We start from the raw sequence: 112,261 nt of genomic DNA, 5'->3' as shown, positions 1-112,261 counted from the left end.
GGCCAGAAAGCCCGCGTCGGCATCGCCCGCGCCATCGCCCTGCACCCGAAACTCGTGATCCTGGACGAGCCGACCGCCGCGCTCGACGTTTCGGTCCAGGCCGTGGTCCTCAATCTGCTCCAGGACCTCAAGGCCCGACTAGGTATGAGTTATCTGTTCGTCTCGCATGATTTGAACGTAGTGCGCTTGTTGTGCGATCGTGTCATTGTCATGCGGTCGGGTCGAATCGTCGAGGAAGGATCTTCCGAGCGGGTCTTGAGCGATCCGCAGGACGACTACACCAAGGAGCTGCTGACGGCGATCCCGCATCCGCCGCTGCAGACAGAGCGCACACTGAGAGCTTGTTTGGGAGCGTGATGGCCGAACCGTTGGACGATTATATCGACGCTGTCACCAAAGCGTTGGCGTTGCCCGTCGAGGAAGCATGGAGGGCGTCCATCCGCGCCAATCTCGAGGTCTCGCTGCGGCTCGGCCGCCTCGTCGACGAATTCGCGCTGCCGGACGAGACCGAGCCGGCGCCCGTGTTCACGGTCTGACGCCGCCATGACGACCAAGCCAGAGATGACGGCCTCCGAGATCGCGAGCGCGGTTGCGGGCCGCAAGATGTCCGCGCTCGATGCGACCGAAGCCGCGCTTGCGCGCATCAAGCAGCACGACACCATCCTCAATGCGTTTACCGACATCACCGCCGATCGCGCCCGCGCCAAAGCGCGCGCAATCGATGCCGATATCGCCGCCGGCAAGTCCGTCGGCCCATTGGCCGGCGTGCCGTTCGCGGTGAAGAACTTGTTCGACGTCGCAGGCCTCGCCACGCGCGCAGGCTCGAAGATCAACCGCGATCGCGCACCCGCCACGCGCGATGCCACGCTGATCGAGCGCATGGAAGCGGCCGGCGCCGTGCTGGTCGGTGCGCTCAACATGGGTGAATACGCCTATGACTTCACCGGCGAGAACGTCCATGACGGTCCCTCGCGCAATCCGCACGATACGACGCGGATGAGCGGCGGCTCCTCCGGCGGCTCGGGCAGCGCCGTTGGTGGCGCGCTGGTGCCGATCGCGCTCGGTTCCGACACCAACGGTTCGATCCGCGTGCCGTCCTCGTTCTGCGGCATCTTCGGCCTGAAGCCGACCTATGGCCAGCTCTCGCGTGCGCGCTCTTTCCCGTTCGTCGCGAGCCTCGATCATCTCGGCCCGTTCGCGCGCTCCGCCACCGATCTCGCGCTGGCCTATGACGCCATGCAGGGACCGGATGCCGACGATGCCGCCTGCACCACCACACGTGGTCTGGAGCCGACGACACCGCTGCTTGCCAATCCGGTGTCCGACCTGCGCATCGCGATCGCCGGCGGGTACTTCCAGACCAATTTGTTTCCGGAAGCTGTCGAAGCCGTCAGCCGCGTCGCCAAGGCGCTGGGCGCAACGCGCGTGGTGGACGTGCCCGAAGCTGCGCGCGCCCGCGCGGCGGCCTATGTCATCACCACCACCGAGGGCGCCTCGCTGCATCTCGATCGGCTGCGCAAGCGGCCGAACGATTTCGATCCCGCCGTGCGCGACCGGCTGATTGCGGGCGCCATGGTGCCGGCGCCGCTGGTCGACCGCGCGCAAAAATTCCGCCGCTGGTATCGCGCGCAACTCGCCGAGATTTTCAAATCCGTCGACGTGCTGATCGCACCGGCGACGCCATGCACCGCGCCGAAGCTCGGCCAGGTCAATTTCAATCTTGGCGGCGTCGAGATGCCGGTGCGCGCCAATATCGGCATCCACACCCAGCCGATCTCGTTCATCGGCCTGCCTGTGGTCGCCGTGCCGGTGCCGCTCGATCCGCTGCCGATCGGCGTGCAGATCATCGCCGCGCCATGGCGCGAGGACATCGCGCTGCGCGTCGCGTTCGCGTTGGAGAAGATGGGTGTTGCCGCCGCGCCCAGCCCAAGAGGATTTTGAGATGGAGATCGATCTCCCCGAGGTGATCGCAGACGTCAAAGCTGCGTTCGAGCGCTATGAGCAGGCCCTGATCACCAACGACGTCGCCGTGCTCGGCGAGCTCTTCCGCAACGATCCCCGCACGCTGCGCTATGGCATCGGCGAGAACCTCTACGGCTATGAAGCAATCTCCGGCTTTCGCGCCGGCCGCTCGGCGGTCGGCCTCAATCGCCGCACCGCGAAAACCGTGATCACCAGCTATGGCCGCGACACCGCGGTTGCCTCCACCCTGTTCTATCGCGACACGATGCCGGGCAAGGTCGGCCGGCAGATGCAGACCTGGGTAAAATTCCCGGAGGGCTGGCGCGTCGTCGCCGCCCATGTCAGCATCATCGACGAGTCGAAAGAGACCTGACCGTATGACGCTTGACGATCTTCCGCCCGGAGCGCTGCCGGCCGAACCGGCGGTGCCGCGTGTCGACCGGGGGGCGCCGTCAGCGCACAAGGTCACGCGCGCCGAGGAGCTGCGCCTGCAGCTCGCCGACGAGATCGTGCGCGGAGCTCTGCCACCCGGTGCGCCGCTTGACGAGACCGACATCGCGCGCCGCTTCAGCGTTTCGCGCACGCCGGTGCGGGAAGCCCTGCGTCAGCTCGTGGCAAGCGGCCTCGTCGAAGCGCGCGCTCATCGCGGCGCGGTGGTGGCGCAGCCCTCGTTCGAACGGCTGACGGGCATGTTCGAGGCCATGGCGGAGCTTGAGGCGCTGTGTGCGGGTTTTGCCGCCGAGCGCATGTCCGCCACTGAGCGTCACGGCCTGGAAGCCATCCACGAAGAACTGCGGGTGTTGAGCTACGCCGGCAATCCCGAGCGCTTCCACGAGGTCAACGAGCGCTTCCACAACGCGATCTATGCGGGATCGCAGAACGGCTACATCGCCGAGATCACGCTGGCGACGCGCGTGCGCGTACAGCCGTTTCGCCGCGCCCAGTTCCGCAATCTCGGCCGTCTCGCCAAGTCGCAAGCCGAGCACGACCGCGTTGTCGTCGCCATCATGCGCGGCGACAAGCAGGGCGCCGCCGCCGCGATGCGCGCGCATATCGAGCTGGTGCGCGGGGAGTACGAGATCTACGCGGTGTCGGTTTAGGGGCGCGCGCACGGTTGCGTAGGGTGGGCAAAGGCGCAAAGCGCCGTGCCCACCATCTCCCCAAGCTGACGGTGATGGTGGGCACGTTTCGCTTTGCCCACCTACGAGACCTACGCTGTCGTAGCTTCCGCCATATACTTCCGCCAGCCGCCATACGCGGTGATGTCGCGAGCCTCGCCCAGCACCTCGGGCTCGACGAGAAATCCCTTCACGCTGCGGCCATCGGCCAGCCGCACCGTGCCGATCGCCATCGGCGCGGGAATCGCGTTGACGAACTTGCCGAAGGCGGACGACGACAGCGACCAGATTTCCAGCTCGATCGACGCGCCCTTGCCGGCCTCGACGCGCAGCATGCCCGGCTTTGGCGGCGTGGTCTTCAATGCGTAGAGCTTGTAGTCCGCCGCGGTCCTGGTTGCCTCGATCAGCTGGCCGTTCAGCGCTTTCAGTTCGCCGTTCAGCGCCATGCCGGACAGATGCGCGCCGACCACGGCGATGGGAATCTCGTCGACGCCGCTTGCGGCAAGCGGCGCCAGCGCGGCTTGCACGACGCCCTTTGCGCCAAGCGTCAGTTTGGTATCGGCATGGAACACGCGGCCGATGCTGGCGAGCAGCGCATCGTGCCCGGTGGGTGCAAGAATTGTGATGCCGAACGGGATGCCGTCGGCGCGCATCGCCGCCGGCAGCGCGAGACCACAGAGATCGAGCAGATTGACAAAATTGGTATAGGTGCCGAGCCGGCTGTTGAGCTCGACCGGATTGGCCCGCACCTGCGCGGTCGTATAGGCCGTCGGCGCCGTCGGCAGCACCAGCGCGTCGATATTGGTGAAGGTGCGTTCGGCGATCTTGCGCAGGCCCTGCAGACGATAGAGCGCGGAGAAGGTGTCCGTCGCCGTCAACCGCGCACCGGCCGCGGTGATCTCGCGCGTCACGGGATGGATCGCCTCCGGTGCCGAGGCGAGCAGGTCGCGGATCACGAGATAGCGCTCGGCCACCCACGGTCCCTCGTAGAGCAGTCGGGCCGTCTCATAGAACGGCTCGAGGTCGAATTCGACGAGCGTTGCCCCAAGCGCGGTCCAGCGCTTCAGCGCCTCGGCGTAAGCCGCTTCCGCCTTCTTGTCGCCGAAGAAGATCAGCTGTCCGCTGCGCGGCACGCCCAGGCGCAGGTTTGCCGGGAGCGGGGTGATCGCGCCAAGCGGCCGGTCGCGCGAGAACGGATCTGCCTGATCGGGACCTGCCATCACGGAGAGCGCCAGCGCGGCGTCGTCGACCGTCAAAGCGAATACCGAGATGCAGTCGAGCGTCCGGCAGGCCGGCACCAGGCCAGCGGTCGAAATCATGCCGAGGCTCGGCTTGAGACCGACGATGTTGTTGAGCATCGCCGGCACGCGGCCTGAGCCGGCGGTGTCGGTGCCGAGCGACAGTGGCACCAGCCCGGCGCCGACGGCGGTGGCCGATCCCGAGCTCGAGCCGCCGGGAATGAGGTCCTCGCGGATCGCGTTTCTGGGGATGCCGTGGGGCGAGCGCACGCCGACAAGGCCGGTCGCGAACTGGTCGAGATTGGTCTTGCCGATGATGATCGCGCCGGCGGCGCGCAGCCGCTGCACCGCGGTCGAATCATGTGTCGGGGTATACGAGAAGGCCGGGCACGCCGCGGTGGTCGGAAATCCCAGCGCGTCGATATTGTCCTTCACCACGACCGGCACGCCATAGAGCGGCAGGCTGGCGGCGTCCTTGGTGGCGAGCTTCTCGGCCTCCGTGATCGCGTCCTTTTCGTCGCGCAGGCTGATGAAGACGGCGGGGTCGTTGTGGTCGCGGATGCGCTGATAGGTGCGCGCGACCGTCTGCGCCGGTGTGAGCGTGCCCGCGCGATGCGCGGCCACGATCGCGGCGACCGTTTCAGGCTGCTCAGCCCCCATTTCAGCCTTCATGGCGACAAATCTCCGGCTACGTCTCTTCACCCCGATCGAAGCAAGCGATGTGCCATTGTGTACAGAATCCGGGCAGGACAAGTGCTGCGGATATTACCGAGAGATCAGTGGCTTGTGGGATATTTCGAGCTCCGGCGGACCTTCGTGTCAGCGCCCTGTTACGAGCATTTGCGCAAATAATAGGCAGCTAGATCAGGTGCAGCCAGCAATCCATGCCGCGGATGCGCGGCGACCAGCCCTTTGAACGGCGGCGGGCCGTCCCACCTGGCCCCAGCTTGCGCCCCAACAATTGTCGTGGCCAACATGCTGGCCAACGCGGTCCGCGACGAGGCTGCGACCGGTCCCGGCTTCCGGGCGAGGAGGAAACCATGACAGCCGCCCCACGCGGTGATGCTTCGAGCCTGTTTGCGACACCCAGAACCGTTGCCGAGCATCGCGCCGACGGCAGCATCGTGCTGCGCTCGCCCGAGCCTCTGCGCGATGGCGCGCGCTGCGTCGGCGACTGGCTGGAGCAATGGGCGCGGCAGAGGCCCGACGCGATTTTCCTCGCCGAGCGCAGCAGTGCCGAAGCGCCATGGAGCACCGTTACCTATGCGCAGGCGCTGCGCCAGGTGCGCGCGGCGGCGTCCTGGATTCTGGCGCACGGTCTCGGCGCGGAGCGCCCGCTCGCGATCCTCTCCGACAACAGCATCGATCATGCGCTGCTGGCACTGGCGGCGCAGCATGTCGGCGTGCCCTCGGCGGCGATCTCGCCGGCCTATTCCCTGATGTCAAAGGACTTCGACAAGCTCAAGAGCATGATCGCGTTGCTTGAGCCCGCCGCGATCTATGTCTCCGCGACGAGGCCGTTTGCGGCGGCGCTGGCCGCGATCAAGCCGCTGCATAGCGCGCAGATTATCAGCGGCAATGCCGACGATGCCGATGCGCTGGCCTTTCGCACTATCGCGGCAACGCCCGAGAGCCCCGACGTCGCAAAGGCCTTCGCCGCGGTGACGCCCGATACGATCGCAAAACTCCTGTTCACTTCGGGCTCGACCGGCACGCCGAAAGCCGTGATCAACACCCAGCGCATGCTGACGTCCAGCCAGCAGGCCAAGGCGCAGACCTGGACTTTTCTCGAACGGGCGCGCGACGATCTGGTCATTCTCGACTGGCTGCCCTGGAGCCACACGTTTGGCGCGAACCACAATTTCAATCTCGTGCTGCGCAATGGCGGCTCGCTCTATATCGACGGCGGCAAGCCGGCGCCCGGTCTGTTTGCGATGTCGCTCGCCAACCTCAGAAGCGTGATGCCGACGGTCTATTTCAACGTGCCGCGCGGCTTCGACATGTTGATCGCGGCGCTGCGCGGCGACGAGGAGCTGTGTCGCCGCTTCTTCAGCGAGGTGAAATTCGCGTTCTACGCCGGTGCGGCGCTGCCGCAGAATCTCTGGGATGCGCTGGAAGAACTCTCCGTCAAGACTGTTGGCCGCGCGATGCCGATGGTCTCGGCCTGGGGCTCGACCGAGACGTCGCCGCTGGCCACCGACTGCCATTTCCTCGCGGAGCGCTCGGGCAATATCGGCGTGCCCATTCCCGGCACCGAACTGAAGCTCGTTACCTCCGGCGACAAGCTGGAGGTGCGCGTGCGCGGCCCCAACGTCACGCCGGGCTATTGGAAGGCGCCGGAGCTGACCAGGCAGGCTTTTGACGACGAGGGCTTTTATCTCATCGGTGATGCCGTGAAGTTCGCCGACGCGAACCGGCCCGAACGCGGCCTATTCTTTGACGGCCGCGTCGCGGAGGATTTCAAGCTCAATTCCGGCACCTGGGTCAGTGTCGGCACACTGCGCCTCGCCGGCATCGCCGCGCTGGCGCCGCTCGCGCAGGACATCGTCGTCACCGGCCATGGCGGCGACGAGGTGCGCTTCCTGGTGTTTCCGAACATCGCTGCGTGCCGCGCGCATGCCGGCCTGCCCGAGACCGCAGGCGTGAACGACGTGCTCGCGCATGAGAAGATCAGAGCCGCGATCGCGCGGGGGCTGGCGAAACTGAAGCAACACGGCGCCAACTCCTCCGGCCACGCCACGCGCGCGTTGCTGCTCGCCGAGCCGCCGTCGGTCGACGGCGGCGAGATCACCGACAAGGGCTACATCAACCAGCGCGCGGTGCTGACGCGCCGTGCCGATGCGGTGGCGCGGTTGGATGACGATGCGCCGGGCGAGTGGATCGGTCTGTAGCGCTTGGGCCTGTGCCCCGGACGCAGCGCAGCACGCAGTGATGCGCTGCAGAGCCGGGGCCATTCTTCGTGATTGGCATCTCTGGATCCCGGCTCTGCGCAGCAGCGTTTCACGCTGCAGCGCGTCCGGGACAAGAGAGCTCGGCAAACCCAACTACGCCAGCCGCCCTGCCGCATTATGCTGCACGATTCTTTTGTTGCCCAAGCAACTAATTTATGCGAACCGTTCCAGACACGGATGACGGCGGGAGGAACCGCCGCGTCGGATCGGAGGAAGCTATGCTCGGCAGAGAGGGTGCCGCCGGCGAATGTTGGCGCATGCCTGGAAATGACAGGGCTCAGCGCCCGCTGTGTGGCCCGTCAGGTCTCGGTGCTGCCGGTCACCGCGCCGAGATTTTCATGCAGGCGGCGCAACAGGTCGATCAGCACCTCGCGCTCGTCCTTGTCCAGGCAGGACAACAGGCGCCGTTCGCGCTCGAATGCAGCGACGATCACCTTGTCATGGATGGCGCGGCCCTTCGCCGTCAGCGAGATCGAATGGGTGCGCCCGTCATTGGGATCGGTACGGATCGAGATCAACCCCCGCTTTTCCAGGCCGGCCAGCGTCCGACTCACCGGGCCCTTGTCGAAACCGATGACGTGGCAGATGCGCGAGGCGGGAATGCCGGGCTCGATCGCGAGCAGCGACATGATCCGCCATTCCGTGACGTTGACGCCGAACTCTCGCTGATAGAACGCGGTGGCGCTGTTCGAGAGCTTGTTGGCGATGAAGGTGATGAACGCGGGGACGTAGCGGTCAAGATCGAGCGTCGGTCCCGTCTCGGCGGGCGCAGGTTTCTGGCGGGCTCTGGTCGAAGGCGGCGGCATGTCGGGATTCTGTCTCGCGGCGTGTCTGGAGACCTAAAGGTAAGCGCGGCCCTTTCACAAGATCAAAATGAGGGAGGACTTCCATGAGCACTTCCAGCTCCCAGGAAATTAGCGGTTCGTCGGCCGTCCCGCATCTCGACGTCGATCCGTTCGCGATGGATTTTTTCGCCGATCCCTATCCCACGCATGAGCTGCTGCGGGAGGCGGGACCTGTCGTCTATCTCGACAAGTGGAACGTCTATGGCGTGGCGCGCTATGCCGAAGTTCATGCCGTGCTGAACGATCCCGCAACGTTCTGCTCCAGTCGTGGCGTCGGCCTCGCCGATTTCGCGAAGGAGACGCCGTGGCGGCCGCCCAGCCTGATCCTCGAGGCCGATCCTCCCGAGCACACCCGCACCCGCGCCGTGCTCTCAAAGGTGCTGTCGCCGACGGTGATGAAGGGGCTGCGCGACCGCTTTGCCGCGGCAGCGGAAGAGCGTGTGGACGCGCTGCTGGAGAAGCGCAACTTCGATGCCATCACGGACCTTGCCGAGGCCTATCCGCTGTCGATCTTCCCAGATGCGCTCGGGCTTAAGCCTGAGGGACGCGAGAATCTCATTCCCTATGCGAGCCTGGTGTTCAACGCCTTCGGCCCGCCGAACCAGTTGCGCAACGAGGCGATCGCGCGCTCGGCGCCTCACCAGGCCTACGTCACCGAGCAGTGCCAGCGGGACAGCCTCACGCCCGGCGGCATCGGCGCCTGCATCCACGCCCATGTCGGCGAGGGTGCCATCACCGCGACCGAAGCGCCGCTGTTGGTGCGTTCGCTTCTGTCAGCGGGCCTCGACACCACCGTCAACGGCATCGGTGCAGCGGTCTACTGTCTCGCGCGCTTCCCTGAGCAGTGGCAGCGCCTGCGCAACGATTTTACGCTGGCGCGCAACGCTTTCGAGGAGGCCGTTCGTTTTGAAAGCCCGGTGCAGACCTTCTTCCGCACGACCACGCGCGAAGTCGAACTGTCAGGCGCGACCATCGGTGAGGGCGAGAAGGTGTTGATGTTCCTGGCGGCTGCCAATCGCGATCCGGGGCGCTGGGACAAGCCCGACAGCTACGACATAACCCGCCGCACGTCCGGCCATGTTGGCTATGGCTCAGGTATTCACATGTGCGTCGGCCAGCTGGTCGCGCGGCTCGAAGGCGAGACAATGCTCGCGGCGCTGGCCCGCCGGATCGCAAAGATCGAGATCATGGGCGAGCCGCAGCGCCGCTTCAACAACACGCTGCGCGGGCTCGACAGCCTGCCTGTGCGCATCACGCCAGCCTGACGCTGTCGTCATCGCAAACAACAAATACGACAGGGGAGGGAACAATGAAGAACTTGAAGTGGACGCTTGCGCTGGCCGCGAGCCTGATTGGCGGCGCGGCAAATGCCGAGATCTCGGACAATGTCGTGCGCGTCGGCGTGCTCAACGACATCTCCGGCATTTTCCAGGACACCAACGGCATGGGCTCGGTCGAGGCCGCGCGCATGGCCGCTGAGGATTTCAACGGCGGCGGCAAGGGCATCAAGGTCGAGATCGTCTATGCCGATCACCAGAACAAGGCCGACGTCGGCAATGCAATCGCGCGCAAATGGCTCGATGTCGAGGGCGTCGACGCCATCGTCGACGTGCCGAACTCGGCCGTTGGCCTCTCCATCAACACGCTGCTGCGCGATAGCCGCATGACGTTCCTCGCGTCGTCCACCGCGAGCTCCGATCTCACCGGCAAGGCCTGCTCGCCCAACACCATCCAATGGGTCAACGACGCCTGGGCGACCGGCAACACCACGGCGGCCGCGATGATGTCGCGCGGCGGCAAGGACTGGTATTTCCTCACGGTTGACTACGCACTCGGCAAGGGCATCGAGGCGGAAGCCCAGAAATACATCGAGGCGCATGGCGGCAAGATGTTGGGCTCCTCCAAGCATCCGCTCGGCACGTCCGACTTCGCGTCCTTCCTGTTGCAGGCGCAGGGCTCGAAGGCCCAAGTGATCGGGCTCGCCAATGCCGGCGGCGACACCATCAACGCGGTGAAGCAGGCGGCCGAGTTCGGGATACAGCAGGGCGGACAAAAACTCGTCGCCTTCCTGCTCTTCATCAACGACGTCCACGGCATGGGCATCAAGGTCGCGCAAGGGCTCCAGCTCATGGAGGCCTTCTACTGGGACATGAACGACGACACCCGCGCCTTCGCCAAGCGCTTCGCGGCGCGGCCCGGCATGAACGGCAAGATGCCGAGCGGCAACCAGGCCGGGGTCTATGCCTCCACGCTCGCTTATCTCAACGCGGTCGCCGTCACGGGCAGCGACAATGCCAAGGATGCCGTGCCCGAGATGAAAAAGTTCAAGGGCAAGGACAAGCTGTTCGGCGACACCACGATCCGCCAGGACGGCCGCGTCGTGCATCCGATGTATCTGTTCGAGGTGAAGAAGCCGGAGGAGTCGAAATATCCGTATGACTATTACAAGCTGGTTTCGACGATCTCTGCGGAGCAGGCGTTTCGACCGCTCGCGGAAGGTGGGTGCGAGCTGGTGAAGTAGGGGCGGCGATCGCGCCTCACTTAACCTCTCCCCGCTCGCGGGGAGAGGTCGGATCGCTCTTGCGATCCGGGTGAGGGGGTACAGGTCTCACCAATATCTCGTTCGCGGAGAGGCCCCTCACCCCAACCCTCTCGCCGTAAGAACGAGGAGAGGAAGAAGAAGCCCTACACCACCTTGCTCGATCCCTGCGTGATCAGCCGCGCAGCGCGCTGGTCGCGGGCGTAGATCCAGAGCCAGCTCAGGGCGACGCTGAGGCGATGGCGCAAGCCGATCAGGAAGTAGATATGGGCGATGCCCCAGATCCACCACGCGATGGTGCCGCGCAGCTTGATGCGGCCGAAGTCGATCACCGCGAGCCGCTTGCCGATCTGCGCGAGGCTGCCGGAGTGCTTGTAGCGGAACGGGCCTGTCGGCTCCTGGCGCAGCCGGGCCTTGATGGTCTCGGCCACGTGACGGCCCTGCTGCTTGGCGGCCGGCGCGATGCCGGGCACAGGCTTGCCGTCCCAGGCGTTGATCAAAACGGTGTCGCCAATTGCAAAGATCTCGGGATGACCGGGGATCGTAAGATCGGCCTCCACTTGGACGCGCCCGGCGCGATCGGCCGGTGCGCCCAGCCATTCCGCCGCGGGCGAGGCGCGCACGCCGGCGGCCCAGATTCGTGTCTTGGCTTCGAGCAGCTTGCCGCCGAACACCACGCCCTCGCGGTTGATCTCAGTGACGGCTTGGCCGAGCACGACCTCGACGCCGATCTTCTCCAGCGAGGCCTGGGCATAGGCCGAGAGATCATCTGGAAAGCCTGCCAGCACCCGCGGACCCGCCTCGATCAGCACCACGCGCGCCTTGTTGGTGTCGATGTTGCGGAAGTCGGCTGGCAAGGTGTGGTGCGCCATCTCGGCGATGGTGCCGGCGAGTTCGACGCCGGTGGGGCCGGCGCCGACGATGACGAAAGTCAATCGTGCCGCGCGTTTGGCCGGATCGGTCTCACGCTCGGCGCGCTCGAACGCCACCAGGATATGACGGCGCAGCGTGGTCGCGTCCTCCAGTGTTTTAAGACCCGGCGCCCATTGCTCCCATTCGTCGTGGCCGAAATAGGCGTGACGCGCGCCGGTGGCGAGCACCAGCGTGTCGTAAGGCACCTCGCTGCCGTCGTCGATCAGCACGCAGCGCCTGTCGGCATCGACGCCGCTGACCGTCGCAAACAGCGTCGTCACATCGCGCCGGTCGCGCATCAGGTGCCGGACCGGCCAGGCGATCTCGCTGGTGGCGAGCGAGGCGGTGGCGACCTGATAGAGCAGCGGCTGGAACAAATGATGGTTGCGGCGGTCGATCAGCGTGATCTCGACCGGGCTGCCGGCGAGCCGGTGGGTCGCCTCCAGCCCGCCGAAACCGGCTCCGACGATGACGACGCGGTGCGGTGTCGTGGTCATGATGCGCCCCTCCGAATCTCGCGGCTCTATCCTCATCTAAACGCTGATCAGGCGCCGCGGTCCAATAGCCGTCGTCAATCGAGGCATAGGCCGGATGTATCGCGCCCGCGAGAAAGCGCCGCAGCCTTAGCCGAAGTAAGTAGAATTATATTTCTTGCTATCGCCGTTCGGGGCGAAATATGGTGCAGGGCGGGCGCTGAACCATTGGCGGCGCGACAGATTTTGCGTTCAATAGAGATGACCCCGGGGCGGCAATCACCCTGCTTCCGGGCATGATAATATGGAGGGGAGTGGTTATGAGGACGGCATTCTGGCTGGCGGGCGCAGCGGCGCTGGTGCTGGCAGGCCCGGCATCCGCCGGCGACACCATCAAGATCGGCTTCGTTTCGACCTTCAGCGGCCCGACCGCCGTGATCGGCAACGACATGCGCAATTCGTTCGAGCTCGCGCTGGATCACATCGGCCGCAAGATGGACGGCAAGCCGGTCGAGGTGATTTACGAGGACGACGGGCAGAAGCCCGACGTCGGCAAGCAGAAGACCGAGAAGCTGGTGCAGTCCGACAAGGTCGACTTCATCGTCGGCTACATCTGGTCGAACGTGCTGCTGGCCTCGCTCAAGACCGCCGTGGACTCGCAGACCTTCCTGATCTCGGCCAATGCCGGTCCGTCGCAGCTCGCGGGCGAGCTCTGCTCGCCTTACGTGTTCTCGACCTCCTGGCAGAACGACCAGACGCCGGCCGCCATGGGCCTCTACATGAACCAGAAGGGCGTCAAGAGCGTGTTCCTGATCGGCCCGAACTACGCCGCCGGCAAGGACATGCTGGCGGGCGTGAAGAGCACGTTCAAGGGCGAGGTCAAGGGCGAGGAATACACGGTCTGGCCGAGCCAGCTCGACTTCTCCGCCGAGCTCTCCAAGGCGCGGGCCTCGGGTGCCGAGTCGATCTTCGTGTTCTATCCCGGTGCAGCCGGCGTGCAGTTCCTCAACCAATATGCGCAGGCCGGGCTGAAGAGCACGATGCCGCTCTACACGGCTTTCACCGTCGACGAGCTGTCGCTGCCGCTGCAAAAGGAGAACGCGCTCGGGGTGCCCGGTGCGCAGGAATGGGTGAATGATCTGCCCAACGAGCAGAACAAGCGCTTCGTCGCCGACTATCGCAAGAAGTACCCCGGGCTGCGTCCGACCTATTACGGCGCGCAAGCCTACGACGCGGCCCAGCTCATCAACAGCGCCGTGGTCGCGGTGAAGGGCGACACCAGCAAGAAGGACGCGATGAAGGCCGAGATGGAGAAGGCCAACTTCAAGTCGCTGCGCGGCCCGTTCAAGTACGGCAAGAACCACATCCCGGTGCAGAACTTCTACCTCCAGGACGTGGTCAAGGACGGCGAAGGCCAGCTCTCGCTGAAGACGGTCGCGACCATCGTCGAGAACGACCAGGATCGCTTCCACGACAAATGCGCGATGAAGTAGCCACAAGCACGATACCCCTTCTCCCCTTGTGGGAGAAGGTGGCGCGAAGCGCCGGATGAGGGGTTTGTTTCCGCGTATTCAAAAGTAAGGTCTCGCGGAGAGAACCCCTCACCCGTCTCGCCGCTTTGCGGCAAGCCACCCTCTCCCACAAGGAGAGAGGGAAAGTAAGCTACACGCGCGGCATGCTCGCGGGCCGCACCTCGCGCGCTTGCGCGGCAAGCCTGATCCCGGCATTGGCCGCGCCGAAGCCCTGATAATCCCGCCGCTCCACGATCTCGAAGAAAAACCGCTCGTCGAAGATGTGGGTGTAGACCTGGAAAAACTCTCCGTCGCCCTCGCGGTCGTAGAGAATGTGGTTGGCGCGCAGCTGCCTCATCAGCTCGGGTGCGAGGTCGTATTTGGCTTCGACGTCGTCGTAGTAATTATCCGGGATATCCAGGAAATCCGCGCCGCGCTTGCGCATCTCCGCGACTGCCGCAAAGATATCCCGGCACGTAAATGCGACGTGCTGCACGCCCGAGCCGAAAAACTCCGAGATGAAGCGGGCCGGCAGCGTGCGGTTGGCGGATGAGCCGTTGAGCACGAAGCGCAGGCTCTGGTCGCCGTTGATGACGGCCTGGCTTTGCACGAGGCCCCTGGGATCGGCGATCTCCATCTGCGGCAGCCGCTTGAGGTCGAGGATGCCGGTGTAGAACAGCAGCCACGACAGCATCTCGTCATAGGGCATCGACTGCGCGATGTGATCGACGGCCAGCAGGGCGTCCGCGCGAGCGTCGCTCGGTACCTGTTCGAAATCCGTGTCCCAGTTCTTGCCGGCCTGGTCCAGGAAGTAAAGCAGGCTGCCGCCGACGCCGTGGATCGCGGGAATCTCGAGCTCGCCCGGCCCGACCGGCTGATAGAAGGTGCGCGCTTTCAGTGTTTCGGCGCGCTGCATAACGAGGCCGGCATTGTCGATATCGAGCGCGATGGCGCAGACGCCGGGGCCATGCGTCACGTAGTGCGAATGCGCAAAGCCGTCGGTCTCGGAGTTGACGACGAGCTCGACCTTGCCTTGCGACCAGCGCTCCACCGCCTTGCTGCGATGCTTGCCGGTCTTGCGGAAACCGAGCTGCGCGAGCAGGCGGGCGAGTTCGCCGGCCTTGGTCTCGTTGACGGCAAACTCGATGAATCCCGTGCCGCGACTTTTGGGCTTGGGCGCCAAGGGTTCGCCGATGAGCTTTGGCCAATCCGGTGCAAGCTGGTCCTCCAGCAGGATCAGCGAACGCAGGCCGTCGACCGCGGTCTGCACGGCCGAGCCGGCACGGAATTGGTCGTTGAAGATCTCCAGCGACAGCGGCCCGGCATAGCCGGTCGCCGCGATCGCCGCCATGAACTCGCCGACCGGCAGGTCGCCCTGGCCGGGGAAGGAGCGGAAGTGCCGGCTCCACGACAAGATGTCGAGCTCGAGCTTCGGCGCATCTGCAAGCTGGACCAGGAAGATCTTGTCGCCGGGGATCGAGGGCATCGCGCGGACCGGAAAGCCGGGAGCCAGTGCGTGAAAGCTGTCGAGGATGACACCGATCGCGGGGTGATCGGCGCGCCGCACGATCTCCCAGGCATCGCGGTAATCGTTGACGTGGCGTCCCCAGGCCAATGCCTCGTAGCCGACGCGCAAAGACCGTTTGGCCGCGCGCTCGCCAAGCTCGCGAAAATCATCCGCGGCGCGGTCGATGCCGCCGAGCGCGGCCGGCGACACGTTGGAGCAGATCAGCAGCAGATCGGTGCCGAGCTCCTGCATCAGGTCGAACTTGCGTTCGGCGCGGGCAAAGTTTCGCGAACGCTGCGGCTCCGGCATGCCTTCGAAATCGCGGAACGGCTGAAACGCACAGATCTCGAGATTGAGGTCCCCGCAGAGCTTTGCGATGTCGCGCGGACCTGCGCCGAACGACAGCAGATCGTTCTCGAAAATCTCGACCGCGTCGAATCCGGCGGATGCGATGGCGCGGAGCTTTTCGTCGAGAGCGCCGGAGAGTGAGACCGTTGCGATCGAGCGTTTGGTCATGCTGCCTGCTCCATGATTTGGCCCGGCGATATCTTCTGGCCCGTGCGTGCCGCTTCGCTGACGGCTTCGACGACCGCAAGTGTGCCCATTGCGTCTTCGACCGCGATCAGTGGTTGTTCATGGCCCGCGATCACGGCGAGGAAATGCCGGAGCTGCTCGGCCAATGGATCGAATGCCGGCGGCGTGATGGTCTCGCGCGACAGCGGCGCGTGCCAGCCGGGCTCTCGCGCGTAGGACCAAAGCTCCATATTCGGCACGGACAGCGAGCCCGCGGTGCCGGAGAGGATGTAACAGGGCTGATCCCGCTTCGGGTACGCAGTGTTCTCGCCCGAGGTCAGCTCCCAGCTCCATGGCGCCGGCGTTGCGTCCGACACGGTCGCCGTTCCCAGTGCGCCGTTGGCGAAGCGCAGCAGCAACGCGGCGGTGTCCTCGACGGCGAAACCGCGAACCTTGTTCGACGTCAACGCCTGCACCTCGGTGATCTCGCCGCAGATGAATCGGAGATTGTCGATGTCGTGGATCAGGTTGATGAGCAGCGGGCCGCCCCCATGCTCGCGCCGCCACGCCACATCAAAGTAATCGTCGGGCTTCTTCAGGAGCCACAGTCCGACCACAGCCGTGAGTTGGCCGAGTTTGCCGGTCGCCACCGTCTCGCGTGCGGCCTTGATGATCGGATTGTGCCGGCGGTGATGGCCGACTAGCATCGGCACGCCGGTCCGCCTGATCGCCGCGCACAGGCGCTGCGCGGCCGCGACCGTATCGGTCACCGGCTTCTCGATCAGCGCGGGCACGCCGGCTTGGGCACAGTCGAGCACCATCTGGAAGTGCAGCGCGTTCGGTGAGGCGATGATCAGGCCATCAGGCTTTTCCTGCGCCAGCAACGTGCGGTGATCCGAATGCCAGGGTGTGGTGCGCGTCTGCGCGAACTCTTTTGCGGCAGGCGAAGGGTCGGCGATGCCCGCCAGCACGCAGTCTGGTGAAGCGTTGATCAATTCGATATGGCGGCGGCCGATCAGGCCGGCGCCGGCAACGGCGATGCGCCTTGGCGCGCTCATGCTGCGCTCTCCTCCATGGCGCCGCCGAGGAAGAGCTGGCCGATCCGCGGGTCGTTCAAGATGCGCTCCGCCTTGTCGACCATGCGGGTCTGGCCGAGCTCGAGCACGATCCCGATGTCGGAAATCTCCAGCGCCGAGCGGGCGTTCTGCTCGATCATCAGAATGGTGACACCGCGGTCGCGCAAGCTCTTCAGGATGTCGAAAGTCTGCTGCACCATCAGTGGCGACAGGCCGATTGAGGGCTCGTCGATCAGAACGAGCTTCGGTTCGAGCAGCAGCGAGCGGGCGATTTCGAGCTGTTTCTGCTCGCCGCCGGATAGCGTGGAGGCCTGCTGCGTCGATTTCCGCCGCAGCGCCGGGAACAGGTCGAGCGCGGCCTCGATCCGGCTCTGCAGGTCGATGCCCTTGCCCGCCGAAACGCCTCCGAGCTCGATATTGTGGCGCACCGACAGCTCGGGAAAGATGTTGCGGCCCTGCGGCACGTAGCAGATGCCGGCATTGAGCAGCGCGCGCTGGCTCAAATGGGTGACGTCGCGGCCGGCGAAGTTGATCTTGCCCTCACGCAGCTTGAGCAGGCCGAAGATCGCCTTGAACACGGTGGACTTGCCGGCGCCGTTCGGGCCGATGATGGTGGTGATGGTGGCCTGCGGCACGGCGAAAGTGGTGCCGTTCAGGATCGTCATCTTGCCGTAGCCGCCGACGAGATTGTGAACCGAGAGGATCGGATCGCTCATGGCTGGTTCCTCAATGTCCGAGATAGGCTTCGATCACGGCGGGGTTCTTTCGCACCTCGTCCGGTCGTCCCATCGCCAGCACCTTGCCCTCCGCCATCACCATCACGCGGGAACACAGCGACATCACGAATTCCATGTTGTGCTCGATCACGACGAAGGTGGCGTTCTTCTCGCGGTTGATCGCCACCAGCCGCTCCTTCAGATCCGTCAACATCGACGGGTTGACGCCGCCGGCTGGCTCGTCGAGCAGCACCAGGCGCGGTCCGCCCATGAAGGCCATGGCGGCGTCGAGCAGTTTTTGCTGGCCGTAGGAGAGCCCGCCGGCCGGCTCGTCGGCGAGATGATCGAGCTTGAAAAAGCCGATCATCTGGTTGGCGGCCTCCGTCAGTCCGGCATCGGAGCGGCCGACCAGGCGCGAGGCCATGCTGCCTTGGTGCTCCTGGCCTGCGAGGATCAGGTTCTCGCGCACCGAGAGTTTGGGGAACACCTGCAGGAGCTGGAAGGTGCGGCTGACCCCGAGCTTGTTGAGCTCGGCGGGTCGCAAGCCCGTGACGACCTTGCCGTCGAGCTTGACCTCGCCGCCGCTCGGCGTGAGCTGGCCGAGAATGCAGTTGAACAGGGTCGACTTGCCGCAGCCGTTCGGGCCGATCAGGCCGAGGATCTCGCCCTCGCGGACGTCGAAAGAGACGCCGCCGACGGCGCTGATGCCGCCAAAATTCTTCTTGATGTCGGTGACTTCGAGGACCGCGCTCATTGCACTGTCTCCAGCCGGGACTTTGCGACGGCGCGCTGGGCGGAGGCCGCCTTGGTGCGGCGTTCGGCGAGATAGCGGTCGAGGATTCCCAAAATGCCGGTCGGCGACCAGATCAGCAGCCCCATCACCGCGATCGCGTAGAGCATCAGATAATAGCCCTCGGTGAAGCGCAGCCACTCCGGCAACAGCACCGCGATCATCGCGCCGAGGAACGGACCCAGGAAGAATCCGGCGCCGCCGACGATCACCATCATCAGGAGGTCGAGCGAGAGCGACAGGTTGAACGGCACGGGATCGATATATTGCGTCAGCGGCGCATAGAGCGCCCCCGCGACGCCGCCGAGCGCCGAGCCGATCGCGAACGCCATCAGCGTATAGCGCCGCGTGTCGACGCCCAGCGACTGCGCCCGCAGCGGGTTTTCGCGCAGCGCCATGAAGGCGCGGCCCCACGGCGAGCGGATCAGCCACCACACCGCGAGCGACACGATAGCGAGCGAGCCGAGACAGACATAGTAGAACGGCAGCGGCTTGTTGGTCGCGATGCCGAAAATGTGCGGACGCGGAATATTGGAGATGCCGTAGATGCCGCCGGTGAGCCAGCTCTCGTTGCGAAATACCAGGAAGGCCAGCGTGGAGAAGGCGAGCGTGACGAAGGCGAGGTAGTGATGCTGCACCCGCAGCGCGGGATAGCCGAGCACCCAGCCGACCGCGAAGCTCAAGCCGATCGCGACGACGATCGCCGCCGGCAGCGGCCAGCCATGCGTGGTCATGATCGCCGCGGCGTAAGCGCCGATGCCGACGAAGGCGCCCTGCGCCAGCGAGACCTGGCCGGCATAACCGAGTGTGAGGTTGAGGCCCATTGCGGCGATGGCCATCACCGCCCACTGGCTCAGGATGAACAGGCCATAGCGGTTGAAGTTCATGGGGACAACGATCAGCGCAGCGACCACGATGAGGCCGAACGCGATCTTGAGAGGTTTGGCGAAGCCGCTCATACGGTGCGCTCCTCGGCACGGCCGAGCAAGCCCTGCGGTCGGAACAGGATGACGGCGATCAGGAAGATCATAGGCACGGCGGCGCGGTACTGCGTTGAAACATAGGCGGCCGCGAGATTGTCGAGCACGCCGATCAGGAGGCCGCCTGCGATCGCGCCGCGCACCTGGTTGAACCCGCCGACGATCGCGGCGATGAAGGCGGCCTGGCCCAGTACCTCGCCCGACGTGAATTTCGCGAGGTAGATCGGCGTGATCAACAGCGAGGCGAGAGCGACCAGGAACGCGTTGATCAGGAAAGTCAGGAGAATCATGCGCTCGACCGGGACGCCGATGATGCGCGCCACCGTCGGGTTCTGCGCCGCCGCCTGCATCTGGTGGCCGAGCGAGGTGCGGTTGAGAAGCGCAGTCAAGCCGAAGACGGCAAGGATGGCGAGGACGAGGACGCCGATGCTTTGCAGCGAGACGGCATGGCCAAGGATGGAGACGTCGCCGGTCGGCACGATCGAGGGGAAGGGTGAGGCTTCGGCGCTGAAGAACTGCTTTACGGCCTCCTTGAGACCGATCGCGAGCGCCATGGTCGCGATCGCGAGCGGCAGCACGCCATGGCGCAACATCGGATCCACCAGCAGCATCTTGAAGGCGAGGCCGAGCAGGAGCATCGAAAGCAGGATGCCGAGGATGATCGCGAGCCAGAACGGCGCGCCGGCATGCATCGCCGCCAGCATCAGGAACGCCGGCAGCATCACGAACTCGCCTTGTGCGAAATTGATGGTCTGCGAGGTCTGCCACAGCAGCGTGAAGCCGACCGCGACCAGCGCATAGATCGCGCCGGTGGCAAGTCCAGCGACCAGAAGATCGAACAGATTGGACATTTTCCCCTCTCGGCGCTCGCGCTCTGTCTCCCCGCTCTCCTCGCTCGTCCTTCTCCCTCTCCCCGCGAAGGGCGGGGCGAGGCAGAAGGGCAAGACCTCACTTCACCTTCGGCAGCACCTGCTTCACGACTTGCTTGCCTTCGACCACCTCGACCAGAAAGCTCTGGCGGTCGATGTCGCCGGTCTCGCTGAAGGTGACGTCCATCAAGATGCCCGGCTCGTCGGCGGCCTTGATGGTCAGGCCATGCAGGGTGTCGGCGAACGCCTTGGAATCGACCTTGCCCATCTTGTCGGTGGTGGCCTTCACCATGTAGACCGCGAGATAGCCTTTCAGCCCGTTATGGTCGGGCACGTAATTGTACTTCTTCGCGAACTTGTCGCGAAACGCCTTGATCAGGTCGACCGGCGCGTCGGTGGTGAGACCGACATGGCCGCGCGCGCCGTTGGCGGCATCGCCCGCAAGCTCGATCACCTTCTGGCCGATCAGCGTGGTCTCGCCCATCAGCGGTGCGGTGACGCCCTGGCGCTTCAGCTCCTTGAGGATGCGTGCGCTCTCTTCCTCGTTCAAATAGACGAATACGGCGTCGGGATTGGCGGCCTTGATCTTGCCGACGTCGGCGGCGAAATCGGCCTGGCCCGCCTCGGTGGAGAGATCGGCGACGACCTTGGAGCCGAGACGGTCGAGCTCCTTGACGACGACATCGCGGCCGCCGCGGCCAAAGTCATTGTTGACCCAGACCACGGCGACCGACTTCGCCTTCATGTCGTCGTGAATGTATTTGGCGACCTTCGGCATCGAGGATTGCTGGCCGAACGAGGTGCGGAACAGGAATTTGTTTCCGCCTTGCGTCAGCTCGGCGGCTTCGCCACCCATGATCTGCGCGATGCCGGCTTCGGCCGCCAGCGGCGCGGTCACCTTCACCGAGCCGGAATAGCCGGGTCCGAGCAGCACATAGGGCTCGGCGTCGAGCGCCTTCTGCACCTGCGCGCGCGCGACGCCCGGGTTGGATTGCGAATCCGCATGAGTGACTTCGAGCTTGCGGCCGAGCACGCCGCCCTTGGCGTTGATCTCCTCGATCGCGAGGTCGATGCCGTTCTTCCAGTTGGTGCCGACGGTGGCGCCGCCCCCGGAAAGCTCGGCGACGTCGGCGAGCTTGATCGCCTGGGCGTGCACGCTGGTTGCAGTCGCGAAGGCAAGCAGGGCGCCCGCCAGCAAAGTCGATTTCATGGTTTCTCCTCCTGTTTCGTGATGGTGTCCGCGGCCTTGTGTCCGGCCGTTTCGGTTACGCTGCGTGATAGGCCGAGCTTCGTGCCGCCATCACCTCGTCGAATGCCTCTCCCATGATCTCGGTGGATGGGGCAAGGCCAGTGAACAGTTCGAAAGCGTCGGCGGCCTGGTAGATCGCAAGCTCCCGTCCGGTCATGATCCGCGCGCCCTTGGCTTGGGCAGCCGCCAGCAGCGGCGTGATCAGCGGCGAATAGACGGCGTCGGCGACCCACAGGTTTTGACGTAGCAGCGTCGGCGCGACCGGCGTTTCCCGGTTCGGCAGCATGCCGACCGGCGTGCCGTTGACGAGGCCCGTTGCGCCGTCGAGCGCGGCCTCGACGCTTGCGGCGACCCTGGCGCCACCCTGTTTGTCGAGCAGCGCGGCGAGTTTTTCGGCGCGTGCCGGCTCGCTGTCGAAGATACGGATGTCGGTCACGTCAAGGCTCGCCAGGGCAAACGCGATCGCCTTGCCGACGCCGCCGGTGCCGATCACGGCGACTGCGTTTCCAGAGGCCGCCAGCAGCGGCGCGACGGCGCGCGCAAAGCCCGTCGTGTCGGTGTTGTGGCCGATCAGCCGGCCGTTCCTGACGACGACGGTGTTGACCGCCCCCATGGCGGCGGCACCCGGTGCCAGTTCATCGAGCAGCGGGACCACCGCCTCCTTGTAGGGAAAAGTGACGTTGACGCCGGCAAAGCCGAGCCGCCGCACGCCCTCGAGCATCATGCGGAGCCCGCCCGCGTCGGCGCCGGCGACCTCGATGAGCTGGTAATGGCCGCGCAGCCCAAGCCCCTCCGCGGCGCGCTCATGCATGGCAGGGGAGGCAGAATGCGCGATGGGTGCGCCGATCAGGCCGGTCAGGAGCTTTTTGGGTGCGGCGGGTCCGCGCTTTGACATGGTTCGCTATCGTCTCGTTGGGAGCGTTTGATCCCGGCCTTTAGCGGGGAGATCCGCCCAATTCCAAGGGGCTTCCCCCAGGAACGATAGCCTTTCCTCGGCCTAACACAATTACCCTTTTGTGCTGCAAACCTAACATAATGTTATCTCTTCCGCGCCCGTGGCGGCGCGGCCCTGCCTTTGCCCCGCGACGGCTCGACCGCGCGCATCTCCGCGCGCAGGGACTCGATGAAATACTCGACATGAAGCGACAGCGGCGCGCCGCGCTTCACCGCGATATAGGTGTCGAATCGCGTCGGCTCGGTGATCTTGATCAGCTCGATGCCGGGATAGCCCCCATGGGCCACCGTGAACTGGTCGATGATGGCGATGCCGAGCCCCGCCTTCACCAGCGCGCAGACCGTGGTGCCGAAGCGGGCGCGGATGGTGATGTTGTACTCGAGGCGGTGGCGCGCGAAGATCTCGGCCATGATCCGCCCGTAGGGATCATTGGGATCGATGCCGATCAGCGGATAGCGCGTGATCTCGGCGGCGGAGACCTGCTTGCGGCCGGCGAGCTCGTGGCCCGGCGGCACGATGCAATAGAGCTCGCCCGAGGCGAGCGGCATGAAGTCGAGCCCGGAATGCTCCAGGCGATAGCTCATCGCCACGCACTCGCCGCGGCCGAGCATGAGATAGTCGATGGCTTCCTCGAGCTTGAGGATGTTGATGTCGATGCCCAAATCCGGATAGCGCCGCCGGACCCGCTCGATCGCGCGCGGCACCATGACTTGCGAAATGCTCGGCACCGAGCCGATGCGCAATTCCGACAATCCGCCGCGCCCGATCTTGGAGATGATCTCGGAGAGGTCGTCGACCTTCTTGTAGACGCCGTTGATCTGCTCGAAGATGTTCTCGGCTTCCGGCGTCGGGAAATAGCGGCCGTTCTGGCGCTGGAAGAAGCGGATGCCGAGCGAGCGCTCGGTATATTTCACCAGGCGGCTGATGCCCGGCGCCGAAACGTTCAGCAGCTTCGCCGCGCCGCCGATCGTGCCCGTCACCATCACGGCACGGATCACTTCAACCTGGCGCAGCGTCATCATGTCCTGGGCATCCGAAGGTAATCGTGGTCGGCGCTGCCTTTCCCTCTTCCCTTGTGGGAGAGGGCGGATCGCCGCGATAGCGCGAGGCGGGTGAGGGGTTCTCTCCCCGCACGAGCCTCGCGCATTTGAACGCGTGGAAACAACCCCTCATCCGGCGCCATAGCCGATGCGAAGCGTCGGCGTTTTGTTTTAAGAACGGCGGCCGAAGGCCGCCTATGCCACTTCTCCCACAAGGGGAGAAGGAAGGAAACATTCGCGTTCGGTTGTTCGGTTCAGATCAGAGGAAGGCATGGCGCCGAACGGACCGTTCGTGCGCTCACAGCAATTGCGTGCTAGCTCGCCGGTCCGTCCGGCGTGGCGCTCTCTGCCGGCTTGCTGCGCTCGCTTTGCAGCACCCCGCGTGCGAACTCGATGATCTTCTGCTTGTTTGCCGTTTCGCGGACGGCGAAAAATACGCGGTTGAGTTCCAGGCCGAGCACGCTGTTGAGGGCGATGTCCTCGTCTTCCATCGTGGTTTCCCCGCTTCAGACATTGTAGGTGTATCTTGACGTCCCTTCTTCCACAAGTAGATTAAGCCTTCGGGGTCAATGGGATACCGGGAAACTACGGAATCCGTGAATTGAGGCAGTGCCCCAAGACGTGCTATATCGCACAGCGAGGGTCAGGAAACGCACCGATGTCCGCCGTGGATTATGGCCGGGAAGCGCTCGACTTCATCGAGGGGCTTGGGGCCTATCGCAAGGTGCCCGACGCCATGAATGCGCTCGAATCGGCCTTTGGTCGCTTCGGTTTTGAAACTATCATCGTGACGGGGTTGCCCAATCCCGACCAACAGTTTGCACAGATGGTGCTCGCCAAGCGCTGGCCCGCGGGCTGGTTTGGTCTCTACACCGAAAATAACTACGACCGTTTCGACCCGGTGGTGCGGTTGTGCCGCCAGTCAGTCAACCCGTTCGAATGGTCGGAAGCACCCTATGATGCGGAGCTCGAGCCGAACGCGGCCGAGGTGATGAACCGCGCCACCGATTTTCGCATGACGCGCGGCTTCATTGTGCCGATCCACGGACTCACCGGCTACGAGGCCGCGGTGTCGCTCGGGGGCGTCCATCTCGACCTCAATCCCCGCAGCAAGCCGGCACTGCACCTGATGGCGATGTATGGCTTCGACCACATTCGCCGTCTGCTCGATCCAGCGCCGTATCCCTCGGCACGCCTCACCCCGCGCGAGCGCGAGGTGATCGCCTGGGCCTCGCAGGGCAAATCGGCCTGGGAAATCGGCGAGATCCTGCACATCACGCAGCGCACCGCCGAAGAGCATCTTGCAACCGCCGGGCGCAAGCTCGGAGCCGTCAACCGTACGCATGCGGTAGCACTGGCGATTCGCAACAAGATCATCAATCCCTAAGCGACGTACTGGGAAATTTCCCAATACCGAACCATCCTCTTTTCGCAGAGGGTGCCCTCCATTGAGGATGAATGGGGGTTTTCATGATTCACGCCATTTCTGCAGTAAATCGCCACCTTTACGAAGATGTACTCGATCAGCATTTTCGGCTGCGGCACGACATCTTCGTCGAAGAGCGGCGCTGGGAGACGCTGCGCAGGCCGGATTGCCGCGAAATCGATTCCTATGACGACGAGGACACCGTTTATCTGCTTGCGCTGGAGGGACGCCGCGTCATCGGCGGTCACCGGCTCTACCCGACCACCAAGCCTTCGATGATGAGCGAGGTCTTTCCCCATCTGGCAGCGGTGCGCGGCTACCCGGTGGATCCTCTGGTCTGGGAATGGTCGCGCTACTTCGTCGTGCGCGATCGCCGCGACGGCGCGCTCAACCTGCAACTGATGGCGGCCGTGCAGGAGTTCTGCCTCGGTCAGGGGATCGCGCAGGTCAGCGCGATCATGGAAACCTGGTGGTTGCCGCGCTTTCATGAGGCCGGCTTCGTCGTGACCCCGCTCGGTCTGCCGGCACTGGTGGAGAACGCATGGACCATGGCGGCGACGATCGACATTCTCCGCGAGACGCTCGATGCCCTGCATGATCGCATCGGCGTGCCTTCCATCGTCCAACAGGACGGTCCGCGTATCAATTGCATCGCCCTTGCCAACCTCTGCGGCCTCGCTGCCGCGCAACGAAAGAGCGCCTGAGATGTCGAACATGATGCGGGACAGCCAGATCATGGCGCAGATCAAGGACGAAAATCTGGGCTACATGTCCGACATGGCGCTCGAACTCGCGCAGATGGCGGAAGACACCGGATTGGCGACGCTCGCCTATCTGTTCCGGATGGCGGCGCTGGAGGCCTCGACGGCCAACAGCGTGCTTGCCGAGCCGGATGACCTTCGCCGGCAGATGACGTCGCACTAGGCGTCTCCATCCACACGTTGCGACGAATTCACACCCTCTCTCCCGCAACGGAGGGAGGGTGATCCGTTTGGGTGCGGCAGGTTGACCCATCCTGCGCGGCAGTCTTCTTGCAAGACCGATTGCAGGGCCAGGACCGATCGGATGCATCGGCATGCAACAAAGTGCATGTTGGGTGTCGAATCGCTCTTGCCTCGGAACGATACTGCCATTACCCATTTTTCCGCCTTGTCCAGGCAGGGGGAGCTCTTTCACTGATGGCGACCGTGTTCGAACATCGGCGCGAACCTGCGTGCGCCTGAAAGAGTTTTGATGCTGCTCGTCGTCGAACAGTTCTTGAACGGATTGCAGTTTGGCCTGCTGCTGTTCCTGCTCGCCGCCGGCCTGACGCTGGTGTTCGGGATCATGGATCTCGTCAACCTCGCGCACGGCTCGCTGTACATGATGGGCGCCTATTTCGCCGCGACCTTCGCAGCCTGGACCGGCAGCTTCCTGCTCGGTGCGCTATTGGCGCTCGGCGCGACGCTCGTGCTCGGCATCGTGCTCGAGATGACCGCGCTGCGGCATCTCTACGGACGAGACCATCTTGACCACGTGCTCGCGACCTTCGGCCTGATCCTGTTCTTCAACGAGGCCGTGCGGCTGATCTGGGGGCCGGCCGGCCTTGCGCTGCCGCTGCCGGCCTGGCTCACCGTGCCGGTGCCGATCCTGCCGGGCATTCACTATCCCGCTTATCGCCTCGCCATCATCGTCGTGGCGCTGCTGGTTGCGCTGCTGCTCTATCTCGGCGTGATGCGCACCCGCATCGGCATGCTGATCCGGGCCGGCGCCTCCAATCGCGAGATGATCGGTGCGCTCGGCATCAACATCAAGCTGCTCTACACCCTGGTGTTCGGTCTCGGTGCCGCGCTCGCGGGCCTTGCCGGCTTGATGCAGGCGCCGATCCTCACCGTGCAGATCGGCATGGGCGAGAACATTCTGATCCTCGCCTTCGTCATCATCGTGATCGGCGGTATCGGTTCGATCCGCGGCGCGTTCCTGGCCGCGATCTTCGTCGGCATGATCGACACCCTCGGCCGCGCCTTCCTGCCCAATCTGCTGCGGCAGGTGCTGAGCGGCGCCGCGGCCTCCACCGCCGCGCCCGCGCTGTCCTCCATGCTGATCTATCTGCTGATGGCTATCGTGCTGGTGGTGCGTCCGGAGGGGCTGTTTCCGGCCAACCGCCGATGAAGGCTTTCACTGTGAGCAAGGTCGTCACGGTCCTGCTGCTGACGGGTCTCGTGCTGCTGCCGCTCTATTCGCAAGCATCCGGCAACATCTTCATCCTGACGCTGCTCACCCGCATCGTCATCCTGGCCCTGGCGGCCGCGAGCCTCAACCTCATCATGGGTTTTGGCGGCATGATGAGTTTTGGCCACGCCGCCTATCTCGGCATCGGCGGCTATGCGGTCGGCATGCTGGCGCAGGAAGGCGTGGGCTCGGGCTTCATCCAGTTTCCGGTCGCGCTTGCGGCCTCCGCGCTTTATGCGTTGGTGATCGGCGCGCTGTCTTTGCGCACCCGCGGCGTCTATTTCATCATGATCACGCTGGCGTTCGCGCAGATGGCCTATTACGTCGCCTCGGGGCTGGCGCGTTATGGCGGCGATGACGGCCTCACCGTCTACAAGCGCAGCGACTTCTCCGGGCTGATTAATCTGTCGAACCGCACGCAATTCTATTATCTCTGCCTCGCCTGCCTGTTCGGCGTGGTCTTCCTGATCTGGCGCATCGTCAATTCGCGCTTTGGCCTCGTCCTGCAGGGCCTGCGCTCCAACGAGCAGCGCATGCAGGCGATCGGCTTTCCCTCGAAACGCTACCAGCTGGTCTGCTTCGTCATCTCGGGCATGATGTGCGGCCTCGCCGGCGCGCTGCTCGCCAACAACACCGATTTCGTCAGCCCGGCCGCGATGTACTGGACCCGTTCCGGCGACCTCATGGTGATGGTGATCCTCGGGGGCATGGGCACGCTGTTCGGTCCGGTCATCGGCGCGGTGGTGTATTTGTTGCTGGAAGAGTTCTTGTCGCAGCTCACCGAATACTGGGCGCTGATCATGGGTCCGCTGCTGCTGCTGATCGTGCTGTTCGGCCGCGGCGGCATCATGGGCCTGCTCGGGAGGCTCAATCGTGGCTGAGCCGCTGCTCCGCGTCGACAGGCTGGTGCGCCGCTTCGGCGGCATCATTGCGACGGACAACGTCTCGCTCGACGTTGCGGCAGGCGAGCTGCACGCCATCATCGGCCCGAACGGCGCCGGCAAGACCACGCTGATCAGCCAGCTCACAGGGCATCTGGAGCCGCATTCCGGCAGCGTCTCGCTGGCGGGGCGCGACATCACCTATCTGCCGGCCTATCGCCGCTGCGCGCTGGGCCTGGCACGTTCTTTCCAGATCACCTCGCTGCTGCTCGATTTCACCGCCGCCGACAATGTCGCGCTCGCGGCGCAAGCGCATGCCGGCACCTCGTTCCGCTTCTTCGCCGATGCACGCAAGGAGAAGGGCCTGCGCGATGCCGCGCATGCCGCGCTCGATCGCGTCGGTCTCGTCCATCGTGCCGATGTCCTGGTGTCCAGGCTCAGCCATGGCGAGCGTCGCCAGATCGAGCTGGCGGTTGCGCTGGCAAGCAAGCCGAAACTTTTGCTGCTCGACGAGCCGATGGCGGGACTCGGCGTCACCGAATCCCAGCGCATGGTGCAGCTGCTCCAGGAGCTGCGCAAGGAGGTCTCGATCGTCCTGGTCGAACACGACATGCCGGCGGTGTTTGCGCTCGCCGACCGCATCTCCGTGCTGGTCTATGGCCGCGTCATCGCCTCCGGCGATCCGGCCGCGATTCGGGCGAACGAGGACGTCAAGCGCGCCTATCTCGGCGAGGCCCATGTGGTGACGCACCATGGATGACACGCTGCTCGAGGTCGACGGCATCGAGACCTGCTACGGCCTGTCCCAGGTGCTGTTCGGCTTGTCCCTGTCGGTCAAATCAGGCGAGATGGTCTCGCTGATGGGTCGCAACGGCATGGGCAAAACCACGACCATCCGATCCATCATGGGCCTGACGCCGGCGCGCGCCGGCAGCATCCGCTTTGCGGGCTCGGAAGTGCGGACGCAGCCGTCCTACAGGATCGCGCAACTCGGTGTCGGCCTCGTCCCCGAGGGGCGGCAGATCTTCCCGAACCTCACCGTGCGCGAAAACCTTGTCGCGGCAGCGGCCGATCGTTTCGGCAGCAGCAATCCCTGGACGCTGGCGGCGATCTACGTGATGTTTCCTCGCCTGGCCGAGCGCGCTTCCAATATGGGCAACCAGCTCTCCGGCGGCGAGCAGCAGATGCTCGCCATCGGCCGCGCGCTGATGACCAACCCGAAGCTGCTCATCCTGGATGAAGCGACCGAAGGCCTGGCGCCTCTGATCCGCGAAGAGATCTGGAGCTGCCTGTCGCTGCTCAAGAGCCGGGGACAGTCGATCCTGGTCGTCGACAAGAACGTCGACCACCTCGCCCGCATCTGCGACCGCCACACCATCATCGAGCGCGGCAAGACGGTATGGAGCGGCACCTCGGACGAGCTGTTGGCTGAGCCGGATCTGCAGCACAAATATCTAGGGATTTGAGGGTGAGGGCGCGATGCTGGGCGCCGCTCATACGTTATCGTCCTGGCGAAAGCCAGGACCCATAGCCACCGAATTCAGTTTGGTGAAGATTGGCGGTTAGCAGCCGCGTGCGACAACTTTTCCCTGGGGTAATGGGTCCTGGCTTTCGCCAGGACGACATTGGCAATCACCAGTAAATCCCGTGCCGATGCAGTTCGCGAATCACGCGGGCCTCGGTGGATGGCTGGCGACGTTTCGGCTTGGTCATTTCTCTTGTGCTGGCAATCGGCGCGGCACTGGACTGAGTTGCGGCCGGAGCGATCGCGGTTGTCGTCGCAGTCGCTGCCGGAGACGTTGAAGCTGCGGCCGTGGTCGCCGTCTGGACATTCGTGGGTGCTGCCGCCGGAGCTTGTGGCGGCGTGGCTGCTGTCGTTCCCGGCTCGGCGGTCTGCTGGCTCGCATTTGTCGCCGCAAGGCTAAGGCTCCGTGGTCCGCCGGCATAGGCCTGGCTTGCCAGCAGCGACATTGCCGCGATCAGGATCAGCTTTCGCATGACACCCTCCGTTCGCTAGTCAATCGCTCTTACCTAAATCCGCTGGGCCTCTATCGCGACGAGCGACCCGCCCCGATCTCAATCAGAGTGGCGCGGCAGGACAGGCGATAGATCAAACTGAACAGATGACCCCACATGACCGAACTCCTTTGTTGATCACGGAGCAAATCTACATCGCCCGTCTTTCCGGCGGTTTTCGTGGGCCTTGGAAAATGGCTTCGTCGGGAGCGGTGAAATGTCGTCGGAACTGAGCGGACGAAGTCGCCTCACGGGGAGGTGAGGGCGTGTCTGGCTCAAAACACCTCGAAATATTCGCGGTGCTCCCAGTCGGTCACCTCGGACAGGAAGCGGTCGATCTCGGCATTCTTGATGTGGGTGTAATAATCGACGAACTCAGGCCCGAGCTTTTCGCGGAAGAACGGATCGTCCTTCAGCGCGCTGACCGCGTCGCGCAGCGATTTCGGCAACAGCGGCGCCTTGGTTTCGTAAGGCGTGTCGGCCGACGGGCCGGGATCGAGCTTGCGGTCGACCCCGTCGAGGCCGGAGAGGATCTGCGAGGCCATGTAGAGATAGGGATTGGCGGCGGGCTCGCCGATGCGGTTTTCCAGGCGCGTGGCGGCGTCGCCGGCGTCGCCGAGCACGCGGATCATCACGCCGCGATTGTCGCGGCCCCAGATCCCGCGGTCCGGCGCCAGCGAATAGGAGCGGTAGCGCTTGTAGCCATTGATGGTCGGGGTGGTGAACACGGTCGACGCGCGGGCGTGGTCGAGCAGGCCCGCAAGCCAGGCGCGGGCGAACGCGCTGAGCGGCTCGCCGCCGTCTTTGGCCATGAACTGGTTCTCGCCGCTCGCGCGCGAGACCACCGATTGGTGCAGATGCCAGCCGCTCGCGAACAGGTTCGGCAGCTTCGGCCGGCACATGAACGTGGCGTGATAGCCGTGGCGGTGCGCGATCTGCTTCACGGCAGAGCGAAACAGCACCATGTTGTCCGCGGGCTCAATGCCTTTCTTCGGGGCGAAGGTGAATTCGCACTGGCTCGGCCCGAACTCCACCTCGACCGAGCGCAAGGGCAGACCGAGCGCGACGATGTCACGCCGCAAGATCTCCAGCACCGGCTCCATCTGGTCGAAGCGCTGCTCGGTGAGGTATTGATAGCCGTGGCTGAGCAGGCTCACCGAAGGCGGTGTGCCGGGCTGGCCGGCATCCTCCGGGCGCATATGCGGATCGTCGAGCTTGAAGATGTGGAATTCGACCTCGAGGCCTGCCACGAAATCATGGCCGCGACTTGCGAGCTCGTCGAGCACCTTGCGATAGAGCCCGCGCGTCGCGAACGGCACGGGACGGCCGTCGTTGAAATAGAGGTCGCAGAGAACCCAGCCCGTGGTTGGCGCCCATGGCAAAACGCGAAACGTCGTGGGATCGGCGACCATCAGCACGTCGGCCGCGCCCTCCATCTCCTTCATGCCGAAGCCGCCGCCTGACGTGAACACCGGAAACACCGTGCGGTGCGAGGTGTCCTTGGCGAGCATGGTGGTGGTGATGGAGCAGCCGCTCTCCAGCGAGGCGATCGCCTCGGAGGCGACGATGGTCTTGCCGCGCAAAATGCCGTGCTGGTCCGGGAAGGCGAGGCGGATGACCTCGAGATTCTTCTCGTCGACGATGCGCCGCACGCGCAATGCGGCGTCCTTCTGCTCATCCGACCACAGCGCATGACGCGCGACGAAAGTCACTTTGGCAGTTCCTTCTTGCTCGGCGAGAGTATAGCGCACACTGTCATCGTCCGCGAAGGCGGACGATCCAGTATTCCAGAGACGTCCGTGTGTTCACGAGAGGCCGCGACGTACTGGATGCCCCGCTTTCGCGGAGCATGACAGCGGAGAATGTGGAGCCGCCGTCTCGCCTCGCTAGCGGCGAACTGCATTATCACTCCGCCGCCGTCAGGCGATGCACGTTGTCCGCGATCTCCTTCGGCACCGGCGCCGTCCACGGCGCGCTGCGGCGGCGCTTGACGTCGACTTCCATCCAGTAGATCTCCCAGCCTCGGGTCGGCCCGATGCCGTCCATGGTCGCCGGACCCTGGATCGAACGTGCGGTGGCCTCGTCGAGATGCAGCATCGGCTTCTCGCCGCCTGCGACCTTCTCGATCTCCTGCCGCAGCAGGCGCCGGTACTGCACGATCGCCTTGTCGCTCGTGCCGAGGTGCTCCCGGGTGCGGTCCTGGATCGCGCCCATCGATTCCACCGCCCACTGGTCGTGGACGTTGATGTCGGTGCCCATGCCGGTATAGGTCGCCGTCTGCTGCTCGTGCGGATCGAAGCCGTAATCGTTCGTCCCGTTCTTGCGCGATTTGTAATCCGGCAGCTCATAGAGCTCGAGCCGCTGGTCGCGCATCTTCTGCTTGTCCACGGGGTTCGAATAACTGGTGAAGATCGCGTACCAGTAGCAGTTCTCGTCGTCGACCGGCACGTGCCACTGTGTGATCGTCATCTCCGTGCTCATGGGGATGACGAAGCCGTGCGGAAAGAGCTGGTTGGTGACGCGCACATGGGTGCGCTCCTCGTCGATCTCGCGCAGCGCGATCAGCCGCAGGCCGTATTCGGTGTGCTCGACATTGATGATCGGGCGGTCGTATTCGCGCAAAATCTTCGTCATCGGCAAGTCGCTGCCTGCCGATGTGCCGCGGAACTGCTTGCCGTAGGCCGTCGAGGTGTCCTCGTCCTCGAAAAAGCGATGCAGATAGGAGGCGTGCGCGGGGTCGATGCCGACTTCGAGCGCCTGGAGCCAGTTGCAGGCCATGTGGCCTTTGAACGCGAAGGTGTGCGTGCCGGGCGCGACGAAGCAGTCGAGCTCGGGAAATGCCGGCGGCTCGCCCTCGCCGAGATAAGCCCAGAGGATGCCGCTCTTCTCCACCACAGGGTAAGAGCGCTGACGGATGTTCTGGCAGAGCTTTGAGTCCTTCGGCTCCGCCGGCGTCTCGATGCATTGCCCGGTGGCGTCGAACAGCCAGCCATGGAAGGCGCAACGCAGGCCGCCATGCTCGAGCCGTCCGAAGGCGAGATCGGCGCCGCGATGCGCACAGTGGCGATCGATCAGGCCGTAACGCCCCGTCTCGTCGCGGAACAGCACCAGGCTTTCGCCGAGCAATCTGACGGGACGGATCGGTCGATCGCCGTCGAGCTCGTCCACCAGCGCCGCCGGCTGCCAGTAGCTTCGCATCAGCTTCCCGCAGGGGTCCTTCGCACCGGTGCGGGTGATCAGGTCGTTCTGCTCCTGGCTCATCATGGCGAGTGCATCCTTTATGGAATGGCGTTTGTTCGCCTATTGAACGAATGGGCGAATTATGGCATGCCTTGACGCGGCAGCAAGCACTATTTTGCACGAATGACCCGACACCATGCCCAAGCTGAAGCGAAGCGAGAGCGACGAACGCGCGACGGATTTCGTCGAGAGCCTCGATCGCGGGCTGCGCCTGCTGCAATGCTTCGGCATCACGGCCGGCCCGATGACGCTGAGCGATCTCGCCCGTGCCGCTGAGCTTCCCCGCGCCACCGCGCGGCGCATGCTGTTCACGCTCCAGCGCGGCGGCTTCGTCAGTGGCGACGGGAAGCTGTTCTCGCTGACGCCACATGTGCTGACACTCGCCGCGTCGTATCTGCGGTCGAGCCAACTCGTCACGGTCCTGCAACCGGTGCTCGACCGCGTCGCGACAGCGGCCAACGAAATCTCCTCGCTCGCGGTGCTCGACGGCGATGAGGTCGTGTTCATCGCGCGCAGCAGTCCGGCGCGGATGTTCTCGGGCGGATTGGAAATCGGCTACCGGCTTCCGGCCTTCTGCACTTCGGTCGGCCGCGCCATGCTCGGTCAACTCGACGATGCCGAGCTTGCTGCGCGCCTGACGGCGACGAAGCGCGAAGCGCTGACGCCGCAGACGGTAACCGATCCCAAGGTGCTGCTCGCGCGCACCGTCGCCGATCGCGCGCAGGGCTATTCGCTGGTGGACCGCGAGGCCGAGCCGCATTTCCGCTCGATCTCGGTCCCCGTCCGCCGCTACGACGGCGTGATCGTCGCCGCCATTAACATGGGCGCGCACGTCGATCGCGTGCCGGCGCAGGAATTGATCGAGCGATTTTTGCCGCTGTTGCGTGAGGGCGCGGAGGCGTTGCGGTCGCAACTCTTGTAGCCCGGGTGAGCGAAGCGATACCCGGGAAAGTCATCGTGAAGACCCGGATGTCGCTTCGCTCATCCGGGCTACGCGCCCGTGCAAAAATCACTAGCGGTTGCGCATCCAGTCGGCGAGGCCGGACAACGCCTTGTCGAGGTCCTGCCGCGCTGCGGCGTCCACAACCGTCTCCTCCAGCGCACCGCGCATGCAGAGCATCCACGCGTCGCGCTCGGCATCGCCGATGGCAAAGCCGATGTGGCGCTGGCGCAGCCGCGGGTGGCCCTTCTCGACCGAATAGAGTTTCGGGCCGCCGGTCCATTCGGTGAGATAGCGCTTCAGCACATCCCTGATCAGGCCGAGGTCGTCCGCATGCATCGCGCGGATGATCTTCGCCTCCGGCAGCGTATCCATCCGGTCGTAGAAGCGATCGACCAGTCGATCGATCGTGGCGCTGCCGCCGATCCGCTCGAACATGGCGATTGCGACGTCGCTCTCGGTCATGGGAGTTCGGACCTACAGCGCGACGCTGCGCAGCCCGAAGCTGCGCGCTTCGTTCTGCAGCACCGGCCGGACCGCATCAACCAGGCGCGCCGCGGCGGCATCGACGGACAGCCCCGCCGTGTCGACCACCGCCGTCGCGCGCGCATATAGCGGCTCGCGGCTCAAGAGGATGTTGCGCAGCTCCGCCATCGCGGAGCGGTCGTCGGCCATCGGGCGCAAATCGCCCTGGCGGCGGACGCGGGCCATGTGCTCCTCGGGCTCGGCCTTCAGCCAGATCGTGTAGAACGACGACAGGATCTGGTCGAAGGTCAGAGGTTCGGAGACGATGCCGCCGCCGGTCGCCAGCACCATCAGCTCGTTGCGCGCGAGCAGCTGCTGCAGCGCCGCCTGCTCCATGCGGCGAAAGCCTTCCTGGCCGTAGAGCGCGATGATCTCGGCGACCGACAGCCCGTTCTGCTGCTCGATCTCCTTGTTGAGCTCGACAAAGCTCCAGCCGACCTTCTTCGCCAGCATCCGCCCAAGCGTCGATTTGCCGGCGCCGCGCAGGCCGATTAGCGCGATGCCGCAGAACGGCGCGCGCCGCGGCGCGGAGGCGCTGCCGCCTGCGAGCAGATCTTTTGCTTGTGCGACCTGCGCCGGCGTCGCCTTGCGCAGGAGATCGCGAAACATCTGCCAGTCCGGGGTCGGATCGGCCGAGGGAAGCAGGTCTTCGAGATGCGCGCCCATCGCGTCGGAGACGCGGCGCAGCAGCACGATGGAGACGTTGCCCTTGCCGCTTTCGAGCTGCGCGATGTAGCGCTCCGATATTCCTGATACCTTAGCGAGCACCTTGCGCGACATGCCGCGCAGCGCGCGCATGGTGCGCACGCGCTGGCCGAGCTGTTCGAGAAATCGGGATTCGGCGTCGGGACTGTCGGTCATGGACTGCGGATCATGGGCCTGCTTGAGCGGATGTCTTCTTTTAAAGAGGTCCTGCGGCGCGTATTAATGAAACATAGTGCCTGCTGGCATTGACAGCAAGCCGAGGCGGTGTCTTTCTATGAATTATAATTCTAAATTCAGGGGAGAAGTCCGTGAGCGAGGGATCCTATAACGCGGTGACCTGGCTGCTCGACCGGAACGTCGAGGAGGGACGCGGCAACAAGCTCGCCTTCGACGACACCGTCTCACGCCTCACCTATGGCGAGCTCCAGCGCGAAACGCGGCGCGCCGCCAACATGCTGCGCCGGCTCGGGGGCCGCCGCGAAGAGCGCGTGGCCATGATCATGCTGGATACGGTCGACTTCCCGATCGTGTTTCTGGGCGCGATCCGCGCCGGCATCGTGCCGGTGCCGCTCAACACGCTGCTGACATCAGATCAATACGCCTACATCCTCGCCGATTGCCGCGCGCGCGTGCTGTTCGTCTCGGAAGCGCTCTATCCCGTCATCAAGGACGTCGTCGGCCGCATGCCGGATCTGGAGCATGTCGTGGTCTCCGGCGCCAAACAGAACGGCCACAAGCAGCTCGCCGAGGAGATTGCGGACGAGAGCGATCAGTTCACCACCGCCGCCACCCATTCCGACGAACCGGCATTCTGGCTGTATTCCTCAGGTTCGACCGGCATGCCCAAGGGCGTGCGGCACATCCATTCGAACATGCAGGCGACCGCGGACACTTATGCGAAGCAGGTGCTCGGCATTCGCGAGAACGACGTTTGTCTTTCCGCGGCAAAGCTGTTCTTCGCATATGGCCTCGGCAATGCGTTGACCTTTCCGATGTCGGTCGGCGCCAGCGTGGTGCTCAACAGCGAACGGCCGACGCCCGCACGCATGTTCGACCTGATGAACCGCTACAATCCCTCGATCTTCTACGGCGTGCCGACCCTGTTCGCGGCGATGCTCAACGACGAAGCGATGAAGAGCGGGCGCGGCGGCAAGTCGCTCCGCATCTGCACCTCGGCCGGCGAGGCGCTCCCGGAGTCCGTCGGCAACAGCTGGAGGGCGCGCTTCGGCGTCGATATTCTCGACGGCGTCGGCTCGACCGAGCTGTTGCACATCTTCCTGTCGAACGCGCCCGGCGACATCAAATACGGCTCCTCCGGCAAACCGGTGCCCGGCTATGCGGTGCGGCTTGTCAACGAGGCCGGACAGGATGTCGCCGACGGCGAGGTCGGCGAGCTCCTGGTCGATGCGCCCTCCGCCGGCGAGGGGTACTGGAACCAGCGCCACAAGAGCCGCCGCACGTTCGAGGGGCCGTGGACCCGCACCGGCGACAAATATGTCAGGGATTCCGAGGGCCGCTATACCTTCTGCGGCCGCGCCGACGACATGTTCAAGGTCTCTGGCATCTGGGTCTCGCCCTTCGAGGTCGAGAGCGCGCTGATCACGCATCCCGCCGTGCTGGAAGCTGCCGTCGTGCCCGAAGCCGATCCGGAAGGTCTGCTGAAGCCCAAGGCCTTCGTCGTGCTGCGCCCCGGCGCGACGACGGCGGGCCTGCAGGAGATGCTTAAGGATCACGTCAAGCAGAAGATCGGCCCGTGGAAATATCCGCGCTGGATCGACGTGGTGGATTCCTTGCCGAAGACGGCGACGGGGAAGATCCAGCGGTTCAAGCTGCGGGACGGGGCGAATTGACAACAGGTCGTCATGGCCGGGCTTGACGACGGAGAGAGAAGAGCGACAGAGCATGACCAACCTCGCCCCCACCGGCTTCCTCAGCATCGGCGACGCCAGCCTCGAATACAAATGGCTGGCGCCGCAATCCGCCGATGCACCGACCATCGTCATGCTGCATGAAGGCCTCGGCTCGGTCGGGCTCTGGGGTGACTTCCCCGAGAAGCTGCGAGAGGCGACCTCCGCCGGCATCTTCGTCTATTCGCGCGCGGGCTACGGCCAGTCGAGCAAGGTCGCGCTGCCGCGGCCGCTCGACTACATGCAGCGCGAGGCACTCGACGTGCTGCCGAAGATCCTCGACGCGATCGGCTTCAGGCGTGGCCTGCTGCTCGGCCATTCCGACGGCGCGTCGATCGCGACGATCTATGCCGGCGCGCATCAGGATCATCGCCTGAACGGCCTCGTACTGATCGCGCCGCATTTCATCGTCGAGGACATCTCGGTGAAGTCGATTGCGGACATCAAGACGGCATTTGAGACCACCGACCTGAAGGCAAAGCTCGCGCGCTGGCACACGGACGTCGACAACGCCTTCTACGGCTGGAACGCCGCCTGGCTCGATCCCAAATTCCGCGACTGGGATATCTCGGAATATCTCGCTTATATCCGCGTTCCCGTCCTGATCCTTCAAGGCGTGGACGACCAATACGGGACGCTGCGTCAGGCCGAGATCGCGCAGCACGAATGCTATTGCCCGGTCGATTTGAAAGTCATGTCAGGCGCGGCGCATTCTCCGCATCGCGAAGCTCCGGGAGCGACGCTTCACGCGATTGAGCAATTTGCAGCAGCGGCCCTAGGAGAGGACATGCAACAAAATGCATGTATGGGCCGTTAAAGTCTAGACGCGCGCAACAATATGCATTATTGTGCATCTAACGGTAAACCAAGACGAACTCAAGGGTGGCCCATGGCCGAGGAAGATCGGCGCCTCGCAGGCGGCGCGACATTCATCGATTTCCAGACCGAGCCGTCCCGCTACCGGCACTGGAAGCTCGCGGTTGACGGTGACGTCGCCACCCTGACCATGGACGTCGACGAGAATGGCGGCCTGTTCGAGGGCTATCTGCTCAAGCTCAATTCCTACGATCTCGGCGTCGACATCGAGCTTGCCGACGCGGTCCAGCGCCTGCGCTTCGAGCACCCCGAGGTGAAGGTCGTGGTGATGCGCTCGGCCAAGAACCGCGTGTTCTGCGCCGGCGCCAACATCCGCATGCTCGCCGGCTCGACGCATGCCCACAAGGTCAATTTCTGCAAGTTCACCAACGAGACCCGCAACGGCATGGAAGACTCGTCGGAGAATTCCGGCCAGCGCTTTATCACCGTCGTGAACGGCTCGGCCGCCGGCGGCGGCTATGAGCTCGCGCTCGCCACCGACTACATCATGCTTGCCGATGACGGCGCGTCCGCCGTCGCCTTGCCCGAAGTGCCGCTGCTGGCGGTGCTGCCGGGCACCGGCGGCCTCACGCGTGTGGTCGACAAGCGCAAGGTGCGCCGCGATCACGCCGATTTCTTCTGCACCATCGAAGAAGGCGTGAAGGGCAAGCGCGCCGTGCAATGGCGCCTGGTCGACGAGATCGCGCCGAACAGCAAGCTCGAAGGCAAGGTTGCCGAGCGCGCCAGGGAATTCGCCCAGGCCTCGAAGCGCAAGGGCAGCGGCAAGGGCATCGCGCTGACGCCGCTCAAGCGCATCATCGATGAGACGAGCATCCGCTACGGCTTTGTCACCGTCGACGTCGACCGCGCCGCCCGCATCGCCACGATCTCGATCAAGGCGCCTGAAGCCGCGCCGCCCGCCGATATCGACGGGATGATGGCGCAGGGTGTCGCGTTCTGGCCGCTCCAGGTCGCGCGCGAACTCGACGACGCCATCCTGCATCTGCGTATCAACGAGCTCGAGATCGCGATGCTGGTGTTCAAGAGTCACGGCGACCGCGCCCATGTGCTCGCCTGCGACGCCTTCCTCGAAGCCAACAAGGCGCACTGGCTGGTCAACGAAATCAGGCACTACTGGAAGCGTGTCTTGAAGCGCATCGACGTCACCTCGCGCACGCTGGTGACGCTGGTCGAGCCCGGCTCCTGCTTCGCCGGCACGCTCGCCGAGCTCGTCTTCGCCGCCGACCGTTCCTACATGCTGATCGGCACGCGCCAGGGCGACAACCGCCCGCCGCCGTCGATCGAACTGTCAGCGATGAATTTTGGCCCGTATCCGATGAGCCATGGCCTGACGCGGCTTCAGTCGCGCTTCCAGGCCGATCCGTCCGATGTGGAACGCGCGGAAGCCACGACGGGCACCGCGCTGGACGCCGAGCAGGCCGAAGAGCTCGGTCTCGTCACCTTCGCACTCGACGACATCGACTGGGACGACGAGGTCCGCGTGTTCCTGGAGGAGCGCGCCAGCTTCTCGCCCGACAGCCTCACCGGCATGGAAGCCAACCTGCGCTTCGTCGGCCCCGAGACGATGGAATCGAAGATCTTCTCGCGCCTCACCGCGTGGCAGAACTGGATCTTCCAGCGCCCCAACGCGGTCGGCGAGGAAGGCGCGCTGCGCCGCTACGGCAGCGGCCAGAAGCCGAAATTCGATATGACGCGAGTGTAGAGCGCGAATGGAGAGTGGCGAATAGCGAATAGAGACGTCATTCGCCTCGCTATTCGCGATCCCACAATTCGATGCCCGCGATTTAATGAACTAGTCCCACACGGGAGGTCTTCCATGAACATCATGAACGTCGACTACTCGACCAAGATTCCGAACAACGTCAATTTGGCCGAAGACCGCCAGGTGCTCAAGGCGCTGGAAGGCTGGCATCCCGGCTACATGGACTGGTGGAAAGACATGGGGCCGGAAGGCTTCCAGGAATCGCTGGTGTACTTGCGCACCGCCTATTCGGTCGATCCGCGCGGCTGGGCCAAGTTCGACTATGTGCGGATGCCCGAGTATCGCTGGGGCATTCTCCTTGCTCCCCAGGAAGAGAACCGCGTCGTGCCGTTCGGCGAGCATTTTGGCGAGCCGGCCTGGCAGGAAGTCCCGGGCGAGTATCGCGCCATGCTGCGCCGTCTGATCGTGATCCAGGGCGACACCGAGCCCGCCTCCGTCGAGCAGCAGCGCCATCTCGGCAAGACCGCGCCCTCGCTGTACGACATGCGCAATCTGTTCCAGGTCAATGTCGAGGAAGGCCGTCACCTCTGGGCGATGGTGTACCTGCTGCAAAAGTACTTTGGTCGCGACGGACGTGAAGAGGCCGACGATTTGTTGCGCCGCCGCTCGGGCGACGCCGACTCGCCGCGCATGCTGGGCGCCTTCAACGAGGCGACGCCGGACTGGCTGTCCTTCTTCATGTTCACCTACTTCACCGACCGCGACGGCAAGATGCAGCTGCACTCGCTTGCGCAGTCCGGCTTCGATCCCCTGTCGCGCACCTGCCGCTTCATGCTGACGGAAGAAGCGCACCACATGTTCGTCGGCGAGACCGGCATCACCCGCGTCGTGCAGCGCACCTGCGATGCGATGCGCGAAGCCGGCATCACCGATCCCACCGACATCGCGAAGGTCCGCGCGCTCGGCGTGATCGACCTGCCGACCATTCAGAAGAAGCTGAACCTGCACTATACGCTGTCGCTCGATCTGTTTGGCTCGGAAGTCTCGACCAACGCGGCGAACGCCTTCAACACCGGCATCAAGGGTCGCTATCACGAGACCCAGATCGACGACGATCATCAGCTCAAGAACGCCACCTATCCGGTGCTGAAGTTCATCGACGGTGAGATCAAGCTCGTCGACGAGCCGGCGCTGACCGCGCTCAACATGCGCCTGCGCGACGATTACAGCCAGGATTGCGTCAAGGGCATGCTGCGCTGGAACAAGGTGATCTCGACCGCGGGCTACCAGTTTCAGCTCAAGCTGCCCAACGTCGCCTTCCACCGCCATATCGGCGAGTTCAAGGGCATCCACGCGACGCCCGACGGCATTTTGATCGACGATGCCACCTGGGCGAAGCGCAAGGACGAATGGCTGCCCTCGACCGCGGACGGCGACTTCATCACCTCGCTGATGCAGCCCGTCACCGAGACCGGCCAGTTCGCCTCCTGGATCTCACCGCCGAAAGTCGGCATCGACAACAAGCCCGGCGATTTCGAATATGTGAGGATCGAGTCGTAAGGGCCGCCAGCGAGGCGCGACGGCCGCGCTACATACTCACCTGTCGTCCCGGCGAAGGCCGGGACTACACCGGAGTGTGAGGTGAGGGCGTCGTGCTGACGCGCCCCCGCCTACCCCGCGATCTCCAGCCCCGCGTTCGCGTACACCACGCCGCCATCCACCGCGATGGTGTTGCCGACCACGTAGTCACCCGCGCGCGAGGCGAGATAGATCGCCACGCCGGCCATGTCCTCGTCGGTTCCGATCCGCCGCGCCGGAATGCGCTTGGCGACCTCGTCCGAATGGTCGCGCGCAGCCCGGTTCATGTCGGACTTGAACGCGCCGGGCGCGATCGCGGTGACGTTGACGTTGTCCTTGATCAGTTTCGTCGCCATGCGCCGCGTCAAATGGATCACCGCGGCCTTGCTCGCGGCATAGGAGTAGGTCTCGCCGGGATTGACGAAAATGCCGTCAACCGAGGCGATGTTGATGACCTTGGCGGGCCGCTCATGCGAAGCCGCCGCGCGCAGCGGCTTGGCCAGCGCCTTGGTCAGGAAGAACAGCGACTTGACGTTGAGGTCCATCACCTTGTCCCAGCCGCTTTCGGGGAATTCGTCGAACTCCGCGCCCCAGGCAGCCCCTGCATTGTTGACGAGGATGTTGAGCTTCGGCTCCAGCTTGATGATTTCGCGAGCGAGCCTGTCGCAGCCGTCGACGGTCGAGATGTCGATCGGCAGCGCGATGCACTCACCGTCATATCGGCCTGACAGCTCTCTCGCGGTGGCCTCGCAAGGTCCTGCCTTGCGCGCGGTGATGTAGACCTTCGCGGCTCCCGCGCTGAGAAATCCCGCCGCGATCATCTTGCCGATGCCGCGCGAACCACCGGTCACCAGCGCGACGCGGCCTTTGAGCGAGAACAGATCGTTGAACATGGTGCCTCCCTTGGTGTTTGGCGACGTTTTGAGCGGGGTAGGGAGGGGAGTCAAGGAAAGTGCCGCATCGTCGTCCTGGCTTTCGCCATGCGACGTCCGAGTTCGGGCAGCCAAGACGGAGAGATTAAGCCGCCGCGATCCTGCGGAAGCCGTTCCACATCGCGGTCGCGGCGCCCGAGGTCAGCACCGGCAGAATCCGCGTGTCCTGGTAATTGCCGTTGAGCGAGACCCGTGGCAGCGCCGTCATGCGGCCGGCGTCTTCGGCGAACAGCATGCCGGGCCGCGTCGTCACCGCGGTCTTGAAGCCGGCGGATGCAGCGAGCACGAATTCACGCTCGCCCGCCGCCTCGCGATCGCCATAGGGATAGGCCAGATGTTGAACGTTGCGGCCGAGCGCCTGCTCGATCCGCGCGCGGCTCACGGCCATCTCCTGCGTGGCGATCGCTTCGCTTTGCTTGGCGAGATTGCAATGGCTGACGGAATGCGCGCCGATCGTGACCAGGGGATCGGCGGCAAATGTCTTCACCTCGTCCCAGGACAGGCAGAGGCTGCGGCACAGCGCGGCCATGTCGACGCCGTACTTCGTGCAGAGCGCCTCGATCTCGCGCTTGAGATCGTGCTCGCCGGGCAGTGCGCGCAACCAGTCGTGCAGGCGATCGAACGCCACCTGCTTGGCGGCTGGCGTCGTCGCATCGAGCCGCAGCGCGGCATTGCCGATCGTCACCTCGATCTGCTCGGTCTTGGCGATCACGGCCTCCAGCGCCTCCCACCACAGCCGGCCCGTCCCCTCCGCGAAATCGCTGGCGACATAGACCGCCAAGGGCGCGTCAAATTCGCGCAGAACCGGCAGCGCAAAATCGAGATTGTCGCGATAGCCATCGTCGAGCGTGAAGGCGGCGAAGCGGCGGTCGAACCGGCGCCGCACCAGCCGCTCGTGCAGCTCGTCCATGCTGACGATGTCGATCTCGCGCGCGCGCAGGTGGCGCAGTGTGGCACGCAGGAATTCGGGGGTGACTTCGAGATGCCGGTTCGGCTGGAACGCCGCGCCGCGGGCCGGCCGCACGTGATGCAGCATGAATATGGCGCCGACGCCCGACAAAAGCGGACGCAACAGGTGGTGGGCGCCGCTGAAATAGAGTGCTTCCAGCCCGGCGCGGATGACGTTGTTACGGAGTTGTTTCATGACCCGCTGGCGGACTTTGGCATTCCGCTTTCAACTTACGGAAGAACCCTTGAAGAAAAAGTTATTCCAATTGTCCAGGCCCGGCCTTCGGAAGGGCGTCATTTCCGGTTTGACAGCCTGCCAAGGGTTTGTTTTGTCTCCGGTTCCAGAGTTCGGGTCGTCGAATGCACAAGCTTTTCAGGTGGGCCAGCAAATGGTGGCCGGGGCTGATCCCCTTGGCCGTCATGTGGGGATTTGCGGCCTGGAATAACACTTTGCCGGTCGAGGCGGACCTTTCCGCCCGCAGCTCGGCGGCGCTAAAGGATACCGTTCTGGACAAGACCCGGATCGCGGTGGATGGCCGCGACGTCAGCCTGGCTGCGGACGCGTTTTCTGAGGAGGGGCGCCGCGACGCTGTTGTGGCGGTCGAGACCGTCCCCGGCGTGCGCCTGGTCGACGACCGGACCCGCCTCGTGCCCGAGGCAAAGCCCTTCGTCTGGAACGCCGAGCGCGACGTGGTGCGGGTGACGCTGTCAGGCTCCGCGCCCCTGCCGTCGATGAAGGGCCGCCTGACCGAGGCGGCCCGCAAGGAGGTCGGCGGCACCGAGGTGGCCGATCAGATGGGTTTGGCCCGCGGCGCACCGCCGCGGTTCGAGGCGGCTGCGATGCTGCTGCTCGACCAGATCGGCAAGCTCAAGGACGGCAAGATCACGATCACAGACACCAAAGTCACTCTGTCAGGGATGGCGCGCGATCTCGGCGGCCGCGAAGCGGTCGCAGCGGCCCTTAAAAACCTGCCCGAGGGCTTTTCGATCGCCGCCAACGATGTCAAGGCGCCGCCTTACGTGTTCCAGGCTTACAAGGATCCGGTGGCCGCGACGGTGACGCTGACCGGCTATGTTCCCGACAACAATGTCCACGCGGCCATCGCCACCAGCGCGTCGCGGAAATTCTTCAACGAAAAGGTTGTCGACAATCTCAAGGCCAGCGTCGGCGCGCCCGGCTCCTTCAGCCCCGCCGTGGTCGCAGCGCTCGGCGCGCTGTCGCGACTGTCGACCGGCACGCTCGTCGTGTCCGACCGCGAGGTGAAGCTGTCGGGCGATGCGCTCTATGAAGGTGCCGCCAACGACATCCGCGCAGGCCTCGGCAAGGATTTTCCGAAAAACTGGCAGTACAAGCCGGAAATCACGGTGAAACCCGCGGCCGGGCCGGTCGACGGCACCGTGTGCCAGCAATTGTTCTCCGAGCTCTTGGCCAAGGCCAAGATTCGCTTCGGGGCGAAGCGCGCCGAGATCGATCCGGATTCCGCCGGCATTCTTGATCATCTGATCGAGACGGCATTGCGATGTCCCACCACCAATATCGAGGTCGCCGGGCATACCGATGCCGACGGCGAGGATTCCTTCAACCAGGCACTGTCGGAGAAGCGCGCGAAGGCGGTGATCGACTACCTGGTCAAGGCCGGCTTGCCTGGCAACCGGTTCACCGCGGTCGGCTACGGCAGCACGCAGCCCGTCGCCGGCAATGACAGCAAAGACGCCAAGGCGCAGAACCGCCGCATCGAATTTCTGGTGAGGTGACGATGCCCTATCTCGTCTCGTTCCATCTGGGCTGGCTGATCGGCTCGCTGCTGCTCGGCTTCTGCATGGGCTGGATCTCGGTGGTCCAACGCGGCAACGGCACCTCGAAGGTGACCGCGCGCTGGCTCGCCGTGCTTGTTGCCGGCCTGGTCGCGGCCTCGTTCGCGCATGTGGTCCCCGGTCGCTTCGGCTACTGGCTCGACCTCGGCCTGGTCATGTTCGCCTGCTACCTCGTCGGCGGCGGCATCGGCGCCTGGCTGCGCGACCGTGTGGTCGCGCGCAGCATGCCACCGGCCTGAGCGGCTGAGCTGAGAGGCAAACGCGCGCCCGCTATCGCGCTCATCAACTTGCGCTGCCATCAGATTTCCAGGGCGACAAAGCGCGCTTGACAATAATACGTACGTACGTATTATAACGCCATGCCCAAGCCCTCGCTCAAAGACGCCATTCTCGACGCCGGCCTGAAGGTCATGTTTCGGACCGGCTATCACGGCACCAGCGTGCGCGACGTCACCACTGCTGCGGGCGCGCCGCAGGGGTCCTTCACCAATCATTTCCGCTCCAAGGAAGCGTTCGCCTCCGAGGTGCTCGACCGCTACTTCGAGATCACAAGGGGGCTGGTCGCCGAGGCGCTCGACGACACCTCGCTGACCCCGCGGGCTCGGCTGAAGCGCTACCTGGACATCATCATTGGCCGGCTCGAAGCGGACGGCTACGGCCGCGGCTGTCTGATCGGCGATCTCAGTCTGGAGGCGACCGGCAGCAGCGAGATGCTGCGCGCGCGCCTTGCGGCCATCTTTGCTGAATGGCGCATGCCGTTCGCCGCCTGCATCAGGGATGCCCAAACCAGCGGCGAGATCGCATCCGATTTCGAGCCCGAGGAGCTCGCAGACTTCCTGCTCGCGTCCTGGCAGGGCGCGATCCTGCGCATGAAGGTCGACCGCAATCCCAAAGCGCTCGAACGTTTCAAGAGCATCGCATTCCAAACCGTGTTCAAGGAGCTGACATGACCAAGCAGATCGACATCAAGCTTCGCAAAGCGTCCGTCCTCGGAAGCGGCATGGCCTATCGTGAGGCAGGCGCGCAGAACGCGCCGGTCGCGCTCTTCCTGCACGGCAATCCGACGTCCTCGCACATCTGGCGCAACATCATGCCCCTGGTGTCACCGGTCGCGCATTGCCTCGCGCCCGACAACATCGGCTTCGGTCAGTCCGGCAAGCCCAACATCGCCTATCGCTTCTTCGACCACGTCCGCTATCTCGATGCCTTCATCGAACAGCGCGGCATTACGTCGGCCTATCTGGTCGCGCAGGATTGGGGCACGGCGCTCGCATTTCATCTTGCGGCGCGCCGGCCGGATTTCGTGCGCGGCCTTGCCTTCATGGAATTCATTCGTCCGATGCCGACCTGGCAGGACTTCCACGACACCGAGGTTGCCGCAGAGCAGGAGCATGCCGAGGCGGCGCGGGCGGCCTTCCGTAAATTCAGGACGCCGGGCGAGGGCGAGGCGATGATCCTCGAGGCGAATGCCTTCGTCGAGCGCGTGCTACCCGGCGGCATGGTCCGCAAGCTCAGCGATGACGAGATGGCGCCCTATCGCGCGCCGTTTCCAACACCAGAGAGCCGCCGGCCCGTTCTTGCACTTCCGCGCGAACTGCCGATCGCAGGCGAGCCCGCTGACGTTTATCAGGCTCTGCAGTCCGCGCATGCAGCGCTGGCCGCGTCGTTCTATCCAAAGCTCCTGTTCACCGGCGAGCCCGGAGCTCTGGTCTCACCGGAATTTGCCGAACGGTTTGCAGCCTCCCTGAAGCACTGCGCGCTGGTTCGTCTCGGCGCCGGCCTGCATTTCCTCCAGGAGGATCACCCCGAGGCGATCGGGCGCTCCGTCGCCGGCTGGATCGCGGGCATCGAGGCAGTGCGCCCGCAGCTTGCGGCCTGAGCAGAACGCTACCTCCGAACGACGTGCTCATCGCGGCCGCTGGCGGGCGGCCGCAATGACGTCTGTGATGTCGCAGTGCAACCGGATGATCGAGCGCGAGCCGTCGGCCACGTAATCGTGCGCGCCGCAGCGGCCGCGCGCGGCGCGACCCTCTTTCAACAGCGAAATCCCGCCCATAGATTGATTTCGACTTAAGCCGTGACGGAACATTGTACGGCCGAAATCATCAAAACTTCATGGCGTCTGCGCCAGGATGGCCATGGAGATTCGCGTCAGGCTTGCCGCCGAAAGCGCCAAACCGTGCATCAGGAGCCCGCAACCTGCCTAAAACCTTGAAGCCACGACTTTTTGTTCGAATTGTCGAATTCCACTCCGCCCCAAAACGCGCTAGTGGAGGGGCAGGGGGCATGCGCGATGCCGGAGCCGCCGGCGAGGATTCGTCGGGTGCCTGCGTGTCGTCCGCCTGTTCGCCGGCCACCCTGGCCGCTGAAGCGTTGTTCGAGGTTTAGATGCTGGAAGCCATACGCAGGGCGATGTCGTTTCTGCGCCAGAAGCAAATCCTGCATAAGCTTGGAGTTGTGATCAGCGTCGCGGTCATCGGCATCGCTTGCTATGTGCTCTACCACATGCTGCGCGGCATCGATGTCAACGAAGTCCTCGAAGCGATCAAGAGCACCGAGCCGAGCCAGATCGCGATGGCGGCGCTGTTCGTCGCTGCGGGCTATTTCACGCTGACCTTCTACGACCTGTTCGCCGTGCGCGCGATCGGCCATCCCCACGTGCCCTATCGGATTAACGCGCTCGCTGCCTTCACCAGCTATTCGATCGGCCACAATGTCGGCGCCAGCGTCTTCACCGGCGGCGCGGTGCGCTACCGCATCTATTCCGCCTATGGCCTGAACGCGATCGACGTCGCAAAGATCTGCTTCCTCGCCGGCCTGACCTTCTGGCTCGGCAATGCCGCGGTGCTGGGCCTCGGCATCTCCTATCATCCGGAAGCCGCGGCCTCGATCGACATGCTTCCGCCCTGGCTGAACCGGATGCTGGCGATGATGATCATCGTCGGACTGGTCGCTTACGTGGTCTGGGTCTGGACCCAGCCGCGCATGGTCGGCCGCGGGCCCTGGACCGTGATGCTGCCGGGCGGCCCGCTGACGCTGCTCCAGATCGCGATCGGCATCATCGATCTCGGCTTCTGCGCGCTCGCGATGTACGTGCTGGTCCCTGACGAGCCCAATCTCGGTTTCGTGGTGGTCGCGGTGATCTTCGTCTCGGCCACGCTGCTCGGCTTTGCCAGCCATTCGCCCGGAGGCCTTGGCGTGTTCGACGCGGCGATGCTGGTCGGGCTCTGGCAGATGGACCGCGAGGAGCTGCTGGGCGGGATGCTGCTGTTCCGCGTCCTCTATTATCTGTCCCCTTTTGTCATATCTGTAATCTTGCTGACGTTTCGCGAAGTTATCATCGGCGCACGATCGAAGCGCCTGCAGCAGGCTGCGCTCAAGCTCGACCCCGGCCCCGCGCCTGAAGCCGCTTACGTGAGAAAGCGCAGCGACAGCGGCGCCTGACCGGCGCAAGGCCTTTTGGAGAAGCCCGCCCCGATGGCGATCGACGCCCCAACTTCTCCCTCCTCCCCGCCCTGGTCCGACCGGCTGCGGCACTCGACCGTCATCCTGATCGCCGCGGCGCTCGCGCTATCCGTGGTGGTCTCGCTGGGGGAATTATCGGCGCTGCATGCGATTGCGGTGTTCCTCTGCATCGCGGCCGCAGCGCTGATCCCGTGGCGCCTGCACGATACCGCCGCCTCGCGCGAAGAGACCCGCCGCGTCAACCCGGTCGAGAGCGCGGCGGTTGCCGCAGTGGTCGCCGGCATGCCCGATCCCGCGGTGCTGCTCGACCGCGCCGGCCGCGTCATCCATCTCAACGCCGCAGCCGCCCAGCTCGCGCCGGCACTGCGCCGGAATGAGCTCGCCCAGTTCGCGCTGCGCTCGCCCGAGATCATCACGGGGCTGCGCGAGTCGATCGCGACCACCGAGCCGCGGCGCGCGACCTATCTCGACCATGTCCCGGTCGATCGCTGGATGGAGCTGACCATCACGCCGGTGCCGGTGCCGACCACCTTTGGCGGCGCCGACAAATGCATGCTGATGACCTTTCACGACCAGACGCCGCTGCGCCGGGTCGAGGAAATGCGGGCCGATTTCGTCGCCAATGCCAGCCACGAGCTGCGCACGCCGCTGGCCGCGCTGTCCGGCTTCATCGACACGCTCCAGGGCCAGGCCAAGGACGATCCCAAGGCGCGCGAGCGCTTCCTCGGCATCATGCACAACCAAGCCACCCGGATGGCGCGCCTGATCGACGATCTCTTGTCGCTGTCGCGGGTGGAGCTGTCGGCCCATGTGCGGCCCGACACCCTGGTCGACCTGCTGCCGATCATCTTGCAGGTCGCCGATGGGCTCGAGCCGCTGGCGCGGGAACGCCAGGTCGAGGTCGAGACCCAGCTGCCCGAGACCCCGGTGCTGATCGCGGGGGACCGCGAGGAGTTGCTCCGCCTGTTCGAGAATTTGATCGAGAACGCGCTCAAATACGGCGCCTCCGGTGGACGCATTATCGTGTCGCTGATATCAGGCGCGGCCCCTGATGGAACTCAGGAAATCCGGGTGCTGGTCCGGGATTTCGGCCCCGGCATCGCGCCGGAGCACCTGCCGCGGCTGACCGAGCGCTTCTACCGGGTCGATGTCGGCGACAGCCGCTCGCAGGGCGGCACCGGCCTGGGATTGTCGCTGGTGAAACATATTCTTAACCGTCATCGCGGCCGGCTTTTGATCGAAAGCGTGCCCAAACAGGGCGCCACTTTCACCGCCTGTTTTCCCCAGGGCAAGCCTGCGGCTCTGAGCTAAATTCCAGCGATTTCAGCTGCTTAACACTGTCATCCGACTGTCACCAAACCTTCGTAAAAGCTCAGCTGTCCGCTCCTAAAGGGGCGGCACGGGGAGCGCGATCGGGCGCGGATGGCGCTTCGCTCCCCTGTATGGAGACCAGCATGAATTTCCTCAAAACACTCGTCGCTGCTGGCATTGTCGCCGCATCGACGACGGCGGCCTTTGCTGCCGACATCACCGGAGCCGGCGCGACGTTCCCGTTCCCGATCTATTCCAAATGGGCCGACGCCTACAAGAAGGAGACCGGCAACGGTCTGAACTACCAGTCGATCGGCTCCGGCGGCGGCATTAAGCAGATCCAGGCCAAGACCGTGACCTTCGGCGCCAGCGATGCGCCGCTCAAGGCCGAGCAGCTCGAGAAGGACGGCCTCGTCCAGTGGCCGATGGTGATGGGTGCCATCGTGCCCGTCGTCAACATCGAGGGCGTGAAGCCCGGTGAACTGGTGTTCGACGGCGAGACGCTGGCCAGCATCTATCTCGGCAAGATCACCAAATGGGACGACGCCGCGATCAAGAAGCTCAACCCGAACGTGAAGCTGCCCTCGGAGGCCATCACCGTGGTCCGCCGTTCGGACGGTTCGGGCACCACCTTCAACTTCACCAACTACCTCGCCAAGGCCAGCGCGGATTGGAAGAGCAAGGTCGGTGAGGGTACCGCGGTCGAGTGGCCGGTCGGCGTCGGCGCCAAGGGCAATGAAGGCGTGTCCGGCAACATCAGCCAGACCAAGAACTCGATTGGCTATGTCGAGTACGCCTATGCCAAGCAGAACAAGCTGACCTACACCGGTCTCATCAACAAGGCCGGCAAGCCTGTGCAGCCCACCGTCGAAGCCTTCCAGGCGGCCGCCTCCAACGCCGACTGGGCCAAGGCTCCCGGCTACTACGTCATCCTGACCGACCAGCCCGGCGAGAAATCCTGGCCGATCACGGCGGCGACCTTCATCCTCATGCACAAGGACGCCACCGACAAGGCGGCCTCGCAGGAAGCCATCAAGTTCTTCCGCTGGGCCTTCAAGAGCGGCGGCAAGGCGGCTGAAGAGCTCGACTACATCCCGATGCCGGATCCGGTCGTTCAGCTGATCGAGAAGACCTGGGCTGCCGACATCAAGAGCTAGGTTCGCGACGCTCGTGCCCCGGATGCGCTGCGCTGCATCCGGGGCACGGACCAACAAAAAACGTATACTATTTGGTACAGGGGATCGGCGTGGCAGAGATGGCCGTTCAGAGCGATGTAATCGACGACGCCGGACCGTATGACCGCGCCAAGGCCTTGAGCGCGTTCAAGCTCGGCGACGTTACCTTCTACTGGATTACGCGGCTCTCCGCGATCTCGGTGCTTCTGATCCTCGGCGGCATCATCATTTCGCTGATCGTCGGCGCTTTCCCGGCGATGAAAGAATACGGCGTCTCCTTCCTGTGGACGCAGCGCTGGGCGCCCTCCGCAGATCCGCCGGTGCTCGGCGCGCTCGGGCCGATGTACGGCACGCTCGTCACCTCCTTCATCGCGATGCTGATCGCCATTCCCGTGGGTCTCGGCATTGCGATCTTCCTCACCGAGCTCTGCCCGCAATGGCTGCGCCGCCCGATCGGCATGGCAATCGAGCTGCTCGCCGGTATTCCCTCGATCATCTACGGCATGTGGGGCTTCTTCGTGTTGGGTCCGTTCCTGGCCAACACGTTCCAGCCCTTCATGATCAAGATCTTCGACGGCGTTCCCGTGCTGGGCGCGATCTTCGCAGGTCCCCCGTCCTATCTCAGCCTGTTCAATGCCGCGCTGATCCTTGCCATCATGGTGCTGCCCTTCATCACCTCGATCTCGGTCGACGTGTTCAAGACGGTGCCTCCGGTCCTGAAGGAAGCCGCCTACGGCGTCGGCTGCACCACATGGGAAGTCGTCCGCAGCGTGGTGATCCCCTACACCCGGGTCGGCGTCATCGGCGGCATCATGCTGGCGCTGGGCCGCGCGCTCGGCGAGACCATGGCGGTGACCTTCATCATCGGCAACTCGTTCCGGATCTCGTCATCGATCTTTGCGCCGGGCACCACGATCTCGGCGGCGATCGCATCCGAGTTCGCCGAGAGCGACGGCCTGCACCAATCCGGCCTGATCCTGCTCGGCCTCCTGCTGTTCGTTCTGACCTTCTTCGTGCTCGCAGCGGCGCGGCTGATGCTGATGCGGCTGGAAAAGAAGGCGGGGAATTAGCGCCATGAATCCGATCTATTCACGCCGACGCCGCAAGGACATCGTCGTCCGCGGGCTCTGCATCGCCGCAACCGCCTTCGGCGTCACCTGGCTCGCGCTGATCCTGATCACGCTGCTCTACAACGGGCTGGCGGGACTCAATGTCCAGCTGTTCACCGAGAACACGCCGCCACCGGGATCGAACGAGGGCGGTCTGCTCAACGCCATCGTCGGCTCGCTGATCATGACCGTGATCGGCGTCGGCATCGGCGCGCCGCTCGGTATGTTCGCCGGCACCTATCTCGCCGAATACGGCCGCAATGACCGGCTGACCTCGGTGATCCGCTTCATCAACGACATCCTGCTCTCGGCGCCCTCGATCATCATCGGCCTGTTCATCTACGGCGCCGTGGTGGTGCCGATGCGCGGCTTCTCGGCGATCGCAGGCTCGCTCGCCCTCGCGGTCATCGTGATCCCGGTGGTGCTGCGCACGACCGAGGACATGCTGCTGCTGGTGCCGAACGCGTTGCGCGAGGCGGCCTCGGCGCTCGGCCTGCCGCGTTCGCTGGTGATCCAGCGGATCGCTTATCGTGCTGCCCGATCGGGTCTCATCACCGGCGTGCTGCTCGCGACCGCTCGCGTCGCCGGTGAAACCGCGCCGCTGCTGTTCACCGCGCTATCGAACCAGTTCTTCAGCCTCGGCCTGAACAAGACGATGGCGAACCTGCCTGTGACCATCAACAACTTCGTGCAGAGCCCCTATGCCTATTGGAAGCAGTTGGCCTGGAGCGGGGCGCTGCTCATCACCCTGACCGTTCTTGCCCTTAATATTTTCGCGCGCATCCTTGGCGCCGAGAGGACCGCAAAATGAGTGATCTTTCCGTGTCGATGAGCGCGTCCGGTGGACTGCCGCACGCGGCGGTGCTGCCCGAGGCGCCCCCCAAGGTGACCGTGCGTAACCTGGACTTCTATTACGGCGAGCACCATGCGCTGAAGAACATCAACCTGACGCTCGGCGCCAACCGCGTTACGGCGTTCATCGGTCCGTCGGGCTGCGGCAAGTCGACCCTGCTGCGCATCTTCAACCGGATGTACGACCTCTATCCCGGCCAGCGCGCCACCGGTCAGCTCATGCTCGATCAGACCAACATTCTCGACCCCAGGCTGGACCTCAATTTGCTGCGCGCCCGCGTCGGCATGGTGTTCCAGAAGCCGACGCCGTTCCCGATGACGATCTACGAGAACATCGCGTTCGGCATCCGTCTCTATGAGAAGATCTCGAAGTCCGAGATGGACGGCCGCGTCGAGAAGGCGCTGCGCGGCGGCGCGCTGTGGAACGAGGTCAAGGACAAGCTCAACGCCTCCGGCCTGTCGCTCTCCGGCGGCCAGCAGCAGCGCCTCTGCATCGCCCGCACCGTCGCGGTGCGGCCCGAGGTGATCCTGTTCGACGAACCCTGTTCGGCGCTCGACCCGATCTCGACCGCCAAGGTCGAGGAGCTGATCCAGGAGCTGTCCGAGGATTACACGATCGCTATCGTCACCCACAACATGCAACAGGCGGCGCGCGTCTCCGACAAGACCGCCTTCATGTATCTCGGCGAGCTGATAGAGTTCGACGACACCAGCAAGATCTTCACGTCGCCGTCAGATCGGCGCACGCAGGATTACATCACCGGCCGGTTCGGCTAGGAGACGCGACATGGGTTCTGAACATACCGCAAAGGCTTTCGACACCGACCTCCAGGAACTCACTCGCCTGGTCGCCGAGATGGGCGGCATCGCCGAGCGCATGATCGTCGAGTCCGTCGACGCGCTGATCCGCCGCGACGTCCCGCTCGGCCAGCGCGTCGTCGCCATCGACACCGAGCTCGACGCGCTGCAGAAGCGCATCGAGGAGCGTGCGGTGCTCACCATCGCCCGCCGCCAGCCGATGGCGGTCGATCTGCGCGAGATCGTCGGCGCCATGCGCGTCGCGACCGATCTCGAGCGCATCGGCGACCTCGCCAAGAACATGGGCAAGCGCGTCGCGGCGCTGGAGACGGACTTCCATCCGCTCAAGCTGTTCCGCGGCCTCGAGCACATGACCGACCTCGTGCAGCAGCAGGTCAAGTCGGTGCTGGACGCCTATGCCGCGCATGATTTGCCGGCGGCGATGGCGGTGTGGAAGGGCGACGAGGAAGTCGACGCCATCTGCACCTCGCTGTTCCGCGAACTCCTCACCTACATGATGGAGGATCCGCGCAATATCTCGTTCTGCATCCATCTGATGTTCTGCGCCAAGAACATCGAGCGGATCGGCGACCACGCCACCAATATCGCCGAGACCGTGTTCTACATGATCGAGGGCCAGGCGATCACCGACAAGCGGCCGAAGGGCGACATGACGACCTTTGCCAACACGGTACCGAACACCTGAAGACTTAAGGAGCGACGACCCGATGGGCGCACGCATTATGGTGGTTGAGGACGAGGAAGCCCTGACCGAGCTTCTCCGCTACAACCTCGAAGGCGACGGCTATGACGTCGAGACGGTGATGCGCGGCGACGACGCCGACACCCGCCTCAAGGAGCACATCCCCGATCTGATCGTGCTCGACTGGATGCTGCCGGGCCTGTCAGGCATCGAATTGTGCCGGCGGCTTCGCACCCGTCCCGAGACCAAGCAGCTCCCGATCATCATGCTCACCGCGCGCGGCGAGGAGAGCGAGCGGGTGCGGGGTCTTGCGACCGGCGCCGACGATTACATCGTCAAGCCGTTCTCGGTGCCGGAGCTGCTGGCGCGCGTGAAAGGCCTGCTGCGGCGCGCGAGCCCGGAGCGCCTCGCCACCGTCCTTGCTTTTGGCGACATCGAGCTCGACCGTGACAAGCGCCGCGTGGCGCGCTCGGGCCGGCCGATCGATCTCGGTCCGACCGAATATCGCCTGCTGGAGTTCTTCCTGGAGCATCCGGGACGGGTGTTCTCGCGCGAGCAGCTGCTCGACAGCGTCTGGGGCCGCGACATCTATATCGACGAGCGCACCGTCGACGTGCATATCGGCCGCCTGCGCAAGCTGCTCAATCTCGGCCGCGAGCAGGACCCGATCCGCACCGTCCGCGGCGCCGGCTACGCGCTGGATGATCGCTTCGCGAAGGCGGAGCAGGTGTAGGGTTGCAGGCTTGTTTGTTGGCGAGCTGTCCCTGCATTCTCAGCCGTCGTCCCGGACAAGCGAGCGAAGCGAGCGCTGATCCGGGACCCATAACCACCGAACGTGGTTTGGCGAAGACTCGGAGTGACCCCTTCCGCACGATTATTGCGTGCTCGGAGTATGGGTCCCGGCCCCCCGTGCGCAATTGCGCACTAGGCCGGGACGACACTGAAATTGTTGAACTGTCTTCGCGTGACGACTAACGGGGACCCGGCTTTACCGGTGCGCGGCGCCGATCCGACGCGGGCTGGTACGCAACGCGCGAGTGCTGGGCGCAATAGGGCAGTCCGGACAGCGCCCTTCCACCGCAGAAGAAGAAGTCCGGGCTCGAGGGATCGCCGACCGGCCAGTGGCAGGTCGCCTCGTTCAATTCCAGCAGCGACAGCCGCTGGCTCATCGGCACCACGTTGTCGTAGGTGACCGGATCCGGCTCAGCCTCGACCTCGAAGGCCTGCGCCAGCGCGGTGTTGCCGCGCGAGATCGGGCGGCTCACCCGCATCATGTGCTGCGCGGGGCGCGCCTTGCGCGGCCGCGGCGCTGCCGATGATGGGCTCTTGGCGCGGCCCGAAAGGCCGAGCCTGTGCACTTTGCCGATCACGGCATTGCGGGTCACATTGCCGAGCTCCGCCGCGATCTGGCTGGCCGAAAGTCCGGCCTCCCAGAGCTTTTTCAGCTGCTCGACGCGATCATCGGACCAGGTCAAAACCGTCATTGCACCCTTTCCCTCGCTGCGCGCCAGCCATCCTGGGGCCTCGCAGCGAATGCCTAAGCCTTCAAAAACCCGTGCCGCCAGAATCCCTTAAGGCTCGCCGGGCGCGTCTTGAACGCCCGAACGTTTACGCCGGTACATAAGGACTTAAAGATCAGAACCACTGCACGAGATGTCGTATCTGACAATCCAAACGCTACAATATGGCGTGACTCCCGCGCAAGAGTCCGCCGACTCGCTTCCACATGTTCCGTGGCCAAATCCCGCAAAATCGGCACCGCAAGACTACGGATTCAGCGTTTCGCGAGGCTTTCCGGGCGGCATTGACACCCGTTTCACCAGGCCTAAGATAGTCGCACGTGCCGCCCTCAAGAGGCGGCACGTTTCGTTTTCCGGGCCGGTCGATGGTGCGTTGCGCAATGCACGCTCACTCCGTCCGCAACATTCAAGTGACCATCATGACTAACAGCGCAGCGCCGCATTTGCTCCCCGTTTTCGCCAGGTCCGACCTTGGTTTCGAGCGTGGCGAAGGCTGCTGGCTGATCGCGACCAATGGCGAGCGCTATCTCGATTTCACCTCCGGGGTGGCGGTGAATGCGCTCGGCCATGCCCATCCGGCGCTGGTCGCGGCGTTGCAGGAGCAGGCCACCAAGCTCTGGCACATGTCGAATCTGTTCCAGAGCCCGGACGGCGAAAAGCTCGCCGCGCGCCTGTGCAATGAAAGTTTCGCGGATTTCGTGTTCTTCTGCAATTCCGGCGCCGAAGCGCTGGAATGCGTGATCAAGGTCGTGCGCCGTTATCACGCCGCAAAGGGTCATCCCGACCGCTATCGCATGATCACCTTCGAAGGCGCCTTCCATGGCCGCACGCTGGCGACGCTGGCCGCAACGGGATCGGCAAAATATCTCGAAGGTTTCGGCCCTCCGATGGAGGGCTTCGACCAGGTTGCGCATGGCGATCTCGATGCCGTGAAAAAGGCAATCGGTCCGCAGACCGCCGGCATCCTGATCGAGCCGATCCAGGGCGAGGGCGGTGTGCGTTCGGCAACGCCCGCCTTCCTGAGGGCGTTGCGCCAGCTCTGCGACGAGAAGGGTCTGTTGCTCGCCTTCGACGAGGTGCAGACCGGCATGGGCCGCACCGGCGATCTGTTCGCGTACCGCCGCCTTGGCGTCGAACCCGACGTGATGTCGCTGGCCAAGGCGCTCGGCGGCGGCTTCCCGATCGGCGCCTGCCTTGCGACCGCCGAAGCGGCGTCCGGCATGACGCCGGGCTCGCACGGCTCGACCTTCGGGGGCAATCCGCTCGCGATCGCGGCTGCGAACGCCGTGCTCGACGTCATGCTCAAGCCCGGCTTCTTCGACCACGTGCAGAGGATGTCGCTGCTGCTCAAGCAGAAGCTCGCCTCCGTGATCGACCGTCACGGCGATGTCGTCAGCGAAGTGCGCGGCGAGGGCCTCCTGATCGGCATCAAGGCCGTGGTGCCCTCCGGCGATCTCGTTGCAGCCTTGCGCGACCAAAAGCTGCTCACCGTCGGTGCCGGCGACAATGTCGTGCGTTTCCTGCCGCCTTTGATCGTCACCGAAGCCGAGATCGAGGACAGCGTCGGGCGGCTCGAGCGCGCCTGCACCGCGTTGTCCGGCAACAAGCGGGCGGCAAGCTGATGAGCAAGTCGCCCGATAAAACACCGAAGCACTTCCTCGATATCAACGAGCTGCCGCTGTCGGAGCTCAAGCGCATGCTCGCTGCGTCCTCCGCGATGAAGGCGAAGCAGAAGGCGCATCAGCCGGTCAGGCCGCTCGAAGGCAAGACCCTGGCGATGATCTTCGAGCGCCCCTCGACGCGGACGCGGGTGTCTTTCGACGTCGCCATGCGCCAGCTCGGCGGCGAGCCCATCATGCTCACCGGCGCCGAAATGCAGCTCGGCCGCGGCGAGACCATCGCCGACACCGCGCGCGTGCTGTCGCGCTATGTCGACGCCATCATGATCCGCATCCTCAATCACGATGCCCTGCTGGAGCTTGCAGCGAACGCCACCGTGCCCGTCATCAACGGCCTGACGCGCCGCTCGCATCCCTGCCAGGTGATGGCGGACCTCATGACCTACGAGGAACATCGCGGCCCGATCGAGGGCAAGACCGTGGCCTGGACCGGCGACGACAACAACGTGCTCGCCTCCTGGGCGCACGCCGCCGAGCGCTTCAAGTTCCAGCTCAATGTCGCGACGCCTCCGGAACTCGCGCCGAAAAAGGCGATGCGCGACTTCATCAAGGCGACCGGCGCGCCGATCATGCTCGGCACGGATGCCGAAGCCGCCGTGCGCGGCGCCGATTGTGTCGTGACCGACACCTGGGTGTCGATGGGCGACAAGGAAGGCAAGCACCGCCACAACGTGCTCAAGCCCTATCAGGTCAATGCGCAGCTGATGTCGCTTGCCAAGCCGGATGCGCTATTCATGCACTGCCTGCCCGCCCATCGCGGCGAGGAGGTCACCGACGAGGTGATCGACGGTCCACAATCCGTCGTGTTCGACGAGGCCGAAAACCGCCTGCACGCGCAAAAGGGCATTCTGGCCTGGTGCTTCGACGCGGTGAAGTAATCCGGGCCGGTATCCGCCGTGCCGGCGAAGTAGGTCTTCATCGTCGTCCTGGCCTTCGCCAGGACGACACCGAATTTGCCGTGCTTGCGTACGATCCGTGCTGCATTCTGGATGCAGCCCTCACCCCTTCCAATTCCGCCTTCCGACCCCAGATAAAGCGCCATGGTTTCCCAATCCCCTGATATGAAAACCGGGCCTGAAGGCCCGGTTCGCGCGCCATCCGCGGTTCCGATCGATGACGCCGTGCTGCCTTACGAGGTCGACGCGCTCGATGTGCGCGGTCGGCTGGTGCGGCTTGGTCCGGCGCTCGACGAAATCCTGACCAAGCACGATTATCCCGCGCCGGTCGGCAAGCTGCTCGGCGAGGCCATCGTGCTGACCACGCTGCTTGGCTCCTCGCTGAAGTTCGAGGGCCGCTTCATTCTCCAGGCCCAGACCGACGGTCCGGTGTCGTTCCTGGTCGTGGACTATCAGGCGCCGGATCGCCTGCGCGCCTATGCGCGCTACGACGCCGCGCGACTCGGCGAGGCCAAAGATACTGGCACGCATTCCGGCGCGCTGCTGGGCCACGGCCATCTCGCCATGACCATCGACCAAGGCCCCGACATGAGCCGCTACCAGGGCCTGGTCGCGCTCGACGGCGGCAGCCTCGAAGACGCCGCTCACGAATATTTCCTGCGCTCCGAGCAGATCCCGACACGCGTGCGTCTCGCTGTCGGCGAGGAATGGCGTTCGAACGACGGCGGCAAGCATCGCTGGCGTGCTGGCGGCATGCTGATGCAGTTCCTGCCGAAGGCGCCCGAGCGTGCGCGGCAGGCCGATCTGCATCCCGGCGATGCGCCCGAAGGCGTCGAAGTGCACGCCGTCGCTGAAGACGATGCCTGGGTCGAGGCACGCTCGCTGATCGAGACCGTCGAAGACGTTGAGCTGATCGATCCGGAGCTGTCCGGGGAGCGGCTGCTCTACCGCCTGTTCCACGAGCGCGGCGTGCGCGTGTTCAATCCGCTGCCCTTGAAGGCGCAATGCTCCTGCTCGCGCGATGCGGTGGCATCGATGCTAAAGAGCTTTTCGTCTGACGACCGTGCCGCGATGGTCAAGGACGACAAGGTCGTCGTGACCTGCGAGTTCTGCAGCTCGGTGTACGAGTTCACGCCGGATGAAGCAGGCGTGGAAGACGCGTAAGGCGTTAGCCTGCAGGTGCGATAGGGTCGGCCAAAGCGGAGCGCGCCCACCATCTCCTGCCCTAGTTCAACACCCGCTTGTTGTCCGGGCTGTCCAGCGAGAACGTCGGCACGTCAATTTCGAAGCGCTCGCCAGTCGCGCTGACCATCTGGTAGCGGCCGGTCATGAAGCCCGAGGCGGTCGTGAGCGGGACGCCGGAGGTGTATTCGAAGCGTTCGCCGGGCGCGAGCGTCGGCTGCTCGCCGACGACGCCCTCGCCCTTCACCTCCTGCTGCCGGCCCGTGGCGTCGGTGATGATCCAGTGCCGCGTCTTGAGCTGCACGGTCTCGTCGCCGGAATTGGTGATGACGACGGTATAGGCCCAGAAATAACGGGAGCGGTCAGCCGACGACTGCTCCGGAACAAAGTTCGGCTCGACGGTCACTTCGATCTGGCGGGTCACGGCGCGGTACATGATTGCCATCATACCGAAAACCGCCCGGGAACCAAACGCCGGAGACGCCTTGGCGACATCGTCCCGCCAGAATTCGCAGGGAAGTACACGTCCAAATGGGCTTGCAAATGTACTTGCTTGTGATCCGGTCGCTTTGCGAGATGACGGCCGGACCGGTACACTCCTTGCCACGTCGCGATTTGCGGAAGGGTTTTTAGGCCCCCGATGACCATTGCCGACCAAGTGACGGGATCGACGATCGCGGGAACCGCTAAACCTGTGGAGGTCAAGTCCGCGGGAGCGAAGCGGCGCGCGGCCGCGCCGGCCATTTCGCTGCCAGCCATCGGCGAGCGCGAGCTCCGGCTGGACCTATTCCGCGGCCTTGCGCTGTGGCTGATCTTCATCGACCATTTGCCGCCGAGCCTTCTGACCTGGTTCACGATCCGCAATTACGGCTTCAGCGACGCCACCGAGATCTTCATCTTCATCTCCGGCTATACCGCCGCCTTCGTCTACGGTCGGGCGATGCTGGAGTCCGGCATCGTCGTCGCCACCGCGCGCATCCTGCGGCGCGTCTGGCAGATCTATGTCGCCCACGTCTTCCTGTTCACGATCTTCCTTGCCGAAATCTCCTACGTCGCGACCAGGTTCGAGAACCCGCTCTACACCGAAGAGATGGGCATCATGGATTTCCTCAAGCAGCCCGACGTCACGATCGTGCAGGCGCTGCTGCTGCGCTTCCGTCCGGTCAACATGGACGTGCTGCCGCTCTACATCGTGCTGATGCTGGCGCTGCCCTTGATCCTGTGGCTGATGAAGTGGCGCCCCGACGTGACGCTCGGCCTCTCGGTCGCGCTCTACGCGGTGACCTGGGAATACGACCTCTATCTGTCGGCCTATCCGAACGGCTTCTGGGCCTTCAATCCCTTCGCCTGGCAATTGCTGTTCGTGTTCGGGGCATGGTGCGCGCTCGGGGGTGCGCGACGCATGTCGCACATTCTGGCTTCGCGGGTGACGATGTGGATCGCGATCGCCTATCTGGTTGCGGCATTCTACGTGACGCTGACCTGGTATGTGCCGCAGCTCTCCCACTTCATGCCGAAGCGGCTCGAGCAGTGGATGTATCCGATCGACAAGGCCGACCTTGACGTGCTGCGCTTCACGCATTTCCTGGCGCTGGCCGCGCTCACCGTGCGCGTCCTGCCCCGGGACTGGCCGGGCCTGAAATCGCCCTGGCTGCGGCCGCTGATCCTGTGCGGCTCGCATTCCCTGGAGATATTCTGTCTCGGCGTCTTCCTCGCCTTTGCCGGCCATTTCATCCTGGCCGAAGTCTCGGGCGGCCCGGTCATGCATGCGCTAATAAGTCTCTCCGGAATCCTGATCATGTGGGCCATGGCCTGGCTGATTTCGTGGTACAAGCGGGTGGCTGACAAGAGCGGTTCGAAAACCAAAAGCGCCGTCGGCAGCGCCGATATGGCGGGAGGGGGCTGATGAAGGCGAAGGTTTTCCTGAGCCTGATCCTGCTGTGCGGTGGTCTCGCCGCGCCTCCGGCGCGCGCGGACGATGCTGCGCCGGCTGCTTCAGCCGCGCCCGCAGCCTGTGAAGTGCCGTCCTATCTGCTCACCAGCGAAAGCCAGCTTCCCAAGGTCGCCGATGCCGTGAAGGCCGGCAAGCCGCTCGAAATCCTGGTCATCGGCAGTCGCTCGACCACGATTCCGGCTTCCGAGGACGCCTCTTATCCGGCGCGGATGCAGGCCATCCTGAAGGACAAGCTGCCGCCGTCCGAGACTGTGCACGTCTCCGTAGAAATACAGAGCAAGAAAACGGCCGAGGAGGCGGCTGCCAGCTTCGTTAAGCTGATGGAAGCAAAAACGCCTACTTTGGTCATCTGGCAGACCGGGACTGTCGATGCTATCCGAGCCATCGATCCCGATGATTTTCGTGGCGCGGTGACCGAAGGGGTTGTTGCGTTGCAAAAGGCAGGGGCTGACGTCGTCTTGATGAATTTGCAGTACAGTCCGCGTACCGAAACCATGATCTCGGTGCCGCCATACCTCGACAATATGCGGGTGGTGGCGCAGGAGCACGATATTCCGCTGTTCGATCGGTTCGCGATCATGCGGCAGTGGAATGATCAGGGCCAGTTCGACCTATTCAGCCCGTCGCGCGGGCCCGAGTTGGCGAAGCAGGTCCATGATTGCCTTGGCCGGGCGTTGGCACAGTTCCTGATCGACGCTGCCCATCTGGAGCCGGCCCAGCAGCAAAATTGAGGTCTAGCGTTAATGAGTTCTCTCCGCCCTTTTTGCCTGACGGCATGGCTGGCTGTGCCCGCAGCAGCGGTGCTGCTGTTGCTGAGTCCGGCCTCGCAGTCCCACGCGCAGACGCAGGCCGCGCAGGCAACACCGGCCCCGCAGCAGTCGGCTGATCCGGCTCCCGCTTCACCGTCCCAGACCACCGTCGCAGCGACGTCCCCCGACCAGCGCGGCATCACGGCGCGCGCCATCGACAAGGTGAAGCAGGTCGCGAAATCCGCCGGCGACATCTTTAGCCGCGTGCCCTGCCTGTCGCCGAAGGGCGGCTCGAAGGCGATGGGCTCGCTGCCGCATGTCGCGGGCAAGCTCGTCGCCGGCCAGCCCGTCGTCATCGTCGCGTTCGGCTCGTCGTCGACCGCGGGATTCGGCGCGAGCTCGCCGGAGTTCAACTATCCCAATCGCCTTGCCGCGCAGCTGCACCGGCACTATCCGACCGCCGACATCACCGTCGTCAATGCCGGCGTCGGCGGCGAGGATGCGCCCGAGATGATGAAGCGTCTCCAGAAAGAGGTGATCGACGTGCATCCGGATCTGGTGATCTGGCAGGTCGGCACCAATGCCGTGCTGCGCAATCTCGATCCTGGCGAGACCGCCAAACTGGTCGAGGACGGCATCGCTCGCATCCAGGCCACCGGCGGCACCGACATCGTGCTGGTCGATCCGCAATATTCGCCCGCCGTCAACCAGCGCGCCGAGAGCGCCGGCAAGATGGTGAAGCTGCTCGGCAAGGTCGCCGAGCTCCGTCACGTCGGCATCTTCCCGCGCTTCGAGGTGATGCGCGACTGGCACGAGAAGCAATCGCTTCCGGTCGAGAGTTTCGTGATCGCCGACGGACTGCACATGAACGATTGGGGCTATGCCTGCTTCGCCCAGCTCCTCGGCGACGACATCATTCGCTCCGTCGGCCAGATCAAGCTCGGCGTGAACGTGCCCGCGGACGTGCGGACGTACCGGCCAATGTGACTTGTCGTCCCGGCCCCCATGCGCAATTGCGCACTAGGCCGGGACGACAATAACTCACGCCTTCTCCAGCGCCGCGGTCAGATCCTCGATCAGATCGTCCGCGTGCTCGAGGCCTGCCGAGAAGCGGATGAATCCTTCGCTGATGCCGAGCGCGGCGCGGTCCTCCGGCTTCAAACGCTGATGCGTCGTGGTCGCGGGATGGGTGACGAGGCTCTTGGCGTCGCCGAGATTGTTCGAGATCTTGGCGAGCTTGAGCTCGTTGAGCACGCGGAACGCCGCCTGCTTGCCGCCCTTGACCTCGAGGCCGACCAGCGTCGAGCCGCCGCGCATCTGCTTCTTCACCAATGCAGCCTGCGGATGATCGGCGCGGCCGGGAAACACCAGCCGCGAAATCTTCGGATGGCTCGCCAGCACGTCCGCGATGCGCGCCGCCGTCTCGGTCTGCGCGCGCACGCGCACGGCGAGCGTCTCCAGCCCCTTGAGCAGGACCCAGGCGTTGAACGGCGAGATCGACGGGCCGGTCTGGCGCATGAAATTGTGGATGTGCTCGGCGATGAACGCTTCCGAGGACAGGATGATGCCGCCGAGACAGCGGCCCTGGCCGTCGATGTGCTTGGTCGCGGAATAGACCACGACGTCGGCGCCGAGCGCGAGCGGGCTCTGCCAGATCGGGGTGGCGAACACGTTGTCGACGACGAGCCGCGCGCCGCCACTATGCGCGATCTCGGCAATGCCGGGAATGTCGAGCACGTCGAGCGTCGGATTGGTCGGGCTCTCCAGGAAGAACGTCTTGGTGTTCGGCTTCATGGCGCGCTGCCACTGGTCGAGATCGAGGCCGTCGACCAGCGTGGTCTCGATGCCGTAGCGCGGCAGTAAATCCTGCACGACGTAGAGACACGAGCCGAACAGCGCGCGCGAGGCCACGACGTGATCGCCGGCCTTGAGCGGCGCCAGGATCGCGGTCGTCACCGCGGCCATGCCGGTCGCGGCCGAACGTGCCGCTTCGGCGCCTTCGAGCTCGATCATGCGGCGCTCGAACATCGAGATGGTCGGATTGGAGTAGCGTGAATAGATGAAGCCGGGGTCCTCGCCCTTGAACCGCGCCTCGCACTCCTCAGCGCTGTTGTAGACGTAGCCCTGGGTCAGGAACAGCGACTCCGACGTCTCGCCATATTGCGAGCGTAAGGTGCCGGAATGAACCAGGCGAGTTTCGGGACGGTAGTGGGCGGTTGGCGCCGGGGACTTCGACATAGGACCTCCTGAAGTGACCATCGAGAATGGTCACAAAAAAACCGGCCTGGAATATCTCCACGGGCCGGGATCACAGAGGTCCCCGGCCTGTTTAGCGACTTATTTAACGTGGCTGCAAGCCGGCCGGCTCAAATCACCACGGGATAAGTCATGCTCATATTCCGCAATGCCCTTTCCGTCAAGACGTCCATCGGATAGCCGTAAAACGCTCATATTTCCCGCATGTCGGGATGTGTTTGATCCCTGATGAGGACCCCGGGTTGACGTTCACGGTCGCCGCCGACGCCAATGGTATCCTGCCCGACCGCATGATCGCGGCGATGGCGGAGGGCGGTCTCATCCTGCCCGCTTACGACTTCGTCGAAAGCCAGATCCAGCCGGCGAGCCTCGATTTGCGTCTTGGCGATATCGCCTATCGCGTTCGCGCCAGCTTCCTGCCCGGTCCCGGCGCCACGGTCGCCGAGCGCATCGACGAGTTGAAGCTGCACGAGTTCAGCCTCGCCGACGGCGCGGTGCTGGAGACCAACTGCGTCTACATCGTGCCGCTGCTTGAAAGCCTCGCGCTGCCGCCGGAAATCGTCGCGGCCGCCAACCCGAAGAGCTCGACCGGCCGGCTCGACGTCTTCACCCGCGTGATCGCCGACGGCACCCGCCGCTTCGACATGATCGGTGCCGGCTATCACGGCCCGCTCTATGCCGAGATCAGCCCGAAGACGTTTCCGGTGCTGGTCAGCGAGGGCTCGCGCCTGAGCCAGGTGCGCTTCCGCACCGGCGATGCCATCCTCAACATCGACGACCTCGAGGCGCTGCACGCGACCGAGCGTCTCGTCGATATCGACGATGCCGACCTCACCGGCGGCGTCGCCGTCTCTGTTGATCTCTCCGGCGAGAAGAGCGGCGGCTTCGTCGGCTACCGCGCCAAGCGCCACACCGGCGTCATCGACGTCGATCGCCGCGCCGGCTATTCCGTCGAGGACTTCTGGGAGCCGATCTCGGCCCGTCCCGACGGCAGCCTGATCCTCGATCCCGGCGAGTTCTATATCCTCGCGTCGAAAGAGGCGGTGCAGGTGCCGCCCGATTACGCCGCGGAGATGGTGCCGTTCGATCCGCTGGTCGGCGAGTTCCGCGTGCATTATGCCGGATTCTTCGATCCCGGCTTCGGCTATGCCGGCGCCGGCGGGCTAGGCTCGCGCGCCGTGCTCGAAGTGCGCTCGCGCGAGGTGCCGTTCATCCTCGAGCACGGCCAGATCGTCGGCCGCCTCGTCTACGAGAAGATGCTGGCCCGCCCCGACGCGATGTACGGCCAGCGCATCGGCTCGAACTACCAGGCGCAGGGCCTGAAGCTGAGCAAGCATTTCCGGGTGTAGGGATAGCCTCACCTTCCGCTGTCATGCCTCGGCTTGACCGGGGCATCCAGTACGCCGTAGCCTATTGGTTCGATCACATCCGCCTCTGGAATACTGGATCGCCCGATCAAGTCGGGCGATGACACCGAATCTGTGTCAAGATGGGAAGTGAATCCGGGCTACGTCCGAGGTGGCGAAATGACAGATCAATCCGAACTCGACGCAAGAATCCTCGACGACGTCGCCGACGCGCTGATCTATTCGGATCGCTCCGGCACGATCATGCGCTGGAACCGCGCATCGTCCGCACTGTTCGGCTTCTCGGCGGACGAAGCGCTGGGCCAGAATCTCGACCTGATCATTCCCGAACATCTGCGCGCCGCGCACTGGAAAGGTTTTGAGGCCGCGCTTGCCAGCGGCGCGATGAAGCTTGCGGGCAAGCCGACACTGACCCGCGCGCTGCACAAGGACGGACGCAAGCTCTACATCGAGATGACCTTTGCGCTGGTGCGGGACGCCGCTGGAGTGGTGCAGGGATCGGTGGCGATGGCACGCGACGTCACCGAGCGCGTCGAGCGCGAGCGTGCCGCCAAAGCCTCGCAAACTAAGCCTGCGCAAAATTCGTGATGCGGAATTGGCGCGCCGGCGTGCAGGGCTCCCTGCGTGCGGCTCAGCTTGTCCGTCACCGGATGCAGTGACACACTCGATCAGAACAACGATCGGGAGCGAACATGACCGCACCAGACCCCGCGCAGGAAGCTCAATGGAAACGCTGGCGCGCGGTTGCCGATCTCTATCACGCCTACTTCACCGGTCTGATCCTCACCGTGGTCACGCGTCGCGGCACGGCAGATGCTGCGGAGTTCGTCTTTCGCGTGTTCCGCCGCCAGCAGCAGGAGCGCTTCCTGCCGGGGCTGGAGAAGCTCGGGCTGAGCCATCTGCCGCCCGCCGTGGCAGCCGCGCAATATCACTATCTCTCGAACTGGATCGGCGGCGTGCACGTCGAATACATGTATGAGAGCGACCGCAAAGCCTGGATCCGCTATCCGCCGCCGCGCTGGATCTGGAAAGGCACTGCCATCTGCGGCGTGCCGGGCGAAGTCTCGCGCGCGATGCTGCGCGGCTGGCACGCCAACAACGGCGTGGCGCTCGGCGATACCAGATTGGGGTTCGTCTGCACCAAGCAGAGCGTCGACGGCCAGGACGGGCTCGAAGGCTACTATTATCAATATGACCAGCCCCTCGAGCTCGACCAGCGCCTCGTGTTCGCGCGGCACCTCGAAGCCCCGCTGTTCGATGCAGCCGCGGCTCCGGCGTTGCCGGTCGCAAGCTGGCCAAGGCCGAGACTGGAAAAAGCCTATCGCAACTATGCGATGGAATATGTGCGCACCGCCGCGCCCGTGATGGTGCAGCTGTTCGGTCCGGAGGATGCGGGCTATCTCCTGCACCTCACGGGCAAGCTGATCGGGATGCAATATTTCGATGAGGTCGCTGCGGCGCTGTCGATGGGCCGCGGCGGTGCGAGCGAATTCGCGACGTTCCTCAACGCGCTGTTTGTCGCGCAGGACGATGCGGCTGAGACGACGCAATCCGAGGGCACGTTCGAAATCCGTCAGCAGAGCTGGAGGTTGATGGAAGACGGCGCCGATAACCACTCCGCTTGCGCCAAGGTGCTGGCGGGGTTGTTCGAGGGGCTTGCGGCCGGGTGCGGCCGGCACATCGGCGTGCACCTGTCCCCGACACCGAGCGGTCGTCCGCCATTGCTCTGGACGATTGGGTAGACGACGGCGTCACCGCGCTGCCGCAGGGCACGCCTGCACCTAGCGCAGGAGGAATCGCTGCGCGTCGTGCTAACAAGCCTCTTGTTGCGCCCTGCGCGAACCAATTCATTGGCACACCCAAGCATTGCTGCGCCGGAAATGGCGCTTTGCCCGGAGAGGACATGTCAGACATCGCCGAAATCCCGGTCGATGAACAAGAGCGTCCGCTGCCGCCGCCTCCGCGCCCCGTGAGGAGCGCGCTGATGGACGGGCCGATCCTGCGCACGCTGCTCGGGCTGGCCTGGCCCAACGTGGTCGCGCTCTCAGCCGGCACCTGCACCGTAATTGCGGAGACCTCCTATATCGGACGGCTCGGCGTGGAAGCGCTGGCCGCGATGGCGCTGGTGTTTCCGACAGTGATCCTGACCATGACCATGTCAGGCGGTGCGATGGGCGGCGCGGTGGCCTCCGCCATCGCGCGCGCGCTCGGCGCGGGCGATCGCGAGCGTGCCGGGACGCTCGCCGCGCACGCGCTGCTGATCGGCATCAGCTTCGGCCTCGTCTTCATGCTGGGCATGCTGATCTTCGGGCCCAAGGTGCTTGAGATGCTCGGCGGCCGCGGCGACGTGCTGACGCATGCGATCGCCTACACCCAGGTGTTTTTCGGCGGCGCCGTGCTGCCCTGGCTGCTCAACACCATGGCCGGCGTCCTGCGCGGCACCGGCAACATGAAGCTGCCGTCGCTGTTGATCCTCAATTCCGCGGCCTGGCAGATCGTGCTCGGTGGCACGCTTGGCCTCGGCCTCGGTCCGGTGCCGCAATTCGGCATGCGCGGGGTCGCCGCCGGCGCGCTGATTGCCTATTGCATGAATATCGGCGTGATGGGCTGGTACCTGTTCTCCGGCCGCGCCCGCGTGACGCCGAAGCTGCGCGGACTTCGCATCCAATGGGCGATGTTCCTCGACATCCTCAAAGTGGGCGCCATCGCCTGCTTCTCGCCGCTGCAATCGGTGCTGACGATCTCGATCTTCACTCACATGCTTGCGAAATTCGGCACCGCGATCCTGGCCGGCTACGGCATCGGTGCGCGGCTGGAATTCCTGCTGACCTCGATCGCGTTCTCGTTCGGCATCGCCTCGGTGCCGATGATCGGCATGGCGGTCGGCGCCGGCCGCATCGCCCGCGCCCGGCGCATCGCCTGGATCGCAGCGGCGAGCGCCTTCGTCGCCGTCGGTGCACCGGCGTGCCTGGTCGCGGCCTTCCCCGATCTCTGGGTGAACATCTTCACGGACAGCGCGACCGTGCGCGCCACCAGCCACCAATATTTGTCGACAGTGGCGCCGTTCTACGCCTTCATCGGCCTCGCCTCGACGATGTATTTCTCGTCGCAGGGCGCTGCGAAGGTGATCGGCCCGGTGCTGGCGCAGACCGCGCGGCTGATCTACATCTCGGCTGTCGGCTGGTGGCTGTCGACGCATGATGCCACCGCGCAAAGCTTCTTCTGGCTGGCGGCGAGCTCGATGGTCGTGCTCGGCCTGCTCTCGTGCTCCAGCGTGGTGCTGACACGCTGGGGACCGCGCCAAACCAAACCTGCGATCAGGCCGGCTCTGTCGGCCGCCGCGGACTAGCGGTGCCTGTGGCGGCGATGGCCGCCACCACCGCCGACATTGGCGAGCCGCATCAGTTGCGGAATCATCGCCATCATGTCGCCGCCACCGGCGCCGCCGAGCATGCCCATGATATCGCCGCCGCCGATGCCGCCCATTCCGGCCGGCATGGTGCCGCCTCCACCCATCGGCGCGTAGCCGCCGTAATTGGGCGCGCCGAAACCGCCGCCGAGGTTGCCGGCGCCGAGGCCGCCAATGCCACCGCCGCCCATCATGCCAAGACCACCACCGCCATTCTCCATCATGCGGCTCATCATCGGGCCCATGGTCTGCATCATCATGCCGAAGCGGCGCTTGCCCATCTTGGCCTTCATCATCTCGAGCATCGGCGCCATCTGGGTCATTATGTCCTCGCCGCCGGCACCGCCGCCGCCGAAGAACTGCGCCTTTGCCGGCGCGCTCGAAATCGAAAACATCAGCAGCACGGCGGCCGCCTGGCAGATCACCTTGTCCGCACCTCTCATGGCCTGCTCCTCGCGTGCGTGGCGCCGCCGGGAGAGCGGAGCCAACCGGACGCACGGCGCCATCGTTATTGCGGACGAGGGCTGGGCTCTGTGAGAAAGATCACGCAGCTGCGGCCGGAAACGCGCGGTGTATGGCGGCGACGGCGTCCTTGGTCTGTCCCTGCACATAGGGCGCGAGCTCGTTCGGCAGCATGTCGATGATCCAGACCAGGCGGCATCTCGCCTCGCCCTCGGCGATCACCTGCACCGAGGCGCTGTAATGCTTCAGCCGCTCGTTGTTGATCGCGTAGACCAGCCGCTGCCGCGCATCGTCGCAATCGACCAGCACCTCGCGCGCCACCGATCCGTTGGCGAAGGTGACGATGCGCGTGTCGCCGTCGAGCGTGCAGGCCGTGACGAAGCCCGGCGCCAACCGCCGATGCAGCGCGCCGAAATCGCGCACGGCATCCCAGACGTCGCGCGCTGGGGCGTTGAGGGGAATGTCGTTGTGGATGGAGGCCATGATGCAATCCTGGTTGAGTTCCTTGATGTAGAGAAGCGAGCGATAGCGCCGTCATCCCAGCTGTCATCGCCCGACTCCATCGGGCGATCCAGTATTCCAGAGGCCGCTGTGATTGAATCGAGGAGCTGCGGCGTACTGGATACCCCGGTCAAGCCGGGGGATGACAGCGTGTGTGTGTGGTGAGGGCTGCCGCGTTCACACACAGACCGCCTCAACATTGTTGCCATCGGGATCGATCAAAAACGACGCGTAGTAAGTCGGGCTGTAATCCTTGCGCGGGCCGGCGCCGCCATTGTCGCGGCCACCGCTCTTCAAGCCCTCGCTGTGGAATGCCTTGACCGCGTCATGATCCCCCGCGCGAAACGCGATGTGCACGCCATCGGCTTTGCGCCCCTTGTTCAGGTGCAGCCACAGCGCCGGCTCGCCCTTCGGCCCGAAGCCGGCATAACCATCGCCACTCGAGCACACGACATAACCGAGCGGCGCCAGCACCGCGGTGTAGAAGCGCGTGGCGGCGTCGAGGTCGGCAACGCGCAATCCGATATGGTCGTACATGGTCGTCTCCATTGCCAAAGCGCGCCACAATCGGCGCGCGCCGGAGACGAACCTAGTCAGTTGAGGGCAAGCTGCTCTTGGAGAATCTTGCGCTCTCCCTTCGAAGCCTGGCGGAACTTGGTCGGCGATACACCAGCGGCGCGGTGGAAGGTGCGGACGAAGTTGGAGAGATCGCCGAAGCCGACGTCGTAGGCGATGTCGGTGACTGCGATGTCGTCGTCAGTCAGCAGCCGCGCCGCATGCCGCAGCCGCGAGCGCACCAGATATTGATGCGGAGTGACGCCGAGCACGGCGGAGAACAGCCGCAGGAAGTGGAAGGGGCTGAGGCCTGCCTGCCGTGCCGCCTGTTCGAGGTCGACCTCGGCATGCGAGTTGGCGTCGATCCAGAGCGCGGCTTCCACGGCGCGGCGGCGATCACGCGCCGTCGGTGTCGTCGGCTTGCGCGCCTTGCCCGACACGACATCGACGAAACGACCGGTGAGGATCTGCCCGACCTCGTCGAGACCGAGGTCGCTGTTGCCATCTGCCGCCGTCTGGGCGAGCTCGCCCAGCACCATCAGCTCGGGCAACGGTGGCGTCGCGCCGACCTGCCAGACGTCGCTCCGGCCGCCGAGCGCGTCGACCAGATCCTCGCTGAGGAAAAAGGACAGGCAGACGTCGCCGGCGACGTGCTCATGTGTGCAGGTGTATTCCTCGCCTGGCGCGCCGACCAGCATCGAGCCCGCCACCAGCTCGAAGAAGCCGGCGCGGCAATGACAGCCAAAGCTGCCGGCGCGGACATAGGCGATGGAATGGCCGGTGCGGCACTCCGCAAACGGGCTGTCGTCCGGTCCCGCGTCGCAGCGAAACTCGGAGACGGTCATCGAGGGGGTGGTCAGCAGCGTTGTTGCATCCATCCTCCCTATCTAGGTGGAGGGTCTCGGTGGGGCAACGGGCAGCAGGACGTCGAACAGCGTCTTGCTGGCGATCGGATGGGTGCCCTCCAGCGACAGCAGCCGCCGCTTGGAGATTACGCCGCCATAGGGCGAGAGCCGGTCGGTGTAATTGCCGGCCTCCAGCACCCGGTGGCAGGGCACGATCAGCATGTAGGGATTTTTCGCGATCGCCTGTGCCACCGAATGCGCGGCGCCGGAGGCGCCCAGCGCCTTGGCGATCTCGTGATAGGTGCGCGTCTCCCCGCGCGGGATGGCGCAGGCCGCCTCGTAGACCCGCCGGTTGAAGCCGGGCACCCCGCTCGCGTCCAGGCTGACCTCGGAAAAATCAGCATCGCTGCCCTGCAGCAAGCTCACGATGCCCTCGATCGCGAACTCGGCGTTCGCGGAAGGCCGCTGCTCGCGTGCCTCGGGATGGATCTGGAAAATCCGGCGGCGGGTGTCGATCTCCCGCGCCTCCGGCAACTGCACGGCGACGACCCCGGTGCTGCTCCAGATGATGCCGCAGCGCCCTATGGTCGTGTCGAATATCGCGTAGCCATGCCCCACCATACACACGCCCCCACGCAACGTACGCTCTCCCCAGACCGCGACCATAACACCGCCACAATCCGCCGCACCCAAAATCGTACCGGAAACTTAAGAAGGGGCGGGCGGGCTGCGCCAAAGCGCTTGGCGAGATGCGCCGTCTCGGCTAATCAGAGCGGGCGCAAGCTGCGCATCCGCGGGCGTAGTTCAATGGTAGAACGGCAGCTTCCCAAGCTGCATACGAGGGTTCGATTCCCTTCGCCCGCTCCAAATCAAGTTATCCCTGCGAGACAAGGCCTTCTTGCATTTTTGTGCACGACTTTCTTGTCTTTACGCGATTTCCTATACAACGTCCGTACAAATCTCCGCAAAAAGCGGGCTTTAGGTCGTGGATCTTGACGCAATCGCGATCGACCGCGGAAACGTTCAGTGAGCGGTAGCGTAGCTGGTCCAGACGAAATTGGAGCCGCCCGATCCGGTCGACAAAAACGCGTCTATAGTGACATCGGCCTGCCTCCTAGCCTCCGTGATTGGTTTCGCGGTTTCGTCGCTCTACGCTCGTTTTGCCGACGTGGCGGGGCGATGGACAACTGCGATCATTCCAGCCGACATCGTCAGCATAACGACGGCGATCAAGGGCGACGCACCTTGGTCGGCGCGACGCTTGGAAGCGTAGGCCGGGATCCAGTGTTCTCAAATCGCCTGCAAGTGGTATCTGATCCGCGAGATGACCGTTCCGATTGACCACCAGTTCATTCCGGCGTTTTTCCCGACGGAACGGGCAAGCTCGTCGAATACACCCTGAAGCACGGGTAGCGAAGACGGTCGGTCCGCGTGCGACCGGCTATGAGCCGCATCTGTATTCGTTTCCGGAATTGCCACGCGACGTTGCCAACTTCCTGGAGACGGTTTTCTTCGATTATGCGGACCGCGTAGCGGCTGATGCGTTGAGGCTTCATCTCTCGACGGCCCCCGCTGTCTGGACCTCCGAATCGATCAGCGCGTGTCCGACCGCGAAAATCGCCCGCTGCGACGTGCTAGTTGATCCCATGGGGAATCCCGCTCAGCCAGTCAAATGCCCAGCGTCCCACTGCAGAGCGAGTGCGACGATCAGAGACGGTAAAAAGGTTTGCAATTTCTCATGCCCCGAGTACTTCGACATCTTCAACTGATCCCTCGCATACTTGCTCCGCTCGCGACGGTTTCGGCGCTTGTCGGCTGCGGTACGTACGTTCCGCCTCTTCAGGAATATTTCGAGACGGCGCCTCCCGACGCGGTTTTCTCCGCCGGCGGACAATTCGAGTACGCCATCAAGACCAAGATCTATTGCGACATCGTCGAAGCGGTCATCACCAGCCGCGAAGCCGGCGTCCTGCCGACGGGGTGGGCAGTCCAGACCACACTCGATCTTCAAGTGGACGAGTCCGGTTCGTTGAATCCGGGGGCAACCTACATCGATTCGCCGACGTTTTCGATCGGCGCCGGCGCCGTGTTGTCGTCGCAAGCTACCAAGGAAAGCAAGTTCGGCAGCTATTGGAATCTAGACAAGCTAAAAGGGGCCGGGAGCAGCCCGTGCGCGAGTACTCATCCCACAGGCAGCTCTCTGCTGCTGAGCGAGTTGGGAATAACGCAGTGGTTGCAAGACTCGCTGAGGAGCCGATATTTCCTACCCTCATCCGAGGGGAAGAAGGGCGACCCGTTCTTCAAGCAGGACTTTCTATCCCTACACGTGAAGTTCATCGTCACTTCGAGCGGGAGCGTCACGCCGGCCTGGAAGCTAGTGCGCGTCACCACGGGTAACGGTGGATTGCCGCTGGTCGGGGCAGGCCGGGTTCGGACGCATGACCTCCTTCTCACTTTCGGACCCACCTTTGCCGCGGGAAGCCCGAACTTGGCAATAAGTTCGCATGCGGCCCAGGACTTCGGCAATGCGGTCTCCAACGGCCGCCGCGTACCGACGCCTTAGCGGCGCCCACGCCGGAATCCCGTGGTTCGTCGAACGCATCGACGCTTGGGTCGGTATGGCTGATGCATTCAACGAGCGTCCGAGCGCGAAGCCCACAATGACGCGCGACGCTTCACGAACGTTGACGGACTTTCCAACCTTGAAGTCGGCATCCGGCCTGGTACGCTGCCCCGATCGGACGATTGCGGCGGGCTTGTGAGGCGTGGACGACGAACTTATCAGGATGTCGGCCTTCGCTGCGCTCAATCGGCTGTTGACCGGGGGGACGGTGCTTCCATGGAGCGCGATAGAGCCCGGATTTCCGGCGCCCGGGTTTGACCATCGCCTTCGGTTTGCGAGCCGTGCGAAAGGCATCTTCAAACCGAAGGAGATGGCCGGCATTCTGTCCGTGAGAACTGTCATCCCCCGAAAAGGCCGAAGGATCTGGTATCGAGACCAGCACGACGGTCGTGATGCTTTGTACACGGGCGATACGACCGTCCGCTACAGCTTTAGGGGCGATGATCCTGGCTCCTCTGACAATCTGATGCTCAGGGATGCGGTGGAGAAGCAGTATCCGATCATCTACTTCGTCGCCGTGTCACCGGCCGTCTACGTGCCTCTCTACCCAGCCTTCGTGGTGAATTGGTATCCGAAGAGGCTCGAAGCCGATCTGACTTTCGCTCCGTCGGCTTCGACGACCAAGGTCGTTGCTCCACCGGCGACTCCGATTGAGCGCCGCTACAGGCTTGTCGAGGTGAAGCAACGGGTTCATCAGGCCGAGTTCAGGGAGGCGGTGCTCGATGCCTACGACGCGCGATGCGTGATCACCGGGCTGTCCGTGCGCGAGCTTCTCGATGCGTCCCACATTATGCCGGACGCCGACGAGAATTGGGGACAGCCCTGGATTCCGAACGGTCTTCCGTTGAGCAAAATTCACCATGCTGCCTATGACGCGAATCTGATCGGCATCAATCCGGACGGAATCGTCCATGTGTCGCAGCGGTTGTTGGCCGATTGCAGAGACCTGGACGTGGTCAAGGCGGTCGATGCGATGAGAGGAGCGCGGATTCGCGCACCTCGGTCCGGCGAGGATCGCCCGGACCGCGATCGACGGCTTTACGGTTCGACCAATACTGCGCCGCAAACTGACTTTCCGATCTGGATTGCCGCTTGGGACGTGGTCGCGTAGAGCGGCACAAGGCGGGTGCCGACCTCGTATGCGATCGACATCGTCGCGGAGCCGTAAGAGTTCCGGACGAAGCCGCACTACCTCTTGGGACCCACGAGCATGGCGTGGTGATTGCCGGTCGCGGACGTGTATGGCACCTCGCCGGCATCAATTCCGACCGATTTCAAACCTTCGATCAATGCTTCGGCCACCGGCTTTAGGGCGGCTTGATGTCCAGGGTGCAGCTCGATCTCGACATTCTGAGCCAGCGCCGATCCCGGGAGCGGACGGCTCGTACGCTGTATGGCCGACGCGCCGGGCAGGGGCGAACAGTCGATCTGTCGCCAGCCGGCAACGTGTAGCGCCTCTTCGATGTCCCACAGGATATCCCCAATCTCCCGTTCGAAATGGCTCATTGCCGTATCGAATTCGGTCCCCGCAAACGGTCTCAGCCGGTCAGCAAGCTGCGCCTTGTTCGGTCCGATGACGTGCCGTCTGGTCTTTCTGAACTCGAGGAGCTCCTGCTCCGCCGCGGAGGCCCGATCCAGTGCGGCGGCGAGCTTCCCGCGGTTCTCGTCCTCTGCTTCCCTGGAAGCGATGATGGTCCAGCGAATGCAGAAGAACTCGATTAGAAGACCTAGCCCGATGAGTACATTTGCCGCGATGGAGCTCCAGAATTTCCGATCGGGATGATAATCGTAATAGGATAAAACGATTATCTCGATGATGATTCCGATCAGGATTCCGAGTGTCGCACCCGCCGACCACTTCTCGTAGGTCTCCAGGCGGTCGTGCGGCGACTTTTGCGTCGTATTGACGTCCAACATGAAATGGTCTAAGCGCGGCAGGATCGCGAATATAGCGATCATGGGCCAGGCCGCCAGCGTCTGCGCGAAGGATATAACCGAACCGCTCGTGGCGATCGAGGTCATGTCCCCGACTTCGCAGCGACGGGACTGCGACGTCAAGCGCGCCTTCTACCTAGCACTGCCGGCGATCCAGCACGTCGTCATGGTCGGCACCTTAACATGGCCATCTGGCACGACGCCCGGATGGAGGGCGGATATTGTCAGACGATGCTTCGAAGCCGGGCCACGTGCTAGATCTGATGGCGCTCGGGGCCGCGGTCAGGCGCGACATCTACGACAGCGTCGCTCTCGAACAAGTGTCCCTCAGTGACCGAGGGCCATAATTCTGGCCTCGGCGGTCAACCGGCGAGAGTAACCCAATCGACGTGACCCGTCGTCATGTAGACAATGGCGCCTCGACGCGATCCGGTCGCCCGAAGGTAATGGACGAGTTGTCGCCGATAGGTCGAAAACTCGGCCTCCTTGGGAGCGACGTCGCTCTTCCAGTCGAAGACGACCCTGCCTTCGTCGCGGGCGATCGCGTCGGCCCGGCCGCCGACCAGATCGTCGGGGCCGGCCGTCGTACCGTAGACCGGCACCTCCGCGACGAGCGTTCCGCGGAATCTGTCGACGTCCGGCAGTCGCAACGTCCGCAGCGCGGTCGAAGCGAGCTCCCGTACGTCGATAGCGGCGTGCGTCGGTGCCATCGAAGACAATTGATCGAATAGTTCGTTGGACCGGGTGGTCGCGGCTTCCAGATTCTCCTCCAACTCGCCAGAGATGAGTTCTTCCATCAGCTTATGGAGAAGGATGCCCCGGATGCAGCCTCCTTCGACCGTGGTCGCGGCGCGTGGCAGCTCTTCGCTCGTCTCGAAGGCTAGTTCGCCCGTGATTACGTCGGGGTCACCGTCGCTGGGTTTGATCCAACGGACGCGCGGCGCAGCTTCGATGCGCGATCGCTCTTCCGCGAAGACCTGCGCGGTCTGCCGGTTCGCCACAGGAATGCGAGAGGCGAGGGGCGTGCGGGGGAGGCGGCCGATGTCGAGTTCGGGAACGGTATCCAACTTGAAGTCGAGAAGCTTCGCCCAGGAAGCGTCGTTGCTCCAGGAGAAGTCCGGAATGACCAGGAGCTCCATCGCCCGGGTGCATGCGACGTAAAGGAGCCGCACGTTCTCGTCCCTTTTCTCCGCCTCTTCCGTCCGCAGCGCATCGCCCAGTCCCGGCGGCACCACTTGGCCCAGCGCCCAATGCAGGCTTTCGTCCCGTCTCCGGTGGACGAACGCCTCGGCTCGCCGCGGCATGGACGAGCGGTTGATTGGAATCACGACCGGCCACTCCAGACCTTTCGACGAGTGCACGGTGACGATCTCGATCGACTGTCCGTCGGCCTCCATCATGCCCTCTGGTGACGCCGATCCGCTCGACCATTCGTCGTCGATGTCCGAGGCGAACTGGACGAAGCCGCGGACGTCGTATCTTCGGGCCCGTTCGACGAAGCCGTCAACGTTCGCGAGCGCCCGCGCCGCCTGGTCGCCGCTGCGGGCCGCGACGATGGCGCGGATGCGCAGGCGCTCGATCGCCTCGGCGAGAACGAAGGCGGGTGCCGTTGTGTTGATGCGGCGGCGCAGGTCAGTCAGAACGGTCAGCACTTCCCGTGCGACCGGGTTTCGGACCGCCGCCGGATCGGTCCGGAGCGACAGACCTGAGATCCGGTCGCGCTCGACGGGAAGGCCGGCGGTGATGTCGAGCAGCTCCTGCTCGGTCAGGCCGACGAGCGGACCGCGCATGAGCGCTCCGAGCGCCAGCGTATCACGGGTGTCGGCCAAGGCGCGGATCAGCGCCACCAGATCCTGCGCTTCCTGCCGCTTGTAGAGGTTCTTGCCCGCCTGCGAGGCGAAGGGCAGTCCCGCCTCCTCGAGAGCCCGTTCGTACCGCCAGAGGTCCGTGGAAACCGGTGCGAGCAGAGCGATGTCGCCCGGACAAAGTCGCCTAGTCTGGCCGTCATTGAGCTTGATGTCGACGTTGCCGATGAGGCGCGCGCATACTTCGGCCACAGCCTGAGCTTCCTCGTCGCGGGCACTGTCGACCCTCGTCAACGGAGGAAGCTCCACGGAAACTTTCGCCACGCACGGCAAGCCGTGCTCAGCGGTTGCCTTCGTGGTCTGCAAGGCGACGTAACCGGCCTGTTGCGACGACAGCCGTTCCTCGAAGCAACGGTTCACGTGATCCAAAATCTGGGCGCGAGACCGGAAGTTTGCGGTAACCCTGAGGATATTGTCGGGAAATTGCGCCTCGATCGTCTCGCGCACCTTGAGATACGTCGCCAGGTCCGCACCGCGGAAGCGATAAACCGCCTGCTTCGGATCGCCGACGACGAAAAGGTGGCCGGGCCTGAGCGATCGCGCGTGCCAGGCGCGGTCGTCCTCCGCCATTCCGCACAGCAGAAAGATGATCTCCGCCTGCACGGGATCGGTGTCCTGAAACTCGTCCACCAGAAGCCGCGAGAAGCGCTTGGCGGCGGTCGTCTGGACCGAAGGATGGTCGCGCAGAACATCGCGGCACGTGAACAGAAGGTCGTCGAAATCGAGGACGGCGGCCCGCCTTTTAAAGGTCTCGTACTCCGTCATCACTTCATCGAGCCCGCCCGAGAAGATCCCGATGATGGCCGTCGCGATCCGTCCCATCAACGTGCCGTAAGCCTGGCGGCACCGGCCGAAATGCTCTTCCGCCTGATCGGCAAGCCGCTCGCCGTCCGCACCGCCCGCCTTTCGCCACAACGTCCGGCGCCTGTATTCCCGGAGATCCGACGTACCCTTGCGCATGATCGGCAGCCATGCGGGGTGCGCGAGCTCCAGCAGGCCTTCGAAGTCGGGCAGGGGATCGAAGCGCCCCTGGAAGTGGGAGACCAACGCCTCGAGCGCGACGATGTCGGGATCGGCTTCGGGTGGCACGTCGACCTGGTCGCACCAGCGCCGGAATTCCCGCACGCTCTCCGCGAATTCGACGTCCGCGTGGGCTTCGAGATCGGCAGGCAACGGCCGCGCTCCCCGATGGCGTCGGCGGAATTTGGCGAAGCTGCGCAGCAGTCCTTCGGCGTCGATCGGATCACGCCGAGCAACCGACGCGATCGGATCCCCGGCCGCCGGCGCGGTCCGGTCGAGCCTGCCGCGCCACCACCTGTCGAAGATCGCGTCGAACGCGAAGTCGGCCTGATCGCCGTCCAAGACATCCGCGCCGGGATCGATCGCGGCTTCGACGGAATACGTCTTCAGGAGGTCGTGGCAGAACGAATGGATCGTTCCGCAGGTCAGTTCGTCGAGGCGCTTCGCAGCGGCGCGTAGCATCGAGGTCTGGGCGGCGTCGGGACCCCATGGCAGGGCCGGCCGGAGCTCGTCCGGAATCCGGCCCTCGAGTATGCGATGGAGGTAGGAGGCGATGCGCTGACGCAGTTCGCCCGCCGCAAGCTCGGTGAACGTGATGGCCGCGATCGACCGCGGATCGACCCCGCGCGCGAGCAGCATCACCACGCGACCGGCGAGCAGGGACGTCTTCCCCGTGCCTGCTGCGGCTTCCACCAAAAGGCAGGACTCCAGATCGGTCAACGCCCTGAGACGTTCGGGCCCGTCGACCATCTCCATCACGGAGCGCTCCAATATCGCGAAATGGCTGCGTTGATTTTGTTGCTTGCGGCCAGCTTGCGCCTTTCGTATCCGGGCGACGCCGGGAGCGCCAATCGAAGTTCGTTCGACCTATCGAACGAAAGCCGGCCCGAGGTGACGACGCCCTTGCGCATCATCGAGACCGCGACGTTGACGAAGGCGGCGATCTGCTCGACGGCGGCATCGAGATCGGGAAGCCTGACGGCGAGAGTATCGCCGCGAAGATAGAGCAGCCGGGCGACGACCGTCGGTTCGCCATCGAGCAATTGTCGGCATGCGAGTCCGTACAACGCCCGCTGCAGCTCGGATCCGCCGTCTATCACGATGCCTCCCGCGTTTCTCGGCGCCTCGCCGGTCTTGTAGTCCCAGACGCGGACGGCGGTGCGTGAGCTGTTGAGATCCAGCCGATCGATCGAGCCGCCGAGAGTGACGGGCGTCCCGGGTATCGCGACCGGAATGGTCGGATCCCACGGCAGTTGCCGCTCCGTGGCGACTGCGTTCGGTTGGCCGAACGGCACTTCCGTCCAGCTTCGAGTGCCCGCATCCGTTATCTCCTTCCGCAGCAATCCCGCGAGAGCCAACGATGCCCCGAAATCCACGGTATTGCGCCATAGCAGCGCCGGCGGCGTCTGTCCCCGCAGCGGCCACGCGTCCCTGACCGTCGAGGCGGCGTCCGCGAGAGCGGTTTCGATCTCCGCGTCCGATGCGCGCGCATATCCGGGCACCGGCTCGAGCGCGTCCACAGCGCGCCGCAGAAGCTCATGGACCAGCTTGCCGAACTCGTCGGGCGCGATCGTTAGCGGCTGTTCGCGATCGCGAGGCGCATTCCAGCCGAGCGCGTAGCGCCACACGAAGCCGAGCGGATCCCGCAGCATCCTTCGCAGAGATGTCGCGGACTGCACGCGTTCGATTGATCTCACGACGACCGGATGTTCGGCGTCGAACTTCCCGTCGTGCGGCGTGAACCGCTCGAGATGCCAATCGCGCCAGCACGCATCGGCCGATCGTACGCGCCCGATCTCGGCCGCGTCCTGCGGGCGGGCCATGATGCGATCGGCCTCGTTCCAGGCGTGCTCAGGAACGCGCGCTCTCGAGAGGTGCTCTTCCGGCCGGCCCTCCGAAAGGGGACTTCGGCCCACGCGGCCTCCCTGCCCGCTTCGGCGGCCGCGAGAGAGCACGGCTCGGCCCGTCGCCGCCTCGACGATGATGCGGAAATGTCGTCGGTCGGCTTCGGCGACCGGATCGACATCGACGGTCGCGCTCGAAAGGACGTGATCCGGAACGACGGAGTCGTTGCCTTGGCGGCGAGGCCAGTGCCGGTCCGTCAGCCCGAGAAGCCGGACGAACGGGCGCGGCGAGGTGGCCAGCTCCCGTGCCGAGCACCACACCACGGAGTCAGCAGGGTCGTGGTCGGATTCGAAGCGCGAGGTCCGCAGTGAGAGCTCGATGGCCTCCGGAGGAGCGCTGCGCAACGCGCTCTGCCATAGCTGGAGCGCCCTACCGTGCAGAACGAGGACCGCGGCTTCGGCCGCCGCCGAGATGCCCCGCGCGAGAATATCCACGATTGACAATGCGTCCGCAGCGCCCGCCAGAGACGCATCGCTCGCTGCCGCCGCCGAGATCGCGCGTCGCCACTCTTCAGGCCGCGACAATGTCGCGCCCCGGGGCAGCGCGGCCAGCCAATTCGCGGGCAGGCTTTCGAACGCGCTTCGCTCACCCCGACAGAGGGAAACGAGGCGTCGCAACCGTTGCTGGTTCAGACCGTGTTGAAGCACGTCGGCCAGCGCGGCGCACCGCTGGCCGTCGCGGGTCGAAAGCGCGGGAATCCCGTGCGGGAAGGCCAATCTGAAGCCGGCGTCCGGTGCGAGGGCGCGGAGGTGATCGTCCCAGGGCGTCGTTCCCGCCGACACGATCGCGATCTGGTCTGGATGGGCGGTGCCGGAGGCAATCAGATAGCGAGCCCAGCGCAGACTTTCGATAATCTCATGGTGCGGATCGGCGCACGACACCGTGGCTGGCGCGGCACTGTCCACCTCCGGTGCCCGCACGATCCTTCCCGCGAACCAGGCGGTTTCCGCGCGAGGTGAGGCGATCCATTCGACCGGGACCTCCTTCGCCAACGCGTCGATCAGTGGTCGCCAAAGCGGGGGAATCCAGGAAAGGCGATCGATCGTCAGCGGTCCGATCGTACGGGCCGCGTGCCGCACCCGCGACAGAGCAGCGTTCCGCAGATCGATCGGAAGCGCCGCGGCGAGCGGCAGTTCGCGTCGCACACGGTTCTCGATCAAAGCCAGATCGGCGAGGCGCACATTCGTCGCGTCCGCCCTAAGCGAGACGTCGGCATCCCAAACCTTGCGCAGGGCCCGGGAGACCGCTCGCGTCATGCCTGGAAGGTGGCGCACTTTCTCGATTTCCTGGAAACCGCCCGCCGCGAGAGCTTGCTGGATCGCGCGGTCGAGCTGCTCTGATGGTACTAGCGACCTGAAGCCTCCGGCCAAGCGCGCCGCGAGATTGGGAAGGGTCAGGATATGCAGACCGCTTTCGTTATCTCGGGCTGCGGCGGCGCGGCGCATCCGGAGCGCCAGCGCGCTACCGATTATCGAGGTTCGTAATTGGACCATCTGGTCGAGCCGCCTTTCAGGATTCGCCGGCGATCATCGTATCATCTCGCCGCGGACGAGCCGTCGAAATGGCAACAGAAAGGTTGTTGGTGGCGCAATCGCATGCCGGCCGGAATGTTACCCAGCGGCCCAACATTCCGTGACGGCTGGAGCGTGTCGGGGAACCGTAGGCGATCATGGCGTTCATGGACTACGGTCCGGACGCTTGGGCCTACTTGCTCGGCGTCAGCGACGGGCGTGGACCTTCTGACAAGCGGCCAACCTGCCTGTGAACTTCGGCTGCGCAATGCGTCCCTGACGATCGACTAGCTGTGGGTTCGCCGCCGTCCCGGCCGGCTTAGAAGATCTACGACGGTAGTCTTCAGAACCGCCGCGAGCTTCTCGACCGTTCGCACCGTCGGGTTGGCGCGCCTGGTCTCGATCAACCCGATCGCCGACTGGTCGGTACCGATCGCCCTGGCGAGATCGGCCTGGCTGAGGTCAAGTCTTTTTCGGAGGCGTTTGACGTTCTCGCCGAGGATCTCGGCAGTCGACAGCCGGCCCTCCTGGAATCTCTCCGCAAACGGCTTGTTGGTCTTCTCGCCCTCGACCTGCGGCTCGGTAACGATCGCCGCGCCTGGTCTGCGCCTCGGTCCGGCTATGCGCTTCGCGGCGGTCTTGGTCTGCTTCTTCAACGGTCGGGAATCCTTTAATCCGGGGCGCGTCGCTAACCGGACGGAGCGGACTGGCATGCCCAACCTACCATCCATCGGAGCAAGGATTCGATTTTTGTCCGGAGATTTCCACCGCCGAAGCGATTCCTTGGCGGGGCAAGGTGCAGCGCGACGCCAAATCTGCCACCTGCCGGGGGAAGTCTGACGACCGCTGTTAGCCACATTTCCTACGGCGGTCGCGAGGGACTCGTCGGATGCGCAGCAACTATCGGTCGCGAACGCAACGGAGCCCGCCGGTGGTATTAGCCGAGAGGATGGTGCTGAGCTTGGGCCGGGGGAGACCGCGAGCGGTTTATTGGCGAGACAGCACCGCGGCGCCGCGATTCCTTGCAGTCGTCCATGCGAGAGGTTAGGACGGGAGCTACGGCGCGGCGTCAGCGCCATCAAGGTAGCTAAATGGCGACTTCGATACGGCTGGCTCAAGACCTGGCGAAAGCGCTGGGAATACCCGCGCCGACCGTGTTGCATATCCTCGGCGGCTTGAGATCGGCCGGATTGATCGTTTCGTACGGCAGAGGCCCGAGCGCGACCGCGATGTCCAAGGCCGACGCCAGTGCGCTGTTGGTCGGTCTGGCCTCCGGCGCAGCGGCATCGCATGTCGGCCCTCTGACCAAAAAGCTCCTCGCGATGCCGCTCCGCCACACGTTGAGGCCCACGGTCAAAGGGTTTGGAAAGCTAGTTAATTCCCGCCACCGCTTCTACAACTTCACCGAGACGCACCGGTTCTCCCAGGGGCTCGGCTTGCTTTTGGATGCGCAATACGACGAGCCGGAAGTGGACGACGACGGCTACCGTGTGGACACCACTCCTTTCGATTGGTTGAGCCAGTTGACTGTGACTGTAGGCACCGACGCCCGTCGGTCGGGAGGATTTGCCGTGATCAAGAGCTGGTCCTCTTCGGGGGCCATCGCCAACGTCTACGGCACCTGGGCCGCCGTCGAACCTGAAAGCCCGGGCGAGATCGATCCGGCGAAGCTTTTCGAGCCGAAGATCGGAGCCCTGGTGGCGATGCATATGGGAGGGTCGGCTCTTCGCACGGCCATCGAATCCTTGGCCGAACCGGTCAAGAGCGCGCGCACGCGTCCGAAACGGATAGCAGGGGTCAATCGCCGCGCCGGCTGATGATGAGAGGACCGGGATCTGTCCAAGGTTTGAATACGACGTCGCCCCTGACCACCAGTCCTTGACCGCCTCGCGTCGCCGCGGTTACGCGCCCGAGAAAATCCTCGTACGAAGCGCGGGGCGCAAGCTGTCGGTGGAGTTGCCGAACCGACTGGGCCCCGTAGCGTTCCACCATGAAGGCGACGTCGGTTGCGACGTCCTCCAGACTGATGGACGGCGTCACGACTTCGGCGCCAGCTGTTCGTTCCGGCTTCGGTTTGGTTTCCCAAAGTTCGCCGACGTTTACGGTCCAGCGGCCGTCGGCCCGGCGGAATAGTCCGTCGCCGGGAGTTATGCGGCGGTAGAAATGATGTCTTGTCAACTTCAGCTCGCCGCGGACCGGCTCGGAGATCAGATCGTAGATCGCCTTGGGGCCGAGCGCGCATCGCTGAACGACGATCACCGCTTTCGCCGCAAGTCGGACGGCCCGGCGTTCCGCGCTAGTACGCTTTGCGGGCAAAGATTGTCCTCGCACCGTCGACGAGCCATTTTCCGTCCTTCTCCAGCAGGCTCGGAAATGAAGACGCGGACCGTTCGAGCGACTCAGCGACGTTGATTAGGGGCCTCAAGTAGGCGGGCAGCCTAGCAGCGATTTCTCCGAGGGTCGACGGACCCCGCATGTTGCAGATGTCGATGGCGTAGACGGCGGCCTCCTGATCCAGGGTCAGCCCCCGCGGCCGGTCTTCGGGGAGATCGATCAGCCGCCAGTAGCTGTCCATCAATCTCAGCTGAGGAAAATGCTTGGCCGCCATCCCGAAAGCGTACGACGCGTGGTAGTGAGGCAACGTCCCCCGCGCCTCTTGGGACAGCCGGTCCGTGAGTTCGGGCGTGGTCATTGCGCAGCGGCGGGCCGTCAGGATCGCCACGAGCTCCTGGCCAAGGGCGGGGTAGCCGGGGCGCGCCGTGCGGTTGAAGTAGGGGCTCGAAGGCGTTTCCGGAACGTCGGGCCGATCCGCCAGCCAAAATCTGCCGCCGTTCATTCTTCTGAGTTTCGGATGGCAGGCCTTGATGAGGATGTTTCGTGCGCTGTCCCGTGTGAAATCCAAATGTCTGCCGGCATCCTCCGCCGCGTCGTAGATTTCGTACGGCCCGGCCGGATGATCGATCCTGATCAGATACTCGACGGTGAAGTCGGCGAGATCCTTGCTACGGGCAAGGTCGCGCTTCTGGCTGGCGTGCGCTTTCGTCTCGACGGAGGTGAGGCGGGCCGCCGAAGGTCGCCGCGAGTGGTAGCGGACAGGCATCGGTCGCGCCTCGGTGGAAATCACCGAATCCTTCAGGCGATATTGCCCGTCGAAGGTCCTCTCCAATCGGGGATGGTCGTACCTCTTGAGGACCACACGGGCGTGGGAGCGCGCGAATCCGACCGGATAAACGATGACTGCCGTGTCGTAGATTTCGGCGCCCCCGGCTTGGCGGTTGACGAGTTCGATGAAGGCGACGGCGAAAGCCAGGAAGCACTCGATCCGCGCCGTCGAGTCGTCGATCGCTTCCTGGGCCGGCGAAGGATTCGGCAGGAGCATCTGGACACGGTCGAACGCCTGGATTTCGGCTACGGGGGGTAGAGCGGCCGGAGCCGCCGGGCTGGAGAACGCCAACTCGTATTTCCAGGCTTTGATCAGCAGACGGACCGGGGTCTGGCCACGCCTGAGGATCGCGCGCGTCTTCGGCACCGTTACCCGCCGAGGATCCCAGCCCCCGCCTTCGCCGGCCAGCTTTTCCATTGCCTTGCGCGCTTCGGCATCGATCGGGACCTGAGGAGTGTCCGATGCCGGGAACGGCACGATCGACTCACGTGAGTCATGTGCGTCGTCCACTTCGTTCGTCAGCGGACCGGGAGATCTGCACGCCGAGTCGCGGCCCGAGTCACGCGGCCAGTTTGAGACATGGGCGAGCGATTCCGGACCGGAATTCTCTGAAAGTCGGCCCTGAACAGATTGAAAACCGTGCGCGAATTTGAAGGGAGCGTGTCGGAAAATTGCGCGTAAGTTATTGATTTCGTTCGTGGTGAGAACGGATGCCGCGGGGTTCGAGTCTCTCCAGTTCGAAACCCAAGGGATTGACAACACAAGCGAATTTGCGATTTTCCGACGACTGCTCATTGCATTTTCCGACAACTATCAATTCCCGTAGCAATCAAAGCTAAGGAGGAATAATTGCATATCAATAGTGCTTCTATCAATACAGTGATGCTATATTGGAAATCATGGCAAAGATCGAAATCCAGACTCCTAAATACACCAAACCCTACGCGATGCTTCGGCAAGGCGGCCGGGTGCGTCTGAGATGGGACGTCTCCGGCAAGAACTCGGAGGGCTTCGAGCCCCAGACCAAGTTGCTCGACCCCGATATGGATGTGGCGCTGAGCGAAGCGCAGGAGCTGTACGACCGGCTTCTTGAGCATCGGGCGACGAAGGACTCGCCGGTCATCGTGCTGAAGCCACGTAAAGGAAGTTTGGAGGACCTGTACCAGGAACAGCGCAATCACGTCACCTTCACGGGCTTGATCAGTGCCGTCTCGCGAAAGAGCTACAACCAGGTTCTCAACCACTCCGGCAAGCACCTCCTGAAAATCGAGAGGTTCCGCGGCATGCGAGTGTTCGACCTTCCGGTCAGTGCGATCGACTTGCCGACGGCGCAGGCGATCCTGTACGACATCGCGGATGTCGGGCTCGGCGTCGCCGATCCGAAGGGCTCCAACAAGGCACGCGAGCTATGGCGCCTCGTTTTCAACAACATGCGCGGCGTCGTCGACGGGGTCCCGATTCTGAATCCTTTCGCCGGGACTCGCCACCTCAAGGAGAAGAAGACCCCCGTCTTCGCATCTACGCTGCTGCATGCTGTCTTGTTTGACCATGGTGCTCAACAGGAGGGATGGCCCGGAGTGGGGACCGCCGGACTTGCATCCTATGAGTTTCAGCTCCGCCCGACCGCGACCCTGGCGTCATGGAGGTGCGAGCATTGGAAGCCGGTGGACAGGCCGAGGCAGGTCTACTTGGTTCGGCCCAAAGTAGGCAATTCGAGGTGGATCGATCTCTATGATCGTTGGGGTCAACCGCTCTATCCTGTCATGGAGAATCGGCTCGACGCGCTCAAGGGCGATCGGGTCACGGGTCCCTTGATTCCGCGAGACGGGACCTTTGACGAGGGCTGGGCCCCTTTGGATGCCCAGGAACTGCCGAAGCAGTTTTACACAGTGTTCGACCGCATCAAAGCCAGGGTCAACCTGCCCGAAGAAATGCAATGGAGGTCCTTCCGAAAAGGTGGCATCTCCGAATCCGCCGAGTCCGGATGTACGGAAAACGAATTGATGGCGCTCAGCGGCCATCTCGATCCCCGCACCGCCAAGATTTATGTGCAGGAGACGATCAGGATGATCCACAACAATCAGCTGAAGCGGATCGCGCATAGGACGGAGGTGATTCAAGGACTTATCGCGGTCCGGCAATTCGCCACCAACCACGACACCGAGCTGGATGAGCTCATTCGTCTGCTCAATCCTTTCGTCAAGAAGTCGATCGACGTTCACTCGCCGCTCGCGGCGTGACGTGCGGCCACGAACTTCAGGACCACGTGTTTATGCCAAACGCACTGGATAGTGCCTTTCGCGCGTCTGAAGGACGTGGGTGCCGGAGCTTCGCCGCGCGAGATGGATTTACACAACTCCCTCGTCGTCGGGAAGTCGAGGAAAGCGGCCAAAGTCTCTGCCGTCAATTCCTCCGGCCAAATGACAGGGAAGCGGGCGGGCCTGTTCGGGACGCGCACGAGCGTCGGCCTGGTCGGGACTTTGACAAGCTGCGCACGGCGGGGGAGGGGTTGGGGTTCCTCGGCTGTAAATGATGGATCAGGGGCTTCGGGCTTCCTGCGCTTGCCTCTGACGAATACGATTTCGTCGGAGCCCAGCGCGAACCGACCTTTGTCAATTTTGACTATCTGCTTCATGGCTATCTCGGACCCGCTCTAATGAAACCCGCTGTAGCGCGCGGAGATGGTGAAATCGTCGGGCTCTTCAGGATGGGCCGAGCCGTCGATGATGCTGACGGTCACGATCCAGATCCGGAGGCCGGTATGCTGTCGACGTCGAAGCCCAGCAGTTTGGCCCGCGCAGGTCTCGATCGATCATTATGGGCAAACGCGACAACTCTCCACGGCCGCGGAAGGCGAATGCGCCCGTCTAGCGTCTTCTGCCGCATCCATGGCGAGATCGACGGTCGTCGTCTCGCGGGCGCCGCCCGCCAAAGCGAGGCTGCAAAGTCGCGGCGCACTGCGGAGATAAATTAGCAGCTTCGCATCATCGACGATTTCGGATCCTTGACGATGGGTCTCGCACAGGTGGTCGTCGTCAAAAGGGTTTCGCTCCAGCGGTCGAGAAGGGGCCGGCCATCGGGCCGACCGCCCAAGTTACCAGGACTCTTTGTCCTGCCCCGGCTGGCGTCCGCACCGCGGCTCAGGCGCCGGGTACGCCGTCCGGGGACGGAAGGACCCGGTCTCCTTCTCCGGAAACGGGACGTCGAAGCTGTCGGCGATCTCGCTCACGGCGATCGTGAGGTCGTCGCACTCTTCCGGATCGGCGCACCCGTCGATGATGCCGACCGTCACCGTGTCGATTCCGCTCGCCATGGTGCGGCTCACGTGAGGGCCGAGCACGAGTTCTGCTGCCCGCAGGTCCTCCTCGATGCGGTGACGCGCCCGGAGCGACTGGGCGCCGGGGCTGCAGAATGCGTAGCCGCCGGCCCAGCCGTTTGGGGCATCGACGACGACCATGTCGATCACCACCGTCTCGCACCGCGCCTGCGTCGCGACGGACCGGCGGCCGTGGCGGACCGCCTCGCGTGCCTCCTCGGGCACGGGAACGCGCATGTTGGTGACGACGGAATAGCGGCCCGATCGGCGCAGCGCCGCGAGCACCCCGCGGCGGAGGAGGTCGTTGCGCCGTGCGGCTTCGGTGCACGGGCGACGCTGGAGGCGCGCCGGCGGGAGGGCCGGAACGGACGACTTTCCCCTCTCGATCTTCGTCATCGTTTGTCTCCTTTCGGTTCGAGGGTGTGGATCGTCGCCGGCCGTCGGGGCCCGGCGCGTCTGGCGAGCGCTTCGGCGACCGCGTCGCCATCGACGCGTCCGTCGGCCAGGAGGCGGGCGGCGATCTCGTCCAGCGCTTCCCGGTGCGCCGACAGGATGCGAGAGGTGGCCTCGGCGGCGGCGGCGAGCAGCTGCCGTGCTGCGTCGCGCACCTCCGGAAAGACCAGCAGGGATTCCGCCTCGCGCGCCGCACTGAGGTAGAGGAGGTTCGCCTCGTCGTTGCCGAACGATCCGACCATCGCCGCCGCAAGCCTAGTCGCGTCGTGAAGATCGGAGCCGTCCACGCCGGCGCTGCCCCAGCCGGCCTCGCCGAAGACCTGGCGCTCGCCCGCGCGCCCGGCGAGCATGACCTGCAGCCGCGCGAAATTGTCCGCGTGGGTGCCGGCAAGCGGCGCCTCGCGGAACCTGAAGACGGAGGCCGCGGCGCGGACGGAGGGCGTCATGATGGCGACTGCGCCGGCCGGGCCGTGCAGGACGACGTCGACGAGGATGTGAGCCGCTTCGTGCACTGCGTGGCGCGGCAGCAGGCCCGGCGGCGTCTCGAAGCCGCCGGAGAGCGCGCGCTTGAGGTCGTCAAGAACGATGCCGCGGCCGGCGTGCCTCGCACTGCGGCGGGCCTCGCCCACCATGCGCCCGACGTCGGCGCCGGTGCAGCCGAGCGCGGCCAGCGCGATGTCGCCGAGATCCGCATCCGCTAGGTCGCCGCGCAGCCTGAGCCGGAAGATCGCCTCCAGCGCCTCGGGGTCCGGCAGGCCGATGCGGATCACCTGGTTGAAGCGGCCCGACCGCAGGATCGCCGGATCGCAGCGGCGCGCGTCGTTGGTGGTGCCGATCAGCGCGACGGCCCGTCCGTCGCCGTGGAAGTCGTGCGCGCTGGACAAGGAATCGCAAGCGGCCAGAAATCCGTCTATGACCTGGCGTGAGTAGTCCCGCCACGCGTGCTTCATCGAAGCTCTGTCGCCGAACGCCTCGATTTCCTCGATTCCGAAAACGCATGGACTGAGTGACTTAGCTTTTGCTGCATCTGCGTGCATCTGCCGGAGCAGATGGCCGAGGTGACCTTCGCCGCTGCCCTGCCACTCCGCCAGGTTCGCGAGCACCAGGTTCGTCCCGCTTTCGGCGGCGATCAGGCGCAGCAGCGTGCTCTTGGCCGTGCCCGGCGGGCCCTCGAACACGACGCCGGCGTCCACGGCGCTCCAGGGGATCTCCTTTCGTTTCCACGCCGCGACGTCCTTCACGAACGATTTCGCGTAGGCGACCGCAGCGTCCATGCCGCGGAGATCGTCGAGGCGGAGCTCGCGCACGCTCGAGCGCTCCGCCTTCTCGGCCGCGAGCCGCCGGAGCCTGTCCACGCAGTCGTCGGCGGGGCGGTCGAACCTGACGGCGAGCGAGACCTCGTCGGTGCCGATCTGCCGGAGCGCCCGCTCGTCGGGCACCTCGCGCGGCATCGAGCCGGTGACGAGATGGACGGTCTTGCCGATGGTGTCCGCATCGGGACGCCCGACCGCGAGCCGGACGTCGCAGGCGCGGAGCAGGGCGTCGGGAAGGTGCGACGCCGCGAGCGGCGAGAACGCGATCAAGGGCAGCGCGAGCGACAGCGCCGCCAAGGCGCGCCGTTGCGCGCGGTGCCGGTCCGAGGCTTTCGGCGGATCCGCGACGATCATGTGGAGGCATTGTGTCGCGTTCCGTGCGGCCATGGCCGGCAGGACGTCGGAAAGCACGGAGTGGCTCGCGGCCGTAGCGTCGCCGAGCACGACCTCTCTCCAGCAGTCCGCGACCATCCCGAGCACGGCCGGGTCCGGCACGTCGCAGATCACGACCGGAGAAGCGCAGCGCATCGCCAGCGCGAGGCTCTCCGTCTCGTCGAAAGCTTTCGCGAGCATGAGCTTCGTGGCGACGGCGTCCGCCGTCGGCACGCGATTCCACGTCGTGGGCCTCGGCGGCGGCCCTCCGGACGAAGCGTCAGACGTCAAGCGCGTCGTCGCGCGGGCCGCCTCCCAACTCTTCTTTTCACGGCGGAAGACGGCGCGTTCCAGCGGCCCCATGGGCGCGGGGCGGAAGCGGGTCGTCTTCGTCTTCTGCGCTGCGGGTCGCGTGGCCGCGGTCGCGCGGGCGTCAGACATGGGGAGGCTCCTTGATTAGGAAGTCGAAGGATTCGTTCCTGCCGGCACCGATCGCGCGTGCGGGGCGAGGATGCGAGGCTCGGGAGGCATCGGCGACGCCGAGGCCTCCCAGACGCCACGCCGGGCCGTGCCATAGCTCGCCGGACCACGCCCCACCCTGAGCTCTCACGCGACCTCCTCGACCGAAAAGGTGCCGTTCGTCGGCCGCCAGTCCCCCACGCCTTTGGCGAAGCCGGCGAGACGGTACATCTCAACCACGTCGTCCCGATTCCAGAGCGACGGGAGGAAGTGCGCGGTGAAGACGACGGACCAGTCGTGGAAGCATGGCCTCGTTCGCATGGTCCGCGCCGATCCGATCTTGACGGAGGCGCGCAGCCGGAATTCGGGCAACAGCCACAGTTCGTCGAGATCGCGCGGGCCGTCGTAGTCGAGCGGGGCGTTGCCCTCCACGACCACGCCGACGCGCGCGGCGTCCTTGCGCTTGCGCGACCTGGCCGCGCCGACGAACGTCGCCGTGAGCGCCTCGGCCGGGATGCACGGACGTCCGGAGTCGAGCCACAAGCAGCCGTTCCATTCGATGCGCGCGATCTCCTCGTGGTCGGCGCTCGTCTTCATGCGCTTGGACGTCAGGCGCGCCAGCGCCTTGGTCGCCGGATCGAGCGGATCCGACATCCGTCCGCAGCGCATGATGAGCCGTTTGGTGCCGACGATCTTCAGCGTGACGGTTTCAGCTTCCATGAACTCGGGTCTCCTAGCGGGTGGGATCGGACAGTCGCGTGCGGACGTCGCGCATGCTGATCACGTCGGCGCGCAACGGAACGACCCGGGCGAAGCGGCGCCGCCGCAAGATGTCCTCGATGTCGCGGTGGCAGCGCGCGCAAAGCGCGATCAGATCGCCGCGGGCCTCGCAGCCCAGGCGAAGGTAGGTCGCATGATGCGCTTGGAGAGGCGAACCCTCGGACGCCGCTTCGAAGCACAGGCGGCAATGGCCGTCGGCGGCCTTCAGTTCGTGCAGTCTCTCTTCGTTGGACCGCCAGGCTCCGCTCGCGATGTATCGTCGGTAGTTCAAACGGACCTCACTAGCGGTGTAAATAGAGTAACGTGATAAATCACATTGAAACTTCTAGCATGCGGATTCCGGCAGTGCCGCGATTCGACATCAGATCTTTCGAAAAAAAGATCAGAGACCGATCCGTGGCAACGCGGACATGCGGGGCGTCCCGGAATGCGACGCGCGGGCGCGCGGCCCCGGCGGCCCCGCGGAGCGATCCGCGCACGACTGGGAAGGTCCGGTTTAGATCGTCCGTTCACGGCCCGGCGACGGCGCCGAACCGGCCCAGACCCGGAGCTTGTGCGCCGGGCGTCGCAGGTCGAAGCCCAGCAAGGCGCCGGAGAAATTGAGCTCGAGACCCTGGCCGCGCTGCGCCGTCCGCCGACCACCTTCGTCCACGACGCTGGCGGGCCGGCTCCGCTGCAGCAAGTGCGCCAACGCCGGTCGCCGGCCGCCGGCGACGCTGCTACAGCTGGCGCTGCGACCCCGCCAGGCCGCTTCGGAGACGTGACGAGATGTGCAACCTGTATTCGATCACCACCAACCAGGCCGCCATCAGCGCGCTGTTCCGCGTCGTCAACCGGTACGTCGGCAACCTCGCGCCGATGCCCGGCGTGTTTCCGGACTACAAGGCGCCGATCGTCCGGTCCGGCCCCGATGGCCGCGAGCTCGCGACCGCGCGGTGGGGCATGCCCTCGTCGGCGCACGCGCTCATGGAGGCGACCAAGAAGCGCGCCGCTAAGCTGCAAGCGAAGGGCAAGACCGTCGATTTCAAGGAGTTGCTCCGGATGGAGCCGGACGGAGGCACCACCAACATTCGCAACGTGAAGAGCAAACACTGGACGCGCTGGCTGGGGCTCGAGAATCGCTGCGTGGTGCCGTTTAACAGCTTCGGCGAGTTCAACAAAATCGAGGGCGGCGACATCTGGTTCGCGCTCGACGAGACCCGCCCGCTCGCGTGCTTCGCCGGCATCTGGACCAACTGGACGTCGGTCCGGAAGGTCAAGGAAGGCGAGACCACGAACGACCTCTACGCATTCCTGACGACGGAGCCAAACGCCGAAGTCGGCGCCATCCACCCGAAGGCGATGCCGGTGATCCTGACGACACCCGACGAGGTCGAAACCTGGATGACGGCACCGGCCGACGAAGCCTTGAAGCTGCAACGGCCGCTTCCGGACGGGGCGCTCCGGATCGTCGCCCGCGGCGGGAAAGAAGACGCGGCGCCCACCATGGCCTAAGTGTGCGGCTCTGATCACCCGTAGCCTGTCGAAGCGCTTGACTCCGAGGACGGCACTCGAACAAAAATAGAACGAACGATTCCTAGTCACGAAGGTCCGCTTGGCCAAACTGCCGCAACTGCCGGTCTACTATTATCTCGACCACTTCGCCGAAATGCTGGGGTTCGTGCAGCGGACGTACGCTCCCGTGCTTGGTCCGGAGCATCACGCCTTCATGGCGCGGTTCGGGGGCCTTTCGAGAGATGCGCGATGCCTCCTGGTCCGCATGATCAACAGGCGCGGTGCCATATTCAACCGATCCCTGTTCAACTACCCCGAGATCGATGACGTCGAGCGGGCGGCATCCGACCTGACCGCGGCCGGTCACGCGCGCGAGCTCGGCGAGGCGGACTATGCGGACTTCGTCTCATGCCTACCGAAGGACGTCCTCGTCACCGGAGCGCACGCGGCCGGGCGAGGAGAGGTCCGCAAATCCTGGTCCAAGCCAAAGTTCATCGATTACTATCTGGAGCGCATCCCCTTTTCGGTCGCCGCGCACCACTGCGGGGCCCGCAACTTCATCGCGCTCGACGGGACGCGGCCCATCGAGTTCCTGCTCTACCTGTATTTCGGCAAGACCGAGGTGAACCTGAAGAACTTCGCGCTGCGCGATTTGGGGATCCTACGCACCAACCGAGAGACCTCGTTCAGCGCGCGCTTCACCGATGCCGAGGAGGCGCTCGCCTCGTTCCACTACAGCCAGATCCTCGACAGCCTCGAGGTCGGAACGGAGCCTGTCCATAGACGGGCCGCCGTCGAGCTGCTCTCTGGGCCCGCCTGCGGGACTCAGTTTGCCGGCGATCTCCGCAGCCGAGCCGCGCATCAGACGGGACTCTTCTTCGAAAAAGCAGGCGAAAGCGACCTTGCCCGTCAGCTCTACCGGGCGGGGTCGTCGCCGGACTGCAACGAGCGCCTGGTCCGATTGCTCTACAATGCCGGCGATAAGACAGAGGCCGAAGCGCTGCTGCAGCGGATGATCGATGATCCTGCCAGCGACGAAGAACACCTTTTCGCTACCGACTTCTACGCCCGCAAGTTCGGCGGACGGCGCACAGGTCTCCACACCGAACTTCTGCGGTCCGGCCGCACGATCACCGTAGACGACACTCATCGCGGCAATCCCGAGGCGGGCGTCGCCGGCGTGCTGCGGCGCGAGGGTACGAAGGTCTATTTCACCGAGAATGTGCTGTGGCACACCCTGTTCGGCCTGCTCTTCTGGGACGAGCTCTTTGAGAGCACCCGGATGCCCAGCGGGTTCGATTGGCTACCTCACTGCCTGAAGGACCGCAGCTTCCGCCGGCTCTTCGCCGCGATGATCGACGAGAAGCTGGCGGCCATCGCGTCCGGGTCTGCCCTTCCGTTGATCCTGCGCACCGTCGCAGCGAGATGGGGCCGCCCGAACGGGATCTTCAGCTGGGATCACGTGCAGGTGGAAGCTCTGCGGGCGCTGCTCGAAGGATCGAGTCCGGGCGCCGTCGCCACCATTGTCGGCAGCATGTGCGACGACTTCCGGGGAATGCGGGACGGTTTCCCCGACCTGATGTTGGTGCAGGACGGCAAAGCGTCCTTTATGGAGGTCAAGGCCGAGGGGGACGTGATCCGCCGCAATCAGCTGACCCGCCTCCGCCAGCTCGGGGCCGCCGGGATCATGGCCGAGATCGGTCGGGTGGATTATCGTTTCGACCCCGAGCAGGACTACGTGGTGGTCGACATCGAGACGACTGGCTCCTGGTCGAATGGCGATCGCATCACCGAGATCGGCGCGGTGAAGATTCGCAATCACTGTGTCGTCGACGAGTGGCATTCTCTCATCAATCCTCAGCGTTCCATTCCCGCAAAGATCGTTCAGCTGACCGGCATCACGAACGAAATGGTTCGGGACGCACCTGTGTTCGCGGAGGTAGCGGACCGATTCATGGAGTTTATGGCGGACGGTATTTTCGTTGCCCATAATGTCAGCTTCGACTACGGTTTCATGGCCTACGAATTCGAGCGGATTGGGCGACGCTTCAGATTCCCGAAGCTCTGCACGTGCGCCGGAATGCGGCGGCGATATCCGGGACACAAATCCTACGGACTTGGAAAGCTTTGCGAGATCTACGGCATAGACCTTAAGAATCACCATCGCGCCTTGTGCGATGCGAGGGCCTCGGCGCAGTTGCTGAATCTCATCAATCGGAAGCGGAGCGAAGAGAGACACAGCGCTGAAGCAGCGTAAGGCCTCTGATACGAAAAGCTGCCAGGATCCGCACCCTGTGGCCGATATCAGCGAATCTAGTCGATCTTGACAGCAGTTCGTTAGCCGCGGCGTTCAGGTCAATTTCTGGTAAATAGAAATATCACTTGCTCCGTCGGGCAAAACAGTGGTTCATAAGGCGCTGGTCCTAGCAGACGAAGGAGCCAGCCCGGTGGCGAATGACGTCGATACATCCTCGGAACTGTCCAAGATCGCGAAGCTGAATGGTGACTTCCGAAGGAACTACGGCACGCTCATCGGAGCGATCTTGTATCTCCGCACCGTGAGCGCCGCCCGCCGAAGCCCCTGGCTTTGGGCCGGCCTGATTTCGATCGCTGTTTCGACGGTTCTGAGCTGGTTGGGGCGGCACGGTTGGTTTTTGCCAGCGTTGCCGTGATGGCACCGAACAATGCCCCCTTTTCCTCGTAAAGCGCGCCCCGACGTCGACGAAGGGAATCAGATGAGAGCCAGACGTAGCGTCCTGAGCTCAACGGTGCAGGCAAGAGTACGTAGTCCTCGATCTCCCGGTTAGCCGCACCGAGCTCGCCACCGCCTGCGACGTCGTCTACGTCGCCGACGATGCGCAGATCGGATATCCGCCAGTGCGTCTGATGAGTCCGCCCGACATGCAATATCATCCCTGGCTGGTCGACATGCGCCGCGCCATGGAACTGATGCTGACTGGCGATGCGATGTCCGGCCGCGAAGCTGCCGATTGGGGGTACGCGACGCGGTCGTTCCCGCTCGCCGAACTCGACGAGAAGACGCTCGATTTCGCCGAGCGCGCCGCCAAGGTGCCGGTCGAGCTGCAGCAGCTCAATAAGCGCAGCGTCCATCGCGCGATGGAAATCATGGGCGCCCGCGCTGCCATTCGCGCCGGCACCGAGATTCAGGCGCTGGCCTTCACCACGGAGGCGAGCAGGGCCTACATGGGCAGTTTTCGCCGCGACGGCAGCAGCGTTAAAGATCTCCTCGACCAGCGCGATACGACCTTCGGCGATTATCGAACGAAGAAGGAGTAGAGCGAGGGCTGTCACCAGGCGGCAGTTCGTAGGATGGGTAGAGCGGAGCGAAACCGGTCATCGCTCTTCCAAAAGAAAGCCAAAGGATTTCGCTGCGCTCTACCAATCCCTACAAGCTCCACGTGTGGTCGTAGAAGGCCGAGGCGGCACTTCCGCTGTCTTGTGGTAAGGCGCTGCACGGGACGATTGAGCGTGCTGTCACGCCTCATGCGATGGTCGCAGCGTCGAATTTGATTAGCTGCTTGACTAACAACATCGACCGTCCTCATATCGAAAAAAATCAGGCCAACGCGCCACTGGGACGGAAATGCTCGATTTCACGCAGCAATTGATTAGCGGCGTCGCGTTGGGGTGCGTCTACGGGCTGATCGCCCTTGGGTTCGTCCTGATTTACAAGGCGACCGAAGTGGTGAATTTTGCGCAGGGCGAAATCATGATGCTCGGTGCCTTCATGTCGGTCACCTTCATCACGACGCTTGGGCTGAATTACTGGTTGTCGTTCCTGCTGTGCGTGATCGCGATGGCGATCCTCGGCGCGATCATGGAACGGCTCGTGCTTCGTCCCATCCTCGGTTATCCGCAATTCTCGATCGTGATGGCGACGATTGGTCTTGGGCTCGTGATCCGGGCGCTCGTCGGCATCATCTGGGGCACGGACGATCTGCGGATCGAGACCCCATTCACCGACGGCGTCTTGACGGTCGGCAAGCTCGTCATCGCCTGGGACGCGCTTTCCATCATCGTTGCGACGGTGCTGCTCTGCGCCGCGCTCTACGCCTTCTTCCGCTACACCCGGGTCGGCATCGCGATGCAGGCGACGTCGCAGAACATGCTCGCGGCGTATTACATGGGCATCCCGGTCAAGCGGATGTTCTCGCTGATCTGGAGCCTCTCCGCGATGGTCGCGTGCGCCGCCGGGATCTTGCTGGCGCCGATCACGCTGGTCCACGCAAATCTCGGCTTTCTTGGCATCAAGGCATTTCCTGCGGCCGTGCTCGGCGGCTTCGGCTCGATTCCCGGGGCGGTCGCCGGCGGCATCACCATCGGCATCGTCGAATCCTTGTCCGGCTTCTATCTGCCTGAGGGATTCAAGGACGTCGCGGCCTATGTCGTGCTGCTCGCGGTGCTACTGTGGAAGCCGCAGGGCCTGTTCGGCCTCAACGCCGTCAAGAAGGTTTAAGGCATGGCGCACCATGTCCGCACCGGTTACGGCGACAGCGATCCGCTGTTCCCGTCAAAGGCCGCAGTGTTCTGGTACGCTGTTCTGCTCGCAGGGCTGATTGCTGCGCCCTACGTGATCGAGTCTTATTATCTCAGCCAACTCGTGTTCATCATGATCTACGCCATCGTCGGCGTGGCGCTGAATATCCTGTCCGGGCAGGCTGGGCAGGTCTCGATCGGTCACGCCGCCTTTCTCGCCATCGGCGCCTATTTCACCGCGGTGGCGCAGAAGCACGGCGTTCCGCTGGTGCTCTATCTCCCGCTCGCCGGTGTCTTCACAGGGATCGCCGGCTACCTTGTCGGGCTGCCGGCGCTTCGCCTGCACGGGATCTATCTCGCCATTGCCACGCTCGCCTTTGCCTTCATTGTCGAGGAGATCATCGCGCGATGGGAGAGCGTCACCCACGGCAATGAGGGATTGATGCTGCCGCCGCCGAGCGTGTTCGGGCTGAAGCTCGGCACCGAAGGCTTCTATTACCTCTGTCTGCTCGTCACCGTGCTGGTGATCCTCGCCGCCATCAACATCATCCGGTCCTCGACCGGACGCTCCTTCATGGCCATCCGAGATTCCGAGACCGCCGCGCGCAGCATGGGCATTGACACCGCGCGCTACAAGACCACGGCCTTCGCGCTATCGGCCGGCATCACGGGAATCGCGGGTGCTCTCTATGCGCACAAGATATCGTTCATCTCACCGGAAATGTTCAGCCTGGCTGTCTCGATCGATTTCGTCATGATCATCATCGTCGGCGGGCTGGTGAGCCTCCGTGGCGCGGTGTTCGGCGCGATCTTCATGATCATGGCCGATCCGTTGCTGATCATCCTCAAGGACAAGGTGCCGGTGTGGAGCGAGACCATTATGCACGGTCTGTTCCTGCCGGAGACCGTGACCCAGGCCGTTCAGACCGGCGTCCTTCGCGTCGTTAACGCGCCCGGCCTGAAGTCGCTGATCTTCGGCATCATCATCATCGTCTTCATCATCTACGAGCCGATGGGCCTCGACGGCCGCTGGCAGCGCGTGAAGGCCTATTTCAAGCAATTTCCGCTGGCGCGCCAACGCAGCGCGCGCCCACCCCGCATGTTCCTGAAGTCCGAGCGCCGATGACCTTCTTCGACGTCAAGAACCTGACTGTGAAGTTCGGCGGTCTCACGGCCGTGGACAACGTCTCGTTCGGGATTAACGAGGGCGAGGTCTTCACTATCATCGGGCCGAACGGAGCGGGCAAGACCACGCTGTTCAACCTCATCAGCCGGCTCTACACGCCGAGCGCGGGACAGATCATCTTCCGCGACGAGGACGTCACGCGTCTTTCGGCGCAGCAGATCGCCGGGCGCGGCATCGCCCGTACGTTCCAGAACATCGAGCTGTTCGAGAGCGCCTCCACCTTGCAAAACCTTTTAGTCGGCCGACACCGGCACTCGACCACGCGGGCTTGGCAGGACATTCTCCGCACGAAGAAGGTTCGCGCGGAGGAAGTCGCGCACCGTCGCGCGGCCGAGGAGGTCATGGACGTGTTGCGGCTGCAAAGATACCGCGACATCACGATCGGCGCGCTTCCCTATGGCGTCCGCAAGGTGATCGAGGTTGCCCGCGCGCTGTGTGTCGGTCCGACGCTGCTGCTGCTCGACGAGCCCTCGTCAGGCCTCAACGTTGAGGAAACCAATGCCATGGCGGAGTGGATCCTGGAGATCAACCGTCGTCTCCGCGTCACCGTGCTGATGGTCGAGCATGACATGTCACTGGTCAGCCGCGTCTCCAACCGCGTGCTCGCGCTGAACTACGGGAAGATGATGGCGCTCGGCACGGCCGCGGAGGTCCAGGGCCACCCGGATGTCATTGCAGCCTATCTCGGGACATGACGATGGACGCGCAACCAATCCTCCGTCTCGCCAACGTCGAGAGCACCTACGGGCCGATTACCGCGATCCGCGGCATCAGCCTCGATCTGAGGCAGGGGCAGATCGTCACCGTGCTCGGTGCCAACGGCGCCGGCAAGACCAGCATTCTCAAGACCATCTCCGGCGTGCTCGATCCCATAAAGGGAACCGTCGAGTTCGAGGGGCGCAAGATCCGTTCGATGGAGCCGGACAAGGTCGTCCGGCTCGGCATCAGTCACGTGCCGGAGGGACGCGAGGTGTTTCCATTCCTCTCCGTCCGCGACAATCTGCGGATGGGCGCCTACATCCGCAAGGACAGCAAGACCATCGCCAGTGATCTGGAGAAGGTGTTCGACTATTTCCCGGTGCTGCGCGAACGGCAAAGCCAGATCGCGGGCCAGCTCTCCGGCGGCCAGCAGCAGATGCTGGCAATCAGCCGGGCCCTGATGAGCCGCCCGAAAGTGCTGCTGCTGGACGAGCCGTCGCTCGGGCTCTCGCCGTTGCTGGTGAAGGAGATCTTCACGATCATCCGCCGGCTCAATGCGGAGGAGGGAGTCTCGATTCTGCTAGTCGAGCAGAACGCCAAGATGGCACTGGAGACGGCGCATTACGGCTACGTGCTCGAGGTCGGCCGCGTGGTGATGCACGACACTTGCGCCAATCTGCTCCAGTCCGACCAAGTCCGCGAATTCTATCTGGGTATGCAGAGTGAAGGTGGTCATGGCGGGCGCTGAAAACGAGGCACTCTCGGCACGTCTTGCCACGGCCCTCGCGGCGCACGGCACGGCGACCGTCATGCGCTCGAAGCGTTACGGGCTTTGGCAGCCGCTCAGCGGCACGGAGACCGCGACGCGTATCGCCGCGATCGCGCGCGGCCTGCGCGCGGTCGGTTTGCGGGACAACGACGTCGCGGCCATCTGCGGCGAGACCTGCGCGGATTGGGTGCTCGCCGATCTCGGCATCATGGCCGCCGGCGGCATTTCGGCGGGGCTCGACGCGGACGCAAATGGTGAGGAGCTGGCGCGGCTCGTCGATCTGTTCGGGGTCACCATTCTCTTCGTCGCCGGCGATGCGCATCTGCACCGGGCGCTCGGCATCCGGGATCGCTGCCCGGGATTGCGGCTGATCGTCCTCATGCACGAGCAATGGGATGACGGCGCGCGCGTGGACCACGTGATGACGCTGGCGGAGCTGCAGGCTCGCGGCGCGGGCGCCGAGACGCTTCCTGCGCCTGCCGCGGCCGCGATCACCGCGATCGTGATGACATCGGGCGTTACGGCCCCGGCGCGCGGAGCCCTGCTCACGCAGGCCGCGCTCGGCCGGCAGGCTGCGCGGGCCGCCAGTGAACTGCAGCTGAGCGCGTGCGACGAACGCCTCTCGTTGACGCCGCTGTATCATGTGATGGAGCGCGTGGTCGGCGTCTACGCCTCGCTGCTCGCGGGCTGTATCATCAATTTCCCCGAGAGCCGCGAGACCGTGCTCGCCGATCTCAGGGAATTGCAGCCGACCGTCGTGCAGGCGCCGCCGCGCGTGTGGGCGAAGCTGAAGTCCGGTGTCGAACTCGCTGCGGCGGAGGCGACGAAGTTTCAGCGCCGCATGGTCGCGCTGGCCGTGAAGCCCGGAAGCGACGGACCGAGCCCCATTCTCGATGCCTTGGTCCTGACGCCGGTCCGCACTCGCCTCGGTCTATCGCGGGCACGACTGTGCCTCACGACCGGGGCGCCGGCGCGCACCGATGTTGGCGCCTGGTTCGCGGCGATCCGGCGGCCGCTTACCGATGCCTATGGCCAGGCCGAATCCGGCGGGGCCGTGACGTTGGCTCCGCATCGCGGCACGCCCAGAACGCTCGATGGCGTGACGCTGGAGACGCTGGTATCAGGCGAAATCCGGCTAACGTCCGATACGCTGTTTGTTGGTTACGCGGGCGAGACTGAGAACGCGGTTCGCGACGGCTGGTGGCATAGCGGCGATGTCGTCCATGCCGGCCAGCTGCATCCCGCGGGACGTGCCGCGGATCAGCTCGACAGCGGCCCCGCATCGCTCAGAAGCGAAGCCGATCTCGTGACATCGCCCTACGTCGCCGATGCCTTCCTGCATCGCGATGACAAGGGAAGGGTGATCGCTGCGGTGTTGATGGACGCTGATTCCGTCATCAAGTTCGCGCAGGACAACAGCATTCCATTCACGCACTTCCTCAGCCTTTGCCGCTCCGACGACATCCGCACACTGATCGGCCGCGTGATCGCGCAGACCAACGCGCGGGCGCCCGTAAAAATCGACGATTTCACCTTGATCGAGCGTTCGCTCGGTCCTGGCGACCCCGAGATGAGCGCCATGCTCGTGCTGCGTAGACGATTGCTGCGTCCTAGAGAACATTCCGTAACAGCAAGCGCCATTTCACAGAGCGCATAACCGAAAGCCCTGGAGGTATACCATGACGTTACGTTTCCTTTTGTCAGCGGCGATCGTCGCGCTCACGGGATTGCCGGCGCAGCCCGCGCTCGCACAGTTCAAGACGCAGGGCGTCACCGACACGGAGATCGTGATCGGCACGCATATGGACCTCTCCGGGCCGATCAAGTCATGGGGCGTTCCTGCTTCCTCGGGCATGAAGCTCGCAGTCGAGCAGATCAATGCCGCCGGCGGCATCAACGGCCGCAAGATCAAGCTCATTCTGGAGGACGACAGCTACGATCCGAAGAAGGCCGTGCTGCAGACGCAGAAGCTGATCGAGCTCGACAAGGCGTTCTCGATCGTGTCCGCGATGGGCTCGGCCACGACGCTGGCGCCGATGCCGCTGGTGCAGGGCGCCGGCCTGACCCATCTATTCCCGATCACGGCCGCCGAATTCACCTTCAAGATGGATCCGGCCAAGCCCGAGGACAGGCTGAAGTTCAACATGTTTAGCCCCTACTACGACACGATGCGCCTAGGCATCAAATACGTGATGGAGAAGAACGGCATCAAGAAGCCCTGCATCGTCTATCAGGACGACGAGATGGGAAAGAATTTTACCGATGCCTATTCCGATCAGCTGAAGGACTTGAAGGTGCCCGAGGCCACCCGCGTGTCGTTCAAGCGCGGTGCAACCGACTTCAACTCGCAGGTTGCGCGCATGAAGGCGGACGGCTGCGATCTCGTTGCGCTCGGCTCCGTGGTCCGCGAGTCCGTCGGCATCGTCACCGCCGCCAAGAAGCTCGGCTGGACGCCGCTTTACGTGGTGTCGTCACCGAGCTACGTGCCTGACCTGCACGATCTCGGCAAGGACGCCACCGAAGGCATTTTCGGAGTCGGTCAGACCGAGATTTTCTATCCAGATACTGCAACGGCCAAGGTGAAGGAATTCATCGAAGCTTATCGCAAGATGTTCGGCATCGATCCCAATCTGCAATCAACCTCGGGCTATGACGGCGCCATGGCGTTCGCGTTCTATGCCGGCCTCGCCGGCAAGAACCTGACGACGGATTCTCTCATCGCTGCGATGGAATCCGGCAAGGTCTTCGAAGACATCTTCGGTGGCGCGCCGGTGTCCTTCTCCAAGGACAATCATCTCGGCGTGTCCGCCGCGACCATTGGCCAGATCAAGAACGGCCGCTGGGTGACGATCGCAAAGAACCAGTCGTACAAGAGCGAGAAGTAGACGGTTGAGAATAACGGCGATGCCTAAGCTGCAGGCATCGCCGTCGAGCTTAGTGCTCGTAGGATGGGTAGAGCACTTGCGAGCCCATCATACTTCCGGCGAGGGGAAGCCGATGGAGGCCGAAACCGCCAAAGCCCAGACCGTCCCGCCGAGTAGGTGCGCTGCCAGGCCTGTCACTCCTAGTCGCCGGGCCACTTCATACCCTGTCATCTTCGCAGAAAGCGGCCGAACTGAAACGCTGCGTATTGCCGCCTGGGATCGAGTGATCATGCCGCCGAGAGCCGACGAGGTTGAAGGTAGGCCCCAGCGTCGCGGCCGGGGCCTCCGGATCGTACGCACGATCGAGGGCCGCGGGCCTATCTCGGGCCGACCGGTGCAGGACTGGCGGATCGTCATTCAGCGGGCCTGATCGCTCAGGCCTCGGCTGCACGGGCCCACATCAGCGCCAGCGGCTCCGGCGAAATGCCGGCCGCAAGCACGATCTAGCAGCCACCTGCCGTGCTGGGGCCGGCCGGCAACCTAGTGGCCGAGGAGGCCGTGGGGTGCTGCGCGCCAAGCCAAAATCGCTGGAACAACACCATGAAGCGGAAGACCTGAGCTGGTCGAGGCCGTCTCGCGACTATTGTGCCCGCCGATCAAGCCGAGCTTCATTTCAGCCTTCGTCCACAGCCGCGCGGAACAGGTGGACAAGCCGGAGCCTCTGCATTTCGGAATCCCTGACCCGTGCTAACCGCCAGGAACGAGCCGGCGGTCCGAAGGATTCGTCCCGGCAGGAGCAAGCTCGATGCTGATGACGAAGGAAAGACGGCCGGCGATCAGAACGCGGCGCGGATGGGCGCTCAGCGTGTTGCAGGAGGCGGGCGCCATCCACGAACGTGAGGAGCATGGCTGGGCAATGGACCGGGCCGACGACCCTCACGCCCGCGACCGCGCGTTGGACATCGCCAGGCAGGAGCCTCCAGACGGCTTGTCTCCGGATCAGGCTGTCGCTGAGCTCCGCGGAGTGCTGGACTCGATCGGCGATACCTGCCCTGAATGCCCGCCCGACTGAACCGGACCAACAACCCACGGTCCGATGCCGCTGTCGACGATCAAGGGATCAGGGGTGCCGCCGTGGTGCCAAGATGCTCAGCAGCGGCAAGCACCCGGCCAGCGTGCTTTCGCCGCTGCTGCGCGAACTCTGCTGCGTCGACCTGCGAACGCACCTTGTAGCCAGCCGCCGTCAAGCGGGCGCACACGCGCGGAACTGCCGCATCAGTGGTGTCGTCAGATTTTGCCTCAAGGCCGATCAGTCCATTCAGATCGTCGATGAGGCGCAATCCTTCGCTTCGGAGCAGGATCGCCGGCGCTCGGCTCTCGCGGTCCTCGATCAGCAGTTCGAACATCAGCGCGAGGTCCAGCATGGCCCCGAGCGTTGCAGGCCAACCCGAGCCGACGCCAACCGATCGAAAGTAGATCAGGGATGGATGGGAAGCATGGCTCTGCAGGACGGTGGCGCACCGGTCCCGTCCTTTGTAAAGCACGCGCCTGATCTCCTCCGGAGAGTCGAGGTCGGCGTAACGCTCCAGCAGTCTGAGAGCCGAGGGCGGCTGACCCGCAGCCGTCGTAAGTTTGAGAATTCCGGCATCGCGGCGGGAAATACCCTCTTGTACCTGGAGGAGGTAAGTAACAGCCATTGTCAGGACCGAGAGGGCCCGAAAGGCCGGCCAGGATGAGGGCCCAGCGGGCTGGGCCATGGGCCTCAATGCCGCTCAGTCCCACCGTGCACAATGCGCTTCCGACGATGAACAGTGCCTCCTGGAAATCGGCTGGCGGCGCGAACCAATCGCCAGAGCATGCGCGATCAGGCCGAAGCCCAGCCACAAAAGGACCATCCAGATGAGGAAGGAGCCCATGAGGATCGCCGGCGCAAAGCTGGTGGAGACCCCGCTCTTGCCGCGGCGGGCCCACTTCCAAACCGGAAGCATGATGGCGAGCAGCCGCCGCGCCACGCGGAGCGCGCCTCGGCTCTCTCCGGGCACCACCACCGTGTCGAATACATCGCGAAGGGCGAGGACGACCAGGACAATTCCTGCGATGATCTCGACCGTCGGTATGATCATGGAACGCCGCCAGGCGGGATGTGCTCAAACTCGTCACAACTGGGCGCGTGGAGGATCAGCAATCCCGCCCAACAGGCCAGAACCGAGGTCAGGATCGATCCTGCGGAGATCCTTCTGCGGCTATCTGCTGGTCGGACCAAATGCATCGGCGCATTTTCAATTAACCAGCACCAACCGCACGGTGCCGTGGCCGTTCCTATGCGAAGCTGCTCGGACCCACCCTGTGCTCGGCCAAAGCGCCCTCATCCGTGCTCAAGCTCTACTGGGTCGCTGACTTTATCTCAGATTGCAGTGGCGTCACCCGAGCACGAACTGAAGTCTTTATCAGATCCTGTGCAGGAGCTTCATCTCGGCCGCCAGCTGGAAACTTCGTTTTCCGGCCAGCGCCGTCGCCTCCCAAATCGCGCCGTTGGCCTCGCAGCTGCCCGAAAAGCCGATGCCCACCTCGTAACCGCCGAAGATCGCGTCGCGAGCCGCCGTGTGTTCCTGGTTGACGATTTCACCGCGCCAGCGGTTATCCGCAGAGGAGTAAGAACCGAGATAATAGAAGAAGGCGTCTCCGCCCAGCATGCGGCCGTCCTCCAGCAGCATCACACCGGTCAGTCCGCCGTCAATCCCATCGAGCGCGCGGATGCGCAGCCCGTAAAGGCCATTCGGGATGCCACCGTCGCCGACCTTTCCGGGCGGCGGCAAAGACTCCTCATCCAAGCTGGTCATCACGGCATGCATCACTTGATCAGGGAGCCGGACCGGAGAGGCATCGAAGTGATAGGAATCGCCAACCGCACGGCCGCGCAGGATCAGCTCGTCATCGTCCGCACCGTAGAGCTGCCGCACCTCGGGATTGAGAGCATGGCGCTGTCCGGCTACCCGACCGACGATCACGCCGTCGATCTCTTGGTAGCTTCCGACGTGGGCGAAAGCCGAGTTTCCCCCCAGCATGCGGCCACCGCGCACATGCATGACGCTACGGTTCAGCACGGCACCGGCGCGATACTTGCATTTGTACAATCCGTCGAACAACACCCTGTCCCCGCTATGCGTAGCGTATTGTAGCCGGCCAGATGGTACGCGAAAAGGCGGCTCGGTGCCGCCTCGAGGCTCGCGTTGATCATGACCGCCCCCATGGGGCTCATCTTGCGAGGAGCGAATCCCCGAAGCAGGCAAGCAGGGCGGCCGGGCCGGGATAGACCTGGACGCATCCAGCCTGCCTCAGCGAACTCTCGGTGAAGCCGCCGCACAGCACGCCGACGATCGCGATCTTCGCTTTGCTCGCAGCTTTGGCGTCGGATGGCGTGTCACCGATCGCCACCGCGTCATGGCCCTCGACCCCAAGCTTCTTCAGGACCGCTTCGAAGATGTCGGGAGCCGGCTTCGATTCCTCGACGTCGTCCGACGAGGTCGTCACGTCGACCAGGTCGCAGATGCCCGCGATCTCGAGATACTTGGAAAGTTCATCCTTCTTGGCGGAGGAGGCGACGGCAATCCGGGCGCCGGCATTCCTCACGCGCCGAAGCAGATCGGGGACTCCCGAAAACGGGCGCACCAGCGGCAGATACTCGGACCTGAACCGGTTGCCGCGCCATTCCTCCATCTCCTTGCCATGGTCCCGCTGCGCGTCTTCGGACAGGAAGTGCGGGATCAACTTGTCGCCTCCCTTGCCTATCTGCCCCCGAGCCTGCTCGAAGCCGACATCGTGGCCGAACTTCACCATCGCTTCGTGCCAGGCGAGCGCATGGAGATCGACCGAATCCAAAAGCGTTCCGTCGATGTCGAAGATTGCGGCTTTGGGCAATTCAGGATCCTCCCGAGCGTGAGCGTCCAAGCTTTGCGTACCATTCGGCGTAGGTCGTGTTGTTGGCCATGTGCCGGTTGAGATCGGGTGCGCCGTCTTCCCACCAAACGGGGCCTCTCTCACCGAGCCTCCGTTTGAACTCGTCCACGGCCTTGTGCGCGGCGGCCTCCGTCTTGAGGTCTGCGCTCCGCTTGGCGTCGCGGACCGCGCGACGGGCCTTCATCAGATGGCCGACGAGACTGGTCCGCTCCGCTTCACCGAGGCCGGGCCTGGCCATGCGCCACAACCTGCCACGGACGACGAAGTAGCGACCGTCGGGCGTCACTGGATATTTCACGTTACATCAGGCCGACTTGCGCCGCGCCCCTGACGCAGGCTTCTTCGCCACCGCTTCCTTCGCCAGCTTCTTACCGGCGATCGGCATCAGCATCTCCTTCTGAGCCGCCGCAGCTTTCTTCGTCTTCTTGGCAGGCTTTTTCGGTGCCTCGGTCTTGGCTGCTGCGGCGCCGACGCTCTTGCGTAGCGCGTCCATCAGATCGACGACGTTCTCGCCTTTCGGCCGATCCTTCGGCACGATCGGCTTGCCGGTCCGCTTCTGATTGATGAGCTCGATCAGCGCGCTTTCATAATGGTCCTCGAACTTCTCCGGCTCGAAGCTGCCCGCTTTTTGGTTCACGATGTGCCTGGCGAGATCGAGCATGTCCTTGGTCACTTTGACGTCCTGGATCTCGTCGAAGTATTCGTGTTCGCTGCGCACTTCGTAAGGATAGCGCAGCAGCGTGCCGACCAGGCCCTTGTCCATCGGCTCGAGCGCGATGATGTGCTCGCGGTTGGTCAGCACCACACCCCCGATCGCGACCTTGTCCATCTCGCGGATGGTCTCCCGGATCACCGCGAAGGCGTCGTGGCCGACTTTTCCGTCCGGACGGATGTAGTAGGGGCGGATTAGGTAGCGCGGATCGATGTCCGCCTTGTCGACGAACTCGTCGATCTCGATGGTCCGCGTGGACTCCAGCGCGATCTCTTCGAGCTCTTCCTTGGAAACCTCGATGAACTGATCCTTCTCGAGCTGGTAGCCCTTGACGATATCCTCGTTCGAGACCTCCTCGCCGGTGTCGGCGTCGACCTTGAGGTACTTGATGCGGTGGCCAGTCTGGCGGTTCAGCTGGTTGAACGAGATCTTCTCGCTCTCGGAAGTGGCCGGGTAGAGCGCCACCGGGCAGGTGACGAGGGACAGGCGCAGGAAGCCTTTCCAGTTCGCGCGGGGGGGCCATGGCTACGCAACGCTCCAGGTACGGGGACTTTGACTCAAGACGAACGGCGCGACACGGTTCCGACACCGCCGCCGCTATCCACGGAAATCCGTGCCTTGCCGCCGGCCGGGGCGCCATGACGCACGCCGCGCAGCCTTGACTCCTGCGAACAAAATGAGAACCTGCTTCGATGACCCGACCTGAGCCATGCGAACCGGCCGCCTTCGAGGTGGAGGTCGCCGCCGACCAGGCCATTGCCGCCTGCGGCGGAGATGCGTGGGAAGCGGTGAAAGCTCTGCTTGTCGCTAACGGCTTCCTGGAGGCACAGGTCGCTGAGCTACGGGCCTCGGTTTCCGCCGGCTACTCGCGCCGCCGGCTCGACGTCCCGCGCGATCGGAAGGATGGGTACGACTGAGATGGCCGAGGTCACCTACTACGTCGCCTTGCCCTTCGTCGCCGCCGACGATGGCATCGCCGTCGGCGAGGCGACGGAGTGCTTCTCGGCCAATGCCGCCGTGATGCGTGCCGAGGCGCGGTTTCGCAAGCCCGGCATCCTAGGCGCGGTCGCGTTCAGCCGTAGCGGCGATCCTGCGACCGGCGAGTTCGGAGACGCCACCGTCATTCGCAAGTTCGGCGACGTGCCGGCCGATCTCAGCGCCCTATGAGACTTCACTGGGGTCCGGAACGAGATCGCCCGGAGCGCGGGCAGACCCGCGCCCAGGAGCGCGAAATTCAAATGCCGCAGCGGGTCGGCGTCGCAACCGCCTGAGCCGAGCTGTGCTCTCGAGGATGCGGGCGAAGGTGGGCGATCTTTGCCAAGAGCGGGACGTGCTCCGGGTAGCCTCGACCGCGTGACCGGCGCCCCGCTCGGGGCATCTTCCGGCGCCTTGACTCGCCGGCCGGACGTACGGTGATATTGCTGGGTGCGTCATGGAGCAACAATTCTATCCGGGTCTTGACCCTCGCCGAGAAGGCCGAGTCGTTCACCGTGCGGCGCCTGCTGGAGCTCGCGAACGGTACGATGACAAGGGTCCCTCTGGATCCGGAGCGACCGACCGACCGCTGCCTGCGCCACGCACGCCGCCGCCATCCACCTTCTCCCGACCAGGCGGGGATGCGGCCCGAGCTGCTCGTCTGGATAGTGCCGCGGTAGGCTCGCGCTCGCCGGGGGCCCAAGGAGCCCCGGCGCCAACCTGGATAGATTACTTCTGCCCGGACGGAGCTTGCGCGTTCGAGTTGTTCGGGTTGTTGCCGTTCTGCTTGTTAGCCTCATGATGGCCCACCACGCAGCCCGCCACCGCGCCGAGCTTGCCATGACCCGCCATGTGGCCGGCAACACCACCGACGATCGCGCCCTTGATGCACCCCTTCGCTTGCACCGGCGAGGCCAACGCCAGTGACAGCAGGCAGACAGCCGCAAAGATGGTCTTCATGATCTCTCCTCCGAAAATTCGACGCTCGTGATGGTCAAGTCGCAAAGTGAATGGCCGTTCCGCGGCCATTGTTCGTGTAGATCCATTTTGCTGCTGGTCTCACGTCACCCGCTCGGCTGCGCCTGATAAGCTCGGACGCCGCAAACGCCCGAGCTCATGCTGAGCGCACCGCGAGCATCTGAACTCGAGCTCGACACCGGGTGAAAGGTTTTTCGGCGGTTCGCGGCCATCGGCCAGGCGCCGCAGTTCGGGCACTTAACCGCAAGGTATCGGTTTCAAGCATCGTTGCCGTTCTCTGCCGCCCCGCTGGGCAACCGCGCCAAATCGGAGACGTTCCTGCGTGCTGCCAGACCTAGGAAAAGCTGCCGCGAAGAGCACGGACCGATGTTGCCTGGCTCACTGAACGGTCGCGGCGCTCAGACGAGAGGAGGGCGCTGCTCAGGAGCTTGTAACGTTCGGTAGTCCGTCTACGATCCCGAAATGACAGAGCACAAAGCTTGCCCGAAATGCGAGGGGACCATGGAGCAGGGTTTCATTCCCAGCCTGGGGCGTGGGCAGTTGCTCTGGTTTGCGGGAGTGCCGCCCGCCACGTACCGCGAGTCGTTCATGTTCGGCAGGAAGGCGCTTACGGTGGCCACGTATCGCTGCTCGGCCTGCGGCTATCTGGAATCGTATGCGGAGGCAGGATCGCCCGAGTAAAGAGAGCGCTTCATGGAAACGATTGCTGGATCTACCGCCCTTGTGCTCGCAATGGTCACGGGGCTCGCGTTCTATTTCCGCTTGAAAATGACAGGCCTGCAGCGGCGACTTGTCACCCTGGAAAGAGTTGAAGCAAAGCTCGATTTACTTCTGAAGCAGGGCGGTGTGAGCTATGAACCGCTGGGTGGTTCGACGGAAATAGAGGACGCGCTCAAAGCCGGCGAGAAGGTCCGCGCAGTTTCACTTTACCGCGCCGCGAACGGCTGCACGTTGGCAGAAGCAAAGGCAGCGATTGAAAGGGCGCAGCGGCCCTAATCATCGTCACGTCAGTTGCCTTATGAAGCGCTTCGGCGTGCCCTCCTAGCTGGAATTGGACTTCGCGCCCGCGGTAGGCGGCTCGGACGGAACGAATCAGCGCGACCGCGTTGAATCGCCATGTGTGTGCTTGCGCTGGAGCAAGCCGGCGTCGGCGGCCTTCTCAGCTACGGAACCTCGCTCGGGCAAGCCGCTCACCGCATGGCATGGCAAGCCAGCGGCTCCTTAAAGGCGATGCCGCAGGCCTGGTCGGCTCGGAATGCCCAGGCGCGCAAACCTTGCGGGACCGGGTACTGGCCGAAAAAGGCCAGTCGACATTTCAAAAGAGGCCCGACAACAGCCCGCTCGACCGAGGCCACAAGGCTCTCAGCAAGCGCTGAGCTGGCTCCGCGATCGCCAATCGGGGTTGTCCATCCGAGCCCGGATGGCGGCAAGGTCCATGGCGCGACCTCGCATCTGCAATGTAGTCGTCCGTTAAGAAGCCGAATTGAGCGGGAGCGGACAGGCAAGCGTATGCGATAGCTGGATCAGGAAGAGGCATAAGAGTTCTCTGAGCCAGGCGAGGATACGGCGGAAGTTGTGGCCCACTGCTGAGAGCACGACGTTGGCGGCGTCGCCGGCGCGGCCTTTGAGATAGCAGCGGCCAAGGTGACCTTCGGCCTTCAGATGTCCGATGATGGGCTCG

The 112,261-nt window shown here is 64.3% G+C and carries 107 protein-coding genes, 1 tRNA gene, 4 pseudogenes and 1 riboswitch (1 of these 113 cut by a window edge); of the genes and pseudogenes, 63 read left to right on the top strand and 49 right to left on the bottom strand.

From position 1 onward, the window contains the following. The 5 genes in view from IVB42_RS07050 to IVB42_RS07030 are tightly spaced (at most 7 nt apart) and all read left to right on the top strand, a layout consistent with a single transcriptional unit that may run on beyond the window. Positions 1-357: the 3' portion of an ABC transporter ATP-binding protein gene (locus tag IVB42_RS07050; RefSeq protein ID WP_247295952.1), read on the top strand. 1,407 nt of this gene lie to the left of the window's left edge; only the last 357 of its 1,764 coding nucleotides appear in the window; its start codon lies off the left edge, out of view; the stop codon is at positions 355-357. Further along, positions 357-536 carry a DUF4089 domain-containing protein gene (locus IVB42_RS07045; protein WP_018456016.1) on the top strand — a complete coding sequence of 60 codons (180 nt, stop codon included), beginning with the start codon at positions 357-359 and terminating at the stop codon, positions 534-536. The genes IVB42_RS07050 and IVB42_RS07045 overlap by 1 nt, the downstream gene beginning before the upstream one ends. Before the next feature lie 7 nt (positions 537-543). Next, positions 544-1,941: an AtzE family amidohydrolase gene (locus IVB42_RS07040; protein WP_247469929.1), complete on the top strand. Its 1,398-nt coding sequence runs from the start codon at positions 544-546 to the stop codon at positions 1,939-1,941. 1 nt (position 1,942) lies between these two features. Then, positions 1,943-2,335, top strand: coding sequence for an oxalurate catabolism protein HpxZ (gene hpxZ, locus IVB42_RS07035; protein WP_018456018.1), 393 nt, complete (start codon positions 1,943-1,945; stop codon positions 2,333-2,335). A 4-nt stretch (positions 2,336-2,339) separates the two neighbouring features. After that, complete coding sequence (locus tag IVB42_RS07030) at positions 2,340-3,062, top strand: GntR family transcriptional regulator (protein ID WP_247469927.1); 723 nt, start codon at positions 2,340-2,342, stop codon at positions 3,060-3,062. A 110-nt stretch (positions 3,063-3,172) separates the two neighbouring features. On the opposite strand, the gene atzF is transcribed toward IVB42_RS07030, so the two are convergent. Beyond that, positions 3,173-4,990, bottom strand: coding sequence for an allophanate hydrolase (gene atzF / locus IVB42_RS07025; protein ID WP_026233071.1), 1,818 nt, complete (start codon positions 4,988-4,990; stop codon positions 3,173-3,175). A 368-nt stretch (positions 4,991-5,358) separates the two neighbouring features. Between atzF and IVB42_RS07020 the strand changes: the two genes are divergently transcribed. Then, positions 5,359-7,209 carry a feruloyl-CoA synthase gene (locus tag IVB42_RS07020; protein ID WP_085357700.1) on the top strand — a complete coding sequence of 617 codons (1,851 nt, stop codon included), beginning with the start codon at positions 5,359-5,361 and terminating at the stop codon, positions 7,207-7,209. A gap of 359 nt (positions 7,210-7,568) precedes the next feature. On the opposite strand, the gene IVB42_RS07015 is transcribed toward IVB42_RS07020, so the two are convergent. Further along, positions 7,569-8,075, bottom strand: a complete 507-nt coding sequence (locus tag IVB42_RS07015; RefSeq protein ID WP_018456022.1) for a MarR family transcriptional regulator — start codon at positions 8,073-8,075, stop codon at positions 7,569-7,571. An 83-nt stretch (positions 8,076-8,158) separates the two neighbouring features. Here IVB42_RS07015 and IVB42_RS07010 point away from each other — a divergent pair, with 83 nt between their 5' ends. After that, positions 8,159-9,379: a cytochrome P450 gene (locus IVB42_RS07010; protein WP_018456023.1), complete on the top strand. Its 1,221-nt coding sequence runs from the start codon at positions 8,159-8,161 to the stop codon at positions 9,377-9,379. 44 nt (positions 9,380-9,423) lie between these two features. Then, complete coding sequence (locus tag IVB42_RS07005) at positions 9,424-10,635, top strand: ABC transporter substrate-binding protein (RefSeq protein WP_018456024.1); 1,212 nt, start codon at positions 9,424-9,426, stop codon at positions 10,633-10,635. A gap of 164 nt (positions 10,636-10,799) precedes the next feature. Here the strand turns inward: IVB42_RS07005 and IVB42_RS07000 are convergent, their stop codons facing one another. Next, positions 10,800-12,062, bottom strand: a complete 1,263-nt coding sequence (locus IVB42_RS07000; RefSeq protein ID WP_018456025.1) for an NAD(P)/FAD-dependent oxidoreductase — start codon at positions 12,060-12,062, stop codon at positions 10,800-10,802. A gap of 296 nt (positions 12,063-12,358) precedes the next feature. Here IVB42_RS07000 and IVB42_RS06995 point away from each other — a divergent pair, with 296 nt between their 5' ends. Further along, the gene (locus IVB42_RS06995) at positions 12,359-13,531 is read left to right on the top strand and encodes an ABC transporter substrate-binding protein (protein WP_018456026.1); all 1,173 of its coding nucleotides are present in this window, start codon (positions 12,359-12,361) and stop codon (positions 13,529-13,531) included. A gap of 169 nt (positions 13,532-13,700) precedes the next feature. Here the strand turns inward: IVB42_RS06995 and IVB42_RS06990 are convergent, their stop codons facing one another. The 10 genes from IVB42_RS06990 to IVB42_RS06945 form a co-directional block, all read right to left on the bottom strand. After that, positions 13,701-15,572 carry a sugar phosphate isomerase/epimerase and 4-hydroxyphenylpyruvate domain-containing protein gene (locus tag IVB42_RS06990; RefSeq protein ID WP_018456027.1) on the bottom strand — a complete coding sequence of 624 codons (1,872 nt, stop codon included), beginning with the start codon at positions 15,570-15,572 and terminating at the stop codon, positions 13,701-13,703. After that, positions 15,569-16,627, bottom strand: a complete 1,059-nt coding sequence (locus IVB42_RS06985; RefSeq protein WP_018456028.1) for a Gfo/Idh/MocA family oxidoreductase — start codon at positions 16,625-16,627, stop codon at positions 15,569-15,571. Before IVB42_RS06985 ends, IVB42_RS06990 begins: the two co-directional genes overlap by 4 nt. Further along, positions 16,624-17,361, bottom strand: coding sequence for an ABC transporter ATP-binding protein (locus tag IVB42_RS06980; protein ID WP_018456029.1), 738 nt, complete (start codon positions 17,359-17,361; stop codon positions 16,624-16,626). The genes IVB42_RS06985 and IVB42_RS06980 overlap by 4 nt, the downstream gene beginning before the upstream one ends. Positions 17,362-17,371: 10 nt before the next feature. Then, positions 17,372-18,115, bottom strand: coding sequence for an ABC transporter ATP-binding protein (locus IVB42_RS06975; protein ID WP_018456030.1), 744 nt, complete (start codon positions 18,113-18,115; stop codon positions 17,372-17,374). Then, entirely contained in the window at positions 18,112-19,110 is a 999-nt protein-coding gene (locus tag IVB42_RS06970) for a branched-chain amino acid ABC transporter permease (protein WP_018456031.1), read from the bottom strand. The genes IVB42_RS06975 and IVB42_RS06970 overlap by 4 nt, the downstream gene beginning before the upstream one ends. Beyond that, a complete protein-coding gene (locus IVB42_RS06965; protein ID WP_018456032.1) occupies positions 19,107-19,982 on the bottom strand; it encodes a branched-chain amino acid ABC transporter permease in 876 nt (291 codons plus the stop codon). Before IVB42_RS06965 ends, IVB42_RS06970 begins: the two co-directional genes overlap by 4 nt. A 97-nt stretch (positions 19,983-20,079) precedes the next feature. Next, positions 20,080-21,210 carry an ABC transporter substrate-binding protein gene (locus IVB42_RS06960; protein WP_018456033.1) on the bottom strand — a complete coding sequence of 377 codons (1,131 nt, stop codon included), beginning with the start codon at positions 21,208-21,210 and terminating at the stop codon, positions 20,080-20,082. 55 nt (positions 21,211-21,265) lie between these two features. Beyond that, positions 21,266-22,144 (bottom strand): shikimate dehydrogenase, encoded by an 879-nt coding sequence (locus IVB42_RS06955; protein ID WP_018456034.1) that lies wholly within the window; start codon positions 22,142-22,144, stop codon positions 21,266-21,268. Positions 22,145-22,287: 143 nt separating this feature from the next. Continuing rightward, positions 22,288-23,226, bottom strand: a complete 939-nt coding sequence (locus IVB42_RS06950; protein WP_018456035.1) for a LysR family transcriptional regulator — start codon at positions 23,224-23,226, stop codon at positions 22,288-22,290. A 332-nt stretch (positions 23,227-23,558) separates the two neighbouring features. Then, complete coding sequence (locus tag IVB42_RS06945; protein WP_018456036.1) at positions 23,559-23,735, bottom strand: hypothetical protein; 177 nt, start codon at positions 23,733-23,735, stop codon at positions 23,559-23,561. Positions 23,736-23,902: 167 nt separating this feature from the next. On the opposite strand from IVB42_RS06945, the gene IVB42_RS06940 reads away from it, so the two are divergent. From IVB42_RS06940 to IVB42_RS06910, 7 genes are all read left to right on the top strand, one after another. Next, positions 23,903-24,631, top strand: a complete 729-nt coding sequence (locus IVB42_RS06940) for a LuxR family transcriptional regulator (protein ID WP_018456037.1) — start codon at positions 23,903-23,905, stop codon at positions 24,629-24,631. A gap of 83 nt (positions 24,632-24,714) precedes the next feature. Continuing rightward, positions 24,715-25,374 (top strand): acyl-homoserine-lactone synthase, encoded by a 660-nt coding sequence (locus tag IVB42_RS06935; protein WP_018456038.1) that lies wholly within the window; start codon positions 24,715-24,717, stop codon positions 25,372-25,374. Position 25,375: 1 nt separating this feature from the next. Beyond that, positions 25,376-25,594, top strand: a complete 219-nt coding sequence (locus IVB42_RS06930; RefSeq protein ID WP_026233073.1) for a hypothetical protein — start codon at positions 25,376-25,378, stop codon at positions 25,592-25,594. Between the two features lie 309 nt (positions 25,595-25,903). Beyond that, positions 25,904-26,821: a branched-chain amino acid ABC transporter permease gene (locus tag IVB42_RS06925; protein WP_007615745.1), complete on the top strand. Its 918-nt coding sequence runs from the start codon at positions 25,904-25,906 to the stop codon at positions 26,819-26,821. Next, positions 26,818-27,762 (top strand): branched-chain amino acid ABC transporter permease, encoded by a 945-nt coding sequence (locus IVB42_RS06920; protein WP_018456041.1) that lies wholly within the window; start codon positions 26,818-26,820, stop codon positions 27,760-27,762. Before IVB42_RS06925 ends, IVB42_RS06920 begins: the two co-directional genes overlap by 4 nt. Further along, on the top strand, positions 27,755-28,522 hold the full coding sequence (locus IVB42_RS06915; protein ID WP_018456042.1) for an ABC transporter ATP-binding protein: 768 nt from the start codon (positions 27,755-27,757) through the stop codon (positions 28,520-28,522). The genes IVB42_RS06920 and IVB42_RS06915 overlap by 8 nt, the downstream gene beginning before the upstream one ends. Then, entirely contained in the window at positions 28,515-29,228 is a 714-nt protein-coding gene (locus IVB42_RS06910) for an ABC transporter ATP-binding protein (RefSeq protein WP_018456043.1), read from the top strand. The genes IVB42_RS06915 and IVB42_RS06910 overlap by 8 nt, the downstream gene beginning before the upstream one ends. Positions 29,229-29,394: 166 nt before the next feature. Here the strand turns inward: IVB42_RS06910 and IVB42_RS06905 are convergent, their stop codons facing one another. The 3 genes from IVB42_RS06905 to IVB42_RS06895 all read right to left on the bottom strand — a co-directional run bounded on the left by IVB42_RS06905 (position 29,395) and on the right by IVB42_RS06895 (position 33,042). Then, entirely contained in the window at positions 29,395-29,760 is a 366-nt protein-coding gene (locus IVB42_RS06905) for a hypothetical protein (RefSeq protein WP_039799580.1), read from the bottom strand. Positions 29,761-30,053: 293 nt separating this feature from the next. Further along, complete coding sequence (locus tag IVB42_RS06900) at positions 30,054-31,490, bottom strand: glutamine synthetase family protein (RefSeq protein ID WP_247398939.1); 1,437 nt, start codon at positions 31,488-31,490, stop codon at positions 30,054-30,056. A 193-nt stretch (positions 31,491-31,683) separates the two neighbouring features. After that, on the bottom strand, positions 31,684-33,042 hold the full coding sequence (locus tag IVB42_RS06895) for an aromatic ring-hydroxylating dioxygenase subunit alpha (RefSeq protein WP_204513152.1): 1,359 nt from the start codon (positions 33,040-33,042) through the stop codon (positions 31,684-31,686). 112 nt (positions 33,043-33,154) lie between these two features. Between IVB42_RS06895 and IVB42_RS06890 the strand changes: the two genes are divergently transcribed. Then, complete coding sequence (locus IVB42_RS06890) at positions 33,155-33,940, top strand: IclR family transcriptional regulator C-terminal domain-containing protein (RefSeq protein ID WP_018456046.1); 786 nt, start codon at positions 33,155-33,157, stop codon at positions 33,938-33,940. 90 nt (positions 33,941-34,030) lie between these two features. Here IVB42_RS06890 and IVB42_RS06885 read toward each other — a convergent pair whose 3' ends face one another. Further along, positions 34,031-34,423 carry a group II truncated hemoglobin gene (locus IVB42_RS06885; RefSeq protein ID WP_018456047.1) on the bottom strand — a complete coding sequence of 131 codons (393 nt, stop codon included), beginning with the start codon at positions 34,421-34,423 and terminating at the stop codon, positions 34,031-34,033. Between the two features lie 12 nt (positions 34,424-34,435). Then, positions 34,436-35,356: pseudogene (locus IVB42_RS06880) on the bottom strand (helix-turn-helix transcriptional regulator); the annotation flags it as partial. 140 nt (positions 35,357-35,496) lie between these two features. Between IVB42_RS06880 and IVB42_RS06875 the strand changes: the two are divergent. From IVB42_RS06875 to boxB, 4 genes are all read left to right on the top strand, one after another. Next, positions 35,497-37,038 carry a benzoate-CoA ligase family protein gene (locus IVB42_RS06875; RefSeq protein WP_247394030.1) on the top strand — a complete coding sequence of 514 codons (1,542 nt, stop codon included), beginning with the start codon at positions 35,497-35,499 and terminating at the stop codon, positions 37,036-37,038. A gap of 52 nt (positions 37,039-37,090) precedes the next feature. Further along, positions 37,091-37,912 carry an alpha/beta hydrolase gene (locus IVB42_RS06870; protein WP_018456050.1) on the top strand — a complete coding sequence of 274 codons (822 nt, stop codon included), beginning with the start codon at positions 37,091-37,093 and terminating at the stop codon, positions 37,910-37,912. A gap of 72 nt (positions 37,913-37,984) precedes the next feature. Then, positions 37,985-39,673 (top strand): 2,3-epoxybenzoyl-CoA dihydrolase, encoded by a 1,689-nt coding sequence (gene boxC, locus IVB42_RS06865; RefSeq protein ID WP_247295966.1) that lies wholly within the window; start codon positions 37,985-37,987, stop codon positions 39,671-39,673. Between the two features lie 123 nt (positions 39,674-39,796). Further along, positions 39,797-41,233, top strand: coding sequence for a benzoyl-CoA 2,3-epoxidase subunit BoxB (gene boxB / locus IVB42_RS06860; RefSeq protein WP_026233075.1), 1,437 nt, complete (start codon positions 39,797-39,799; stop codon positions 41,231-41,233). 110 nt (positions 41,234-41,343) lie between these two features. On the opposite strand, the gene IVB42_RS06855 is transcribed toward boxB, so the two are convergent. After that, positions 41,344-42,144 (bottom strand): SDR family oxidoreductase, encoded by an 801-nt coding sequence (locus IVB42_RS06855; RefSeq protein WP_018456053.1) that lies wholly within the window; start codon positions 42,142-42,144, stop codon positions 41,344-41,346. A 124-nt stretch (positions 42,145-42,268) separates the two neighbouring features. Further along, positions 42,269-43,327 carry a polysaccharide deacetylase family protein gene (locus tag IVB42_RS06850; protein WP_018456054.1) on the bottom strand — a complete coding sequence of 353 codons (1,059 nt, stop codon included), beginning with the start codon at positions 43,325-43,327 and terminating at the stop codon, positions 42,269-42,271. A gap of 164 nt (positions 43,328-43,491) precedes the next feature. On the opposite strand from IVB42_RS06850, the gene IVB42_RS06845 reads away from it, so the two are divergent. The 4 genes from IVB42_RS06845 (at position 43,492) to IVB42_RS06830 (ending at position 46,825) form a co-directional block, all read left to right on the top strand. Beyond that, entirely contained in the window at positions 43,492-44,886 is a 1,395-nt protein-coding gene (locus IVB42_RS06845) for an OmpA family protein (RefSeq protein WP_247394026.1), read from the top strand. A 2-nt stretch (positions 44,887-44,888) separates the two neighbouring features. After that, complete coding sequence (locus IVB42_RS06840; protein WP_018456056.1) at positions 44,889-45,185, top strand: membrane protein; 297 nt, start codon at positions 44,889-44,891, stop codon at positions 45,183-45,185. 120 nt (positions 45,186-45,305) lie between these two features. After that, a complete protein-coding gene (locus IVB42_RS06835; RefSeq protein ID WP_018456057.1) occupies positions 45,306-45,896 on the top strand; it encodes a TetR/AcrR family transcriptional regulator in 591 nt (196 codons plus the stop codon). Beyond that, the gene (locus tag IVB42_RS06830; protein ID WP_018456058.1) at positions 45,893-46,825 is read left to right on the top strand and encodes a haloalkane dehalogenase; all 933 of its coding nucleotides are present in this window, start codon (positions 45,893-45,895) and stop codon (positions 46,823-46,825) included. The genes IVB42_RS06835 and IVB42_RS06830 overlap by 4 nt, the downstream gene beginning before the upstream one ends. Before the next feature lie 27 nt (positions 46,826-46,852). Here the strand turns inward: IVB42_RS06830 and IVB42_RS06825 are convergent, their stop codons facing one another. Then, positions 46,853-47,002 (bottom strand): hypothetical protein, encoded by a 150-nt coding sequence (locus tag IVB42_RS06825; protein ID WP_018456059.1) that lies wholly within the window; start codon positions 47,000-47,002, stop codon positions 46,853-46,855. A gap of 332 nt (positions 47,003-47,334) precedes the next feature. Between IVB42_RS06825 and IVB42_RS06820 the strand changes: the two genes are divergently transcribed. The 8 genes from IVB42_RS06820 (at position 47,335) to phoB (ending at position 55,092) form a co-directional block, all read left to right on the top strand. Then, a complete protein-coding gene (locus tag IVB42_RS06820) occupies positions 47,335-48,390 on the top strand; it encodes a lysylphosphatidylglycerol synthase domain-containing protein (RefSeq protein ID WP_018456061.1) in 1,056 nt (351 codons plus the stop codon). Between the two features lie 33 nt (positions 48,391-48,423). After that, on the top strand, positions 48,424-49,722 hold the full coding sequence (locus IVB42_RS06815) for an ATP-binding protein (protein WP_247398942.1): 1,299 nt from the start codon (positions 48,424-48,426) through the stop codon (positions 49,720-49,722). 143 nt (positions 49,723-49,865) lie between these two features. Next, positions 49,866-50,879 carry a phosphate ABC transporter substrate-binding protein PstS gene (gene pstS / locus IVB42_RS06810; RefSeq protein WP_026233076.1) on the top strand — a complete coding sequence of 338 codons (1,014 nt, stop codon included), beginning with the start codon at positions 49,866-49,868 and terminating at the stop codon, positions 50,877-50,879. 98 nt (positions 50,880-50,977) lie between these two features. Then, the gene (gene pstC, locus IVB42_RS06805; protein WP_018456064.1) at positions 50,978-51,967 is read left to right on the top strand and encodes a phosphate ABC transporter permease subunit PstC; all 990 of its coding nucleotides are present in this window, start codon (positions 50,978-50,980) and stop codon (positions 51,965-51,967) included. A 4-nt stretch (positions 51,968-51,971) separates the two neighbouring features. Further along, positions 51,972-52,817, top strand: coding sequence for a phosphate ABC transporter permease PstA (pstA, locus tag IVB42_RS06800; protein WP_247394020.1), 846 nt, complete (start codon positions 51,972-51,974; stop codon positions 52,815-52,817). Then, positions 52,814-53,635, top strand: a complete 822-nt coding sequence (gene pstB, locus IVB42_RS06795) for a phosphate ABC transporter ATP-binding protein PstB (RefSeq protein ID WP_018456066.1) — start codon at positions 52,814-52,816, stop codon at positions 53,633-53,635. The genes pstA and pstB overlap by 4 nt, the downstream gene beginning before the upstream one ends. A gap of 10 nt (positions 53,636-53,645) precedes the next feature. Then, on the top strand, positions 53,646-54,362 hold the full coding sequence (phoU, locus tag IVB42_RS06790; protein WP_018456067.1) for a phosphate signaling complex protein PhoU: 717 nt from the start codon (positions 53,646-53,648) through the stop codon (positions 54,360-54,362). 22 nt (positions 54,363-54,384) lie between these two features. Then, positions 54,385-55,092 carry a phosphate regulon transcriptional regulator PhoB gene (phoB, locus tag IVB42_RS06785; protein WP_007597871.1) on the top strand — a complete coding sequence of 236 codons (708 nt, stop codon included), beginning with the start codon at positions 54,385-54,387 and terminating at the stop codon, positions 55,090-55,092. A gap of 238 nt (positions 55,093-55,330) precedes the next feature. On the opposite strand, the gene IVB42_RS06780 is transcribed toward phoB, so the two are convergent. Then, on the bottom strand, positions 55,331-55,843 hold the full coding sequence (locus tag IVB42_RS06780) for a GcrA family cell cycle regulator (RefSeq protein WP_007597869.1): 513 nt from the start codon (positions 55,841-55,843) through the stop codon (positions 55,331-55,333). A gap of 455 nt (positions 55,844-56,298) precedes the next feature. Here IVB42_RS06780 and IVB42_RS06775 point away from each other — a divergent pair, with 455 nt between their 5' ends. The 3 genes from IVB42_RS06775 to IVB42_RS06765 all read left to right on the top strand — a co-directional run bounded on the left by IVB42_RS06775 (position 56,299) and on the right by IVB42_RS06765 (position 59,618). Beyond that, positions 56,299-57,501: an aspartate aminotransferase family protein gene (locus tag IVB42_RS06775; RefSeq protein ID WP_026233078.1), complete on the top strand. Its 1,203-nt coding sequence runs from the start codon at positions 56,299-56,301 to the stop codon at positions 57,499-57,501. Beyond that, positions 57,501-58,436 (top strand): ornithine carbamoyltransferase, encoded by a 936-nt coding sequence (gene argF / locus IVB42_RS06770; protein ID WP_018456070.1) that lies wholly within the window; start codon positions 57,501-57,503, stop codon positions 58,434-58,436. The genes IVB42_RS06775 and argF overlap by 1 nt, the downstream gene beginning before the upstream one ends. A 162-nt stretch (positions 58,437-58,598) precedes the next feature. After that, complete coding sequence (locus IVB42_RS06765) at positions 58,599-59,618, top strand: Hsp33 family molecular chaperone (RefSeq protein ID WP_026233079.1); 1,020 nt, start codon at positions 58,599-58,601, stop codon at positions 59,616-59,618. 61 nt (positions 59,619-59,679) lie between these two features. Here the strand turns inward: IVB42_RS06765 and apaG are convergent, their stop codons facing one another. Continuing rightward, the gene (gene apaG / locus IVB42_RS06760; protein ID WP_026233080.1) at positions 59,680-60,072 is read right to left on the bottom strand and encodes a Co2+/Mg2+ efflux protein ApaG; all 393 of its coding nucleotides are present in this window, start codon (positions 60,070-60,072) and stop codon (positions 59,680-59,682) included. Positions 60,073-60,276: 204 nt separating this feature from the next. Here apaG and IVB42_RS06755 point away from each other — a divergent pair, with 204 nt between their 5' ends. Genes IVB42_RS06755 through IVB42_RS06745 form a run of 3 tightly spaced genes read left to right on the top strand, consistent with a single transcriptional unit; the run spans position 60,277 to position 63,326 of the window. Further along, positions 60,277-61,542, top strand: a complete 1,266-nt coding sequence (locus IVB42_RS06755; protein WP_085349686.1) for an OpgC domain-containing protein — start codon at positions 60,277-60,279, stop codon at positions 61,540-61,542. Further along, the gene (locus IVB42_RS06750) at positions 61,542-62,321 is read left to right on the top strand and encodes a lipolytic enzyme (protein ID WP_018456073.1); all 780 of its coding nucleotides are present in this window, start codon (positions 61,542-61,544) and stop codon (positions 62,319-62,321) included. The genes IVB42_RS06755 and IVB42_RS06750 overlap by 1 nt, the downstream gene beginning before the upstream one ends. A gap of 12 nt (positions 62,322-62,333) precedes the next feature. Continuing rightward, the gene (locus IVB42_RS06745; protein WP_026233081.1) at positions 62,334-63,326 is read left to right on the top strand and encodes an SGNH/GDSL hydrolase family protein; all 993 of its coding nucleotides are present in this window, start codon (positions 62,334-62,336) and stop codon (positions 63,324-63,326) included. Between the two features lie 54 nt (positions 63,327-63,380). On the opposite strand, the gene IVB42_RS06740 is transcribed toward IVB42_RS06745, so the two are convergent. Then, positions 63,381-64,577: an O-succinylhomoserine sulfhydrylase gene (locus tag IVB42_RS06740; protein WP_007615678.1), complete on the bottom strand. Its 1,197-nt coding sequence runs from the start codon at positions 64,575-64,577 to the stop codon at positions 63,381-63,383. A gap of 70 nt (positions 64,578-64,647) precedes the next feature. After that, a riboswitch (SAM riboswitch) is annotated at positions 64,648-64,727 on the bottom strand. Between the two features lie 110 nt (positions 64,728-64,837). Between IVB42_RS06740 and IVB42_RS06735 the strand changes: the two genes are divergently transcribed. The 4 genes from IVB42_RS06735 to IVB42_RS06720 all read left to right on the top strand — a co-directional run bounded on the left by IVB42_RS06735 (position 64,838) and on the right by IVB42_RS06720 (position 69,311). Beyond that, a complete protein-coding gene (locus tag IVB42_RS06735) occupies positions 64,838-65,944 on the top strand; it encodes a 2'-deoxycytidine 5'-triphosphate deaminase (protein ID WP_247295970.1) in 1,107 nt (368 codons plus the stop codon). Between the two features lie 177 nt (positions 65,945-66,121). Next, positions 66,122-66,550 carry a PAS domain S-box protein gene (locus IVB42_RS06730; protein WP_018456077.1) on the top strand — a complete coding sequence of 143 codons (429 nt, stop codon included), beginning with the start codon at positions 66,122-66,124 and terminating at the stop codon, positions 66,548-66,550. A 104-nt stretch (positions 66,551-66,654) separates the two neighbouring features. Next, positions 66,655-67,704, top strand: coding sequence for a hypothetical protein (locus IVB42_RS06725; protein ID WP_204513160.1), 1,050 nt, complete (start codon positions 66,655-66,657; stop codon positions 67,702-67,704). A gap of 161 nt (positions 67,705-67,865) precedes the next feature. Beyond that, the gene (locus IVB42_RS06720; protein WP_247398944.1) at positions 67,866-69,311 is read left to right on the top strand and encodes an MATE family efflux transporter; all 1,446 of its coding nucleotides are present in this window, start codon (positions 67,866-67,868) and stop codon (positions 69,309-69,311) included. On the opposite strand, the gene IVB42_RS06715 is transcribed toward IVB42_RS06720, so the two are convergent. From IVB42_RS06715 to IVB42_RS06695, 5 genes are all read right to left on the bottom strand, one after another. Continuing rightward, a complete protein-coding gene (locus IVB42_RS06715) occupies positions 69,308-69,814 on the bottom strand; it encodes a hypothetical protein (protein ID WP_026233082.1) in 507 nt (168 codons plus the stop codon). The two genes, IVB42_RS06720 and IVB42_RS06715, sit on opposite strands and share 4 nt — an antisense overlap. Positions 69,815-69,914: 100 nt before the next feature. Beyond that, positions 69,915-70,316, bottom strand: coding sequence for an SRPBCC family protein (locus IVB42_RS06710; protein ID WP_018456081.1), 402 nt, complete (start codon positions 70,314-70,316; stop codon positions 69,915-69,917). A gap of 195 nt (positions 70,317-70,511) precedes the next feature. Continuing rightward, positions 70,512-70,871, bottom strand: coding sequence for a VOC family protein (locus IVB42_RS06705; RefSeq protein ID WP_026233083.1), 360 nt, complete (start codon positions 70,869-70,871; stop codon positions 70,512-70,514). A 56-nt stretch (positions 70,872-70,927) separates the two neighbouring features. Beyond that, positions 70,928-71,767, bottom strand: coding sequence for an AraC family transcriptional regulator (locus tag IVB42_RS06700; protein WP_018456083.1), 840 nt, complete (start codon positions 71,765-71,767; stop codon positions 70,928-70,930). Positions 71,768-71,776: 9 nt separating this feature from the next. After that, positions 71,777-72,355, bottom strand: a complete 579-nt coding sequence (locus IVB42_RS06695) for a methylated-DNA--[protein]-cysteine S-methyltransferase (RefSeq protein ID WP_018456084.1) — start codon at positions 72,353-72,355, stop codon at positions 71,777-71,779. 172 nt (positions 72,356-72,527) lie between these two features. On the opposite strand from IVB42_RS06695, the gene IVB42_RS06690 reads away from it, so the two are divergent. The 3 genes from IVB42_RS06690 (at position 72,528) to IVB42_RS42000 (ending at position 75,468) form a co-directional block, all read left to right on the top strand. Beyond that, a tRNA-Gly gene (locus IVB42_RS06690) sits at positions 72,528-72,601 on the top strand. Positions 72,602-73,460: 859 nt separating this feature from the next. Further along, positions 73,461-74,297 (top strand): hypothetical protein, encoded by an 837-nt coding sequence (locus IVB42_RS06685; RefSeq protein WP_247370420.1) that lies wholly within the window; start codon positions 73,461-73,463, stop codon positions 74,295-74,297. A gap of 202 nt (positions 74,298-74,499) precedes the next feature. Beyond that, positions 74,500-75,468 (top strand): HNH endonuclease, encoded by a 969-nt coding sequence (locus IVB42_RS42000; RefSeq protein WP_247370418.1) that lies wholly within the window; start codon positions 74,500-74,502, stop codon positions 75,466-75,468. A 77-nt stretch (positions 75,469-75,545) separates the two neighbouring features. On the opposite strand, the gene IVB42_RS06675 is transcribed toward IVB42_RS42000, so the two are convergent. The 4 genes from IVB42_RS06675 to IVB42_RS06660 form a co-directional block, all read right to left on the bottom strand. Next, positions 75,546-76,379, bottom strand: coding sequence for a hypothetical protein (locus IVB42_RS06675; RefSeq protein ID WP_247370416.1), 834 nt, complete (start codon positions 76,377-76,379; stop codon positions 75,546-75,548). Positions 76,380-76,654: 275 nt separating this feature from the next. Beyond that, complete coding sequence (locus tag IVB42_RS06670; protein ID WP_247469974.1) at positions 76,655-79,933, bottom strand: UvrD-helicase domain-containing protein; 3,279 nt, start codon at positions 79,931-79,933, stop codon at positions 76,655-76,657. Beyond that, positions 79,933-82,527, bottom strand: coding sequence for a PD-(D/E)XK nuclease family protein (locus tag IVB42_RS06665; protein WP_247370414.1), 2,595 nt, complete (start codon positions 82,525-82,527; stop codon positions 79,933-79,935). Before IVB42_RS06665 ends, IVB42_RS06670 begins: the two co-directional genes overlap by 1 nt. Positions 82,528-82,880: 353 nt before the next feature. Next, complete coding sequence (locus IVB42_RS06660) at positions 82,881-83,249, bottom strand: helix-turn-helix transcriptional regulator (protein WP_247370413.1); 369 nt, start codon at positions 83,247-83,249, stop codon at positions 82,881-82,883. Positions 83,250-83,684: 435 nt separating this feature from the next. Here IVB42_RS06660 and IVB42_RS06655 point away from each other — a divergent pair, with 435 nt between their 5' ends. Continuing rightward, the gene (locus IVB42_RS06655) at positions 83,685-84,410 is read left to right on the top strand and encodes a winged helix-turn-helix domain-containing protein (RefSeq protein WP_247370411.1); all 726 of its coding nucleotides are present in this window, start codon (positions 83,685-83,687) and stop codon (positions 84,408-84,410) included. On the opposite strand, the gene IVB42_RS06650 is transcribed toward IVB42_RS06655, so the two are convergent. Both IVB42_RS06650 and IVB42_RS06645 read right to left on the bottom strand, forming a co-directional pair. Continuing rightward, positions 84,391-84,852 carry a hypothetical protein gene (locus IVB42_RS06650; protein WP_247370407.1) on the bottom strand — a complete coding sequence of 154 codons (462 nt, stop codon included), beginning with the start codon at positions 84,850-84,852 and terminating at the stop codon, positions 84,391-84,393. The two genes, IVB42_RS06655 and IVB42_RS06650, sit on opposite strands and share 20 nt — an antisense overlap. A 37-nt stretch (positions 84,853-84,889) precedes the next feature. Next, positions 84,890-86,551 (bottom strand): hypothetical protein, encoded by a 1,662-nt coding sequence (locus IVB42_RS06645; protein ID WP_247398948.1) that lies wholly within the window; start codon positions 86,549-86,551, stop codon positions 84,890-84,892. 104 nt (positions 86,552-86,655) lie between these two features. Here IVB42_RS06645 and IVB42_RS06640 point away from each other — a divergent pair, with 104 nt between their 5' ends. Further along, positions 86,656-87,996 (top strand): hypothetical protein, encoded by a 1,341-nt coding sequence (locus IVB42_RS06640; protein WP_247370401.1) that lies wholly within the window; start codon positions 86,656-86,658, stop codon positions 87,994-87,996. Here IVB42_RS06640 and IVB42_RS06635 read toward each other — a convergent pair. The 6 genes from IVB42_RS06635 to IVB42_RS06610 form a co-directional block, all read right to left on the bottom strand. After that, positions 87,975-88,391, bottom strand: coding sequence for a hypothetical protein (locus IVB42_RS06635; RefSeq protein WP_247370396.1), 417 nt, complete (start codon positions 88,389-88,391; stop codon positions 87,975-87,977). The two genes, IVB42_RS06640 and IVB42_RS06635, sit on opposite strands and share 22 nt — an antisense overlap. Before the next feature lie 459 nt (positions 88,392-88,850). Further along, positions 88,851-89,468: a hypothetical protein gene (locus tag IVB42_RS06630; RefSeq protein WP_247370394.1), complete on the bottom strand. Its 618-nt coding sequence runs from the start codon at positions 89,466-89,468 to the stop codon at positions 88,851-88,853. Continuing rightward, positions 89,465-91,651, bottom strand: coding sequence for an AAA family ATPase (locus IVB42_RS06625; protein WP_247370391.1), 2,187 nt, complete (start codon positions 91,649-91,651; stop codon positions 89,465-89,467). The genes IVB42_RS06630 and IVB42_RS06625 overlap by 4 nt, the downstream gene beginning before the upstream one ends. 165 nt (positions 91,652-91,816) lie before the next feature. Further along, positions 91,817-92,389 carry a hypothetical protein gene (locus IVB42_RS06620; RefSeq protein WP_247370387.1) on the bottom strand — a complete coding sequence of 191 codons (573 nt, stop codon included), beginning with the start codon at positions 92,387-92,389 and terminating at the stop codon, positions 91,817-91,819. A 13-nt stretch (positions 92,390-92,402) separates the two neighbouring features. After that, positions 92,403-92,720 carry a hypothetical protein gene (locus IVB42_RS06615; RefSeq protein ID WP_247370385.1) on the bottom strand — a complete coding sequence of 106 codons (318 nt, stop codon included), beginning with the start codon at positions 92,718-92,720 and terminating at the stop codon, positions 92,403-92,405. Between the two features lie 225 nt (positions 92,721-92,945). Beyond that, complete coding sequence (locus IVB42_RS06610; protein ID WP_247398965.1) at positions 92,946-93,140, bottom strand: hypothetical protein; 195 nt, start codon at positions 93,138-93,140, stop codon at positions 92,946-92,948. A 77-nt stretch (positions 93,141-93,217) separates the two neighbouring features. On the opposite strand from IVB42_RS06610, the gene IVB42_RS06605 reads away from it, so the two are divergent. The 11 genes and pseudogenes from IVB42_RS06605 (at position 93,218) to IVB42_RS06555 (ending at position 105,030) form a co-directional block, all read left to right on the top strand. Beyond that, positions 93,218-93,943: an SOS response-associated peptidase family protein gene (locus IVB42_RS06605; RefSeq protein ID WP_247370382.1), complete on the top strand. Its 726-nt coding sequence runs from the start codon at positions 93,218-93,220 to the stop codon at positions 93,941-93,943. 100 nt (positions 93,944-94,043) lie between these two features. Then, positions 94,044-96,200: an exonuclease domain-containing protein gene (locus IVB42_RS06600; protein WP_247398951.1), complete on the top strand. Its 2,157-nt coding sequence runs from the start codon at positions 94,044-94,046 to the stop codon at positions 96,198-96,200. A gap of 190 nt (positions 96,201-96,390) precedes the next feature. After that, complete coding sequence (locus IVB42_RS06595; RefSeq protein WP_247370368.1) at positions 96,391-96,615, top strand: hypothetical protein; 225 nt, start codon at positions 96,391-96,393, stop codon at positions 96,613-96,615. 154 nt (positions 96,616-96,769) lie between these two features. Further along, positions 96,770-97,240: pseudogene (locus tag IVB42_RS06590) on the top strand (enoyl-CoA hydratase-related protein); the annotation flags it as partial. Positions 97,241-97,547: 307 nt separating this feature from the next. After that, positions 97,548-98,420 (top strand): branched-chain amino acid ABC transporter permease, encoded by an 873-nt coding sequence (locus tag IVB42_RS06585; RefSeq protein ID WP_027568253.1) that lies wholly within the window; start codon positions 97,548-97,550, stop codon positions 98,418-98,420. 3 nt (positions 98,421-98,423) lie between these two features. Continuing rightward, complete coding sequence (locus IVB42_RS06580; protein WP_247469924.1) at positions 98,424-99,566, top strand: branched-chain amino acid ABC transporter permease; 1,143 nt, start codon at positions 98,424-98,426, stop codon at positions 99,564-99,566. After that, positions 99,563-100,321, top strand: a complete 759-nt coding sequence (locus IVB42_RS06575; RefSeq protein ID WP_247370364.1) for an ABC transporter ATP-binding protein — start codon at positions 99,563-99,565, stop codon at positions 100,319-100,321. The genes IVB42_RS06580 and IVB42_RS06575 overlap by 4 nt, the downstream gene beginning before the upstream one ends. 2 nt (positions 100,322-100,323) lie before the next feature. Continuing rightward, positions 100,324-101,073 (top strand): ABC transporter ATP-binding protein, encoded by a 750-nt coding sequence (locus tag IVB42_RS06570; RefSeq protein WP_247370362.1) that lies wholly within the window; start codon positions 100,324-100,326, stop codon positions 101,071-101,073. After that, positions 101,060-102,751: an AMP-binding protein gene (locus IVB42_RS06565; protein ID WP_051462851.1), complete on the top strand. Its 1,692-nt coding sequence runs from the start codon at positions 101,060-101,062 to the stop codon at positions 102,749-102,751. Before IVB42_RS06570 ends, IVB42_RS06565 begins: the two co-directional genes overlap by 14 nt. A 22-nt stretch (positions 102,752-102,773) precedes the next feature. Then, on the top strand, positions 102,774-103,979 hold the full coding sequence (locus IVB42_RS06560) for an ABC transporter substrate-binding protein (RefSeq protein WP_247370359.1): 1,206 nt from the start codon (positions 102,774-102,776) through the stop codon (positions 103,977-103,979). Positions 103,980-104,763: 784 nt separating this feature from the next. Next, positions 104,764-105,030 (top strand): hypothetical protein, encoded by a 267-nt coding sequence (locus IVB42_RS06555; protein WP_247370357.1) that lies wholly within the window; start codon positions 104,764-104,766, stop codon positions 105,028-105,030. 40 nt (positions 105,031-105,070) lie between these two features. Here the strand turns inward: IVB42_RS06555 and IVB42_RS06550 are convergent, their stop codons facing one another. From IVB42_RS06550 to IVB42_RS06525, 6 genes and pseudogenes are all read right to left on the bottom strand, one after another. Further along, positions 105,071-105,715 (bottom strand): hypothetical protein, encoded by a 645-nt coding sequence (locus IVB42_RS06550; protein WP_247469922.1) that lies wholly within the window; start codon positions 105,713-105,715, stop codon positions 105,071-105,073. 15 nt (positions 105,716-105,730) lie between these two features. After that, entirely contained in the window at positions 105,731-106,081 is a 351-nt protein-coding gene (locus tag IVB42_RS06545; protein ID WP_247370351.1) for a hypothetical protein, read from the bottom strand. A gap of 324 nt (positions 106,082-106,405) precedes the next feature. Next, entirely contained in the window at positions 106,406-107,104 is a 699-nt protein-coding gene (locus tag IVB42_RS06540; protein WP_247370348.1) for a GrlR family regulatory protein, read from the bottom strand. Between the two features lie 109 nt (positions 107,105-107,213). Beyond that, a complete protein-coding gene (locus tag IVB42_RS06535) occupies positions 107,214-107,876 on the bottom strand; it encodes an HAD family hydrolase (protein ID WP_247370345.1) in 663 nt (220 codons plus the stop codon). 1 nt (position 107,877) lies between these two features. After that, entirely contained in the window at positions 107,878-108,213 is a 336-nt protein-coding gene (locus IVB42_RS06530) for a hypothetical protein (RefSeq protein ID WP_247370341.1), read from the bottom strand. 6 nt (positions 108,214-108,219) lie between these two features. Then, a pseudogene (locus IVB42_RS06525) lies at positions 108,220-109,143 on the bottom strand (Ku protein); the annotation flags it as partial. Positions 109,144-109,319: 176 nt separating this feature from the next. Between IVB42_RS06525 and IVB42_RS06520 the strand changes: the two are divergent. Beyond that, positions 109,320-109,544, top strand: coding sequence for a hypothetical protein (locus IVB42_RS06520; RefSeq protein ID WP_247370335.1), 225 nt, complete (start codon positions 109,320-109,322; stop codon positions 109,542-109,544). Position 109,545: 1 nt separating this feature from the next. Further along, complete coding sequence (locus IVB42_RS06515; RefSeq protein ID WP_247370626.1) at positions 109,546-109,794, top strand: hypothetical protein; 249 nt, start codon at positions 109,546-109,548, stop codon at positions 109,792-109,794. A 537-nt stretch (positions 109,795-110,331) separates the two neighbouring features. Here IVB42_RS06515 and IVB42_RS06510 read toward each other — a convergent pair. Next, on the bottom strand, positions 110,332-110,562 hold the full coding sequence (locus tag IVB42_RS06510) for a hypothetical protein (RefSeq protein WP_027568266.1): 231 nt from the start codon (positions 110,560-110,562) through the stop codon (positions 110,332-110,334). 480 nt (positions 110,563-111,042) lie between these two features. Here IVB42_RS06510 and IVB42_RS06505 point away from each other — a divergent pair, with 480 nt between their 5' ends. Both IVB42_RS06505 and IVB42_RS06500 read left to right on the top strand, forming a co-directional pair. Beyond that, a complete protein-coding gene (locus IVB42_RS06505) occupies positions 111,043-111,261 on the top strand; it encodes a PF20097 family protein (RefSeq protein ID WP_027568267.1) in 219 nt (72 codons plus the stop codon). A gap of 12 nt (positions 111,262-111,273) precedes the next feature. Next, complete coding sequence (locus tag IVB42_RS06500; protein ID WP_155809816.1) at positions 111,274-111,576, top strand: hypothetical protein; 303 nt, start codon at positions 111,274-111,276, stop codon at positions 111,574-111,576. Between the two features lie 474 nt (positions 111,577-112,050). Here IVB42_RS06500 and IVB42_RS06495 read toward each other — a convergent pair. Next, a pseudogene (locus IVB42_RS06495) lies at positions 112,051-112,261 on the bottom strand (IS5/IS1182 family transposase); the annotation flags it as partial.

The organism is Bradyrhizobium sp. 45 (genome assembly GCF_023073155.1).
GTDB lineage: Bacteria > Pseudomonadota > Alphaproteobacteria > Rhizobiales > Xanthobacteraceae > Bradyrhizobium > Bradyrhizobium canariense_D.
This window is presented reverse-complemented; position numbering and strand designations above follow the sequence as displayed.

Excerpts from the sequence above, each read along its gene's own strand:
- IVB42_RS07010 (WP_018456023.1), top strand. The coding sequence starts at position 8,159 with ATGAGCACTTCCAGCTCCCAGGAAATTAGCGGTTCGTCGGCCGTCCCG.
- pstB (WP_018456066.1), top strand. The coding sequence starts at position 52,814 with ATGAGTGATCTTTCCGTGTCGATGAGCGCGTCCGGTGGACTGCCGCAC.
- IVB42_RS06575 (WP_247370364.1), top strand. The coding sequence starts at position 99,563 with ATGACCTTCTTCGACGTCAAGAACCTGACTGTGAAGTTCGGCGGTCTC.
- pstA (WP_247394020.1), top strand. The coding sequence starts at position 51,972 with ATGAATCCGATCTATTCACGCCGACGCCGCAAGGACATCGTCGTCCGC.
- IVB42_RS06965 (WP_018456032.1), bottom strand. The coding sequence starts at position 19,982 with ATGTCCAATCTGTTCGATCTTCTGGTCGCTGGACTTGCCACCGGCGCG.
- IVB42_RS06655 (WP_247370411.1), top strand. The coding sequence starts at position 83,685 with ATGGCGACTTCGATACGGCTGGCTCAAGACCTGGCGAAAGCGCTGGGA.
- IVB42_RS06620 (WP_247370387.1), bottom strand. The coding sequence starts at position 92,389 with ATGGAAGCTGAAACCGTCACGCTGAAGATCGTCGGCACCAAACGGCTC.
- IVB42_RS06745 (WP_026233081.1), top strand. The coding sequence starts at position 62,334 with ATGAGTTCTCTCCGCCCTTTTTGCCTGACGGCATGGCTGGCTGTGCCC.
- IVB42_RS06635 (WP_247370396.1), bottom strand. The coding sequence starts at position 88,391 with ATGAAGCAGATAGTCAAAATTGACAAAGGTCGGTTCGCGCTGGGCTCC.
- IVB42_RS06910 (WP_018456043.1), top strand. The coding sequence starts at position 28,515 with ATGGATGACACGCTGCTCGAGGTCGACGGCATCGAGACCTGCTACGGC.
- IVB42_RS07015 (WP_018456022.1), bottom strand. The coding sequence starts at position 8,075 with ATGCCGCCGCCTTCGACCAGAGCCCGCCAGAAACCTGCGCCCGCCGAG.
- pstC (WP_018456064.1), top strand. The coding sequence starts at position 50,978 with ATGGCCGTTCAGAGCGATGTAATCGACGACGCCGGACCGTATGACCGC.
- IVB42_RS06885 (WP_018456047.1), bottom strand. The coding sequence starts at position 34,423 with ATGACCGAGAGCGACGTCGCAATCGCCATGTTCGAGCGGATCGGCGGC.
- IVB42_RS06945 (WP_018456036.1), bottom strand. The coding sequence starts at position 23,735 with ATGGAAGACGAGGACATCGCCCTCAACAGCGTGCTCGGCCTGGAACTC.
- IVB42_RS06985 (WP_018456028.1), bottom strand. The coding sequence starts at position 16,627 with ATGAGCGCGCCAAGGCGCATCGCCGTTGCCGGCGCCGGCCTGATCGGC.
- IVB42_RS06780 (WP_007597869.1), bottom strand. The coding sequence starts at position 55,843 with ATGACGGTTTTGACCTGGTCCGATGATCGCGTCGAGCAGCTGAAAAAG.
- IVB42_RS06820 (WP_018456061.1), top strand. The coding sequence starts at position 47,335 with ATGCTGGAAGCCATACGCAGGGCGATGTCGTTTCTGCGCCAGAAGCAA.
- IVB42_RS06835 (WP_018456057.1), top strand. The coding sequence starts at position 45,306 with ATGCCCAAGCCCTCGCTCAAAGACGCCATTCTCGACGCCGGCCTGAAG.
- IVB42_RS06815 (WP_247398942.1), top strand. The coding sequence starts at position 48,424 with ATGGCGATCGACGCCCCAACTTCTCCCTCCTCCCCGCCCTGGTCCGAC.
- IVB42_RS06950 (WP_018456035.1), bottom strand. The coding sequence starts at position 23,226 with ATGATGACGCTGCGCCAGGTTGAAGTGATCCGTGCCGTGATGGTGACG.
- boxB (WP_026233075.1), top strand. The coding sequence starts at position 39,797 with ATGAACGTCGACTACTCGACCAAGATTCCGAACAACGTCAATTTGGCC.
- IVB42_RS07020 (WP_085357700.1), top strand. The coding sequence starts at position 5,359 with ATGACAGCCGCCCCACGCGGTGATGCTTCGAGCCTGTTTGCGACACCC.
- IVB42_RS06935 (WP_018456038.1), top strand. The coding sequence starts at position 24,715 with ATGATTCACGCCATTTCTGCAGTAAATCGCCACCTTTACGAAGATGTA.
- IVB42_RS06580 (WP_247469924.1), top strand. The coding sequence starts at position 98,424 with ATGGCGCACCATGTCCGCACCGGTTACGGCGACAGCGATCCGCTGTTC.
- apaG (WP_026233080.1), bottom strand. The coding sequence starts at position 60,072 with ATGTACCGCGCCGTGACCCGCCAGATCGAAGTGACCGTCGAGCCGAAC.
- IVB42_RS06955 (WP_018456034.1), bottom strand. The coding sequence starts at position 22,144 with ATGTCAAAGCGCGGACCCGCCGCACCCAAAAAGCTCCTGACCGGCCTG.
- IVB42_RS06665 (WP_247370414.1), bottom strand. The coding sequence starts at position 82,527 with ATGCGCCGCGCCGCCGCAGCCCGAGATAACGAAAGCGGTCTGCATATC.
- IVB42_RS06975 (WP_018456030.1), bottom strand. The coding sequence starts at position 18,115 with ATGAGCGCGGTCCTCGAAGTCACCGACATCAAGAAGAATTTTGGCGGC.
- IVB42_RS06560 (WP_247370359.1), top strand. The coding sequence starts at position 102,774 with ATGACGTTACGTTTCCTTTTGTCAGCGGCGATCGTCGCGCTCACGGGA.
- IVB42_RS06715 (WP_026233082.1), bottom strand. The coding sequence starts at position 69,814 with ATGAGAGGTGCGGACAAGGTGATCTGCCAGGCGGCCGCCGTGCTGCTG.
- IVB42_RS06930 (WP_026233073.1), top strand. The coding sequence starts at position 25,376 with ATGTCGAACATGATGCGGGACAGCCAGATCATGGCGCAGATCAAGGAC.
- IVB42_RS06725 (WP_204513160.1), top strand. The coding sequence starts at position 66,655 with ATGACCGCACCAGACCCCGCGCAGGAAGCTCAATGGAAACGCTGGCGC.
- IVB42_RS06855 (WP_018456053.1), bottom strand. The coding sequence starts at position 42,144 with ATGTTCAACGATCTGTTCTCGCTCAAAGGCCGCGTCGCGCTGGTGACC.
- IVB42_RS06720 (WP_247398944.1), top strand. The coding sequence starts at position 67,866 with ATGTCAGACATCGCCGAAATCCCGGTCGATGAACAAGAGCGTCCGCTG.
- IVB42_RS06545 (WP_247370351.1), bottom strand. The coding sequence starts at position 106,081 with ATGATCATACCGACGGTCGAGATCATCGCAGGAATTGTCCTGGTCGTC.
- IVB42_RS06960 (WP_018456033.1), bottom strand. The coding sequence starts at position 21,210 with ATGAAATCGACTTTGCTGGCGGGCGCCCTGCTTGCCTTCGCGACTGCA.
- IVB42_RS06675 (WP_247370416.1), bottom strand. The coding sequence starts at position 76,379 with ATGACCTCGATCGCCACGAGCGGTTCGGTTATATCCTTCGCGCAGACG.
- IVB42_RS06765 (WP_026233079.1), top strand. The coding sequence starts at position 58,599 with ATGGTTTCCCAATCCCCTGATATGAAAACCGGGCCTGAAGGCCCGGTT.
- IVB42_RS06500 (WP_155809816.1), top strand. The coding sequence starts at position 111,274 with ATGGAAACGATTGCTGGATCTACCGCCCTTGTGCTCGCAATGGTCACG.
- IVB42_RS06515 (WP_247370626.1), top strand. The coding sequence starts at position 109,546 with ATGGCCGAGGTCACCTACTACGTCGCCTTGCCCTTCGTCGCCGCCGAC.
- IVB42_RS06940 (WP_018456037.1), top strand. The coding sequence starts at position 23,903 with ATGTCCGCCGTGGATTATGGCCGGGAAGCGCTCGACTTCATCGAGGGG.
- IVB42_RS06980 (WP_018456029.1), bottom strand. The coding sequence starts at position 17,361 with ATGAGCGATCCGATCCTCTCGGTTCACAATCTCGTCGGCGGCTACGGC.
- IVB42_RS07000 (WP_018456025.1), bottom strand. The coding sequence starts at position 12,062 with ATGACCACGACACCGCACCGCGTCGTCATCGTCGGAGCCGGTTTCGGC.
- IVB42_RS06510 (WP_027568266.1), bottom strand. The coding sequence starts at position 110,562 with ATGAAGACCATCTTTGCGGCTGTCTGCCTGCTGTCACTGGCGTTGGCC.
- IVB42_RS06645 (WP_247398948.1), bottom strand. The coding sequence starts at position 86,551 with ATGAGCAGTCGTCGGAAAATCGCAAATTCGCTTGTGTTGTCAATCCCT.
- IVB42_RS06870 (WP_018456050.1), top strand. The coding sequence starts at position 37,091 with ATGACCAACCTCGCCCCCACCGGCTTCCTCAGCATCGGCGACGCCAGC.
- phoU (WP_018456067.1), top strand. The coding sequence starts at position 53,646 with ATGGGTTCTGAACATACCGCAAAGGCTTTCGACACCGACCTCCAGGAA.
- IVB42_RS06755 (WP_085349686.1), top strand. The coding sequence starts at position 60,277 with ATGACCATTGCCGACCAAGTGACGGGATCGACGATCGCGGGAACCGCT.
- IVB42_RS06585 (WP_027568253.1), top strand. The coding sequence starts at position 97,548 with ATGCTCGATTTCACGCAGCAATTGATTAGCGGCGTCGCGTTGGGGTGC.
- IVB42_RS06740 (WP_007615678.1), bottom strand. The coding sequence starts at position 64,577 with ATGTCGAAGTCCCCGGCGCCAACCGCCCACTACCGTCCCGAAACTCGC.
- IVB42_RS06990 (WP_018456027.1), bottom strand. The coding sequence starts at position 15,572 with ATGACCAAACGCTCGATCGCAACGGTCTCACTCTCCGGCGCTCTCGAC.
- IVB42_RS07045 (WP_018456016.1), top strand. The coding sequence starts at position 357 with ATGGCCGAACCGTTGGACGATTATATCGACGCTGTCACCAAAGCGTTG.
- IVB42_RS06840 (WP_018456056.1), top strand. The coding sequence starts at position 44,889 with ATGCCCTATCTCGTCTCGTTCCATCTGGGCTGGCTGATCGGCTCGCTG.
- IVB42_RS06705 (WP_026233083.1), bottom strand. The coding sequence starts at position 70,871 with ATGTACGACCATATCGGATTGCGCGTTGCCGACCTCGACGCCGCCACG.
- IVB42_RS06895 (WP_204513152.1), bottom strand. The coding sequence starts at position 33,042 with ATGATGAGCCAGGAGCAGAACGACCTGATCACCCGCACCGGTGCGAAG.
- IVB42_RS06825 (WP_018456059.1), bottom strand. The coding sequence starts at position 47,002 with ATGGGCGGGATTTCGCTGTTGAAAGAGGGTCGCGCCGCGCGCGGCCGC.
- IVB42_RS06905 (WP_039799580.1), bottom strand. The coding sequence starts at position 29,760 with ATGCGAAAGCTGATCCTGATCGCGGCAATGTCGCTGCTGGCAAGCCAG.
- IVB42_RS07040 (WP_247469929.1), top strand. The coding sequence starts at position 544 with ATGACGACCAAGCCAGAGATGACGGCCTCCGAGATCGCGAGCGCGGTT.
- IVB42_RS06625 (WP_247370391.1), bottom strand. The coding sequence starts at position 91,651 with ATGTCTGACGCCCGCGCGACCGCGGCCACGCGACCCGCAGCGCAGAAG.
- IVB42_RS06845 (WP_247394026.1), top strand. The coding sequence starts at position 43,492 with ATGCACAAGCTTTTCAGGTGGGCCAGCAAATGGTGGCCGGGGCTGATC.
- IVB42_RS06925 (WP_007615745.1), top strand. The coding sequence starts at position 25,904 with ATGCTGCTCGTCGTCGAACAGTTCTTGAACGGATTGCAGTTTGGCCTG.
- argF (WP_018456070.1), top strand. The coding sequence starts at position 57,501 with ATGAGCAAGTCGCCCGATAAAACACCGAAGCACTTCCTCGATATCAAC.
- IVB42_RS07030 (WP_247469927.1), top strand. The coding sequence starts at position 2,340 with ATGACGCTTGACGATCTTCCGCCCGGAGCGCTGCCGGCCGAACCGGCG.
- hpxZ (WP_018456018.1), top strand. The coding sequence starts at position 1,943 with ATGGAGATCGATCTCCCCGAGGTGATCGCAGACGTCAAAGCTGCGTTC.
- IVB42_RS06565 (WP_051462851.1), top strand. The coding sequence starts at position 101,060 with ATGGCGGGCGCTGAAAACGAGGCACTCTCGGCACGTCTTGCCACGGCC.
- boxC (WP_247295966.1), top strand. The coding sequence starts at position 37,985 with ATGGCCGAGGAAGATCGGCGCCTCGCAGGCGGCGCGACATTCATCGAT.
- IVB42_RS06700 (WP_018456083.1), bottom strand. The coding sequence starts at position 71,767 with ATGGATGCAACAACGCTGCTGACCACCCCCTCGATGACCGTCTCCGAG.
- IVB42_RS06605 (WP_247370382.1), top strand. The coding sequence starts at position 93,218 with ATGTGCAACCTGTATTCGATCACCACCAACCAGGCCGCCATCAGCGCG.
- IVB42_RS06710 (WP_018456081.1), bottom strand. The coding sequence starts at position 70,316 with ATGGCCTCCATCCACAACGACATTCCCCTCAACGCCCCAGCGCGCGAC.
- IVB42_RS06550 (WP_247469922.1), bottom strand. The coding sequence starts at position 105,715 with ATGGCCCAGCCCGCTGGGCCCTCATCCTGGCCGGCCTTTCGGGCCCTC.
- IVB42_RS06640 (WP_247370401.1), top strand. The coding sequence starts at position 86,656 with ATGGCAAAGATCGAAATCCAGACTCCTAAATACACCAAACCCTACGCG.
- IVB42_RS06520 (WP_247370335.1), top strand. The coding sequence starts at position 109,320 with ATGACCCGACCTGAGCCATGCGAACCGGCCGCCTTCGAGGTGGAGGTC.
- IVB42_RS06775 (WP_026233078.1), top strand. The coding sequence starts at position 56,299 with ATGACTAACAGCGCAGCGCCGCATTTGCTCCCCGTTTTCGCCAGGTCC.
- phoB (WP_007597871.1), top strand. The coding sequence starts at position 54,385 with ATGGGCGCACGCATTATGGTGGTTGAGGACGAGGAAGCCCTGACCGAG.
- atzF (WP_026233071.1), bottom strand. The coding sequence starts at position 4,990 with ATGAAGGCTGAAATGGGGGCTGAGCAGCCTGAAACGGTCGCCGCGATC.
- IVB42_RS06730 (WP_018456077.1), top strand. The coding sequence starts at position 66,122 with ATGACAGATCAATCCGAACTCGACGCAAGAATCCTCGACGACGTCGCC.
- IVB42_RS06630 (WP_247370394.1), bottom strand. The coding sequence starts at position 89,468 with ATGACGAAGATCGAGAGGGGAAAGTCGTCCGTTCCGGCCCTCCCGCCG.
- IVB42_RS06570 (WP_247370362.1), top strand. The coding sequence starts at position 100,324 with ATGGACGCGCAACCAATCCTCCGTCTCGCCAACGTCGAGAGCACCTAC.
- IVB42_RS06830 (WP_018456058.1), top strand. The coding sequence starts at position 45,893 with ATGACCAAGCAGATCGACATCAAGCTTCGCAAAGCGTCCGTCCTCGGA.
- pstS (WP_026233076.1), top strand. The coding sequence starts at position 49,866 with ATGAATTTCCTCAAAACACTCGTCGCTGCTGGCATTGTCGCCGCATCG.
- IVB42_RS06850 (WP_018456054.1), bottom strand. The coding sequence starts at position 43,327 with ATGAAACAACTCCGTAACAACGTCATCCGCGCCGGGCTGGAAGCACTC.
- IVB42_RS06670 (WP_247469974.1), bottom strand. The coding sequence starts at position 79,933 with ATGGAGATGGTCGACGGGCCCGAACGTCTCAGGGCGTTGACCGATCTG.
- IVB42_RS06890 (WP_018456046.1), top strand. The coding sequence starts at position 33,155 with ATGCCCAAGCTGAAGCGAAGCGAGAGCGACGAACGCGCGACGGATTTC.
- IVB42_RS06695 (WP_018456084.1), bottom strand. The coding sequence starts at position 72,355 with ATGGTGGGGCATGGCTACGCGATATTCGACACGACCATAGGGCGCTGC.
- IVB42_RS07005 (WP_018456024.1), top strand. The coding sequence starts at position 9,424 with ATGAAGAACTTGAAGTGGACGCTTGCGCTGGCCGCGAGCCTGATTGGC.
- IVB42_RS06750 (WP_018456073.1), top strand. The coding sequence starts at position 61,542 with ATGAAGGCGAAGGTTTTCCTGAGCCTGATCCTGCTGTGCGGTGGTCTC.
- IVB42_RS06555 (WP_247370357.1), top strand. The coding sequence starts at position 104,764 with ATGCTGATGACGAAGGAAAGACGGCCGGCGATCAGAACGCGGCGCGGA.
- IVB42_RS06970 (WP_018456031.1), bottom strand. The coding sequence starts at position 19,110 with ATGAGCGGCTTCGCCAAACCTCTCAAGATCGCGTTCGGCCTCATCGTG.
- IVB42_RS06920 (WP_018456041.1), top strand. The coding sequence starts at position 26,818 with ATGAAGGCTTTCACTGTGAGCAAGGTCGTCACGGTCCTGCTGCTGACG.
- IVB42_RS06505 (WP_027568267.1), top strand. The coding sequence starts at position 111,043 with ATGACAGAGCACAAAGCTTGCCCGAAATGCGAGGGGACCATGGAGCAG.
- IVB42_RS06995 (WP_018456026.1), top strand. The coding sequence starts at position 12,359 with ATGAGGACGGCATTCTGGCTGGCGGGCGCAGCGGCGCTGGTGCTGGCA.